Source organism: Chryseobacterium defluvii, from assembly GCF_003634775.1.
GTDB lineage: Bacteria > Bacteroidota > Bacteroidia > Flavobacteriales > Weeksellaceae > Chryseobacterium > Chryseobacterium defluvii.
Genome location: NZ_RBXB01000003.1, coordinates 173014 through 288356 on the forward strand (window position 1 = coordinate 173014; position 115343 = coordinate 288356).

Genomic DNA, 115343 nt, shown 5'->3' on the forward strand with positions numbered 1-115343 from the left:
AGCCAGTACAAGTGGTGCGCTTTCCGTGGACTTTAGCATATTCAGAAATGCAAGCTTCTCTTTTTTTAAAAATACAAGGATTATTGATGATTTATTGCCTTTATTAGGTCCTAAAGAGCAATGGAGGCAATACAGTATCTCGACTCTTTTAAAATCCTATAATAAAGGAAAGCCCTTTTTGCTGGACTGTGGAACAGAAGATATTCTTTACCCTTCAACGGCTCAAATAAAAACCCTTGCAGATAAGATGAAAATTCCGGTTACTTTTATTACCCAGCCCGGGAACCATAATACAGAATACTGGCATGGATCAATTGAACAGCACTTTATATTCTTTCAACAACATAAAAAGTAATAATTTTACATTATAGTAAATCTTATATTTGGGCTTAAAGAGAATATAATGAAAATTCCCACAAAAAATCAGGAGGTTACTCAGTTTTTAGATGAACTGAATCACCCTTTAAGAAGTGAAATTGAATTATTAAGATCTGTTATTTTAGAATCTGCGGAAGATCTGGAAGAAAATATAAAATGGAACGGCCCCAATTATAGTTTTCAAGGTGAAGACGGGATCACCATGAAAATACAACCTCCAAAACAAATTCAACTGATATTCCATCGTGGCGCGAAAAAACTTGAGCAGCCTGGAAAACATTTGATCGATGATAACTCAGGGCTTTTAACATGGAAAGAAAATGACAGAACTTTTACCAGTTTCAAAAATATTGCAGAAATTAAAGATTCTACATCTGATCTCAATATTATTATCCAAAAATGGATTCAGCTACAAAATAAAAAAATCCCAAAGCAAGCTTTGGGATTTTTTTATTATTGAAGGCACAGATTATCTGTTGGCCATATCGATATAATCTCTTTGTTGAGCTCCTTGGTAAACCTGTCTTGGTCTTCCGATCGGGTCTCCTTTCAATCTCATTTCTTTCCATTGAGAAATCCATCCCGGAAGTCTTCCTAATGCGAACATTACGGTAAACATTTCAGTTGGAATTCCTAATGCTCTGTAGATAATTCCTGAATAGAAGTCTACGTTCGGATATAGTTTTCTTTCAACGAAGTACTCATCTTCAAGTGCTACTCTTTCCAATTGCATTGCAATGTCAAGGGCTTTATCCTGAATACCTAAAGCGTTAAGAATATCATCCGCAGCTTTCTTAATGATCTTCGCTCTTGGATCAAAGTTTTTGTATACTCTGTGTCCGAAGCCCATTAGACGGAAGTTATCGTTTTTATCTTTAGCTTTAGCAACATATTTAGAAACGTCTCCACCATCTTTTTCGATCAACTCAAGCATTTCGATTACTGCCTGGTTTGCACCTCCGTGAAGTGGGCCCCAAAGAGCAGAAACCCCTGCAGAAATAGAAGCGAAAAGTCCTGTATGAGCAGAACCTACCATTCTTACCGTAGAAGTTGAACAGTTTTGCTCGTGATCAGCATGAAGGATTAATAATTTATCTAATGCATCTACAACTACCGGATCGATTTCGAATTCTGCGTTCGGTAATCTGAATGTCATTTTGTAGAAGTTCTCTACATAGTTCAGGCTGTTATCTCCATGGTTAAGAGGCAATCCCTGAGTTTTTCTGTAAGTCCATGCGCAAAGGTGAGAGAATTTAGCAATCATTAATTCTGCAGCATGGTCCATTTCTTCTTTTGAGCTTACATCAACAGCTTTAGGATTGAAAGCAGTTAAAGCGGAAGTTAAAGAAGATAAAACTCCCATAGGGTGAGCAGAACGAGGAAAAGCATCAATGATTTTTTTCATCTCCTCTGCGATGAAGTTATAATTTTTTATGTTGTTTTCGAAAGACGTGTACTGATTCTGAGTAGGTAATTCACCATGTAATAAAAGGTACATTACTTCTGTGAAGTTAGATTTTTCAGCAATCTGCTCGATTGGGTAACCTCTGTAGAATAATTCTCCTTTGTCTCCGTCTAAATAAGTGATTTCGCTAAGGGTAGCTCCGGTGTTTTTATAACCTAAATCCAGAGTGATTAAACCTGTCTGGTCTCTTAATTTTGAAATATCTATCCCCCTGTCTCCGATAGTACTATCCACGATTGGATATTCATATGAATTACCATCGTAATTCAATATTACTTTGTTGTCTGACATTATTTATTTTTTTTCTAAATATACTACTTATTACAAAATACGGCAAACAAAAATAATCGCTTGCCGTTATTTATAAATTCAATTATCTTTTTACTTTAAACGCCTCTAATCCTGGGAAAATTGCGGTTTCACCTAATGCTTCTTCGATTCTCAAAAGCTGGTTGTATTTTGCCATTCTGTCTGATCTTGAAGCAGAACCTGTTTTAATCTGACCACAGTTCATTGCTACTGCTAAATCAGCAATTGTAGCATCTTCTGTTTCTCCTGATCTGTGAGACATTACGGAAGTAAATCTGTTGTTCTGAGCCATCTGGACTGCTGCCATTGTTTCGGAAAGAGAACCGATCTGGTTTACTTTGACAAGGATTGAATTCGCAATTCCTTCTTTAACTCCTCTTGATAATCTTTCAACATTGGTAACGAATAAGTCATCTCCAACCAATTGTACTCTGTCCCCGATTTTATCAGTCAACATTTTCCATCCTTCCCAGTCATTCTCCTGCATACCGTCTTCGATAGAAATAATTGGATATTTAGCTGCTAATTCTGCTAAGTAAGAAACCTGCTCACTGCTGCTAAATTGTGCAGCATCCGGAGTCTGGAATTTTCTGTAATCATATACCCCATCCTTATAGAATTCTGAAGCAGCACAGTCTAAAGCCAGCATGATATCATCACCCGGCTTATACCCTGCTTTTTCAATGGCCTGAAGCAATGTATCCAAAGCATCTTCAGTTCCTTTGAACGTTGGTGCAAAGCCCCCTTCATCACCTACCGCAGTAGATAAACCTCTGGAGTGTAAAATAGATTTTAAGTTATGGAAAATCTCAGTCCCTTTTCTCAAAGCATGAGAGAAAGAATCTGCCTTTACCGGCATGATCATGAATTCCTGAAATGCAATCGGAGCATCAGAATGCGATCCGCCATTAATTACATTCATCATCGGAACCGGAAGTGTATTGGCATTTACACCTCCAACATATTTATAAAGAGGCATTCTCAGCTCAGTTGCCGCAGCTTTTGCCGCAGCTAAGGAAACTCCAAGAATGGCATTCGCTCCCAGGTTACCTTTGTTGCTGCTTCCATCAAGATCGATCATGATCTGGTCTAAAAGATTCTGATCAAAAACAGGAAGACCTACCAATTCCGGAGCAATTACTTCTCTTACATTCTCCACAGCTTTCAGAACACCTTTTCCCAAATATTCGGAACCTCCGTCACGTAATTCAACCGCTTCGTGCTCTCCCGTAGATGCTCCCGAAGGAACTGCAGCGCGTCCCATAGCACCACTCTCCGTGAATACATCCACTTCAACAGTAGGATTCCCTCTGGAATCCAAAATTTGTCTTGCTTCTATGTAAGAAATATAACTCATAATTTTTTCTCTTTTTAATAAGCGACTGCATGAACAGCAGCTCTTTAATTAATAATTTACTTGAGTCACAAATTTAATGAAAAAAGTAGACTGATGAAAACGTATACTTTAATATTTCGTAATAAAGAGGCAAAAAATCTACAAGTTTTTATTAATTTTAATCAAACAAATTTAAATTCAAATAATCCTCAAAAAAGTATATGAAAAAAGAACTTCTAATAGCGGTTTCCCTTATTTCTCTCTCCCTCATAAGCTGTGGGAAAAGTGAAAGCGGAAACAAAGGCTCTATTAAGCTAGAGACATCGGAAACATCGGTGGTTGATAACAATGGTAAAATAGATACTCTGACTTCAGGTTCATCAACATCTATTGTTGACGGCAAGAAAACGGAAACAAAATCTTCTATTTATAAGGCCATCGACGGAACATTGGTAAAAGTGGTTTTCACGGAAGCTTCTCATGAAAGTACTCTGGCCATTACCAGCAACAAGAAGACTTTCACTCTTCCTAAAATAAAGTCTGATGCTACAGAAACCATCTATCAAAAGGATAATATGAAAGCGACGATCAAAGGAGACAGCCTGATTTTAGATCAGGATAACAACATTATTCAACTTGTGAAAACTAAAATATAAAGCATAAAAAAACCGTTCAGAAATCTGAACGGTTTTTTATATATCTGAAAAAGTCTTATTCTTCAGTTTTCTCTTCAGTAGAATCAGCTGCTTCTGCCTTTGGCTCTTCAACTTTTTCTTCTACTTTTGGAGCTTCAGCAACTACAGCAGCTTTAGCTGTTGTTGATCTTCTGCTTCTTCTTGTAGCTTTTTTCTCTTCAGCATTAGGATTGTAAAGCTCGTTGAAATCTACTAGCTCGATAAGAGCGGTATCAGCAGCATCACCTGGTCTGAAACCTGTTTTGATGATTCTTGTATAACCACCGTTTCTTTCAGCGATTTTAGGAGCTACTGTTCTGAACAATTCAGCAACAGCTTCCTTATTTTGAAGATATGAAAAAACAACTCTTCTATTGTGTGTAGTATCTTCTTTTGCTTTTGTTAATAGAGGCTCAACATATACTCTTAAAGCTTTAGCTTTAGCTACAGTAGTGTTGATTCTTTTATGCTCAATTAGAGAACAAGCCATATTAGAAAGTAAAGCACTTCTGTGAGAAGCCGTTCTTCCTAAGTGATTGAATTTTTTACCGTGTCTCATTATTAATTATTTATCAGCGTCTAACTTATATTTTGCAACGTCGAAACCGAAGTTAAGACCTTTTGAATGCACTAATTCTTCTAGTTCTGTCAAAGATTTTTTACCAAAATTTCTGAATTTCATCAAATCAGACTTACTGTAAGAAACCAATTCTCCAAGAGTTTCTACTTCAGCTGCTTTCAGACAGTTAAGGGCTCTTACGGAAAGATCCATATCTGCTAATTTAGACTTAAGTAATTGTCTTGTATGAAGAGTTTCCTCATCGTATTGGATAGATGCTTTTACAGCTTCAGTTTCAAGAGTGATTCTCTCATCAGAGAACAACATGAAGTGATAAATTAATATCTTAGAAGCTTCTGTTAAAGCGTTTTGAGGACTGATGGAACCATCAGTTTCTATATCTAATACAAGTTTTTCGTAGTCTGTTTTTTGCTCTACACGATAATTTTCAATGCTGTATTGTACTTTCTTAATTGGCGTGAAGATAGAGTCGATTGCAATAGTACCTACAGGTGCATTGTTTGACTTATTTTGTTCTGATGGAACATACCCTCTGCCTTTTTCTATATTGAAAGTAATTTCGAAAGTTACATCACTGTTTAGGTTGCAGATCACCAAATCCGGGTTCAACACCTCAAATCCGTTGATAGACTTCCCTAAATCTCCAGCAGTAATAACCGTCTGACCTGAAACCTTAGCAACTACCTGCTCATTAGCCTGGTTTTCTGCTACAGCTTTTAATCTTACCTGTTTAAGGTTAAGAATAATTTCGGTAACGTCTTCGATTACTCCTGGAATAGTTGAAAATTCGTGCTCTACACCTTCTATTTTGATAGATGAAATAGCATAACCTTCCAGAGAAGAAAGCAACACTCTTCTCAAAGCATTACCGATTGTAAGCCCGAAACCTGGTTCTAGTGGTCTGAATTCAAATTGACCTCTAAATTCATCAGAGTTAAGTAAAATTACTTTATCGGGTTTTATGAATTGTAAAATTGCCATATTATTGGGTTGAGCAAAAATTTGATTAAAAAATTATTTAGAGTAAAGTTCGACGATAAGCTGTTCCTTGATGTCTTCCGGAATTTGGATTCTTTCAGGAGCAGAAACGAAAGTACCTTCTTTCTTCTCATCGTTGAATTGTAACCACTCATAGTTTGCTTTAGAAGCCAATGCGTTGGTAACTACTTCAAGAGACTTAGACTTTTCTCTTACAGCGATTACGTCACCTGCTTTAAGCAAATAAGATGGAATATTTACTTTCTCTCCATTCACAGTAATGTGTCTGTGAGAAACCAATTGTCTTGCAGCAGATCTTGTTTTAGCAAAACCTAATCTGTACACTACGTTATCCAATCTAGATTCGCAAAGTTGTAATAGAACTTCACCTGTTACACCTTTACTTCTGTGTGCTTTATCGAATAAATTAGCAAATTGTCTTTCTAAAATACCATACGTATATTTAGCTTTTTGCTTTTCAGCCAACTGAACTGCATATTCAGATTTTTTAGCACCTCTTCTTTTATTAGGACCGTGTTGTCCTGGCGGTTGGTTTTTTCTTTTCTCGAAGTTTTTGTCATCTCCGTAGATTGCAGCACCAAACTTTCTAGCAATCTTAGTTTTAGGTCCAATATATCTTGCCATAATGGGTAAATTCTAAAAATTAAACTCTTCTTCTTTTTGGTGGTCTACATCCATTGTGTGGCATAGGAGTCACATCAATGATTTCACTAACTTCAATTCCTGAGTTGTGGATAGATCTGATCGCAGATTCTCTACCTGCACCAGGTCCTTTTACAAACACCTTTACTCTTCTTAACCCAGCTTCGTGAGCTACAGCAGAGCAATTTTCAGCTGCCATTTGAGCAGCAAATGGAGTATTCTTTTTAGAACCTCTGAAGCCCATTTTACCAGCAGAAGCCCAAGAGATAACCTCTCCGTTTTTATTTGTTAAAGAAATGATGATGTTATTGAAAGAAGCCTGAATATGTGCTTCACCAATAGCTTCAACTTTTACTTTTCTTTTCTTAACTACTTTAGTTTGTTTTGCCATAATTCCTAACGATTATTTACTAGCTTTTTTCTTGTTAGCAACAGTTTTTCTCTTTCCTTTACGGGTTCTAGAGTTGTTTTTCGTTCTCTGGCCTCTTAAAGGTAATCCTAGTCTGTGACGTATTCCTCGTTGGCATCCTATGTCCATCAATCTCTTGATGTTCAATTGCACTTCAGATCTTAATTCTCCTTCTACTTTAATGTTTTCAGAGATGTATGTTCTGATGGCAGCCAATTCATCGTCATTCCATTCGTTGACTTTCTTATCTTCGCTGATACCGGCAGCTTTAAGGATTTCTGAAGAAGTACTTCTTCCGATTCCGTAGATGTAAGTTAAACCGATAACGCCTCTTTTGTTTTTTGGTAAATCAATACCTGCAATTCTCGCCATAATTTAATGTTAGCCTTGTCTTTGTTTAAATTTTGGGTTCTTTTTGTTGATTACAAATAGCACACCTTTTCTGCGTACAATCTTGCAATCAGCGCTTCTTTTCTTAATTGATGCTCTAACTTTCATTTGAAAATATTTATTTTTTACTAATGCCAAATGGAAATCCGAAGATCCATTTGGCATTTGTTTTAATATCTAAATGTAATCCTCCCTTTTGTTAAATCGTAAGGAGACATTTCTAGTTTTACCTTATCACCAGGTAAAAGTTTAATATAATGCATTCTCATTTTACCGGAAATATGTGCAATAAGGATATGCCCATTTTCCAGTTCTACACGGAACATGGCGTTAGAAAGTGCTTCCACGATCACGCCATCTTGTTCAATATGTTTTTGTTTCGCCATAAATTAATATCCAGTCGTTCTTGATAATTTAGACTGCATTAAGCCATCATAGTGATGGTTCAGCAGATACGTATTAATCTGTTGAACAGTATCTAAAATAACCCCAACCATAATCAATAGTGAAGTTCCCCCGAAAAATAGGGCGAACGCATCTGTCTGAACAAAGCTTCCATGTACAATTGCTGGAAGGACTGCAAAGATAGATAAAAATATTGCACCTGGCAAGGTAATTTTTGATAAAATATCATCTAAATAATCAGCAGTGTCTTTTCCCGGTCTTACTTTCGGTACTAAACCACCGTTTCTCTTCAGATCATCGGCCATTTGGTTCACCGGAATGGTAATCGCAGTATAAAAAAATGAGAAGATAATAATTAATAGCGCGAACAATACATTGTATTGCCAGCTAAAAACATTCTTGAAACCTGCAAGAAAAGTATTAGACTCATCGAATTTCGTTAATAAACCAGGTACGAACATCAATGCCTGAGCAAAGATAATCGGCATTACACCGGCTGCATTTACTTTCAATGGGATCCACTGTCTTGCTCCCTGCATAAGATTTCTGTTTACACCTCCTCTTGCTTGAGCTCTGCTTACATACTGAATAGGAATTTTTCTAACAGCTACCGATAGGATCACTGCTAAAAGAACTACCAACATCCAGAATAATACTTCAATAAGGATCATGATAGACCCCATTCCTCCTTTTCCGTTCTGAACTGCCATTTCTTGCACGAATGCTTCCGGCAATCTTGAAAGGATCCCTACCATAATAAGGATAGAGATACCGTTTCCGATACCTTTATCGGTGATCTTCTCACCTAACCACATTGCAAATACTGAACCTGCTACCAAGATTACAATACTTGGCAACCAGAACATGATAGAATTTGGCTCTACAAAATAGGCAGATTGGAACTGAGCATATGGTAAGAATAATTGAGTAATAGAAGTTAAATAAGAAGGTGCCTGTACTAAACAAACTCCGATAGTTAACCATCTTGTAATTTGGTTCAATGTATTTCTACCTGACTCTCCATCTTTCTGAAGCTTCTGAAGATAAGGGATAGCCATCCCCATCAACTGAACAATAATAGAAGCAGAAATATAAGGCATGATTCCTAACGCCATTACGGAAGCGTGGCTGAATGCTCCTCCCGTAAATGACGAAAGCAAGCCAAGAAGACCTGCTCCTTGCTTGTTTCCGCCTTGATTTTTATAATGCTCTAAGAGATCTCCTACTTCTGCAAGGTTAATTGCAGGCAGGGAGATATAAGATGCGAATCTATACACAAGGATGATACCTAAGGTAAAGAGAATTTTGTCTCTTAATTCTTTTAGGTTCCAAATATTTTTGAGGGTTTGTATAAATTCTTTCATTAGTAATTATTATAAGGTAATTGCTTTTCCACCCGCTTTAGAGATTAACTCTTCAGCAGATTTAGTGAACTTGTCAGCAGAGATTGAAACCGCAGATTTCAATTCTCCTCTACCCATAATTTTCACTAATTCGTTTTTAGTTGCTAAACCGTTTGCTACCAAAACTTCTTTTGTAATATCTCCAGTGATAGATTTATTTTCAATTAAAGTCTGGATAGAATCTAGGTTGATAGCTCTAAACTCTTTTCTGTTTACGTTTTTGAATCCGAATTTCGGTAATCTTCTTTGTAAAGGCATCTGACCTCCTTCAAAACCGATCTTCTGAGAATAACCAGCTCTTGACTTTTGTCCTTTATGTCCTTTTGTAGAAGTACCACCTTTTCCACTACCTTGTCCTCTACCAATCCTTTTTGAATTGAAAGTAGATCCTGCAGCTGGCTGTATGTTGTTTAAATTCATTTTTTTATTGATTTAAAGATTAAATAATTTAAAGATTAAAAAATTCCGACTAAAATAGAAAGAATATTTTAATCTTTTAATCTTTGAATTTTTAATTATTTCTGAACTTCAAGTAAGTGACTAACTGCAGCTATCATTCCTAAGATAGAAGGAGTAGCTTCGTGTTCTACAACTTGGTGAAGTTTCTTAAATCCTAATGCTTCAAGCGTTCTCTTTTGGGTTTTTGTTCTTCCAATAGCGCTTCTTACTTGTTTTACTTTGATTGTTGCCATTGTTTATATATTAACCGTTAAACACTTTACTTAGAGAAACTCCTCTCATTCTAGCAATCTCTTCAGGTCTTCTGATATCCAATAACGCTTTGAAAGTAGCTTTCACCACGTTGTGAGGGTTAGAAGATCCTTTAGATTTTGAAAGGATATCGTGAATACCAGCAGATTCCAATACCGCTCTTACCGCACCACCGGCGATAAGTCCTGTACCGTGAGAAGCAGGTCTCAAGAAGATATCTGCACCACCATATCTGGCAGTAGTCTGGTGAGGAATTGTGTGGTTCATTACAGGAACTTTTACTAAGTTTTTCTTAGCATCTTCAACAGCCTTAGCAATTGCAGAAGCAACTTCCTTAGATTTTCCTAAACCGTAACCGATAACTCCTTCTTCATTTCCTACCACTACAATAGCAGAAAATCCGAAAGCTCTACCTCCTTTTGTTACTTTAGTTACTCTGTTAACAGCTACGAGACGATCTTTTAATTCTAATCCTCCCGGTTTTACTCTTTCTATATTATCTAGTCCTAACATATTTCCGAAATTTTTATGATTAGAATTTAAGTCCACCTTCTCTCGCACCATCAGCTAAAGCCTTAACTCTACCGTGATATACGAATCCGTTTCTATCAAACACTATATTTTCGATTCCTGCAGCAATAGCTTTAGCAGCAATAGCTTTACCTACAGCAGCAGAAACTTCAGTTTTAGTTCCGTTAGCATCTACACCCTTCTCTCTTGAAGAAGCTGATGCTAAAGTTTTTCCACTGTTATCGTCGATTAACTGAGCGTAAATTTCCTTATTACTTTTATATACAGATAATCTTGGCAATTCAGAAGATCCAGAGATTTTTCCTCTTACTCTTCTTTTTATTCTTATTCTTTTTTCTAATTTACTTAATGCCATTTTCTTATAATTTATTAAGCAGATTTACCAGCTTTACGTCTAACAATTTCTCCTACGAATCTTACTCCTTTTCCTTTATATGGTTCAGGCTTTCTGAAAGAACGGATCTTTGCAGTTACCATTCCCAGAAGTTGCTTGTCATGAGACGTTAAAGTAATAATTGGATTTTTACCTTTTTCAGTCAATGTATCCACTTTCACTTCGCTAGGAAGTTCTAATACGATACCGTGAGAGAATCCTAAAGCCAACTCAAGTTTTTGTCCTGAGTGAGAAGCTCTGTATCCTACCCCTACTAATTCTAATTGCTTAGTGAATCCTTCTGATACACCCACAATCATATTGTTGATTAACGCTCTGTATAAACCGTGAAGCGCTTTGTGTTGTTTAGACTCAGACGGTCTGCTTACTGTAAGCTCACCATCGTTTTGTTCTAAAGTAATTCCTGCTGTAAGCTCCTGAGAAAGCTCTCCTTTTGGACCTTTTGCTGTTACCACACCATTGTTTTCAGTGATTGTAACTCCTGCTGGAATTGTTATAATTGCTTTACCAATTCTTGACATTTTCCTTTGATTAAAAATTAATAAACATAGCAGATTACTTCACCGCCTACTTTTTCTTCTCTAGCTTTCTTGTCAGTCATTACTCCTTTAGAAGTAGAGATGATAGAAATACCCAAACCGTTTAGTACTCTTGGAAGTTCTGTAGAACCTTTGTACTGTCTCAAACCTGGTCTTGAAGCTCTTTGGATAGACTTAATAGCAGGTTTGTTGGTTTGCTTATCATACTTTAAAGCGATTTTGATCGTTCCTTGAACAGCGCTATCTTCAAACTTGTAGTTTAAGATATACCCTTGATCAAATAAGATCTTCGTAATCTCCTTTTTGATTTTCGATGCAGGAATTTCCACCACTTTGTGGCCTGCGCTTTGTGCGTTCCTTACTCTTGTTAGGAAATCTGAAATTGGATCTGTTACCATTTTTCTTTTATAAATTATTGGTTAAAGACAATCAGTATTGCAAAGACTTGAAGAGTAAAATATCAGACTTCAGAAAATCTTAGGTCTGATATTTTTATCTTTAGTATCTGAACAACTTAATTGTCCGGATTAATTAGTAATTATTACCAACTAGCTTTTTTAACTCCCGGGATAAGACCGTTGTTTGCCATTTCTCTGAAAGTTACTCTGGAAATACCAAACGTTCTCATGTATCCTCTTGGTCTACCTGTTAACTTACATCTGTTGTGTAGTCTCACAGGAGAAGCATTTTTAGGAAGTTTTTGTAGTGCTTCGTAATCACCAGCTTCTTTCAAAGCTTGTCTTTTCGCAGCATATTTAGCAACTAGTGCTTCTCTTTTGCGCTCACGCGCTTTCATTGATTCTTTAGCCATTTCTTAGTTCTTTTTAAATGGTAAACCGAAGTGAGTTAATAATGCTTTCGCTTCTTTATCTGTTTTCGCAGTGGTAACGAAAGTGATGTCCATCCCCTGGATTTTTTTCACTTTGTCGATTACGATCTCAGGGAAGATGATTTGTTCAGTGATCCCTAAGTTGTAATTCCCTCTACCGTCGAAGCCATCAGCTTTGATACCAGAGAAATCTCTGATACGTGGCAAAGCAGAAGAAGTTAATCTATCCAAGAACTCATACATTTTATTAGCTCTCAAAGTAACTTTAGCACCTACAGGCATCCCTTTTCTTAATTTGAAAGCAGCTTCGTCTTTCTTAGAGATTGTACCTACAGCCTTCTGACCAGTGATGTTCGTTAATTCTTCTACAGCATAATCAATGATTTTCTTGTCCGCAGTGGCATCACCTAATCCTTGAGACAGGATGATTTTTTCCAATCTAGGTACCTGCATTACAGACTTGTACCCGAATTCTTCCATCATTGCAGGAACAATTGTTTCTTTATATGCTTTTTTGGGTCTTGCTATATATTCCATGTGTATTTCAAATTATAAAGTTTCACCCGTTTTTTTATTGATCCTTACTTTCTTATCTCCTTCAGTTTTGTAACCTACTTTGATAGCTTTTCCGTCTTTACCAACTAAAGCTACGTTTGAGATATGAATAGAAGCTTCTCTTTCAACGATTCCTCCTTGAGGGTTAGAAGCTGAAGGCTTAACGTGTTTTTTAACAATATTAAGTCCTGCTATAACAACTCTTGGGTCTTTTCCTTCTTTTTTGATCACTTCAATAACTTCACCAGTACTACCTTTAAGACCTTTCTTACCTGTAGTTACGATTACGTTATCTCCTCTTTTTATTTTTAACTTTGACATTTTCTTTAAAAATTTTAAAAATTAAAGTACTTCAGGAGCTAATGAAATGATTTTCATATATTCTTTGTCTCTCAACTCACGAGCAACCGGTCCGAAAACACGGGTTCCTCTCATTTCTCCCGCTGCGTTTAGCAATACACAAGCATTATCTTCGAATTTGATGTATGAACCATCTTTTCTTCTTACTGCTTTTTTCGTTCTTACTACTACAGCTTTAGATACCTGACCTTTCTTAGCGTTTCCTGATGGTGTAGAATCTTTGATAGTAACAACGATTTTATCACCAACTGAAGCATATCTTCTTCTGGTTCCTCCCAGAACTCTGATAACCAATACTTCTTTAGCACCTGTGTTATCAGCAACTTTTAATCTTGATTCTGTTTGTAACATTATTACTTAGCTTTTTCAATGATTCTTACTAATCTCCATCTCTTGTTTTTGCTCAAAGGTCTAGTTTCTTGGATAAGAACTGTATCTCCTTCGTTGCATTCGTTGTTTTCGTCGTGTGCAGTATATTTTTTCGTTTTCAAAACGAATTTACCGTACATCGGGTGTTTCATTCTCATCGTTTCACTAACAACAATGGTTTTTTCCATTTTATTGCTGGAAACAACTCCGATTCTTTCTTTTCTTAAATTTCTTTCCATTGTAAAATGAAATTATTGTTTGTTAGTTAACTCAGTATTTAGTCTTGCGATTGTTTTTCTCAAATCTCTGATTTGGATCGGGTTTTCAATTGGGCTGATTTTATGAGCCAATTTCAATTTTTGATATTGAGCCTTAGCTTCAGTCAATTGAGTTTGAATATCACCCGCGCTTAAATTTTTAATATCAGCTTTTTTCATTGTATTCAAAGATTATAGAGGTTTAACAAAATCGTTAGCAACTACAAATTTAGTAACTACTGGTAATTTCTGTGCAGCAAGTCTAAGAGCTTCTTTCGCTACTTCGTAAGGAACTCCCCCTACTTCGAACATAATTTTACCTGGTTTTACTACAGCTACCCAATATTCCACAGCACCTTTACCTTTACCCATCCTTACTTCGGCTGGTTTTTTAGTAATTGGCTTATCCGGGAAGATTTTGATCCATAGCTGACCTTCTCTCTTCATATATCTTGTCGCAGCGATACGCGCAGCTTCAATTTGTCTTGCAGTGATCCAAGCTCCTTCTATAGCTTTGATTCCGAAAGTTCCGTAAGCAAGTTGATTACCTCTCTGGGCATTCCCCTTCATCTTCATCTTGTGAACTCTACGGAATTTGGTTCTTTTTGGTTGTAACATAATTTCTTAAATTTTAGATTTTAGAATTTAGATTTTAAAAAAGTAACGGTAATTTAAAAACTATCCTCTAAAATTTTATTAATTATTTTTTTTATCTCTTGAAGGTCTTCTGTTATCTCTATCTCCTCTGTTTCCACCTCCTGAAGGTCCTTTTTTCTGTTGTCCTACTAAAGGAGAAAGTTCTCTTTTTCCGTAAACTTCACCTTTCATAATCCAAACTTTTACACCTAATCTACCGTAAGTAGTGTGAGCTTCTGCAATATGATAATCAATATCAGCTCTGAAAGTAGACAATGGAATTCTTCCTTCTTTGAAAGATTCGCTTCTTGCCATTTCAGCACCGTTCAATCTTCCTGAGATTTGAACTTTGATACCTTCTCCACCCATTCTCATAGTACCTGCCATAGCCATTTTAACAGCTCTTCTGTAAGAGATTCTGTTTTCAATTTGCTTAGCGATGCTATCAGCTACTAATACTGCATCAAGTTCAGGTCTTTTGATTTCAAAAATGTTGATTTGAATATCCTTACCCGTAAGTTTTTTCAACTCTTCTTTTAATTTATCAACTTCCTGACCTCCTTTCCCGATGATAAGTCCCGGTCTAGCAGTAGTAATAGTAACTGTTACTAATTTTAGGGTTCTTTCAATATAAATTTTTGAAATACCACCCTTAGATAATCTAGCTTCAAGGTATCTTCTGATTTTGTAGTCTTCAGCGATTCTGTCTCCATAATCGTTTCCACCAAACCAGTTAGAATCCCATCCTCTGATGATACCTAATCTGTTACCAATTGGATTTGTCTTCTGTCCCATACCTTGATTAATTTTCTTTATTACCTAAGATTAATGTAACGTGGTTAGATCTTTTTCTGATTCTATACCCTCTACCTTGCGGAGCCGGTCTTAGTCTCTTCAATTGTCTTGCACTATCCACGAATATTTCTTTAACGATAAGGTTGGCCTCCTCAATGTCAGCTCCTTCGTTTTTAGTTTGCCAGTTTGCCATAGCTGAAAGAAGTAATTTCTCTAATTTATTAGATGCCTCTTTCTTTGAATATTTTAGGATATAAAGTGCTTTATCTACCTGCTCTCCTCTAATGATATCAGCAACTAATCTCATTTTTCTTGGAGAAGAAGGGCAGTTGTTTAATGAAGCTTTCACAACGTCCTTGTTCGCTTCTTTTCTTGCGATTGCGCTATCTTGTTTTCTTGATCCCATGATTATCTGCTTCCTTTATTTTTGTTACCACCATGACCTCTGAAAGATCTTGTTGGAGAAAATTCGCCTAACTTGTGACCAACCATGTTTTCTGTAACGTAAACCGGGATAAAAGATTTCCCGTTGTGTACAGCAATAGTTTGTCCTACGAAGTCCGGAGAGATCATAGATGCTCTAGACCAAGTTTTGATAACTGTCTTCTTACCAGACTCTATATTTGCCTGAACCTTCTTATCTAAAGTATGATGAATGAACGGTCCTTTTTTAAGTGATCTTGCCATAATTATTTTCTTTTAGATACGATGTAACGGTTAGACCCTTTGTTTTTCTTTCTTGTTTTATAACCTTTAGACGGCATACCATTTCTAGATCTTGGGTGACCTCCGGAAGAACGTCCTTCACCACCACCCATCGGGTGATCTACAGGGTTCATTACTACCGCTCTTGTTCTTGGTCTTCTACCTAACCATCTGCTTCTACCAGCTTTACCTGATACAGTTAATTGATGATCAGAGTTGGAAACAGAACCAATCATAGCCATACATTCAGTAAGGATCATTCTGGATTCTCCTGAAGGCAATTTGATGATAGCATATTTTCCGTCTCTTGAAGTTAATTGAGCTGAAGAACCAGCACTTCTTGCTAAAATGGCCCCTTGACCAGGCTTCATTTCGATACAAGAAATTACAGTACCCAATGGAATGTGTTTCAATTTCATTGCATTACCTACATTTGGTTCTACGTTTTCTCCTGAAACCACTTTTTGATCAACTTTGATACCGTTTGGAGCGATGATGTATCTCTTCTCTCCATCAGCATATTCTAATAAAGCGATAAATGCAGTTCTGTTTGGATCGTATTCTACAGACTTTACAGTTGCTTCAACGTTTGCTTTGTTTCTTTTGAAGTCAATAATTCTGTATTTCTTTTTGTGTCCACCTCCGGTGTAACGCATGGTCATTTTACCTGTTTGGTTACGTCCACCTGACTTTTTAATACCAACTGTTAGAGATTTCTCTGGTTTGTTGGTAGTAATTTCCTCAAAATTGTTTACAATTCTGAATCTCTGTCCCGGGGTGATAGGTTTTAATTTTCTAACAGACATTACTATTATTTATAATTAATAATTAATTTACAGCAAAAATATCGATTACTTCCCCTTCAGCAAGAGTGATAACCGCTTTTTTCAATTTATTTGTCTTTCCTACTTGAAGACCTTTCTTTGTATATTTCGCAGATACTTTAGGAGCATAAATCATGGTTCTAACGTCCGCTACTTTTACACCGTAAGCTTCTTCTACAGCTTTTTTAATTTCGATTTTATTCGCCTTAGTATTTACTAAGAAAGAATAAGCACCTCTTAAGTCTGTAAGATAGTTCGCTTTTTCTGAAATTACTGGTTTAATAATAACTGACATGATTTATTTCTTTAAATTTTCCTGGAATTTTTCAACTGCACCTTCGAAGAATACAATCTCACCTGCATTTACTAAATCGTAAGAACTGATCTCATTGAAGTTCATTACTTTAGTTTTAGGTAAGTTTCTTGAAGATAAATATACATTCTTGTTAGCTTCAGGAAGAACGAATAAAGATTTTTTACCGTTAAGTTCCAATGCATTCAATACATTGATGAAATCTTTAGTCTTAGGAGCGTTTAAGCTCATATCTTCTAAAACTTTGATGCTGTTGTCTCTCATTTTCTGAGATAAAACAGATTTCTTAGCTAATCTCTTAAGAGCTTTGTTCAATTTGAATCTGTAGTCTCTTGGTTTTGGTCCGAATACTCTACCTCCACCTCTGAAAACTGGAGATTTGATATCCCCGTATCTAGCAGAACCAGATCCTTTTTGCTTCTTAAGTTTTTTAGTAGAAGCAGTAATTTCGCTTCTTTCTTTTGCTTTATGAGTACCTTGTCTTTGAGCAGCAAGATACTGTTTAACTTCTAAGTAAACCGCGTGCTGATTTGGCTCAATTCCGAATACTGATTCGTCTAGAGTTACTTTTCTTCCGGTCTCTTTTCCTGATGTATTTAATACTACTAGTTCCATTTTCTGATAATTACATAAGAATTTTTAGCTCCCGGAACAGCACCTTTTACTACTAAAAGATTTTGTTCTTGATCCACTTTTAATACTTGAAGGTTTTGAACAGTCACCTGCTTACCTCCCATTCTTCCAGCCATTCTCATCCCTTTGAATACTCTTGAAGGGTCTGAACCAGCACCGATAGAACCTGGAGCTCTAAGTCTGTTGTGCTGACCATGAGTTGCCTGCATTACACCTCCAAATCCGTGTCTTTTAACAACACCTTGGAAACCTTTACCTTTAGAAGTACCTGTTACGTCAACGAATTCACCTTCAGCGAATAAGTTTACAGTTACCTCCTCTCCTACTTTTACTTCATCAACGAATTCTCTGTAGAATTCAACCAATTTAGCTTTAGGAGCAGAACCAGCCTTTTTAAAATGACCAGCTAACGCTTTACCAACGTTCTTCTCACTCTTGTCATCGAAACCTAATTGAACAGATTTGTATCCGTCTTTTTCTAAGGTTCTGACCTGTAAAACCGAGCATGGACCAGCCTGAATAACTGTACAAGGAATGTTTTTCCCTTCTTCGTTAAACAAAGATGTCATACCGATTTTTTTACCAATAATACCTGACATTGTTTATATTATAATAAAATTTATCCTTTATTTATCACCATTTTAGGAAGGTCTGAAGCAATTTCTACTTTTGATATAGGCATACTACGCCCCTAAAATGAGTGTGCAAATTTATGAATATTTTTATAACTGACAAATATTTACGGCAAAATATTTTGATTTTTAATCAATTAGGTCTTTTTGGAAAATTAAAGGGTAAATTCCGGAGAATATTTTTTGAAAGGCAAAGAAATTTAAAAATGAATTGGTTTTTATTTAACAATAACACGTATTCCAATTTCTTCGAGTTTATTTTTATCTTCTTCTAAAATATCACTATCCGTGATGAGATAATCAATTTTATCCAGGTCCGCAATTTTACCGAATCCTTTTACATTTAATTTGGAAGAATCCGCAAGAATAACAACCTTATCGGAACATTCGATCATAAGCTGGTTCAAATGGGCTTCCGCCGCATTGGAAGTGCTGATTCCGAAATCCATATCGATCCCGTCCACACCAAGAAATAATTTATTACAGGAAAATTGCTTCAGAATAGTTTCAGAAATAGAACCCACAATAGACGTTGAGCTTTTTCTCACCTCCCCTCCTAATTGTATAATATTAATATTAGGATTATTGCAAAGTTCAATCGCAACCCGCAGGGAGGACGTTAAAACGGTCAACGGTCCAAAATTCACCAGCATTCTTGCCAGATAATGCATCGTTGTGCCGGAAGCCAGAATAATACAGTCATTTTCCTGAATTAAAGACAAGGCGGCTTTGGCAATGTTCTGTTTCGCTTCTACATTAATGTTTTCTTTTTCGTCAACATTCTTTTCGTAAGCATATCTTACATGCTTGCTTGCCCCGCCGTGATTTCGGAAAAGCAACCCTAGACTTTCGAGATAATTCAGATCCTTTCGAATCGTAACTGACGAAACATTGAACTTTTCACATAAATCCTGAACAAGAACATAGTCTTTTTCGTCCAGTTCTTTCAGTATATCGTTATGTCTAGCCAGCAATTTTTCCATTCCGTTTCGTTTCATCAAAAATAATATTTTTATTTGGATTCGAAAAATTTCATTTATTTTCTTTTTATGTTTCGTTTTTAATTAATAAATTTGAAAACGAAACATATCGAAACATTATGAAACGAAATGAAGAACTCAACAAGATAACCTCCGTCAAAGAATGGGACTTTATTGTTATTGGTGGCGGAGCAAGCGGTTTAGGTTCGGCATTGGATGCGGTAAGCAGAGGATTTAAAACATTATTGCTGGAATCTCATGATTTTGCGAAAGCAACTTCCAGCAGAAGCACAAAGCTGGTACACGGCGGTGTAAGATATCTGGCACAGGGAGATATCGGTTTAGTGAGGGAAGCATTGAAGGAAAGAGGATTACTGGCAAAAAATGCAGCTCATGTGGTAAAAAATCAATCTTTTATTATTCCCAATTATACCTGGTGGGAAGGGATCTATTATAAAATAGGGCTTTCGGTCTATGATTTCCTGGCAGGAAAACTAAGCTTAGGAAAAACAAAATACATCAGCAAATCAAAAACCATTGAAAAACTACCGACAATTGCACAGGAAAATCTGGCAAGCGGAGTTGTATACCAGGACGGGCAGTTTGATGATGCGAGACTGGCCATTAACCTGACCCAAACAATAATTGAAAAAGGAGGAACGGCAGTTAACTATATTAAAGTAATCAATCTTATTAAGAATGATTCCAACAAAATAGTAGGTGTAGTGGCAGAAGATCAATTTACAAAACAACAATATAAAATTCATGCACAGGTTGTCATCAATGCAACCGGAGTTTTTACCAATCACATTTTAAACATGAATAACCCGAAACATGGAAAATTTGTTGTTCCGAGTCAGGGAATTCATTTGGTTCTGGACCGATCTTTCTTAAAAAGTGAGGATGCAATCATGATCCCTAAAACTTCTGACGGAAGGGTCTTATTTGTTGTTCCCTGGCATAACAGAGCATTGGTAGGAACAACGGACACCTTGTTGGAAAACGAAAGCTTTGAACCCCGAGCCCTGGAAGAAGAAATCAGCTTCGTTTTAAATACGGCAAGACAATATTTAGCCAAAAAACCAACCCGTGAAGACGTAAAATCCGTTTTCGCCGGACTCAGGCCTCTTGCCGCTCCAAAAGACGGAAGCAAGAGCACAAAAGAGGTTTCAAGAAGCCATAAAATTGTCACATCAGACACAGGTTTGATCTCCATCATTGGCGGAAAATGGACCACTTACCGTAAAATGGCTGAAGATACCATTAACGAAGCAATGAAAGTTCATCGTTTGGGAACCACGACCTCCAAAACAGAGCACCTATCCATTCATGGAAATGTAAAACCTGAAACGGTTGACAGAAACCATCATTTATATGTTTACGGCTCAGATATCCCAATGATCAAAGCTTTACAGAAAAGCCAGCCTGAATATTCAGAAAAAATACATCCTGATCACCCTTTTACCATTGCAGAAGCTGTTTGGGCTGTCAGAAATGAAATGGCAGAAACCATAGAGGATATTTTGGCCCGAAGGGTTCGTCTTTTATTCTTAGATGCGAGAGCTGCGATAGACAGTGCTCATAAAATTGCTGTCATCATTGCAAAAGAAAAGAGATACTCCGAAGAATGGATTCATGAACAGGAAAAAGAATTCATCGAATTGGCGGAAGGATATTTACTGACTCCTTATTCTCCAAATAACCAACCTTAAACAATGCCACAACATGAGTGAAAAGTTAATCCTCGCTCTGGACCAAGGTACAACCTCGTCAAGAGCCATCTTATTCAATCACAGCGGAGAAATTGAATATATTTCTCAAAGGAATTTCGAACAGATATACCCTACTCCGGGATGGGTAGAACATGATCCTAATGAAATCTGGTCTTCCCAGATTTCCGTAGCGGCAGAAATCATTGCCAAAGCCGGCATTTCAGGGAGAGAAGTAGCAGCCATCGGCATTACCAATCAACGGGAAACTACCATAGTCTGGGACAAAGAAACCGGAGAGCCTGTCTACAATGCAATCGTCTGGCAGGACAGGAGAACTTCAAAATATTGTGACGAACTCAAGGAACTGGGCCTTGCTGAAATGATTAAAGAGAAAACGGGCCTTGTACTGGATGCTTATTTTTCAGCTACAAAACTGAAATGGATCCTGGATCATGTAGAGGGAGCAAGAGAAAAAGCAGAAGCAGGAAAGTTGTGTTTTGGAACTGTTGATACTTTCCTGGTATGGAAACTGACACGTGGAAAAATGTTTATCACCGATGTTTCGAATGCGAGCAGAACAATGCTTTTGAACATTCATACATTAGAATGGGATAACGACTTACTGAAATTATTCAATATTCCGAAAGCGATTTTACCTGAAGTAAAACAAAGCAGTGAAATCTATGGAGAGACGGCAACTACGCTATTCTCTACCAAGATTCCGATTGCAGGAATTGCAGGAGATCAGCAGGCTGCTTTATTCGGACAGATGTGCACCAAGCAGGGAATGGTAAAAAACACTTACGGAACCGGATGTTTCCTTTTAATGAATACCGGAAAAGAAGTAGTTATATCAAAAAATAATTTATTAACAACCGTTGCCTGGAAAATCAACGATGAAGTCTGTTACGCTCTGGAAGGAAGTGTATTTGTAGGCGGAGCTGCTATCCAATGGGTCCGGGACGGATTAAAATTAATTAATTCGGCAGAAGAAATCAATGATTTGGCCCAATCGGTAGAGGATAATGGAGGGGTTTATTTTGTTCCTGCATTAACGGGTTTGGGAGCTCCTCATTGGGATCAATATGCCCGCGGAACAATTGTAGGTATTACCCGGGGAACAACGAACGGACATATTGCAAGGGCAACATTGGAAGGAATTGCTTTTCAGGTGTATGATATCGTGAAAGCAATGGAAGCGGATTCCGGAACAGCAAGTTTCGAATTAAGAGTTGACGGTGGTGCTTCTGCCAGTGATCTTTTGATGCAAATCCAGTCCGATTTATTCGGATTCAAAATTACCAGGCCCAAAACATTGGAAACAACGGCTTTAGGAGCCGCCTACCTTGCCGGACTTGCAGTAGGATACTGGAAAAACATTGATGAGATCCAGTCTCAATGGATCATTGACAAGGATTTTCATCCACAATTGGAAAAAGAAAAAGCCGAGAAAATGGTGAAAACATGGAATAAGGCTGTTCAGCATTCTCAAAACTGGATAGAAGATTAATCTTTTTAAAAAGTACAAATATGACTCCATTTATAGCAGAAATCATAGGAACAATGCTTCTCATCTTATTAGGGAACGGTGTTGTAGCCAACGTCGTGTTGAAGAATACCAAAGGAAACAATTCCGGATGGATGGTCATTACCACAGCCTGGGCATTGGCGGTTTTCGTAGGCGTAACCGTTGCGGGTCCTATCAGTGGCGCCCATCTGAATCCGGCGGTAAGCCTGGGATTAGCTATTGCCGGAAAATTTTCATGGAATCTGGTCCCTTCTTACATTGTGGCTCAAATGATCGGAGCGATGTCGGGAGCTTTTTTGGTTTGGCTATTCAATAAAGATCATTTTGCCATCACTGAAGATGAAGGCGCAAAGCTGGCTTGCTTCAGCACAGGCCCCGCCATCAGAAAGCCTCTTTCCAATCTGATCAGTGAAATTATCGGAACTTTTGTGTTAGTGTTTGTGATTTTCTATTTTGCAGACCCTAGTATTACATTACATCATGATCCGGATGCCAAAGTAGGATTGGGAACAGTGGGTGCTTTACCCGTTACGCTTTTAGTCTGGGCTATTGGATTGTCTTTAGGAGGAACCACAGGTTATGCCATCAATCCAGCCCGGGACTTAGGACCGAGAATTATGCACGCCATTCTACCCGTACAAGGAAGCAGTGACTGGAGCTATGCATGGATTCCTGTTACAGGTCCCTTCCTGGGAGCAATCATCGCAGCTTTATTGCATGGAGCTTTAAGTTAATTAAATCTATTTCTACAATCAGATTTTTTACAGTAAGAATTCCGAAAAATATTACCGTAGTTTTACGACTTACTTTTTGCTCAGATATTTTTATTTTTGATAAAAATTAAATATGAAAAATATTTTCAGCCTACTCATTTTCTGCATCAGTGTTCTTTCTTTTGCACAATCCAAGGCACCATTCACAGGAAGAAGGGATTTTAATATTGAACAGGGAGCAAGCGGTTCCGGAACTCCGGCTTATTATCTTGAGGTAAAAAGTAATGGTGATGTCCATTTCGGTTTTCTCCAGATCAATCAGGCAGACGGAACGGAAAAGAAAGAAGAAATTAATGCCGGGAAATATAACTCTAAAGTTATGAAAGTTCATTTCAAAACATACAATGAAACCTTCTATGTGAAATTCGATAAGGAGAAAATTTACCTTACTGATGAAAACGGCACCGTTATAAAATCCGAAGACTGTTGTCCGGTTTCTGAAATGGATAAAGGAAGTTGCTCTTGTGAAAGCGCATTTTATAATTAATGAAAGCAGTACAATTTTTACTGGCTTTTTTGTTGATTGTTTCCTGCTCCGAAAAAGAAATTCATGAATACACTTTTTATTACTGGAAAACTCATCTTTCATTAAAACCGGAAGAGAAGAAAGTATTGGATAAGGCGAAAGTTCCTTTTTTGTATACCCGGTTTTTTGACGTAGATAAAGTGAATGGAAAATTCCAGCCTGTTGCCGTCATTACAAAAGATCAAAGTTTTCAGACCAATAAGCAGATTGTTCCTACTGTGTTTGTGACCAACCGGGCTTTGTTGAAAATTTCTGAGGATGAAATAAAATTCCTTGCCCAAAGTATTCATCATTTGATTCAAAAAAAAACTGAAGAATATGGTTTGAAAATCAATAATGAGATTCAGATCGACTGTGACTGGACTAATGGAACACGGGATGACTATTTTAAGTTTTTAAAAGAACTGAAGAAAATTTCCGGAAAAGAAATCACCTGCACGCTTCGTCTCCATCAGGTAAAAGACAAAAACCTGACCGGAATTCCGCCTGTAAAAAAGGTGTATCTCATGTGTTATTCCACGTCTTCGCCTTTGGAAACTTCCGATAAGAATTCCATTCTTGACATTCATATTCTGAAAAGTTATCTTTCTAAACTGGAAGACTATCCCATTAAAAGTATTGAAGTTGCTCTTCCTATTTATTCATGGGGAATTGTTACCAATCATTTGGGAAAGCATAAACTCATTAATGCATTATCTCTAAAAGACCTTGATAATCCTGCGTTCAGGAAAATAGGGGAAAATGAAATTATTATTACCAAAGACGGATTCTACTTCGGGAATTTCCTGAACAAAGGTTTTACCATTAAAGTAGAAGAAATTACGGAAAGTCAGCTGAAAGATGTCGTTGGTTTCCTGAATAAAAAAATCCCCCGTTTTACTATTATATATTACCAATTAGATAGTAAATTTGTATTGAACCGAAACTTTGAAAAGTTGTAAGTCGCACCCACCAAAATAAAACTAATATGAAAAAGTATATTCTATCACTTGCTGTAGTATCATTCTTCTATACAAAATCCGATGCATGTGCATGGGGAGATCCTGATTATGATTATTTTAACCTGTTTACTCAAACCATCATAAAGGATAAATCTTATCTGCCCTTCCTTCATAGTTATTCAACGAGATTTTATACGGAATTTAACTATTCACAGATTCCGGATGAGAATATTGCTTCCTGGAAACAATTCTTCAATAACCAATTAAGCTATGCGGAAACAGATTACCTGGTGAATAAAATGAGCATGAATGATCTGAATGACCTGAAGAAAGGAAGCCCCAATAATTCACTACTGAAAAAACTGGGAACAGGATTTTATCAAAAATATCGTGAAGGAATTGATTACCTGATTGAGGCTAAATATCTGGAGCCTTATATGAGAATCAATTTTGTAGAAAATCCTGATTCGTTTTATTATAACCGTGCAGAAAGCAATAAAAATGCTACGAATTTAGATTATACCAAGACTATTTCCGCTTTAACCTCATTATATAATGCTGCGAAAAACCCGGAAATCAAACAAAGATATGGTTACCAGCTGGTGCGTTTCAATCATTATACCCGCAATTATGACAAAGCTTTGCAGGCTTTCAAAACATACGTTGAACCTATCCGGTTGAAAGGAGCCCCTTATTTTATGGCTCTTGATCAACTAGCCGGGGCCCAGAGAGGATTGCAGATGAACGGAGATGCCAACTGGAATTTCTTTCAGGTTTTTATGAATAGTAAAAGCCGGAAGGAATCTGCTTTTGTTTCCATGAAGCTTTCGGATACCGCCTCTTTTAACAATATTATGAAAAGAGCAGGTAACAATGAGGAAAAAAACATGGCTTACTTCCTTTTGGGATATGAAGATTTTGCCAACCCTATTCCTTTAATGGAAAAAATGTACGACATCAATCCGGATTCGGAAATTTTAAAAGTAATGGCTGCAAGAAGTATCAATGAGCTGGAAAGAAGCTATCTTCCTACCTATTATTATGCTTCTGATGACATTAATAATCCGGTTGTTCATAATAAAGACAGTTCAGGAAAGCCAGCAGATCAGACGGAAATCAAAGAAGTCAAAAAAGAGAAGCTTTCTTTCTGGGATAAAATTGTGAGATTTTTTAAAAACCTTTTCGGAGGTTCTAAATCAGATAAAAAAGATGGTGGAAAGCAGTCTGATCAAAGTGATGACGAGTTATTGGAAAATCCAGACAGAATTCCTTTCTATACTCAAAATACAGGTTTTTACTGGTCGGATGATAAGAAACCGACAGATTTTTTAAGCGACCTGGCTAAGTTCACAGAAAAAACCAAAGGTCAATCTAAGGATGAATTCTGGCAGATTGCTAATGCTTATTTAAAATTCCTGAGTAAAGATTATGAAGGAAGCACTGAAGTTTTAAATGAGATCAAAACAAGCAATCCTGAATATATGGAGGAGATCAAAAGGATGAAAGTTCTGAATGACATTGTTTCCCAGCCTAAGATCACTGCAGAATATGAAGATCATTTAATGAAAAACTATGCAGAATATTTTATTGAAAAGAAAGTAACAACAACTGACAGCACCAACTCTGATTATAATAATTATTATGGTCCTGTTCCTTCCACATCTTCTTTCCTTAAAGATGTTCTGGCTAACCGCTATTACCTTCAGGGAGAGGACGGAAAATCTTTCCTGATGAGCAATAAGCTTTCTGATCTTCAATACAATCCCAACTCAAGTCTTGTTAAAAGTGTAGAAGAGTTTTACAGAAAACCGAAGAAGACCCAGTTTGAACAACAAATCATTGCCAAAAACATGGATGATGTTGGAAATATTGATGCTTTTTTCAGTTTGATTTATGGTGACAGAGCGATGAGAACAGGTGATTTTGCCAAAGCAAAAGCTTATTATGAGAAAGCGCAAGGTTTTGTAGGCATTCCAAGGTTGAATTATGACTGGGTTTCCAATGACCAGCCAAATGTTCCTCATCAGTATACTTCGGATGAATATAATGGCTTCAGGAATATTTCGAATCTTGTATTTGGACACAATGTATGGGAAAGCTTTGAAAGTTCGGATAATGTAAGTATGGCTGCTGAAGATTATGCACAATTCCCATTCATTAAACAGAATATGAATAAGCTGGAATTGGCGGATGCACTTATTCAGCTTACCAAAATGGCAAACGGTAAGGACGAGAAATCAGCTAAGGCCAATCAGTTGATCGGTAATCTGCTTTATAATACTTCCATTCTTGGATATTACAGACATTTATTTGTGATGGACGTCAATAATATGAATGGCGGAAAATTTGATTTCTGGAGCACCAAAAATAAAACCCCTTATCAGTATTATTATAAGAACTTCCTGAGTACGTCTTATATAGAACCGGATAATTTTGATCTGGCAATTAATTACTATAAAAAAGCATTGGCATTTACTTCTGATCAAGAACAGAAAGCCAGAATCCTTTTCCAGATGGCAAGTGCGGAACAGGGAAAATATTATCAGTATGAAGCTAAAAATCCTGCCAATATTGATTATTCGGATCCGAAATGGTCAGAGAAAAATGATGCCCATGAGAAGCAGATGCAGGACATTAAAAATCAAAAATTCAGAACTTACTTTGCATTGCTCAAAACACAGTATGCAGACACTGAAATGGCAAAGAGTTTAATGGGCAGTTGTTCCTATTTCAATTACTTTATGAAACGATAATTCAGATAAGCTATAAAAAAAAAGGAATCAAATCGATTCCTTTTTTTGTTGTTTCTGCAGCCATTCCTCATGCTTTTTCATAAAGAATTCGTGCTTATAATCTTGGTTTTTCTCTGCAGCATCTATAGAATGGGAAGTATGAATATCAGCACTTTTTTCTGCAAGATCGGATAGCCTTTCATAATAAATATGCAGCTGATCCAGCTCGTCTTCCGTAAGGTCCTCAATATCCACGATCCTGTTGCTGCATTTTTCGTTGGCAGCAATCAATTCATTGAGCTTAATCTGTATCGCTTTAGAATCTTTATTCTGAGCTTTCTGAATTAAAAACACCATCAAAAAGGTAATAATTGTTGTTCCGGTATTGATAACCAATTGCCATGTTTCAGAATAATTGAAAATGGGGCCTGATAACGCCCATATCACAACAATTGCAACAGCTCCGATAAAAGCAGGGCCACTTCCGGTGAATTTTGTAGCCCCATCTGAAAATTTTTCAAAAATATTTTTTTTGGAATTTGCCATTGTATCAGTTTATCATGGTCAATCAAAAACTCCGCCGAAGTTGACGGAGTAGGATAAAATAAATAATTTAATATTGTATTGCTTTATCTATTTCAATGGGATTGTTATTTTTCTTTATGTTTTTCTGCATCAATTCGGATAATTCTTTAAGCTGTTCCGGGCTTTTCACTTCAATTCCCATTACCATAAAACGGGCAGAAGGATCTGTATTGTTTTTATAATGCTCCTTAAAATCATGAAGCGGATCATTATAATTGTCAAGCATCATTTTTCGTAGCTTAGCCTCTGTAATTTTCACGGGCTTTTGACCTGCAAAGTTTTCAAGAATCTCCCTTGTTTCATAGGTTTTGGCCAGTTTATAGCTTTTAACTAATGAAAACCTGAAGTTATCTTTATCATCATAAATTTCAAAAATAAGTCCCGGCAATCCTCTGAACTTATAAGGTCCTTCACTGAGATGAATATCTTTTGTAAACCATGCCGTCCAGTTTCTGCCTCCGAACTTTGTTGATGCTTTTTGCAAGGTATATCCTCCAAGAGTTTTTGTTTCATTGGAAAGATTCCATTTTATTTTATCTTCCGTATCTATTATAAATAAATTCTGCACAATAATATAATTGGAATTGATGTCTGAATTTTTCTTCCGGATAATAGCCGGTGTATCATCCCAGATCGCGCTGTTCTGCCCTCTTATCTTGTTTAGTGAATCTGTTTTTACAAACTCGTAATTATAGAACTTTACATCTTCGGGATTTACATCAAGTACCATATTTACTTTTCTCGGTTCTGTAGCGGTGGAATCCATTTTGAAATGGTATTCATAAATAAAACGGTGGGTCTGCCCTGCTAACGACAAACTCATCAATAGCATGATTAATAGAATTCTTTTCATAGGAATAATTTTCACAAATATACAAATATAATAGAACCTTGCAATACATAATAGTCAAAATTTAAAAATAGTAGCTGCTGTATTATTTCTTACCAATAAAAAATCCGCTCCTGTAAAGGAGCGGATTCATATAATCACGGCTAAGTGCTCGTTATCACACTTTAATTTCTACATCTACACCGCTTGGTAACTCTAATTTCATTAGAGCATCCACCGTTTTGGAAGAAGAAGAGTAGATATCCATCAATCTTTTGTGAGCAGAAAGTTGGAACTGTTCTCTAGCTTTTTTGTTTACGTGTGGAGATCTCAACACAGTGAAGATTCTCTTATTGGTTGGTAATGGAATTGGTCCGTTTACAACAGCACCAGTAGCCTTTACCGTTTTTACGATTTTCTCAGCAGACTTATCTACTAAATTGTAATCGTAAGACTTAAGTTTTATTCTGATTCTTTGTGACATTTTAATCTAATTTAAATTAACCTTTTGCTTTAGCGATTACTTCTTCAGCAATGTTCTGCGGAGCAGCTTCATATTTTTCAAATTCCATAGAAGATGTTGCTCTACCAGAAGATAATGTTCTTAATGAAGTTACATAACCGAACATTTCAGATAGTGGAACGAAAGCTTTGATTACTTTAGCGTTGTTTCTATCATCCATACCGTTTACAGTACCTCTTCTTCTGTTAAGGTCACCTACGATATCACCCATGTATTCTTCAGGAGTTACTACTTCAAGCTTCATGATTGGTTCCATGATAACCGCTTTAGCAGCTCTACCAGATTCTTTGAAACCTAACTTAGCAGCAAGTTCGAAAGATAATTGGTCAGAGTCAACCTGGTGATAAGATCCATCTTTCAATGTAACCTTCATCGCTTCAACTTCGAATCCGGCTAATGGACCATTCTTCATCGCTTCTTTGAATCCTTTTTCTACTGAAGGGATAAATTCTTTAGGAATGTTACCACCTTTAATTTCATTTACGAATTCAAGACCTGTTTTACCTTCGTCAGCCGGTCCGATTTCGAATACGATATCCGCGAACTTACCTCTACCCCCAGACTGCTTTTTGTAAACTTCTCTGTGGTTAGCTTTTTGTGTAAGAGCTTCTTTGTATTCTACTTGCGGTTGACCTTGGTTTACTTCTACTTTAAACTCTCTTCTCATACGGTCTACGATGATATCCAAGTGAAGCTCACCCATACCGGAGATGATCGTTTGTCCTGAAGCCTCATCAGTCTTAACCTGGAATGTAGGATCTTCTTCAGCTAATTTAGCTAGAGCATTACCCATTTTATCCTGGTCAGCTTTAGTTTTAGGCTCAACAGCGATACCGATTACCGGATCCGGGAAGATCATAGATTCAAGAACGATTGGGTTCTTTTCATCAGATAAAGTATCTCCTGTTTTAATATCTTTAAATCCTACAGCTGCACCAATATCTCCAGCTTCGATAAATTCTACCGGATTCTGTTTGTTAGCGTGCATCTGATAGATTCTGGAAATTCTTTCTTTGTTTCCAGATCTTGTATTCAAAATGTAAGAACCAGCGTCCAGTCTTCCTGAATAAGCTCTGAAGAATGCTAATCTACCTACGAACGGGTCTGTAGCAATTTTGAAAGCTAATGCAGCGAAAGGTTCTTTTACGTCTGGCTTTCTTGTGATTTCAGCATCAGTATTTGGATCTGTTCCTTTGATATCGTCTTTATCCATTGGAGAAGGAAGATATTTACAAACAGCATCAAGCATGAACTGTACTCCTTTGTTTTTGAAAGAAGAACCACAAGTCATTGGAATGATAGAAAGGTCGATAGTAGCTTTTCTAAGCGCTTCGTTGATTTCGTCTTCAGAAATTGAATCCGGATCTTCGAAGAATTTCTCCATCAAAGTCTCATCATAGTCAGCTACCGCTTCTACTAATTTCTCTCTATATTCAAGAACTTCATCTTTCATGTCTTCAGGAATTGGCACTACTTCGAAAGTCGCCCCTTGTCCTGCATCATCCCAGATGATCGCTCTGTTTTTAATTAAGTCTACAACTCCTTTGAAATCTTCTTCAGCACCGATTGGTAAAACGATTGGAACTGCGTTAGATCCCAACATTTCTTTAACCTGTTTTACCACGTTAAGGAAGTCAGCACCTTGTCTGTCCATTTTGTTTACGAATCCCATTCTCGCAACTTTGTAGTTGTCAGCAAGTCTCCAGTTTGTTTCAGACTGAGGCTCTACTCCATCTACTGCAGAGAATAAGAATACCAACCCATCCAATACTCTCAAAGATCTGTTAACCTCTACGGTGAAGTCAACGTGTCCCGGTGTATCAATAATGTTGAAATGGTAAGCTTTAGTTTCAGGTAAAGCTTTTCCTTGATCTGTTGGGAAATTCCAGTTACAGGTAGTAGCTGCTGAAGTAATGGTAATACCTCTTTCAGCTTCCTGCTCCATCCAGTCCATTGTAGCGGCACCTTCGTGAACCTCACCAATTTTGTGAGTTTTACCTGTATAGAATAATATTCTTTCTGTAGTAGTAGTTTTTCCTGCATCAATGTGAGCAGCAATACCAATGTTTCTTGTAAATTTAAGATCTCTACTCATTACAAATTAGAATTTAAAGTGTGAGAAAGCTTTGTTAGCTTCTGCCATTTTGTGAGTATCAGATTTCTTTTTGAAAGCAGCACCTTCTTCTCTTGAAGCAGCAACGATTTCATTAGCTAATTTCAAAGCCATTGATTTATCATTTCTAGCTTTAGAGTATTTGATTAACCATTTCATTGCCATAGAAATTTTTCTATCAGCTCTGATTGGCATCGGGATTTGGAAGTTGGCACCACCTACTCTTCTTGAACGTACTTCTACGTGAGGCATTACGTTAGTAAGGGCATCTTTCCATATCTCCAGAGATGTTTTTTCAGTATCTCCTTTTTTAGTTTCTACAACATCTAGTGCATCGTAGAAAATTTTGAATGCGATAGACTTTTTACCGTCTAGCATTAAGTTATTTACGAATCTAGTTACCAATTGATCATTAAATTTTGGATCTGGCAACAACGGTCTTTTTTTCGCTTTTGTTTTTCTCATTGTTTCTGTACCTTATTTAATGATTATTTTTTCTTTCCTTTTGCTGGTGCAGCTGCAGCTTGACCTGGCTTAGGTCTCTTAGCTCCATACTTCGATCTTCTCTGTGTTCTTCCATTTACACCTGCAGTGTCTAATGCACCTCTTACGATGTGGTAACGTACTCCCGGTAGGTCTTTCACCCTTCCGCCTCTTACCAATACTATCGAGTGCTCTTGAAGATTATGTCCTTCGCCCGGGATGTAGGCGTTAACTTCTTTACCGTTAGAAAGTCTTACCCTTGCAACTTTTCTAAGTGCAGAGTTAGGTTTCTTCGGTGTAGTAGTATATACTCTCGTACATACACCACGTCTTTGTGGACAAGAATCAAGGGCAGCCGATTTGCTCTTCTTGGCAAGCGTGGCTCTTCCTTTTCTTACTAATTGTTGAATAGTAGGCATTTAATTGCTTTTTATTTTAGGCTGCAAAAATAATAATAATTTTTTAATTGACAAGTAGTTATATACAAATAATGCTTTTTATTACAATTATTTAATAATCAGACAATCAAAAACAATTGACATAATTACTCATTGGTTACAATAGTTTTAAACTATTAAATTTTGTATCTTTATGCAAACATAGCCCCTAACTTTGCACCATATAAACAATAAACTTTATGAAAAATGCCAGTATTATCGGACTTAAAGATTCCGATTGTAAAAACATTGCGGAAAAACTGAACATACTTTTAGCCAACTACTCTGTATTCTATCAAAATACAAGAGGATCACACTGGAACATCAAAGGAGATCAGTTTTTCACCCTGCATCCGAAATTTGAAGAATTGTACAACAGTTTGGTTTTAAAAATTGATGAAATAGCGGAAAGAATTTTGACATTGGGAGCTACTCCTGCACATAACTATTCGGATTATCTGAAAGTTTCCACTATTAAAGAAAGCAAAGAGGTAAGTGACGCTACAAAAAGTGTGGAAAATATTCTCGCTTCATTCAAAGTAGTAATCGATTTACAAAGAGAGCTTCTGGATATCACAGATAAGGCAGGAGACGAAGGAACTAATTCGCAGATGAGCGATTATATTACAGAACAGGAAAAAGAAGTCTGGATGTATAATTCCTATTTAGGAAAATAAGAAATAAAACCTATTTATATTTTTAAAATCGTCTTTCCATAAGGCGATTTTTATTTTTAAAATATATAAATTTGTTAAAAACAAGATGTATGCACGAAGTTCGGTTGAATTCCATTCTCGATAATGATTTCTACAAAATCACCATGCAGAATGCGGTGGTAAAATTATTTCCAAGTCAGATCGTAAAATACGAATTTATTAATAGAGGGAAACATCATTTTCCGGAAGGATTTGATATCGCATTAAGGGAAGCTGTCATTAAAATGGCAGAACTCAAGCTCACGAAAGAGGAAAAAAAATTTCTCGAAAGAACCTGCCCCTACCTGGACCTTCCTTATCTGGACTTTCTTGAAGGGTACCATTATGATCCTTCGGAAGTAAAAATCCAGCAGGAAGGGAATGATCTCAAAGTAACGGTGGAAGGATTATGGTACAGGGCTATCTTATGGGAAGTCCCCTTATTGTCTTTAATCAGCGAGCTGCATTATGAAATGAATCATATGGAAAGAGATTCCAACGAATCTGTAATGAATAAAACCCTTGAAAAAGCAGAGCAGCTAAATAAATTAGGAGTGAACTTTGCAGAATTCGGGACCAGAAGAAGACACTCTTATAAAGTACAGAACCTGGTCATGGAAGCTTTAATACAGAAAAAAGACTCCACTTTTATCGGAAGCTCCAACGTTCATTTTGCCATGAAATATAATGTAAAGCCTATCGGAACCCATGCTCATGAATGGTTTATGTTCCATGGAGCAGAATACGGATTTAAAATGGCCAACCAACTTGCATTGGAACATTGGGTAGATGTATACAGAGGGGATTTGGGAGTCGCCCTTTCAGACACGTATACTACTGATGTATTCTTCCAACAATTCGATAAGAAATTTGCGAAACTTTTTGACGGGGTTCGTCATGACAGCGGTGATCCATTAGAATTTGCGGATAAGACCATTGCACATTACCAGAAAAACGGAATCAATCCTTTATTTAAATATATCATTTTTTCCGATGGTTTAAATCTTGAAAAAGTAGAGGAAATTACGAGCTACTGCAGAGGAAAAATCGGGATTTCTTTCGGAATCGGAACCAATCTCACCAATGACGTAGGTTTGAAACCCATGAATATTGTGATGAAGCTTATCGGCGTACAGGCTCCGAATAAAGACTGGATTCCCACGGTAAAGCTTTCAGATGAACACGGAAAATATACCGGGGATCCTAAAATGATCGAATTAGCCAAAGAATTTTTAAGAATACAAAACTAAATGACATGAAAAATATTTTATTAGTACTAACCTTGTGTTTAATAACTTCCTGCTCTATTCATACTAAAGGGCAAAACGGGCAACCGGGAAAATCCGGGACGTCAGGAGTTGATACGGGCAAAACAGAAAAACCTAAATTCAACCAGGAACTGGCAACTTCTTTGGGAGCAGATAAGTATGGAATGAAAGCTTATACTATTGTAATGCTTACTACAGGACCTACAAAAGTGGAAGATAAAACCAAAATGGGTGAGCTGATGAAAGGGCATTTGGCTAATATTGGAAAATTAGCGGACGAAGGCAAAATCATTGTTGCAGGACCATTTTTAGAAAAAAATAAAGAAACCTTTCGGGGAATGTTTATTTTCAATACGAAATCTAAAGAAGAAGCTGAACAATGGGTAAAAACCGACCCTGCCGTTCAGGCCGGAGTTTTCAATTATGAAATTTTCCCTTGGTACGGATCAGCAGCGTTGCCTTTATACCTTAAGCATCATGCTGAAATATCGAAAGAAAATCCATAAGAACCCAAACTACAAAAAATATGTGGTTGATCTAGCATTTAAACCAAACCGAGATGTTAAAAAAATTTACTTTACTTTTTATTTCATTTACTACAATCCTATTTGCACAAAACTATGAAAGATATAAAAAGCTAAAAGACACAACCATAACCTCAAAAAATCTTGGATTTGAAAAAAAGGTTTCTATAACAGTTCCAATAGAGTGGCAAAATGGAATAAAAAACAATTTCCCATTAATTATCGTATTTGACAAACAAAACAAAAGAAGTCATAATTACATCATCAATACTATTGATTATCTGACAAGTACCGAACAAATACCTTCATCCATAATAATCAGTATAGAATCCGAGCAACGTTATCGCTACAATGAAACACAATACAAAACCTCCGATTCCAATGGACTTGCGCTTGAGAATGAAAATTTCATTTTTGAGGAACTCATCCCACTTGCCGAAAAAAATTACAAGGCTTCAAAATTTAGAATATTAGTCGGTCATTCAAGATATGGCTATTTCACAACTTCTATTTTTAGTTCAAGAATAAATGATTTGAATGGTGTTATTTCTATGAGTCCGTTTTTCTTTCAGAAAAATATTGATCTAACGGATTCTATAAGTAAAATGAATAATCTTTCATATAATTCTAAAAAATATTATCGTTTCGGAATTGGTAACGATTATTCCGAGGATTTTATCAAGATGGATTCTATTATAAAAAAGAATATTCCCAATCCTTTTTTAGACATTAAAGGGTATCGCTTTAAAGCAGCTGACCATAATGCAACACCTGGTTTATTAATAAATGCAGCACTTTATGACATATTTGAAGAGTGGTCTACTATTCAGGCAAAGTATTCCTCAAATAAGCAAAAGGATTTAAGTATTAAAAAAGATCTTGAGCAAAAAATATTATCTAACTACGGAATCAAACTAAATTTTTCAATTGGCACCTTAAATGGTAAGGGATGGTATTTTTATAACGAAAAACAATATGACAAAGCTATTCAAGCTTGGCAAATATTAGTGGATTCTTACCCAAATTTTTCACAAGGTTTTTTATACATTATAAAAGCTCAAATTCAATTAAAACAGAACTATTTTCAAACAGTCGAAAAATTTAAGACATCTTTGGTGAATTCTGAATTTTATACCGAAAAAGAAAAGCAAGAATTAGAAATAGAATTACAAGAAATAACAAAATAAACTTCAACTAACAACGGTTTTCTTATATTTATAAAAACAAAAACTACCATGAAAACCATAGAAGAAGTCCTTAAAAAGCTTGATGAAATAATCATCTGGAGCAAGGAAAACAAAAGTCCCGTCGGATATTTTGCGTGTACGTATAGAATCATGACCGCTCAGGTTTTGAAAGGTATACAACAGAAAAAGTTTGAAGATAATCCCAGGATGACTTTACTTGATATTGCTTTTGCAACAAGATATCTTGAAGCCTGGGAAAGCTACAGTAAAGGTAAAAAATGTACCAACTCCTGGTTCCTTGCTTTTGAAGCCGCTAAAAACAAAAACCTCCTGATCTTACAGCACATTTTTCTGGGAATGAATGCCCACATCAATTTAGACCTGGGAATTTCCGCAGCATCCATTATGCCTTACAGAAAGATCAATCCGCTAAAAAAAGATTTTGAAAACATCAACTCTGTTATTGCCTCCATCAACCAAAAAGTTCAGGATTCTTTGAATAAAATCTGTTATCCCGTTGACCTGATTGATAAAATATCCAATGGAAAAGACAATGCAGTCCTGGATTTTGCGATTTCCAGAGCCAGAGAAACTTCGTGGGCAACCGCTGTGATTGCATCTAATACACCCAACTTCATGAGAGAATCCGTTATAGGGATTGTTGATTATGCAGCGGCTAAAGTTGCCACACAAATTTTAAGCCCTAAAATTCTCACTCCGGCTTTAACCAAAGAGTTCAAAAAATGTGAAAGCAGTGATGTGGTGAAGAATATTGAAATTTTAGCATCAACTAAGAACATTTAAATCGAACCACAAAGTTTTCTTAACCATATTTTTTAAGATTCTGGTCAAAATAAAGCTTAAATTCTTACTAATCTTGATGTTTTAAAAAATCAAAATGTTACGGTTTCCCATTCAGAAAATCAATTTTTCTTTTTGTAATTTTGAGACATGGAAATAACATATTTAATTATTGGATGTATTGCCGGAGGAATTCTAGGAGCTGTTATTTTGTATTTCATATTGAAATCCTCTATGATTTCGAGAAATCTTTACGATGAACTGAACAATTTGCATATCAGAAATCATTCCGATCTGGAAAATTCAAATCTGAAAATCCAGGAATTAAACCAACATATTACTAAGGAGAAAGAATTAAACCAGCAACAGTCAGATTTACTGAGCGATCTCAAAAATGAGTTTGCCAAAATTTCCGCTGAACATTCTTCTTTGAACACTCAGTTCCAGGAACAAAAACAGATCAATGCCAGACAAACGGCTCAAATTGAGTCTCTTTTAACGGAGAAACAAAATATTTTCGCAAAAAACTCTGAACTTTCCGCCATCAACGAAAGCTTACAGAAATCACTGGAAACCCAGAAAGAAGAAATCACAAAAATCCAGGAAGAAGCAAAATTGCAGTTTGAAAATCTGGCTAATAAAATTCTGGAAGAAAAAACTGAAAAGTTCACGACACTCAACCAGAATAACCTTAAAACTATTCTGGAGCCTTTCCAGGAAAAGATTGTGGATTTAAAAAACAGAGTAAATGAAGCTTATGAAAAGGAAAATAAAGAGCGTTTCTCATTAGCTGAAAAAGTAAAGGAACTTGCAGAACTCAATCAACAGATTTCTGAAGATGCCAAAAAACTAACACGAGCTTTAAAAGGCGAAAGCAAAACCCAAGGAAACTGGGGCGAGATGATCCTTGAGAGTATCCTTGAAAAATCCGGATTAGTGAAAGGAAGAGAATATTTCCTTGAACATGAGCTTCGTGATGAGGATAATAAGGCACTATTTTCAGAATTCTCGGGTAAAAAAATGCGGCCGGATGCAGTAGTAAAATATCCGGACGAAAGAAATGTGATTATTGATTCAAAAGTTTCTTTAACCGCCTTTACAGAATTGGTGGATGAAACCGATCCGGAGGTATATACCATGAGACTTAATCAACACCTGTCTTCAATAAAAAACCATATCCTGCAGTTGAGCCAGAAAGCCTATGATGATTTTGGAAAATCACTGGACTTTGTTATGATGTTCATTCCAAGTGAGCCCGCTTATATTGCAGCAATGCAGGCTGATCAGAATTTATGGAACTATGCTTATGAAAGAAGGATTTTATTATTGAATCCGAGTAACCTGATCACCTCTTTAAAACTTATCGCTGATCTTTGGAAACGTGAATATCAAAACAGAAACTCTATGGAGATCGCTGAGAGAGGAGCGAAGCTGTATGATAAATTTGTTGGTTTTGTAGATAATCTGGAAAAAGTAGGCAAAAACCTGGACCAGGCAAAAAATGTATACAATGATGCCTATAAACAGCTATCCACCGGAAATGACAACCTGGTTACCCAAACCCAAAAACTTAAATCTTTGGGAATAAAAAATAAAAAAGAACTTCCACAAAGTCTGATTGACAATAGCGAAAACATAATAGGAATAGAAGAATAGTTTTCCTACACAGACAGGCTTTATTAATTAAAAATTTCCGGGATGCTAATAGAAAGTTTTCAAAACGATAAAATAAAAAACATTACCAAGCTTCTTACCGACAACAGGTTTCGAAAGAGATCAAAAGTTTTTGTTGTGGAAGGGCAGCAAGAAAATGAAAGAGCCCAACATTACGGCTTTGAGCCTGTGGAATTTTTCATTGCTGAAAATATTTTTAAAGGGAAACTTCCTGATTCGAAAATTCACTATGTAAGTGAAAAAGTCTATGAAAAAATAGCATATCGTGGAACTTCCGAAGGAATTCTTGGGGTTTATCAAACAAAAGAAACCCAATTAAGCTCATTTAAACCGAAATCCAATTCAACTGTAATTATTGTTGAAGGAGTAGAAAAGCCGGGAAACTTAGGAGCTATCCTGAGAAGTTGTGAAGCTTTTGGAATTGATGCTCTGATTGTAACGGATGCTAAAGCAGATTTTTATAATCCCAATGTGATCCGTTCCAGTGTAGGATGTCTTTTCGGAATGGAAGTTTTTCAGGCAGAAAATCAGGAAACCCTGGAGTTTCTGCAAAACAATACTTTTAATATCTATACTACTATTATGGATAAAAGTGCAGAAGACCTTTATCAGAGAGACTTTACGCAAAGATCCGCCATTTTATTCGGGACAGAACATTCCGGTTTAAGTGATTTCTGGACGGGAAAAGGAAAAAACACACTCATCCCCATGTCCGGAAGTATTGATTCTTTAAACTTAAGTAATGCGGTGGCTATTACCTGTTATGAATCTTTAAGACAGAAAAAGAATTAAAGAATTAAAGAATAAAATAAGCAATAAAAAAACCGTTTCACTGGGTGAAACGGCTCTTTATTTTTAGTAAACGGGTACTAATTATTTTTTAGCAGCGTCTACAGCTTCTTTAGCGTCTTTAGCAGCATCTTTAGCAGCATCAGCAGCTCCTTTAGCAGCGTCAGCAGCTCCTTTAGCAGCGTCTTTAGCAGCATCAGCTCCAGCAGCAGTAGTAGCAGCAGCAGCATCTTTAGCAGCATCTACAGTAGCAGAAGCAGCAGAATCAACAACAGCAGCAGCAGAATCAGCTACAACAGCAGCAGAATCAGTAGTAGCTACAGCAGCAGAGTCAGCAGCGTTAGTTTCAGTAGCTTCAGTTTTTTTACAAGCAACTAGAGAGATTGCAGCGATAGCAGCTACGAATAATGACTTTTTCATAATAAATTAAATTTAATTTTGTTAATATTGTTTTCTAAAATTTTCTTTTTGTTCTGTTATTTGAACAAGACAAAGGTAGAGCAGATAGAAAATTTGTTTATGAAAAATAATTGTAATACCTTTGTAAAACAGTTTTACAAAAAAACACATCTGAAAATCAACTATTTAATCACCACTTAAAAAATTGACAGATTTAGATCTATTGCATTTTGAGCAGTTAAAAAGAGATGTTCAGGCTCAATATTTAAAAGAACACACTCCTTCCTATGATGATATATCAAAATGGAAGGGTATTGATATTATCTATTTTCAGGAAGACCTCCGAAAAAAGGCCAAAGGAAACATCAGCGAAAAATCTTTTTACACCTATTTTAAAACTTCACCGGTTACCAAACTGCCGCGAATTGATATGCTTAATTTATTGAGTATTTATGCAGGGTATGGCTCTTGGTATGACTTCAAAAAGCAACATCTTTTTGCCGGTGAATTGTTGCAGGATGATGAAAATTTGGATGAAGAAAGTATTCAGGAACTGGAAAAAACGGTAACCCTTTCACCAGATCTTCCAAAAACTGAAATTCAACCGCCAAAACTTGATTTCAAGACCCCTGAAAACACAGATTTACAAAAAACAAATACTGAAAATCAAATCATTAACAAAAACCAACCACCTGTTATACAATCTGAAATAGTCCCTTTAAAAACCAACAAAAATTTTGTTCAAAAAAATGCATGGGCTATAGTTACTTCTATTTTGATTGTGACTACCGGGATTTTAGGTTTTAAAGATGAAATTTTTTCTAAAGAATATACGTATTGTTTTACGGATGCCGATCGTGGCGTTTCCGTCATCAACACTCTTGAGATCAAAATCATTAAAGAAAATGAATCCGATCTTTTATATAAAGTAAAGCCCGGGGATTGCTTTCATTATTCTTCCAAGGATAAAAATCTGAAAATGGAGATCAGTGCGCCTTTCTACGAACCTTTAAAAGTTAATAGAAACCTGGAAAATGCTCCAAAAGAGGAAATGATTGAGCTAAAACCGGATGATTATAAAATGGCAGTCTATTATTTCTCCAGAAAAGATGTAAAAGGCGGTCCGGAAGAACAGATAGCTCTTATTAAACAGAAACGTAAGCAATTGGAGAACCTTATCAGTAATGAGGCCGTAATCTATCAGGTATATGATAACGACACCTATGGTATTGAAACTTTAGACAAGCAAAAGTACATTACCCTGGTAACCACCCCCACAACGTCACTTAAAAACCTTAATGTCATTAAAATGGAAAAAGACAAAAAGGGAAAAATAATTTCAATTAAATTTAAAATTGCAAGCACCGATGAAAAGAATAAATAACTTTTTGATTGTTACGATCTTGCTGCTCGCTTTGTTCTCATGCAATAAGAAAAAGACCGAAATAAGCGACCTTGATAAATTAAGAAACAGCAACAATACAAGCACATATCCTGCTGTTCAGATGGATAGCGCACAGGCTATCAACTTTATTACCAAACAAAAAGTACAGGAACTTTTAGACTTGTCAACACTGTATTTGTCAGGAAACAGGAATACAGAAATTGATACGCTCATTTATTCCCAAATGCAGAGCTATTTTCATAGGCCGGACAGTCTGACATTTAAAAAGCTCTTCCGGGAACTTGACAGTTTGAAGGTAAAGAATGTAAAAGTGAACAGCCTTCAGGTTTATAAGGATTATTATAAGAAAGATACCTTAGACTATGCTAAATTCAATGTGGAATATTTTGACGAGAAAAATAAATCCATCGGAACGTTTGAGAAGAATGCCCAATATGTTTTGCTGTCTACTCCTATTAAATTTAAGAAAGAGTTCAAGTTCTATTTCCTGAACTTCTATTCTGAGGCGTTAAAAAAGGACAGCACTTCAGTTGGAGTAACCAAATAATCCAAGGGAACATCATTTTCCCAGACATCATTGATCACTTCATCAATATTGAAATAATTGACTCCTATTTTTTTAGAATCTGAAGAAATGCTTTGGAAAAAGGCATCATAAAATCCTTTTCCATACCCTATTCTATTTCCATTCCGGTCACAATACAATAAAGGAGTAATCACATAATCAAAATGATGTTCGCCTGAATCTGCATGGGATAACGGTTCAGAAATGCCCCAGTTATTGGTGACGAATTCGGTATCTTCAGATATTTCTATTGAAATCAGCCGGTCAGTAACTTTAGGTACGAAAACACGGATATGATGCTCTAAAAAATATTGAATGAAAATGAAGGTATTAATTTCACGGAATTTCTCAATCGGAATGAAAATATGTACTTTTTGGCCGGAAACCGGCTTAAAATACTCCAGAAAATTAGCAAAAATCTTCTCAGATAACGAGAAAGCCTCATCCGTTGACAAGGCTTTTCTTTTTTGCATATATTTCTTTCTTAGATCTGCTTTAAGCATGATTACTAAAGCTCAATTTTATATAATTTATCTGACAAACGCACTCTGAAAGGAAGTTCAAAAGTGATCTGATCTCCTTTTTTTGCCGTTTCACAAGGACCTCCGTTTACATAAATCTCTGTAATTGTAAGCTCCTGATCACCGGTTGTAGGACCTGAAATCAATACCCTATCTCCTACTGAAAGTTCTTTTTCAACTAAAAACTGGGCAATTTTAGACTTTGAATAATAATGCTCTGCCTTTCCAACCAATACTTTTTTAACTGCAATTTTCTGGCGGATATTTTTTGTTTCAGCTTTTGCCAAAGGTATATTAGGCAGATCACCAGATTTTTTAAATATCAAAGCTTCTGATTTTCCTTTTCTGAACACTTTATTTCCAACCTGCAATCCCTTTCTCAATTTTACCTGCTCTTCCCAAGGCAAATGAATGGTTTCCACACATTCTACGGAACAGCAGTTTTCCATGGCAGCTTTACATTCATCACATTGAATAAACAATAAATGACAGGCATCATTAGCACAATTGGTATGGTTGTCGCAAGGTTTACCGCATTGGTGACACTGCGCAATAATATCGTCTGTAATTCTTTCTCCTAATCTATGGTCGAATACGAAGTTTTTCCCGATAAATTTACTTTCTATACCCTCTTCTTTTATCTGACGGGTATATTCAATAATTCCGCCTTCTAACTGGAAAACATTTTTAAAGCCCTGATGTTTGAAGTAGGCACTGGCTTTTTCACAACGAATTCCACCTGTACAATACATCAACAGGTTTTTATCTTCTTTGAAATCCTGTAATTGCTCGTTGATAATCGGTAAACTTTCTCTAAAAGTTTCTACGTCGGGAGTAATAGCGCCTTCAAAATGTCCTACTTCACTTTCGTAGTGATTTCTGAAGTCGACAACAATAGTATTAGGATCTTCAAGTAAATCATTAAATTCCCGTGCCTTTAAATGAATTCCTTTATTGGTAACATCAAAGGTATCATCATTCAGACCGTCAGCAACAATTTTATTTCTGACTTTTATGGTTAATTTTAAAAAAGAATGATCATCCTGCTCAACCGCCACATTCAGACGGATTCCTTTCATAAAATCATAGGCTTCCAAGGTATCGCGAAAAGCTTCAAAATGATCTGCAGGAACACTCATCTGAGCATTAATCCCTTCTTTTGCCACATAGATACGGCCGAGCGCATCGAGTGCATTCCAGGCTATAAATAATTCGTCGCGAAATTTTTTGGGATCTTCAATTTTGGCATACGCATAGAAAGACAACGTAAGGCGTTCCTTACCGGCTTCATCAATAAGTTGAGCTCTTTCTTCTGCGCTTAAGGTGTTATACAGTTGCATGCTATAAACGTTTTAAGTGAGAAAAATTTTTGCAAAGATAATGATTTTTCAATTAAAGATATTGAACCGCCAACATGAAGTACTCCTTTGACAAGCGGGTACTTCTCAACAATTTACTCTTAACCGTGACAAAATATCGGATTTAACTTTTATAAATATGATTTATCTTACATTTTGTCACCTGTCATTTAATAATTTTTTAAGATTCGTTAATTGAAGTTTTAACAATTATGACAAAAGGCGTAAAATATTACTATTCCTGTTAAATTTTAGTTAAAGTTGAAACATAGCATACTAATTGCATACTTATTATGCAGTAAATTTGTTTACTATAAAATCTAAAAAACATAAAAAGAAGATATACAATGAAGAGTACTTTAAAAAAACTATTACCATTTGCAGTAGTAGGAGTCATTTCAGGAGCTACTGCTGTAGGCACATTACAATATTTCGGTCATACTTCTAATAATGGTGATCAGGGTTATTTTACATCAGCATCTAATGTTTCTTTTGCTGGTATGAATACTTCCGCAGTGGGCGATGATTTCGTAAAAGCTGCTAAAACAACCGTTCCGGCCGTAGTTACTATTAAAAATTATCAGAACAGGGCATCCAGCAGAGCATCTGAACAGGATTTGTTTGATTTCTTTTTCGGTGATCCGTTTGGAGGAAGAGGACAGCAAAGACAAAAACAGCAGATGCCAGATAATATGCCTTCAGGAATGGGTTCCGGGGTTATCATTTCTCCTGACGGATATATTATTTCCAACAACCACGTTGTGGCCGGAGCTAATAAGCTGGAAGTAGTGCTGAGCAACAAGAAATCTTATATTGCAACATTAGTGGGCACAGACCCTAATACAGACATTTCATTATTGAAAATTGAAGAAAAGGGGCTTCCTTACCTGAACTTTGCAAATTCAGACAATATCGAAGTAGGACAATGGGTTCTTGCCGTAGGAAACCCTCTGGGATTAAACTCTACCGTTACTGCGGGGATCGTTTCTGCCAAAGGAAGAGGAATAGGCATTCTGGGCTCTCAGGGCAAGGCAAGTAATCCTATTGAGAGTTTCATCCAGACGGATGCCGCTATTAATCCCGGAAATTCCGGTGGAGCATTGGTAAATTCAAATGGAGACCTTATAGGGATCAACTCTGCGATACAGTCTACCACCGGGTATTATCAAGGATACGGATTTGCAGTTCCTTCTAACCTGGCAAGAAAGATCGTTGAAGATATCAAGAAGTTCGGAATTGTACAGAGAGGGTTCCTTGGTGTACAGTCTTTAGACCTTTCCGACGAGCAACAGGTAGCATCGTACAACTTCCAGAAAAAAGCAAACATTAAAACGGGTTCCGGAGTATATATCACTGGATTCGGAGAGAATAGCGGTGCTGAAGATGCGGGCTTAAAAATTGGTGATGTCATCACAAAAATAGATACAATGCCTGTAACGGATTTTGCAGATCTGTCTATTGCGATCGGAAGCAAACGTCCTGGTGATAAAGTAACAGTTACTTATATAAGAAATGGCAAGGAAAACACTTCTACCGTAACACTAAAGGATCAAAAAGGAGGCACTTCTACAAGAACAAAAGCTGATCTTAGCGTATCCGAAAAAATCGGGGCTGATTTTGAACCGCTGAGCGACTCATTTAAAACCAATTATGGCCTAAACAGTGGTGTTATTGCTAAAAATGTAGGAGAAGGAAGCGAAATGGCTAAAATAGGTATCGTAGACAACTACATCATCATTGAAGTGAATGGTAAGCCGGTTAACTCCCAAAAAGATGTTGAAAAGATCCTGGATAAGTATCAGGGCAATGTACAGGTGAAGTTTGTGGATGAATACGGAAGAATTTATACAAAAGGATTTAAAATGCCTTAATATAATATTACATCATACTTAGCAAAACGCTGCAAATGCAGCGTTTTTTTTTATTTATTCATTTTATCGGCGATTCTCCTTTTTTTATTCCTTTCATAAATGACCTCAACTATTTTACCACCAATCCATGAAAAAGGAAAGAAAGTAAGAAAAATAGAAATTTTATAAAAGGTGGGATGGTAAGGGAAAACAATAACGTCCAGCATGGCGATGAACAGCATTATAAAACCAATAAGAATAGCATACGCAACTTTCGCGTATTTAACGATCAATGCCGTAGCCACTCCTCCTATGGTTGTTCCTAACCCGGAAATAAACAACAAAAATCCAAAGAAAGCGTCATTATCTTTCATACTTTCAAGAAATCTCTGCCAATGTTCAAAAGGAGCAAAAGCTTCAAAAGTAACCCATTGCGGAAACACTCTTATACCAAGAGTAATAATAAGCCCCGCAATACCAAGGCCTACCAACACCGCCAATGTATTTCTTATAAAGTTCATTAATCCTGATGTGCAATCATGGAAATTTCAATATCTACATTTTTCGGAAGGCAAGAAACCTGAACCGTTTCACGAGCCGGAAAGCTTTCCGCATCAAGATATGATGCATAAATATCATTCATTACAGCGAAATCATCCATATTTTTAAGGAAAATAGTAGCTTTCACCACATTTTTAAAGGACATTCCTGCTTCCGTAAGAATAGCTTCCAGGTTTTTCATCACCTGATGGGTCTCCTTTTCAATTCCTTCTACCAGCTTTCCTGTTGCCGGATCTACCGGAATCTGTCCGGAAATATACAAAACACCGTTGGCAAGATTAGCTTGAGAATAAGGCCCGATTGCAGCAGGCGCATTAACTGTAGAGATTATCTTTTTCATTAGAATTTATTTTGGGTGCAAATATAAAATTTATATTTGATATCGTTTGAATTAGAAAGGAGCATTCGGTTGGGTAAAGCTTCTGTCCTTATATTTCAATGCATCACTTAAGATATTGGCCTTGATTCCTATAAAGAAGTCATATACTTTATACTGCCCGAAAGGAACCCAATTAAAATTAATGGTAAAACTTCGCTGATCCCTTGAAAAACCGATTCTTGTATATGCCAGTTCTTTGGTTACCAGATCATAATGCGTGCTCCCGTTGATATTCCAGTAAGGGGTAAGTTTAATGCTTCCGTCCAATCCTACAGAGGCAATCTGGCTGCCCGTACGGGTAGCGCCTCTTGAGAAAGCATAATTGGCATTCACATTTAAAGTCCACGCCTGATTAAAGTGGGCGTAATTATCATCATCAAAATAATAATTTTCATTTCTGATCTCTCCTTTGGCTGAGTATTTCTTAGCATAATCCACTTTCTCTCCGAAAAGCTCACTGCTTAAAGGATAAGAAAGCTGTACATTAAATCCTTGTACACTGAAATGCCCGAAGTCTTCAGTTCTGATTCCTGCATCCTGGCCCGGAAGATAGATGATTTTATACGGGTCTATTGACAAGCTGGTATTTACACTCAGCTTACTGTCAAAAAACGAGGACTGTCCGTTAATGGTAAATATAGACCACGGATGGTCTTTTGCCGCAAAATTATAGCTTCCCGAAAGGTTCAAGGATTCGAAAATCTTCACTTTTTTTACTCCCGTGGAATCTTTTTTGGATTTCACTTTCATTTCAATATTGTTCCCGATATTGAAACCTAAAGCGCCTACCATTCCGCTTGAAGGAGTTCCTACAATTCCTTTTTCGAAGATCGAATAAGGAGTCAGCGCTCCGTTTGCATCATAATAGTTTTTGTAATAACCGAACTTTGTATCTCCGAAATCCGGTGAATAGGTAAAACCGATACTTGGTGTCATCATATGACGGATCGCTTCTACAGCAGAGCCTTTTTTAAACTTAAGCATTCCGTAAAGAGTAGTCTGAATACTTGCGGAAGTTGAAAAAGTAGAATATCCGGATATTTTCTTATCCATTTCATCTACCACCACATTCTGAAGGGGATCATAATACCTGTTCAGTGTTTTTGTGGTAAGCGCATTATCAATATTGGCTCCTAAACTGAATGTGAAATATTTGGCAATGGTAGTATTGGTTCCTAAAGAAATATTGTTTTTAAGCCCTGTCTGCATTTTGTCCCACATTTCTTTCTTGAAAAGTTCCCCTTCGCTTGTATTGACAAAATTGGTCAGGTTAAATCCCGTATTTACCGTTATATTCTCCAGCAATCCCTGTCTCATACCGGTTTTTGACTTGAATAAATAAAACTGATTCACGGCCACATTCATCTGAGGTAAGCGCAAATCGGCAAATCCGGTAGCAAAATTCTGCGAATAAGATGCGGTCCCCGTAATAGTAATAGGCAGCTTCAAAAACCTTTTAGTCAAGGTAACGGTTGAATTCTGCTGGGTATTCAATACGTTCTGATTGAATATGTAATTATTATTAACTGTATTGTTATAGAACTTTGTACTTACGAGATCCACTGAGGCTGTAAAGGTAAGGAACGGATTAGCTTTAGTATCCTGCGTATGCCTCCAGGCAATCCTGTAGGTACTGTTTTTAGTATAATCATCCAATCCTTTTATCCCTCTTACCGTAGTCCCTATATCTGCAGAGAAGTTCCCGGAATAGCGGTATTTCTTTACGTAATTCATTTCCGGTCTTAAGTTCCAGCTTCCTTTTGTATAGATGTCAGCCAGGATTTTAACATCAAAGTGTTCTCCGATCGGCTGATAGTAGCCTAAACTGTTCAGGAAAAACCCGACATCTTCCCTTTCTCCGAAACTCGGAATTAATATCCCCGCAGATCTTTTATCTGAAAAAGGAAGGATCGCAAAAGGCATGATAAGAGGTGTAGGTACCCTTTCTATATACATCTGGATGGGGCCTGTTACAATCTGGGATTTATTTTTACCTTTTATTAATTTAATATTAGAAGCCAGCAAATGGTAATCTGCTGCTGTATCCTTTTTCTTAATGAAATAATCGTCGGTTGTATAAAGACCATGTCTCATGGCAAACACAGAGTCATTATATTTTTTGGTTTTATTGGCTACAATTACCCCTTCACTTTCTTCCGTTCTTGCATTATAAGCTATCGCCTGTCTTGTTTTGGTATTATAACTGAACTGATCCGTTTCGTATTTTTTCCCGGCCTGTGTGGTAACTACAGGTTCAATGATTTTTCCTAAAGAATCCTGTTTTCCCCGCGCAAAAATTATATTTTTATTGTCGTCAATAGAAATATAATCCGCATCAATCTGCATATCCTGGTATTTTACCTGGGCATTTTTATTGAGGAAGGTCATCCTTTTCGGAACATCCCTTCTCTGATCGTCAGCTTTGGTACGGAGCACATCTTCGAGCGACTCTTTTTTCAAAACTACCGTATCTTTTTTGGGAATAGTATCGTTTACCGCATTTTCAGGCAATTTTTCAGGGGTTTTCTGTGCTAAAAAATTGTTAAAAATTAGGATAATTAAAATTTGTAATATATTTTTGAAGACGGTTTTGTCCAATGTTATTCTATATAATTAAGGCTCAAAATTAATATAATTTTTAAAACTGTAAGATGCACAAACAAAATTTTAAAATAATTTTATCATTTCTCCTCATATTCTTTAACATCTTTGTTTTCTCGCAAAAGAAATTCACCATCGTTTTAGATGCCGGACATGGAGGAAGTGATCATGGTGCCAATAGAACATACAGTGATATTGGAAGAGTTGCCGAAAAAGACGTTACCCTGGCCATTGTTCTCAAAATCGGAAACATGCTTGAGAAGAACAAGGACTTCAAAGTTATCTATACCCGTAAGTTTGATGAATACCCTTCCCTTTCGGACAGAACCAATCTGGCGAACAGAAGTAAAGCAGATCTTTTTGTTTCCGTTCACTGTAACTCATCAGTGAGATCCGGAGCGTATGGGACCGAAACTTACGTTCAGGGACCTGACCAAAATGACACTAACCTGGAAGTAGCCAAAAGGGAAAATGATGTGATCTATCTGGATGAAAAAGATAAGCAGGTGTTCGGATCTTACGACCCCAGTTCACCTGAATCATTAATCGCTCTTAAGCTGCAGCAAAGCAAATACCTGGAATCCAGCCTTCTGCTAGGCGGATTGGTTGAGGATAATTTTGTAAATAAAGATAAAAGATTTTCCCGCGGGGTTTTCCAAAAGAACCTACACGTCCTGCGTATGAATGCGATGCCTTCGGTTCTTATTGAAACCGGATTTATCAACCATCCGGAAGAGAGCCATTATTTAGCATCAGATAAGGGGCAGGAAGAAATTGCCGTTAGTATTTACAATGCCATTATTGATTATAAAAAAGCTGTCGACAGAAAATCCGGAGGATATACTTCCACTAAAAAGCCTGAACCCGTAAAACCGGCAGAAGTTCCTTTAAAAAATGATTTCAGAATATTACTGATGAGTTCTCCCACTAAGTATAATGATGGTGATCCCGCATTAAAAGGATTGAATTATATTCTTCCTATCAAAGAGAACGGGCAATATAAATATTATTATGGTGTTACCAATATGGCTTCCATAAGGGATATCAATATTAAAACGGCTAAAGACGCAGGATTCCGAAACGCATTTGCTGTAGGGTTCATGCCGAACCAGAAATTAAACAGCGGCTATTACACCATAGAAGTCTTCACCGGAAAAGATAAGCTGAGCAGCAACTCTCCTATTCTGCTGACGCTGAAAGATGTAGAAAGAACGAAAGAAAACGGTACATTCTATTATACGTATGGGAAAGTGTACACTTTGGAAGATGCCGTAAAACTTCAGAAAGATATCGAGACCAAAGGAATTAAAAATACCGTCATTCAAAAAGTTTATAAATAGCTCTACAAATAATTTTGAAGTTCAAAAGTTTCTTATTACTTTTGCAACCTCAAAATTTGGCCTATTCGTCTAGTGGTCAGGACTCAAGATTTTCATTCTTGCAACAGGGGTTCGATTCCCCTATAGGCTACCAACCAAACAACAAAGTCTTTTCAGGTTTTTTTGTATAGGATTTAAAAAAAATTATTTATTTTTGCAACCGCATTGATCCTTAAAAGATTTTATCTTGAGAGGAAAAGCAAATGATGAATTTTAATTTATTTCGGGTTTAGGCAATTGCGGACAACCTATCATCTTATATCATGCCGGATTTAAAAATTCAAGAAGCGAAATTGCTTTTTAATAAAATCCACTCTAACCCAAAAAGTTATGATTTAAAAATCAATGAAGAAGGGATAACGGGCAGCGATGATAAAATTAGTTTCAGACTTTATAAGAGCGGAGAAAGGGTTGCTTTTGAGGTAACTATAGAGAACCTGACCTTCACCAATACTACTGGAGAATGGAACAATGCAATGATCATGTTAAAAAACACGATCAAGAAAATAGAGAAAGAAAACGAAAATTTAAAAATAGAACAAGCGATCAATAAACTTAGAGAATATTTGTCCGAAAAAAATTGAATTTTTTAAAAAATAAATTTGGCAGATAAAAAAAAAGTTTATACTTTTGCACTCACATTTGAACGATATGGCAAATCATAAATCAGCATTAAAAAGAATTAGACAAAACGAAGCAAGAAGACTTCGTAACAGATACTACCACAAAACTGCTAGAACAGCGATGAAAGTATTGAGAAATGAAGAGGACAAAGCTGCTGCTGCAGAGCAATTGCCAAAGGTTATCTCTTTGTTGGATAGATTAGCTAAGAAAAATATTATCCACAAAAACAAAGCGGCTAACTTAAAAAGCAAATTAACTAAGCACGTTAATAAACTAGCTTAATAAGTATAGTTGGCCCGTTCGTCTATCGGTTAGGACCTCAGATTTTCATTCTGGTAAGAGGGGTTCGATTCCCCTACGGGCTACAAAAAAACTAAGAGTTGTAAACTTATAAAAACAAAATCTAACACATTAACCCCGGTTAATGGAAGATAGAGGGCCCGTTCGTCTATCGGTTAGGACCTCAGATTTTCATTCTGGTAAGAGGGGTTCGATTCCCCTACGGGCTACAAAACCACTGTTTTTCAGTGGTTTTTTCATATATATAACTTACAACAATACTGAAATCATCTTTCCATTGAATTTATAATCAAAGGGAGATCGAACGGCTTCTCACATCAAAGTGTTATTCAAAAAGAAAACCCCTGCGTCAAAGCAAGGGTTAACAGGATTAAATAAGTAAACTAACAAGTTCTTATTATTTTTTACTCAGAGCATCTTCATATCTTTTGCTCACTTCCTTCCAGTTAAGCACATTCCAGATGGCAGAAAGATAATCCGCTCTTTTATTCTGATATTTCAAGTAATAGGCATGTTCCCAAACATCTATCCCTAACACCGGAGTTCCTTTTTCCTCTACTACATCCATTAAAGGATTATCCTGATTCGGGGTGGAAGAAACAAATAACTTTCCGTTTTTATCTACCGAAAGCCAGGCCCATCCTGAACCAAACCGGTCTGCTCCGGCTTTACTCATCTTTTCTTTAACAGCATCCATACTTCCGAAAGTTTCATTGATTGCTTTTAAAAGTTTTGCAGAAGGCCGGGTATTTTTCTCAGGGGTAAGAACCGTCCAGAAAAGTTCATGATTATAATGTCCGCCCGCATTATTTCTTACGGCAGGACTCAGTTTCGAAACCTGGGAAAGAATCTGGTTGATACTTTCTTTCTCTTGCGGAGTTCCGGCAATAGCTTTATTCAAATTAGCAGTATAGGCTGCCCCATGTTTTGAATAGTGGATTTCCATAGTTTGCGCATCAATAGAACCTTCCAGCGCATTGTAAGCATACGGCAGCGGGGTTTGCTTAAATTGTGCCAACGTAAACTGCGCTGCGAACACTGCACTTAAAGCAGCTATTTTCAAAATCTTCATAATATTTTGTTTTTTAGTTAAATAATTATTGCAATAGTTTTCTGATATCTTCAATTAAAATTTCCCGGTCTGGGTGATACTTCCCGGTTAATTTTGGAGTCTTTCCTTCCGGATCTTCATAATTCAGACCGGAATAATAGAGAATGGGTATATTATCTTTATTATACCTGCAGCGGATATTTCCTTCTTTATCTACCAACGCAATCATTCCGCTGTGATTAAGGCTTTCTCCTTCATCTTCCTCGTCACCAACGTAGATATTGAACTGATCTGCAAGATTTCCAATATAGGTTCTATCTCCGGTCAAAAAATGCCAATCAAGGGATTTCGCACCCACACTTTTGGCATGCTGCTTTAAAATTTTAGGAGTATCATTATCAGGATCAATACTGATGGAAATAATTCCGAAATCCGGATTATTGACCTCATCTTCGATAGCTCTCATATTGCTGTTCATTACCGGGCAGATTGTAGGGCACCTGCTGTAAAAGAATTCCACAAGATATACTTTTCCAAGCATAGCCTTATTGGTGATCTTCTTATTATTCTGATCCGTGAGCTCAAAATCCGGAACTTTCATTACGGTATAGAGATTATTCCTAAAATACCCCATTGCAATTCCAACACCCAGGAAAATAATCACCATTATAACAACCGGGATAATGAACTTTGCTTTTGAACTGCTGTCCGTCTCTTTATTCTTGGGCATATTTCTCAGGATTTTTTTGGAACTCGTCTTTACAATAAGCACTGCAAAAACCATACGTTTTATTTTTATACACTACAGTGTCTTTTAAAAATTCTGCTGTTTTCATATGGCAGATCGGATCTTCCGCATTCACAACATGTACGTTTTTTATATTTTCTTTTGAAGAACTCATGCTCTTTTTATGCTTCACCTTAGGAGTTTCCTGTATACATGAAAACAGGGATATCGACAACAAAGCCGTTGCCATAATTTTAGATTTCATTAAAGATTAAAATTGAAATTAATAATAACGTGAAAGAGTCTGGATATAAAAATCAAAACTCAACATTTGGAATTAAGTTAAATTTAACCTAACGGCGGGTGAAAAATTTTAGCAGAATATTCGGAAATATGCCAATTCAAATATTCTGAACCGGGTGTATTATTGAAGTCATTCAATATGGTTTGATTGAGAAACGGGAGAGCTTCACCAGAAAGAAAAATATCTAATACTGACAACTTCAAGGGTTGGGCCGTATTGGATTGTTTTTCGGTTTTTGCCAGTTCTTTCTTAACGTAGCATTTACCTTTACAGGTTGATTCGGGTTTACTCCTGTTTTCACAAAGATTTTTGACAATATATTCATAGTTGACGACATAGCTCACCAGGGGCAAAACTGGGCGTATTGCAATCATAAAAATGATGAATATGGATATCAAAAACTTCAATGTCTCAATTTCTGTATTACAAATATAAGGCTCAAAATTGTTCTATTCTCTCACCCTGATGAAAGTCATTAATGGTTTTAATCCCCACAGATGACACAGATTGACACAGATGTTTGCGTTTTATCCTTTGATCTGTGAAAATCTGTGCCATCTGTGAAAGATCGTTTTAATTATATTCAAAATTTCATCCGCTGGATTCTCACCGCATTCAAAATGGCAAGTAAAGCAACCCCTACATCGGCAAAAACCGCTTCCCACATGGTGGCCAAGCCACCTGCTCCAAGAATTAAAACAACTCCTTTGACAGCGAAAGCCAAAATGATATTCTGCCAGACGATCTTTTTCGTTTGTTTCCCAATATTGATCGCCATCGGAATTTTACTTGGCATATCATCCTGAATCACAACGTCTGCAGTTTCAATGGTGGCATCACTCCCTAATCCTCCCATTGCAATTCCCACATCACTTAAAGCAACAACAGGCGCATCATTGACTCCATCCCCTACAAAAGCAACACTTTGGTTTTTCGCTTTGATCTCTTTTACCTTATTCACTTTATCTTCAGGCAGCAAATCTCCGTAAGCGTTTTGAATCCCCAATGCATCTGCAACATATTGCACTACTGACGTTTTATCCCCACTCAACATCGTTGCCTTTACACCTAATGATTTCAGCTTGTCTATTGTCAACTTCGCATCCGGTTTGATACTGTCGGCAATGGTAAGATATCCGGCAAAGTTTCTATCATAGGCAACTGCGATCAGTGTATACACGATATTTTCAGGTTTCATATCGTAACTCACATCGAATTTATCCATCAGCTTAAAATTCCCCACCAGTAATTCTTTTCCGTTGATCATTGCTTTTAAGCCATGCCCCGGAATTTCTTCCACATTCTCCAATGGAACGGAGTGATCAACTTCACCAACATAATCATGAATTGCTGTCGCAACAGGATGGGTACTTTTGCTTTCCAGAGCATTGACCCATTTCAGCATTTCATTTTTATCAAAGTTGGTTTTAAAATCGACTTCCTGAACCTTGAAAACACCTTCTGTCATTGTTCCGGTTTTATCCATCACAACATTTTGTACGTTGGCTAAAACATCCAGAAAATTACTTCCTTTAAACAAAATTCCATTTCTGCTTCCTGCTCCTATTCCTCCAAAATATCCTAAAGGAATTGAAATCACCAACGCACAAGGACAGGAAATCACCAGGAAGATCAAGGCTCTGTACAGCCAGTCTTTAAACTGATAATCTGCTATGAAAAAATAAGGCAGTAAAGCAATTCCTATCGCAAGAAACACAACAATCGGGGTATAGATTTTTGCAAATTTTCTGATGAACAGCTCTGTGGGTGCTTTTTGTGCCGTTGCATTCTGAACCAATTCCAGAATTTTGCTCAGCTTACTATCTTTATAGGCTGTTGTTACTTTTACCTGGCTTACAGTATTCAGATTGATCATTCCTGCTAAAACCGGATCTCCTTTTATTTTAGTATCCGGTTTACTTTCTCCCGTAAGGGCAGCGGTGTTGAAAGAAGCTGTTTCAGAAAGCAGTTCTCCATCCAATCCTAATTTTTCACCGGATTTTAATTGAATAATCTCTCCGATACTCACTGTTTCTGCTTTGACAATGTAAGGTTGCCCGTCTTTTAAAACCGTAACCTCATCGGGACGTTGATCCAGCAAAGCTTTAATATTACTTTTTGCTCTTGTTACCGCCAAAGACTGAAAAACTTCTCCTACCGAATAAAAAAGCATTACAGCAACACCTTCCGGATATTCTCCGATGGCAAATGCACCTATTGTGGCTATTCCCATCAGGAAAAACTCAGAAAACACATCTCCTTTTATGATGCTTTCAAATGCTTCTTTTAAAACCGGAAGTCCTACAGGCACATAAGAAATGAGATACCAAACCAGCCGGATTCCGCCGGAAAACCAATCCGGTTTTATATAATTGTCTAATGCTATTCCTATCAATAATAACACAAAAGAGATGATTGCGGGAAGAAACATCTGAAATGCAGATTGATTTCCTGCATCATGAGAATGCCCATGATCGTGTCCATCACCTTCCGTATGTAAATGTTCTTTTTTGGTTTTTGTACTACAACATTCTTCCATAATTGATGATTTTAATCAAATTTAGTTGTTAAACGAATGCAATACTATTGCAAACTTTCAAGACAATGTTCACAAATTCCTTTCGCAAAAAGCCTTATTTCATCGATCCTGAAATTCGTCTGAATATTCTCCGGGAATGAAACATCTTCCTTACATGTCGTCTGCTTACAGATTTTGCAGTAAAAGTGCAGATGCCAGTCTTTATGGGTCTGCTCATCACACCCATCATGGCAAAGTTTATATTTTGTAGTGGTATTTTCCTGTATACTATGAACGATCCCTTTTTCTTCAAAGGTTTTCAATGTCCTGTAAATAGTGGTTCTGTCCGCATTCTCAAAATAATTTTCAATTTCAGATAAGGACAAAGCCGTTTCCTGGGAACTTAAAAGGTCATATACCAAAATCCTCATACTGGTCGGTTTGGTATTCTTATCAATGAGTTTATTTTCGATGTCTTTTTTCATGTCTTTGTTGAATTAATGTTCATGCTCTCCTGAATTGGCCAATTTAGCATTAATGAAAAATGCTCCTTTAACAGCGATTTCAATTCCTTGCGGAATAGTTTTTACAGGAGTAATTGCCGTATACCCCATTTCTGAAGTTCCTTTTACCACTTCCACTCTTTCAAAGGTAACCGTTTTTTTCTCGCCTTTTCCATGAGATTTTTCTTCATCCTGATGTTTCTTTTCTTCTGTCACCACGAAAATATAATCTTTCCCATCGGCACTTGTGATGGCATCGTTAGGAACCGCAGGCATTAACTGATTGCTTAAGCTTACAATTCCTGTTGCGTTCATTCCATCAATAAGCCCGGCTTTATTTCCTCTCACTTTACAGTGGACCGGAATTGTCTTACTTTGGCTTTCAAAAGCACTTCCGATGCTGTATACTTCGGCATCATATTCTTCCACCGGATTATTGGTCAAAGTAAAATGAATTTTCTGGCCTGCTTTTATTAATGGTAAATCCTTTTCAAAAACCTGAAGATCCAGATGCAAAGAACTATTATCTACAATCTCTACAACAGGAGTTGAAACATCAATATAACTACCGATCTGCAGAAAAACATTGCTTATGGTTCCGCTGATCGGCGCTGTGACGGCAAGTCCTGATCTCAAATTTTTATTGGAAACGCTTCCGGGACTGATTCCCATCATTTGAATCTGTCTTCGCAATGAAGCCTGTCTTGTTCTTAATGTTTTTAATTCTGCCTCGGCATTCTGAAGATTCTTTTTCGCTCCGGCATCATTATCAAACAGCTCTCTCTGTCTTCGGTATTCCTGCTCTGCAAAAGTGATCCGGCTTGCTGCGGTAAGATAGTCTTCCTGTAGCTGTATGAATTCCGGATTGGCAATTGTTGCAATCACCTGTCCTTTTCTTACATAATCTCCTACCTGAACATTCAGTGTTTTGATGGCTCCTCCATATAAGGAAGTCGCATTGGCTTTGTTATTATTGGGAACGCTTAATGCGCCGTTGGCTTTGATGGTTGCCGTAAGTTCTTTCATTTCGATCTGCCCTAAAGCCACTCCCACTGCATTCATTTGATCCTGGGTAAGCTCAGCCAGCCCTGAATTTTCATTTTCCGTGTGTATTTCCGTTTTTTCTTTTGTTCCCTCTGTATTTTCCTTCTTGCCGCAGCTTACCAAAAACAGTGATAAAAAGATGATCGCGATAATATTTATTTGTATTTTCATTTTACTTGTTGATTAAAGAGTTGATGTTGATCACAGTCTGGTTAACCTGCTGAATGGATTGGAGATATTTCAGTTCTATATCTGTTGCTGTTCGTAAAGCAAAAAGATATTCCACATAGGAAATTTCTCCCGTTTTGTATCCGAGCTGAGCCGCTTTTACAATATTTTTCGCATTAGGAACAGCCTGATTAAGATAGTATTGATATTGTACAAAATCCTGCTGATACTGATTCAACGAATTTTTTAGTTGAACATCTAATTGTTCCTGCTGGAATTTCGCATTGTTCTCTTCCATCTGTTTTTTATATTCTAAAGATCGAATCCTCGCTTTTGTTGCACCAAACGTTAATGGAACAGCAACTCCTACATTTACGGAATTGAACCGGTTTCCTGCTCCAAAATATTTTTCCTGTCCGTTCAGGGTGTGAAAACCTATCAGGGACTGATTGGTATATCCTATGCTGAAATCCGGTAAGCCCTGTGCTTTTTCAACATTTTTATTCTTCTCCAATACTTCTATATTTTGTCTGAACACCTGAACTGAAGGATGATTGGTAATGGTTGTATTGTCCAGGATATCTTCCGCTTTTAAAGGTTCATAAACCTGGGAAAAAGGAATGGAGATCTCTTCATCAGTATTTAATAAAACTTTTAAGCTTTTGTAAGCATTTTCCAGGTATACTTTATTCTGCTGAAGCAGGAGATTGATTTCCCCTTTTTGGGTTTCCGCAGTATTGATCTCTATTTTCTTAATATCTCCTGCCCTGAACCTTACGGTGGCAATTCTTATAAAATCTTTATATAAGCTATCAAGATATTCAAGCTTAGATTGGTTATACTGCAAGTATTCTATCTGATAGAAATAGCTTCTGACCTGCCTGATCAATTCATTTTCCGTCAATTTCTTTTCAACTTCTTTGCTTTTGATTTCCTCCCGGATCAGTTCTTTTCTCGCTTTAAATAAGGTTGGAAACGGAATAGTTTGAGAAACAGCGAATGACTGATCAAACTTAGGACTGTTGTATTGTCCGAGCTGTGCACTGAAATCCAGCTTTGGAAGTTCTTTGGCAGTTGCCTTCAATGCTTCCGATGATTGAATATTGAATTCCTTTGCTTTTATGGAAGGATTATTTGCCTGCATCAATTCTATAGCTTCTTCCAAAGATATTGTTCGTGAGCTCTGAGCTTTGAAATTCTGCCCTAAACATAAGAACCCCAGCAAAGTAATTACAGTAAGAGGCTTTTTAAAGAATTTCCCTTTAATTTTGGAATTGAAAATAATATACAGCATAGGAAGTACAAATAAAGTAAGGAATGTTGCTGAAATCAGTCCGCCAATAACTACAGTGGCCAAAGGCTTTTGTACTTCCGCACCGGCGCTTGTACTGATAGCCATAGGCAAGAAGCCAAGAGAGGCAACGGTTGCGGTCATTAATACAGGACGTAACCTTGTTTTTGTTCCTTCGATCACTCTTTTGATCACATCTGAAATACCTTCTTTTTCTAATTGATTAAAAGTTCCTATCAAAACAATTCCGTTAAGTACCGCTACGCCAAATAAAGCAATAAATCCAACTCCGGCACTGATACTGAAAGGCATTCCTCTTAACAAAAGAGCAAAAACACCTCCAATTGCACTCATCGGAATAGCTGTAAATATTAAAGCAGCCTGCTTGAACGAGCGGAAAGTAAAATATAATAGCATGAAGATCAAAAGAAGAGATACCGGAACGGCAATCATCAATCGCTGACTGGCTTCTTTTAAATTTTCAAACTGCCCTCCATAGGTAAAATAATATCCTGAAGGGAGTTTAATTTCTTTTGCCAGTTTTTCCTGAATATCTTGCACTACGCTTTCCACATCTCTGCCTTTCACATTAAAGCCAATAACAATTCTACGTTTTCCGGCTTCGCGGCTTATTTGGGCCGGCCCGAGTTTATATTCAATATTCGCGACCTGTGATAATGGAACCTGGGTTCCTGTATTAGTAGGAATCATGAGATTGCTTACATCGTCAATATTGGTGCGATACAAACTATCCAATCTTACCACAAGGTCAAAACGTCTTTCATTCTCAAAAATCTGTCCCGCAGATTTTCCGGCAAAGGCTGTGCTTAATACATCATTCACATCTTCTACATTTAATCCGTAATTGGCAATCCTGGTTCTATCGTACGTAACATTAATCTGGGGAAGGCCGCCTACCCTTTCCACCTGCGGCGAGGTTGCTCCGTCAACACTTTGGATCACCTTACTTACTTTATCTGCATATATAGAGAGGGTATCCATATTTTCACCAAAGATTTTTACTGCCACATCCTGGCGAATACCCGTCATCAATTCGTTAAACCTCATTTGAATCGGCTGATTTTTTTCAAAGAATACCCCGGGAATCACTTCTAGTTTTTCCATCATCTCATCAGCAAGTTCATTGTATGACTTTTTTGATTTCCATTCGCTTTGAGGCTTTAAAACAATGATCATATCTGAAGCTTCAGGTGGCATCGGGTCCGTAGGAACTTCCGCAGAACCTGTTTTTCCGACTACCATTTTCACCTCATCAAATTGTTTTATGATCCTTGAAGCCTGCATTGAGGTTTCGATACTTTGGGACAATGAGCTTCCCTGTGGTAAAATACAGTGAAAGGCAAAATCACCTTCCTGTAACTGCGGGATGAATTCACCACCCATTTTGTTAAAAGTGAAGAGTGATATGCCAAAAAGAACAACAGTACCCCCAACAATAGCGTATTTAATTTTTATGGCTTTTTGCAGTAATGGCTGGTATTTTTTCTGCAGCCAATTCATCATTTTATCGGAAAAAGTCTCTTTATGAGAAGGTTTTTTCGACAGGAACAACGCACACATCATCGGAATATAGGTAAGAGAAAGGATTAAGGCCCCCAGAATTGCAAAACCTACTGTTTTAGCCATTGGTGAAAACATTTTTCCTTCAATTCCTGCCAATGTAAGGATCGGAATATACACGATGAGAATAATGATTTCTCCGAATGCGGCACTTCCCCGGATTTTTGAAGCGGATAAAAAGACTTCTTCATCCATTTCATTCTGCGTCAGCTTCTGCATGGATTTCCGTAAACCCAGATGATGCAGGGTTGCTTCAACAATAATTACCGCTCCATCGACAATTAGTCCGAAATCTATTGCTCCAAGGCTCATCAAATTGGCACTTACTCCAAAAACATTCATCATTCCTAAAGCAAACAGCAATGATAATGGTATGGCAGACGCAACAATTAAGCCTGCTCTAAAATTCCCAAGGAACAGAACGAGAACAAAGATTACGATCAATGCTCCTTCAATCAGGTTTTTTTCTACGGTTCCTATAGCACGGTCTACTAATTCGGTTCTGTCTAAAAATGGCTCTATTACAACATCTGCAGGTAAAGATTTTTGGATATTCGGAATTTTATCTTTAATTCTGTTCACTACATCATTGCTGTTTGCTCCTTTAAGCATCATCACTACTCCGCCAACGGCATCGGTTTGCCCGTTATAGGTCATTGCTCCGTAGCGATTGGCGTGCCCGAAACGAACTTCCGCAACGTCTTTAATAAAAACAGGAACTAAGCCTGTATTTTTTACTGCAATATTTTTAACATCTTCCAATGAGGTTACCAATCCGATTCCCCGGATAAAGTAAGCATTCGGCTTCTTGTCGATATAAGCACCGCCTGTATTCTGATTATTTTTTTCAAGGGCCGTGAAAATATCCGTTACACTTACTCCCATTGCCTTTAAACGGTCCGGGTTTACTGCAACTTCATACTCTTTCAATTCTCCTCCGAAACTATTGACTTCTGCAACGCCTTCCGTACCATACAATTGTCTGGCAACAATCCAGTCTTGCATCGTACGAAGGTCTTTTGCATTATATTTTTTCTCACTGCCTTTTTTCGGATGTAAAATATATTGATAGACTTCACCCAAACCAGTACTTACCGGCGCCAGCTCCGGAATTCCGATTCCTTTTGGAATATTTTCTTCAGCCTGTTTTAATTTTTCATTGATCAGCTGCCGGGCGAAATAAATGTCTACTTCATCTTTAAAGACAACAGTAATTACGGATAATCCAAAACGTGAAATGCTTCTTGTTTCTTCTATATCAGGAACATTGGCAATACTTTGCTCTATAGGAAATGTTACCAACTGTTCTACTTCCTGCCCTGCCAATGTAGGACACACTGTAATAATCTGCACCTGATTATTGGTAATATCAGGAACAGCATCAATGGGCAACCTGGTTGCGCTCCAGATTCCCCAGATGATCAGCAACAGGGTCATTATACCAATAATGATCTTGTTTTTAATACTAAATTTTATGATTTTATCTAACACAAATTGAGATTTAATTTTATTGAATATGTATGCCTGCATTATTTTGCGGCACAAAAATATCACGATAAGCTCTGCAATGGAATTGCAAAGTCATATACCGTTTTTTAGAAATTTTATTTTCTAAAAAATCAATATCAATTAAATCTTAGGAGGTTGCCAGATGTGGTCATACACCTGGTAAGCGAAATTGTTTTTCTGAAAAAGAATTTTCTTTGAAAAATAGGATTGGATTTTTGTAGGAACTTCAATCAAAGGTTCCATCTTAAAGGAGGCAATGGTCATCTGACAACAATTGCAAATGCACAGCGGTGAGCATATATCCCCTCTATCCTTTGAATGGGATTCATCAATACTTACTGATAATCCTGCTTGTCCTGAACCGGATGATTGCTTATGCACATCTGCACATGGCATTAATGATAATGCCATAAAATAGAATGCTAAAATCAATCTTAACAGGTTCATATGGACAAAGGTAGAGTTTTTTCTAAAAAGGAGTATCATTTCTGATTAACTTCAGCTTAAAAATAAAAGCCATTGCATAATATACAATGGCTTTCCGGAATTAAAAAGTTATAGATTAGGATTATTTTCAATTTCTTTCTGCGGAATGGTAAACAGATAATATCTGCTGTTCGGTGCAAATGCAGACTGATCCGGAAAAGCAAAAATAGTATGCCCTCTTCCATTGACCGTTTTTACTGTTCCGTTCGGTGTAGTAATTTGAACTTGTATGGGTTGTCCGTTGGCATTTACATAAGGTTTTCTTACCACTGTTCCCTGCGTTCTGATAATGTCTGATAATGAGAAGCCTTCTCCGAACAGTTCTTTTCTTCGTTCAATTAAAATTTCTTTAATGATGGCATCCTGAGCTAAAGAGCCATTGTAAATATTGGCATTTCTAGCAGATTTCAATTGGTTTAAAACCGTTACGGCATTGGTAACATTTCCGTTTCTAGCTTCGGCTTCGGCTTCAATCAGGTACATTTCTGCTGCTCTCATGAATACGATATCAGCAATTAAGGTTGCTTTAAATTTAAACTTAGCATATCTCAAAAGTCCTTCTCTTCCCGGTAGCCCATCCCATTGGAATAGCTGATAACGGATATCATTGGGATCAAATAAATCTTTGAAATAAGGATCTGCCATAAAACTATAGTAATAGCTTCCTGATGAAGAAACATCCAGATAATGGAATGCATAACTTTCTGAGGATTGTTCCTGAGTCTGACCATGACCCCAAATCCATTCTCCATTGCCTATATCATTGAAACCTTCTTTATATTTTTCAGGAGCCATCAACGGATAGCCGACTCTGGCTACTTTTGCCGCGGCAACAGCTTTAGACCATTCTCCAGTATTTAGATAAGTTCTCGCTAATAATCCATTAACCACAGAACGATCTATTTTGTCCTTATTATTTCTGGTATAGTTTTGCAGCAGATTATCAGCATCCGTTAGATCACTTTTAATCAAAGTATAGATTTCTTCGAGGCTTGCTTTCGGCTTTCCAACAGAATTTATACTCGTGGGTTCTGTATATACCGGAACTGTTAATGCATTTTTATCTTTCAAGTAGCTGAATTGATAAAAACTTGCCAAGTTTAAATAACAAAAGGCTCTTAATGCTTTCGCCTGACCTTTTACCTGATCTTTTTTCGCCTGGCTTCCTTCTACCCCATCAATTCTACTGATCACATTGTTCATATTATTAATAGTAGAATACAATAGATTCCATATGAAAAGGGGGCGACTTCCTGTATTATTTACCAAATCCGTGAAAGCATACGCGGAAGGAAAACCATATTTATTCGTTAAAACAGCTACGTCACTTCCCATTGCGTCACTTGTCCTGAGTACCGTTGAATAGCCTATATTGGCGTACGTAGGCCCATCATCATTCAGTTTTGCCCAGGTTCCGTTGATGACGGTTTCTGCACTTTCGGCTGTTTTAAAAACTTCCGCTTCATTGGCACTATTCGTAGGAGCTGTTTCCAGATCACTTTCACAGCTGATGATGGAAAATGCAGAAACTAAAACTAGAGACAGATATATTAATTTTTTCATATTTTCAAATTTTAAAGATTGTTAAAGGGTAGCCTGAAGACCGAAAGTTATAGTTCTCATTGCAGGATATCTGTAATAAGTTGTCCCGTCCAATGTTTGTTCCGGATCCATTCCTTTATGCTTATAGAATGTCAACAGATTCTCCGCCTGTAAATAGATTCTGAATTTTTTCAGTCCCAGTCTTTCAAAATAATCGGATGGTAAAGTGTAACCCAGACTTACATTTTTCACTCTTGCATAGGTTCCTGAGTATAAAAACCGTGAAGAAACCGAAGTCCAGTTATTCGTGGTTGTACTCAATGCCGGAACATCCGTATTAGGATTTTCAGGAGTCCATCTATTTAGCATTTCTGAACTCCAAGCTCTTCCAGCCGAACTTCCATTGTGCATCAACATGGTATAATCTGTATCCAGGATTTTCCCTCCGATACTGAAGGTCAGTAAACCAGAAAAGTCAAAGTTTTTATAGGTGATATGGGTTGTAATTCCTCCCATTAATTTAGGAAGTGAAGAACCTTGTAAAGTTTTTGTTGCTTTTGCATATTCTGAAGTTGTTCCTTCTACGGTATTTCCATTGGCATCCTGAGAAATTGTTCTCCATAGAGGTTTTCCGTTGCTAGGATCTATTCCTACCCATTCAGGAATGAAGAAATCATAAATAGAACCTCCTACCTGAAGCAGCTTTGTTCCGCTCACAATCGAACCTTTCGGAAGTTTTGTGATTTTATTATTCAAGGTACTTAAGTTGACGTCAACATCCCACTGAAAATTATCATTTTTAACAGGTGTTGTGAATAATGAAACCTCAAACCCTGTATTTTTTAATTCTCCGATATTTGCCTGGAATCCGCTGAAACCTAATGATGGAGCCAAAGGCATTTCAAATAAAAGGTCTTTACTCTGGCGTTGGAAATATTCAATATTTCCTTTGATCCTGTTTTTTAAGATAGCAAATTCTAACCCTACATTTAAATTGAGGTTTGTTTCCCATTTCAGATCCGGGGTCGGAAGTCTGTTTGCTACGGTTCCGGGCTCTCCAAGATTATTGTAAAAGGCATATAAGCTTTGATATGCGTAATAGGTACTTAGTTTATCATTTCCCTGTCCTCCATAACTTGCACGCAGGGTAAGCTGATTAAAAAAGTTCAGGTTTTTGATGAACTCTTCATTGGAAACTTTCCATGAACCTCCCACAGACCAGAATGTTCCCCACCTGTTTTCGGGAGAAAATCTTGAAGATCCGTCTGCTCTTACCGAACCGGAAATAAAATATGTATTTTTATAATCGTATTCTGCCTTTCCTAAAAAGCTTAATAATCCCAACTTATCACTATTTCCACTAAAACCACCCAATAATGCCGCTGCATCCGGCTCATAGTAGTACGGAAGTGAGAACTGGCTTCTGTTTCCCGATATGGTCTGGTATTCGTAATGATAAAATTCCTGTCCGGCCAGTATGTTAAAGTGATGCTGATTGAACTTTTTATCATAAGTCAGAATATTACTCGTTGTATAGGATAACGTTCTGGAATTTGTTTTGGTAACAGATCCTCCGGTTTCTCTTCCCTCTCCAATTAATGGATTCGTGTAATAATGCCCATTATAATTCACTAGGTCAATGGAAAAACTGGACTTAAATTTTAGTTCAGGCAAGAATGTAAAATCTAAAAAACCTTTTCCTGAAAAATTATCTTCTCTGTTTTCATTTTTATCCAATGGTAAGGTTGCGGCTGCGTTTTCATTCTGTAATGCACTTGTAGGTCTGTATTTCCCGAAATCATAAATATAATTTCCGTTAGCATCCAGTTTGTAGCTTCCATCTGCGTTTCTTTCATAATAGGGGTAGAATGAAGGGATTACTCTTGCAGCATTAATGACATTGTCTGTTCTGGAATCCGATGATGGGGGTGCTTGCTGTAAGCTATTGGTGTAACTGAGGTTAGCTCCTACATTCAGCCACTTTTTTACTTCCGTATTTACTTTTAATCGGGTACTGTATTTTCTGAAACCGGATTCAATAGCGATTCCCTTATCATCAAGATAACCTAATGAGAAATAGTAATTGCTTTTCTCATTTCCTCCGCCAAAATCCAGATCCATCTGATTTCTTGAAGCCACTCTTTGCAAAATATCTCTCCAGTCATCATTCCATAAAGCTTTTGCCCCGGGTAAAAGTTTCCCGTCGGTCCCTACGGGTTTCGCATAGCTTGTTCCGTAAGGATTAATTCCCAAAGCATTTACCAGGTTATCTGTAGCCATCTGCGCAGCCTGTTGTGAGGAGATCTGACTTGATTTGTAGCCATTTCTCAAAGCTTCCCAATACAATTCGAAATATTGGTCCGTATTCACTTGCTCGTAATCTTTCACCGCTCTTGTGGAGAACCCTTGGCTAATATTGAAATTAATTCTTGCTTCTCCTTTCTTTCCTGATTTTGTGGTAATAATAATCACCCCATTTGCTCCTCTTGACCCATATAGTGAGCTTGCCGTAGCATCTTTCAGTACACTTATAGATTCAATGTCATTGGGACTGATGGAATTGATGTTTCCGTCAAAAGGAATTCCGTCTACTACAAATAAAGGATTGCTTGATGCGCTTACCGAGCCTATTCCGCGGATACGAATGGATGCCACGGAACCCGGCTGTCCTGAAGCACTTACAGCCTGAAGCCCGGGAACTTGCCCTTCCAACGCTTTTGTAATATTCGTTACCGGCCTGTTATTGATTTTTTCACTGGAAATAGTTGCTACCGATCCGGTATAACTTGTTTTTTTAGCTTTACCATAGGCAACAATGACAACTTCATCAATATTTTTCTCCTGAAGGGTATCTTTCGTGGGTTGTATTTCTTGCCCTTGCAAACCTGCTGCTCCCAGAAAGAATACAGCAATGGCAGGCAGCCAAGATGTAGAAATAATTAATTTATTGTTAATCATAATCAATTTTATTTATTAATTTTTAAATTTTAATCCTTTGAAGAAAAGATAGCAAAGGACATCAATAAATATGATTAACCTAATGCTTATTTTTCCTTTTTAAGGCTGAACGTAACACCTTGCATACTGCAGGTTGTTAAGATTTCACAGGGTCAGTTCCCTCCATCTTTCTTTATAAGCCGATCGAAATATGTTTGCAAAGCTAAAAACAAATAGTCTACAAAACAAGTAGACTTTAAAGATTTAATTTTATATTTTTAAGAAAAATTTTGCTAAAATCAGTTAAAATACCATAAAATAGGAACTTACAAAATTTGAAAAATTCACAAACATGATAAAAATCATTAAAAATAATGTAACACCTAACTGATGTCTCATCTTTAAAATTTTAAACTTTAATTGAAAAAACTTGTATTTTTATACCATGAAAACTTTAATTGTCAACGGACCAAATCTGAATCTTCTGGGAACCAGGGAGCCTGAAATCTATGGAAACATTTCTATGGAAAATTATCTGGAAAAATTAAAATCCGAGTTTACTACGTTGGAAATTATGTATTATCAGTCAAATATTGAAGGGGAGATTATCGACAGGCTTCAACAGGATGATTTTGATGCTGTAATCATTAATCCTGGTGCATATACCCATTATTCATATGCTATTGCCGATTGTTTAAAGAATATTCAGAAACCTAAAGTAGAGGTTCACATCAGCAATATCTATAAAAGAGAAGAATTCCGTCAGAAGTCCGTTACGGCCGCCTGTACTGATGCTGTCTTATCCGGATTTGGAATGGATGGATACAGACTGGCAATTTTGAGCCTTAAGCCTTAGTTATTCACAATTGCAATCTGTTTATAAGCATAAAAAAGCCTCATCTTCGATGAGGCTTTCTATTATTAAATTGTTTGTTCTTGTAATTGAGGTCCTGAAGCAACAAGTTTTTTTCCCTCCTCAGTGTTACAATACTGATCGAAGTTTTTGATATATCTTGAAGCTAAATCTTTTGCTTTTTCCTCCCATTCGGAAACATCACTGTATGTCTCTCTAGGATCTAAAATTCCTTCAGAAACATTTGGTAAAGCCGTAGGAATTTCAAGGTTCATAATCGGAACTCTTGTTTTTGGAGCATTTTCGATAGAACCATCAATGATCGCATCAATGATTGCTCTTGTATCCTTAAGAGAAATTCTTTTTCCTGTTCCGTTCCAACCTGTATTTACCAGGTAAGCTTTAGCACCGTGTTCTTTCATTTTCCCGATCAGTGTTTTAGAATACATTGTTGGGTGTAATGTAAGGAATGCTTCACCAAAAGCCGGAGAGAAAGATGGTTCCGGTTCAGTAATTCCTCTTTCAGTACCTGCCAATTTGGAAGTATATCCACATAAGAAGTGATATTGCGCCTGATTTTCATCTAAAATAGAAACCGGAGGCAATACACCGAATGCATCAGCAGACAAGTAAACGATTTTCTTGGCATGTCCTGCTTTTGACGGTAAAACTATTTTATTGATATGGTAAATCGGATAAGAAACTCTAGTATTTTCAGTGATTGAACCGTCTGTATAATCCGCAATACCATTATTTACCACTACATTCTCAAGAAGAGCATCTCTCTTGATAGCCGCAAAAATATCCGGTTCTTTTTCAGCAGACAAATCGATTACTTTAGCATAGCATCCGCCTTCATAATTGAATACTCCGTTATCATCCCATCCGTGCTCGTCATCACCGATCAGGTATCTTTTAGGATCAGCGGATAAAGTGGTTTTACCTGTTCCCGAAAGACCGAAGAATAAAGCTACATCTCCTTCTTCTCCCACGTTTGCCGAACAGTGCATAGAAGCCATTCCTTTTAAAGGAAGGTAATAATTCATCATTGCAAACATCCCTTTCTTCATTTCTCCACCATACCATGTTCCGCCGATAATCTGAAGCCTTTCAGTAAGGTCAAACATAATGAAGTTCTCAGAATTTAATTCCTGAGCCTCCCAGTTCGGGTTGGTGACTTTAGAGCCGTTGATTACTGTAAAATCAGGTTCTCCAAAGTTTTCTAACTCATAATGGGAAGGACGGATAAACATATTCGTAACGAAATGTGCCTGCCATGCCACTTCAACAATGAATCTTACTTTTAATCTGGTATCAGCATTCGTTCCACAAAAAGCATCTACTACATAAATTTTCTTAGCCGTGGAAAGCTGGTTTACAACTAATCCTTTACAAGACTGGAAAATTTCCGAAGTGGTAGGTAAATTAACTTTCCCATCCCAGAAAATTGTATCTTTTGTAACATCATCCTGAACAATATATCTATCTTTAGGAGAACGACCTGTAAAAATTCCTGTTTTTACTGATACAGCACCAGATTCTGTAAGTTCAGCTCTCTCAAAGCCTTGATTCTCAGGAGAAACTTCAGCTTGGTATAATTCTTCATAAGAAGGATTATAAATTACTTCATAGTTTCCTTTAATCCCTAATTTCTCTAAATCCTGGATGATTTTAGCGTTTTTCATTTTACTTATATTTTCTATTTCTTTTTGGGTTCAACAAAATTAAATATTAATTATTTGTTAAAGGTGGTTAAATATAATGATATAAGTCAGAATGACAAAGAAAAAAACAAGCCTGTAAAATATTGGTTATGAAGAAATTATCTCATCCCATTCAAAAATAGTGGAAAAACCTTTTCCCCAAAAATAGTCCCTAAAGCTGTCAAATTTAGTACTCATCACAAAATCTCCACCCCATGCTCCAAGACTTTTGACGAAAACCGGACAATCTTGAAAAAACAGGTCCTTAACTGTAGGAATTTCAAGGAAATCGGATATTTTTTGTTCATGTTTCACCATTAGCTGCGAAAAAATTTCCAATTCATTACATAATAAAATATTTTTTGTAAGATTTGAAAATTCATCTACGAGTTGCTGAGACTTCTCCTTAGATTTATATAAATTGATCCCTTCTCTGCTGTCTTGTTTTTGATTTAAATGAATAAAAATCAATTCACTTTTAAAAGAAGGACTGAAATTTACTTTTTCATATTTGATTTCAGGTTTGCTTTGATAAAGAACCGCAGATTTTTCTTTGGCAACAGCAATATCATACCCGCTTCCGCCTAAACTGATGGCATTTAAATGAAAAGGATTTATCTCCGCCCATTCAGCCAGGTTATTCATTAAGGTGGAACTGCTTCCAAGGCCATAATCAGCAGGAAACTGAAGATTTGTTTTTAGATAATAAGAATCTGTATGCCGGAATTTGATTTCAGAAAGCTGCTGAACATTTTTCAATGTTTTCAAAATAAACTCAGGACCAGAAGGAAGATTGGCTTCTATAATCTGCCAGTGTTTATAATCAATAACAGCCTTCAGCCACAATTTGTTTTGATGATATGCTTCCCAAAATATCAAGGATTTTTCATCATCTTTTTCTTCAAAGAAAAACTCTTGTCCCAGTCGGGTCGGTACCGCCAGGACAAGAGCTCCATCTATTGCGAAATATTCGGAAGTAAGCATCAGCTTTCCTGGTGAAAATATTCCGCTCATATTTTTAATTAGATTGCAGATGCAACTTCTACAGAACCGTCAATTTTCTTGATCAATCCCTGAAGTGTTTTACCCGGACCCACTTCTACAAAATTAGAAGCTCCGTCTTTAATCATATTTTGTACAGACTGTGTCCATTTTACAGGACCCGTAAGTTGTGCGATTAAATTTTGTTTGATTTCATCAGGATTGATTACTGCTGTTGTAGTGATATTCTGATAAACAGGAATTGTAGCTTTTCTGAATTTTGTATTTTCGATAGCTGCCGCTAACTTTTCTTGTGCAGGCTGCATTAATGGTGAATGGAAGGCTCCATTTACAGGTAACAGCAATGCTCTTTTGGCACCTGCTTCCTTTAATTTAGCACACGCTTCTTCCACTGCAGCAGTTTCTCCTGAAATGACAAGCTGCCCTGGACAGTTATAATTAGCAGGAACAACGATTCCATTGATCGTAGAACATATTTCTTCTACTTTAGCATCCTCTAATCCTAAAATAGCTGCCATAGAACTTGGATTGGCATCACAGGCTTCCTGCATTGCTTTTGCTCTTTCTGCTACTAACTTCAGCCCGTCATCAAATGATAAAACGCCATTGGCAACCAACGCTGAGAATTCTCCCAATGAGTGTCCGGCAACCATTTCGGCACCAAGACCGTTGACTGCTTTTAGGGCAGCCACTGAATGTATAAAAATTGAAGGTTGGGTAACTTCTGTTTTTTTAAGATCTTCATCCGTCCCATTAAACATAATGGAGAGAATATCAAATCCTAAAATTTCATTGGCAGATTCCATCAAATCTTTTATGTCTTTTCGAGAATCATACAATTCTTTTCCCATCCCCACGAATTGAGATCCCTGCCCAGGAAATACAAGTGCTTTCATGTATTAATTTAAAATATTATGCAAATATAAATATAATGTTGAATATTCTGTAAACGATAAAGTCATTAAGGAACCAGCCTGATTACACGATAACCAGTGTTCACATATGCTCCGTTCGCTTTGGATTTCACAAATTCAAATTTGGTAGCCAATTGGGTCTGAACTTTATTCATTTGTTTAAAAATTTCCCCTTTTTTGTTCTCTCTGGTCAGCATATCGTTTACCACATCAAACCCTATGATTGCATATTTAGGTGGTGTCTTACAATATTTACTTTTATATGCTGCCAAAATTTCTTTTTCAAAGCTCCCGTCTGTATTGATCTTTCTGTCCATCAGATACACAAGGTTAGCCTGGCTCAGATCATCTACCTTTTTTTCAAAGCTTGGAACATAATACATACTGAATGCTTTCACACCTTGTACTTCTTTTGACAAAGCAATAACTTTATTGGAAAACGCTTCTCCTATATTATCTGTATCACTTGCCAAAATAGCAATTACCGGAGCCGCCTGCCCTGTCATCATATTCTGATCAAGCTGAATTTCGGCCGGTGAATTCACAATTTTTACATTTGAATTTTTAACAGCTTTTTCAAGACCTGTTTTTATATAATTGGCGTTATCCTTTTTGCTATCGGCTACAATATAAATCTTCTGATCTGAATATACAGCTTTTACTTCATCAACTATTTTGTCAGCATAGGTTTGGTCATTGGTTTCAACAATAATCAAATTGCTATAATTGTATAATTCCGGAGAGTTGGCAAATGGGGCAACAATCGGAATTTTTTGATTTTTTGTAAAATCCAGCACATCAATAACATTAGATTTGAAGAAAGGACCGATGATAAGATCTGTATTGTTAGGATTGATTTGGGTTAATGAATTTTTAAAGGTTGCTTCATTTCCAGAATCCACTATTTTAATATCTAATTTCTGACCGTTTCTGGCATTTCTTTCAATCGCAAGCTGTGCTCCCGTTAAGAAATCCATTGCCATACTTCTATACTGTGTTTCATTGGTACTGTATCCGAAAGGCAGCATCATGACAACGCTTAGTGCATCACCGCTTTTCTTTACATAGGCAGGATCAAGCTTTTTGATCTTCAAAACCATTCCGGCTTTTAATCCATTGGATAACTCCGGATTTAAAGCGATGAGTTCATCAATGGTAACTCCGAACTTATTAACAATAGAGAATACGGTATCTCCCTGTTGAACAGTATAAGTTACATATTCTTCTGCCGAAGTAGTTTCTGTGTTGGATGTTTGGGAAGGTTTTTCATTCCCTGGATCAATGGCTGTTTTAGAATTTGCTGCCGGTTCTGCAACAGTAGCTGCATTTGATCTTTTTACTTTAATGGTCTCGCCGGGTTTCAATCCTTTTTCTTCCAAACCGGGATTAAGCGCAAAAAGTTCCTGCTGTGTGATTCCAAATTGTTTTGAAATTCTGTAATAATTATCTTTAGACTGAATTGTATAGTTTTCAGTATCAGAATCAGAAGAGGTTGTTTGTGTTTCAACGGTGGTTTCCACAGGTTTTGCGGCTACAACTGCCTGCTGTTGGGTTCCCCCATACTTTTTAATGCTTTCAAGAGGTAAAGTAATTTCATCACCAATTTTCATATGGGAATCCAATTCAGGATTTAACTTTCTTAAATCGGTTTCTGAGATACGGTACTGTTTGGTGATTCCATAAATAGTCTGCTTAGGTTGCAAAACAATTTTCCCCAACTCATTACCGGTTTGTTTTTTTTCAACTACAGCCGGTTTTGTGGCAGCTATAGTTTTTTTATCGGATTTTACTGCAAGAACATCCCCGATTGCCAATTTACCATCTTTGAATTTTGGATTCAGTTTTAGCAACTCATCTACCGTCATGCCATACTTTTTGGCAATATTGTAAGGGTTATCTCCTTTTACAACCGTATGGGATTTTTGAGCAGACACACCCAAAACCATACATAAACCGGATAAAATAAAAAACCTCTTGATCATGTTCGATACTTATAATTTACAAAAATACTTCTTTAAAATTAAATGGCAACAATTATTAATTTCGATTCTTGTACCACCATTTCCTCTAAACAAGTTTCAAGCCACGAATAGCCTTGGTCAGCAAAAAAAACGCTAAAATTATAAATTCTTTCCTGCCATGTCTTGGAAGGATGTACATCGATAAATAATTTTTCCAATCTTTCAAGCAATTCATTCTGCTTTATTTTTTCAGCGTGCAGAAGCCTTTTCTTCATTCTTCTGAAGGATTTCAGCTGCCTTACTTCTTCTGCCTTCACCATATTTCCGAAAGATTTTTCGGTGGTTTCGGCAACGGATTTTAATTCAGAAAAATTGTTGGTTAAAAAATTCTCTTTCTCTACCAGCAATTTCAGAATTGTATTGTCTTCTAAAATTTTATTGTTGGTGATGGTTGTAAAGTTTTGAAAGAAATCTTCAATTTTCAAATTCAGCTTTTCAATTTTCTTTATTGTTTTTTCCTGTAAAAACAGCATTGAATTTCTTGGGATAAGAACCGGAAACGGAATATTGATGTGAGAAAAATAATCTTTCAGCTCCAGCCAATACATGATTTCAGCATTTCCTCCGATATACGCAATATTGGGTAATATTTTTTCCTGGTATACAGGACGCATTAAAGCATTGGGGCTGAATTTTTCCGGAGAGCTTTCCAGTTCATTAATAATTTCTTCCTGTGTAAAGTGAATGTCTTTGTCAACAACAATATACTTTTGTCCGTCAAAATCTATTCTGTCTCTTGTATCTGAAAGATAAAACAGGTTTATTTCCCTAGGGTTTACCTGAACTTTCCCGTACTTATCTGTAAGGAATTCCACTTTCTTCCTAGAGCTTTTCTGCAAACTGAAATGAAGAAGTTCATCTTTGAACACATTTTTGATTTCTGCTTTCAATTCTCTGGAATCGCCATCTACTATCAACAAACCAAATTCAGAAAAGAGCCTGTTTACTAAAATTTTAATAGCATCAGTAAGTGTATTTCCTGTTTTATAAGCTTCTTTCAACATGAGAATCAACTCTGTTCCGAAAACATAGTCTTTAAATTCCTTTTCAAATTCAGATATAAAGAACGTATCTGTTACTGGTATTCTTCCAACCGGGCCACCCGATTTTGCATTCATTTCGTAATAGCCGTTTTCTGTTTTGAAATGATTGATCTCGGCAAAATCATGATCTTCTGAAGCCATCCAATAGACAGGAACAAAGTTAAAATCCGGAAAGTTTTCTTTTAAATAAGTGCAGGTTTTAATGGTCTGCAATATTTTATATATGAAGAAAACAGGCCCTGAAAACAAATTCAGCTGATGTCCTGTAGTAATGGTAAAGGTGTTTGGTTCTTTTAAATGAACTATATTTTCTTTTTGCCTTGAAGAAAGAACAAAATCTGAAAGCTGCCTTTGAACAGTATTCAACAGGACTTCCCTTTGTTGTGGCGCAAATGATTCCTGTTTTAAATGAATCTGCTTTCTAAAGTTATCTAAAGAAAATGTGTTTTCTTCGAATCCTTCAATTCTATGGTTTAAAAAGTCCTTAATTAATTGAGGAATGCTTTCTATATCATTAAATGATATTTTATTTATCGTTTTCAACCCGATTTTATTTTAGTTGAACAAATACCAGACAATTCCTATATTCAGTCTAAAATCATATACAGGATAATGTGGAAATGCGTAAGCTTTATTATGAGACAGAAGCGTCCCTATTTGCTGCCCTTCAATGAAGAAGAACATTTTTTTAACTTTCATATTAAAATACACGTCTGCAATCGGCTGTCCTCCAATTGAAAATGAGTTGGCATTCGGAAGAATATAATCGTTAATGACAGGGAAATAATCTCTTGACGCGAATTTAGAAAAGTAATATACTTTGATTCCGGCCTGAATTTCAGCTGCTTTTTTAAAGGCAAGAGTCTGATAAAAGATATTAGCTCTTCCGATGAAACCAGGCATCGGATATAATTCTTTATTCGTTAAAGCATTTTGAAACTGTACCCTTGTGTTCAAATGAAAATGGCCATAACTGAATGTAGCATCACCTCCGATTTGAGATATATTCAAAGGGGTCTCGCTTTGCTTTGGAGTTGCACTGCTATCAAAGTATGTGTAATTATCTATTCTGAAATAATTGACAAAAAGTTCTGTTTTGAACCATTTCAGATTGATGTTTCCACCAATTTCAGTAATGGACTGATTCTTTGCATCCTGAAGATAGTAATTGAACTTTTTATATACTGAAGTATTCAACAAATAATTAAATGTGGGATAAACACTTTGAAAGTTTACTCTGGCATTGACAAAATAATCTTTAATTGGCTCAAATTTCAAATTATTGGTCGTTTTTAAATAATTACCAAACTCGCTTCCGTTTGAAAATTCCAGGAATGAATTAAGCTGAACTTTATCCCAAAGTTTAACCTGCAAATTTCCTACAGCCCCTAATCTGTTTTCTTTGATTTCTGTTGGCCATGTAATATCATTCACTATAATTCCTTCTTCAATTCCGAATTTCAGCATCTGATAACGGACTCCTGCATCAAGCTTGAATTTTTCATTATCTAATACTAAACTTACAGTATTGCTCAAATTATCTGAGTATTTCTTTGTAGAAAGCGGAAAACCGCTGATCAATTCATCTTCATTGGCATACCAATAAGGTTCCAAAGCATCCTGATGATAAAAATATTTATTTCCCTGATGAAAAATAGTGTGTCTTATCCTGAAAGGAAACTTTTCTGAATTAAATGGGGTAAACTGGTGACTCAGATAATATCTTCTATAAGAAAACTGTGAACTTGTAGAAGCCAGATTTACCTGCGCGTTTTGTCTGTTTCTGTATTCACTGTCTCCATTTTGGAATAAATCATCTTCAAAAATACCTCCGTTTTCCTGATTGTTTACGTTTTGGTGCAGATAATGAGCAAAGATCTCATAATTTCCTTTTTTGGTAATATAGTGTCCCGAAAACAAAGTATTATTATTTGATGCCAGAGAATTTCTATAAAGTCCCTGAGAACGAAGCCCCATATATTCCAAAGCAAAATTGAATCTCTTGCCTATGTTTTGGGTATAGGTTGATTTCAACGCCGCGCCATTCCTCATTGAATTATGATAGACAAATGTGGCGGTAGGAGTTTTCACATCATAATATAGTACATCATTAATCCCTATGATTCCATACGATTTATTGGTAGGGAGTAAGGAGAGATTTTGTTCGGAGTTGACTTCATAAGATAAGGGATTAAATCCTGACCCCACATTGGCAAACTGAATTTTCCCAAAATTGTCTTTGTTGTTATATTGAGAAAAAATATATGTTTTATCAAAAGTCATTACCGTATCAAAAATTTTCTTTTCAGCATATTGTGTCTGAAACTGATAATCGTTGATGGTGGGCTTAAATATTTTCAGGGAATCTTTCCTACCTGAGTCTATGACCAAAGTGTCCTCCGCTTTTTTATCGACTCTGTTGGAATCTGTTTTATTGACTACCTGGGCATTCGTAAAAAAGCCTGAGAAAAGTATAATGAGAAATATGTACTTCATATGGACATTTATATTGTTCAAAAGGTCATATGTAACCGTGTGGTTTCATTTCCTGATTTTGTAAAGCAAAAATAAGAAATAAAAGGAAATAAAAAACCCCGTCTTAAAGACGAGGTTTTTTTATAATATCAATATTGAATATTAAATACCAGTTAATGTATCTACTTTATCTCCGAAAGAACCCGCATTTACATAATAGTTAACATTTAATGTAACTTTTCTAGCACAAAAATCAACTTTAGAAGCGGCACCGCTCACAGCCATTTTCATAGAAATCATACCGTAAGATGGGTGAAGATATCCAGTTTGCTGAGGAGCGAAAGTAATGTTTCCAGAGTTAGGATCGTAAGTAAGCTTAATATCGTATCCTACTTCAATATAGTCTTTAAGAAGTAAAGTGTTAGGATCTGGTCCCTGAACAATTGATTGTCCACTCCAAGAACCAAATAAACCGTTATTTACATCAAACAATCCTACAAATGTAGCAGCATTACAAACTAATGACATTGATAGTGTAAAATCTTGTCTGAAGCTTGTATTAGGGATTGTAGCACTCTGTAATTTAAATTTAGCAACTTTAGCAATAGGAGTCATTCCTGATTCTAAAACTCTAATGGTAAATTTACCAGTATTTTCACCGCTAGCTAAATTATCAGTAGCATTTATAATTTGAAAATCAGTTCCTTCAACTGCTGTTGAATTAGCTGCATCAAAAACCAATTTAACGTCATGACTACCAGAAACAGCAGCGATAGTTTCATAATCGATCACATAATCGAAATGATTAGTCCCCGCTAGTACTCCTGCTGTACCTTCGCTCTTGGCAAAGGTAAGGTAAGAACCTTTATCATAGTCTGGGTTTGGCAAACCTTCATCATCAACACAAGAAAATACTGAAAAGAAGGCTGCAAAAAACATTAGATATTTTAACATATTTTTCATTTTAGTCAATTTATAAAATTAATAACCAGGGTTTTGTTGAATAGCTGTATTCACATTCATTTCCAAAGATGGAATTGGCAATGCCCACTTATAGCTATTTAAAGGCAAGTTTGCTGGGTTACCTCCAGGGAAATTTGAAGTACTAGAAGAATAATCAACAGGGTGTCTGTCAATTCCTGCGTTAGCTAAATTACCCAATCTCTTAATATCTATAAATCTATAACCTTCGTAAGCAAATTCAATTCTTCTTTGATCTAAGATTCCTTTCCAAGCAGCAGTTGCACTAGGATAAGTAACAACCTGGCTAGAACCAAATCTTTGGTCCAATACAGTTTTAACAGCAGCAGCAGCACCAATTAAATCTCCGGCAGCTACCCTTGCTTCTGCTTTAATGAAATACATTTCAGAAATTCTCATGATTTTGAAATCATTGTTATTTCCGTTTGTACCTGTAGTTGCCCAAGTCGTAGTACCTGTTGCAACACCTCCGTGTTTGTTGATCACCAAAACATCAGAATCTCTATAAGTAGGAGAAGTAGCGTAATTAGGGTCAACAATTGAAGAAGGAGCTACAATCGTTCTGAATCTAACGTCAGCGGCACTATTTACAGCAACTAAGTTATATAAAGCTCTACTTACTTCATAGAAAGGTGATCCTGCTGCATTTGGTCTAACACTACACCAAGCGTTATGTAAGTTGGAAGCTTGTGCATTTTGCTGAACAGTTCTTTTTAACTTAAAGATAACTTCCTGAGCAGCACCATTAGATTCATTAAAGAAAACTCCTTGGTATTGAGCTTTAGTAGCAAGACTTACTCCAGAACTAGCGATTACCTGGTTAGCCCAAGTTTCAGCATTCGTATAATCTCCTTTATAAGCATATGCGCGAGCTTTTAAACCTCTTGTAAAGTTAACGTTAGCTACTGTCGGATCAAGTGCTGGTGCCGGGTTAGCAGTATATAAAGCAATTGCCTGATCTAAGTCACTGTGAATGAATGCATAAAATTCTCCATTCGTATTTCTTAGACGGTCGTTGTCTTCAGCGGCAAAGACTCTATCAGAAATAATACCCGCTAAAGCAGTGTCACTTTTCATATCTGTTGTAAAATATGACATGATTTTTAGATGACAGTAAGCTCTCATTGTTAAAGCTTCCGCTTTAATTCTAGCAATAACTTTTGCATCATCAGCATCCTTTGGTACTATTTTAGTAGAGTAATCAAGAAGCCTGTTAATTCTTGCTAAAGCAATATAGGTATTTGCCCATAATGCAGAAGGTCCACCTGATGTAGGAGTCAAGAAGAATACATAGTCATCAGTTAAACCTTGTCCGCCATTTGCTACTCCAATTCCGCATTCATCTGTAAATACAGATACAAATTCTGCTTCAGCTCTGCCAGATGCAGCTGCATATACAGAATTAAGTAATAGTCTTAGGTCAGAACTTGTCTGGAAGGCAACATCTTCTGTCAAGGCCCCAGGTGCATAGGTATCTAGCATATCATTGCTACAAGATGTAGAAGATAATCCTGCTAAGGCTATAAGTGATATATAAACTAATTTTTTCATTTTTTTTAAATTCTTATTCATTAAAATTAAAACTTAACATCAAACCCTAAAGTAAATGTTTTAGGAGAAGGATATTGACTTTGATCTGCTCCTCTGTTACTTTCAGCATCATATCCCTGCCATTTAGTCCATGTCGCAAGGTTCTCACCCTGTAATGTTATTCTTAACTCTCTTACAAATGTACCATTCAGTAAAGATTTTGGAATATTATATCCTAATTGGATATTTCTAAGTCTTACATAAGATGCGTCCACCAAGAATCTGTCTGATAATGCCTGAGCATCATAATTAGAAGCTGTAAGGGAAGGAATATTTGTATTCGTATTTGTAGGAGTCCAAGCATTTAATAGATCGCTTGAAACGTTAAACTGACCTAACTGAGTTGGATCATAGAATCCTGACATATCATAATCGTATCTGTATAGACCTGCAACATACGTAAATGTTGTAGATAAATATAATCCTTTATAATCCAAATCAAATCCAAAACCACCTTGGTATTTAGGAACTGTATTGTATTTAAGAGGTCTTAAGTCTGCAGTTGTTGGCGTTTCAGTCGGATTACCGTTGATATCTTCAAATAATAAGTTACCATTACTTGGATTAACACCTAAATAGTGGTATACATAAGGTGCCTGATACAAAGATCCGTTTTGAGAATATACCATTGGCTGAGTACCTTCTCTTAAAATTCCGTCTGGTAAATCATATACTCTTTGCTTATTGATAGATCCGTTTCCTCTTAAAGTAAAGGTAAGGTTACCATTTTTGATTAGATCATAAGCAAGAGATAATTCATATCCACTGTTTCTTAAATCCTGCGGAGTATTTTGTCTGATAGATAAAACCCCACTCGTTGGAGACTGTGCCCAGTCATCAAATAGGTCAATCGTTTTTCTGTCATATACGTCAAACTGTCCTCTCAATTTTCTATTGAATAATTCGAAGTCAGTACCAATGTTCCATTGTTTAGTAGTTTCCCATCTCAGGTCTGCATATCCTAAAGTGATTCCCATACCCATTAATCCGTTATAAACGTTATTAACAATAGAGAAAGTATCTAGGTATGGAGGAGGGTTTAATCCAGCCCAAACAGTACCATCTACGATTCTTTGGTTACCGGTCACCCCGTAAGAACCTCTGATTTTAAATGAGTTAACCCATTTAACATTATCCATGAAGCTTTCTTCATCTACATTCCATCTACCTCCCACAGACCAGAAAGTACCCCATCTTTGATCCTCGCTGAATCTGCTTGAAGCATCTCGTCTGATGTTCGCCACAATACCATATTTTTTATTGTAGTCGTAATCAAGGTTACCAAAGAAAGAGAACATATTCAATCTTGATTGTCCTGCTCCTACTGTTGGTACGTTGAAGTCATCATTACTTGTATCTGTAACATAACCTGTTCCTGCACCCGGTACCCAAGTCAATGGATTAAGACCTCTTTGGGTAAATGTGCTTGATTTTAACATAGCATTATTAAATTCGAAAGCTCCAGCAGCATTAATAGTGTGGTCTCCGAAAGATTTGCTATATTCTAATTGCCATAAGTTATTGAAATAGAATTGTCTTGATTCAGCAATTGTTTCTGTTCCTACCGCTTCTGTTCCGTTTTGGAATAAGAAAGAGTTGAATGAAATTGGATGCTGCCAAGTTAATCCGTTTTGAGTAATTAACTGAGCATTCGCTCTCATTCTCGCAGTAAGGGAAGGAAGAATCTGATAAGATAGTTCAGAAGTAACATCTAATCTCATTTCATCTAAACCTGTGTAGAATGTTTTCATTTTATCTATCAGGAATAGTGGAGTATATAATAATGTTCCTTCAGTTTCATATAGATTGAACAACTGTTGAGAATTCTGATATAGGCTAGGAGAAAGGTGAGGTGCTCCCTGGTATGCACCAAGTACCATATTTTGGTTTACACCACCAGTACCTAAACTTCCGATCTGATCGTTTCTAGTGAAACCAATTGCAGTACCAAAAGTATATTTGAATTTATTATCATTCGTTTTACCGTTAATTGTATTTCTAACAGTAAATCTCTTCATACCACTGTTTTCCAGGATACCATCTTGTTGTAAGTAACCTACATTGGTATAGCTGTTAATGTTTTTAGCTCCTGTAGTTACAGAGAAGTCATGACTCTGTAAGAAAGAAGGTCTAAAGAAAACATCTAGCCAGTTAGTATTTGTTTGATAATTATTGATTTCTTCCTGAGTCATATCAGCACCTACACCGGCACCATATCTATTTTCAAGAGTTAGTAATTGTCTGGCATTTGCTAAATTATATCTAGCATCTTGCAACATTGAAACCCCAATCTGAGATCTATAGTTAAATGCTGTTCTGTCGCCATATCTTCCTTGTTTGGTCTTGATAACAATAACCCCGTTAGAACCTCTGTTACCATATTGAGCCGTAGCAGAAGCATCTTTCAATACTTCCATACTTTCAACATCATTCGGGTTTAATGATCTGAATGAGTCACTGTTCGTAGGGAAACCATCAATTACATACAACGGGTCAGTGTTTCCACTAAAAGTACCAACCCCTCTGATGATTACAGTTGGCTTGGCCCCCGGTTGTCCTGTTCCAGTACTAATATTAACCCCAGCCAACTGCCCCTGAACAACGTTCATAAGGTTTGAGTTCGGTCTACCGTTAATAGTTTCTTCTTTAATTTGCGCAGTAGATACCACTGCAGTTTTTTTAGATACAGCTCTATATCCAACCACTACAACCTCATCGATTTTAGTCTCTTGTTTTGGAATAGTATCCTGTTTTGTTTGCGCCAATAGTGTTTGCCCACCCATAAAGAACAATACTCCAGCACTCAATACACGTAATTTAACATTCATATTAACAAATTTTAATATATTTTAATAGGCAAATATGTTAATAAATATTAACACTTGCAAGTTTTTTAATCACTTATATGGCCTGGTTTTTTACAATAATTAGTGAATTATAGATAAAATAAATAAAACTTAGCAATAATAGGCGGTTATTATTTAATAAAACTCAAAATAACCATAACAAAAAACATATTTAACAGATAATACTCAACGATAAAAATATTATTTAGAATCATTATAAATTAAAAACAGACAAAATAAAAAACCACTTGCTAAACAAGTGGTTTTCATGTATTTAAATTAAAAAGTTTTATTTCAACTTCTTTTTAACGGCAACTTCTTCATAAACCTCTAAAATATCTCCTACTTCAATATCGTTATATCCTTTAAGGTTCAATCCACATTCATACCCTTTTGTAACCTCTTTAACGTCATCTTTGAAACGTTTTAAGCTTTCCAATTCTCCATCAAATTTAACGATTCCGTCTCTCAACACTCTTACTTTAGAGTTTCTTGTCACTTTACCTGAAAGTACCATACAACCAGCAATTGTTCCTACCTTGGAAATCTTAAATACTTCTCTGATTTCAACATTACCGATTACCTGTTCTTTAATTTCAGGAGAAAGCATTCCTTCCATTGCTTCTTTCACTTCTTCAATCGCTGCATAGATTACAGAATATGTTCTGATCTCGATTTCTTCTCTGTCTGCAAGATCTTTAGCATTGGCTCCAGCTCTTACATTAAATCCGATAATGATGGCATCAGACGCCGTTGCAAGGTTAACATCAGATTCGGTAATCTGACCAACTCCCTTATGAAGAATATTCACATTGATCTCTTCCGTAGATAATCTCTGCAACTGATCGGATAATGCTTCTACCGAACCATCCACGTCTCCTTTAAGGATAATATTCAGTTCTTTGAAATCACCCAAAGCAATTCTTCGTCCAAGCTCTTCAAGGGTTGTATGTTTTTTGGTTCTGATGGAAAGTTCTCTCTGAAGCTGCTCTCTTTTATTTGCAATGGTTTTAGCTTCACTTTCATCTTCATATACTTTAAACTTATCACCTGCTGTAGGAGCTCCATCCAATCCCAGAATAGTAACCGGAATTGAAGGTCCTGCTTCTTTAAGATTTCTACCTCTTTCATCAAGCATCGCTTTTACTTTACCATGGTTTTTACCGGCAAGAACATAATCTCCAACTCTTAAAGTTCCTGATTGAACAAGCATGGTTGATACATAGCCTCTTCCTTTATCTAAAGAAGCTTCAATAACAACACCCTGAGCATTTCTATTAGGATTGGCTTTTAATTCCAATAATTCAGCCTGAAGCAATACTTTCTCTAATAAAAGATCAATATTATTACCAAACTTAGCAGAGATTTCCTGAGATTGAACATTTCCACCCCACTCTTCCACCAAGATGTTCATTCCTGAAAGCTGCTGACGGATATTATCCGGATTCGCACTTGGTTTATCCACTTTATTCAGGGCAATGATCATTGGTACACCTGCTGCCTGTGCGTGAGAAATAGCTTCTTTTGTCTGAGGCATTACATCATCATCTGCGGCAATAACAATAATAGCAATATCGGTAATCTGAGCACCTCTGGCTCTCATCGCTGTAAACGCTTCGTGACCCGGTGTATCTAAGAATGTAATTCTCTGACCGTTTTCAAGTTTTACGTTATAAGCACCGATATGTTGGGTAATCCCTCCTGATTCACCCGCAATTACGTTGGTTTTTCTAATATAGTCGAGTAATGAAGTCTTCCCGTGATCCACGTGTCCCATTACCGTTACAATCGGAGCTCTTGGACGAAGGTCTTCCTCGCTGTCAATTTCATCTTCTGAGTCGGTTTCTTCAAGATCTGCATCAGAGAATTCAATTTTATATCCGAACTCGTCTGCTACTAATAGTAATGTATCAGCTTCTAGTCTCTGATTCATGGTAACCATAACTCCTAATGAGAAACAAGCAGAGATTACTTCAGTTGGTGACACATTCATTAAGCTTGCCAGCTCGCCTACCGTAATAAACTCGGTAACCTTCAGAGTCCTGTCTTGCGCTTCAAGCTCTTGCTGACGCTCATCCTGTTCTCTACGGAAAGTTCGCTTATCTTTTCTATGTTTAGCAGATTTAGATTTACCTCCCTTATTGGTCAACTTTTCAAGGGTTTCCTTAATCTGGTTTTTAACCTGTTCATCTGTTAATTCAACAGGCATGACTCTTTGTCCGGGTCTGTTATTCTGACCTTTTTTGAATCCTCCGCCCTGGCCTTGACCTGGGGGACGATTTCCCTGATTGTTGTTTCCAAAACGGTTTCCACCCTGACCTCCTTGGCCTTGTGGACGATTTCCTTGTCCACCCTGACCTTGTGGTCTGTTTCCTTGATTCCCTCCCTGAGGACGGTTCCCTTGGCCACCGCCTTGGTTATTGTTTCCGGATTGCTGGTTATTCCCTTGGTTCTGTTGGTTAGGACCGGGCTTTTCAATCCTTTTTCTTTTCTTTTTAGCACCGGCAGAAGATCTGGATTTATCCGCAAATTGGGTTAAATCAATTTTTTCACCCACAATTTTTGGCCCGTCAAGCTTTTGATAAACGGTTTCAATTTTTTGAGGTTCCTGTGGTTCTTCAGCTATCTGAGGTTCCTGTTTTGTTTCAACAGGCTTTGGCTCGGTTGCCACAACAGGTTTTGGGGCTTCTTTCACAGGCTCTTCAACCGGCTTTTGCTCCACTTTCTTTTCTTCCGCTGCTGGTTTTTCTTTTTTAGCAGGTCTGTTTCTGCTTTCTATCTGGGACAAATCAATTTTATCCAAAACTTTGAATTCCTGCTTTTCAGGGGTTGCAGGAGTAGGTTCAGGAGTCTTTACAGGTTCCTCTTTTTTCTCTTCCACTGCAGGAGCAGGAGCTTCTTCCGCTTCTGGTTTCTTATTTTCTAAATCTATTTTACCTAAAATTTTTGTTTCCGGTTTTATATTAGCTTTAGCTCTTATTACTTCAGGGGTTTTCTTTTCTTCAATTTCCAGTTTTTCTTCCGGAACTTTAGTAATCACCACCTCATGGGAAGCCTTACGTTGTTCGCCATCCTTGGCAAACTCAGCCTCCAATGCAGAATATGCCGCTTCTTCCAATTGAGCGTTAGGATTGCTTTCAACCTCAAAGCCCTTGGATTGTAAAAACTCTACTAATCTGGACATCGAAATGTTGAATTCCTTGACCGCTTTATTTAATCTAATTTTTGGCATTTATATTATTTACTATTTTTTAATTTTTAAAATTAAAGTATTTCTTTTTTACTGTTTATTAAAATTATTAAAATTTTAATCCTCAAATTCTTCTCTTAAAATACGTTTTACATCTTCAATAGTTTCTTCCTCAAGGTCAACCATGTTTAAAAGACTCTCCGTTTCTTTATCTAATACAGATTTTGCAGTAGTAAGACCTACTTTTCTAAACTCTTCCAAAATCCATTCTTCAATATCGTCATTAAATTCTTTCAATTCAACATCGTCATCCTCGCTGGATTCTCTATATACATCAATTTCATATCCTGTCAACCAAGAAGCCAGTCTGATATTCTGACCTTGTTTTCCGATTACTTTAGAAATCTCTTCAACAGGAGTATATACCAGTGCATAAGTACTATCCTCATTGATATCAATTTTATTGATGGTAACATTTCCTAAAGCTCTCTTCACCAAGATCTCAGGGTTTTTAGACCACTGAATCACATCGATGTTTTCATTTCTCAACTCTCTTACAACCCCGTGAATTCTCGATCCTTTTACTCCCACACAAGCTCCTACCGGATCAATTCTGTCATCGTAAGCATCCACTGCAATTTTTGCCTTTTCTCCAGGTATTCTCACCACTTTTTTCAGGATGATTGTTCCGTCCTGAATCTCAGGAATTTCCAGTTCTAATAATTTCTCTAAGAATTTAGGTGCAGTTCTGGAAATAATAATCTGCGGTTTAGAACCTTTAAAATCTACTGTTTCTACAATAGCTCTGATGTTTTCTCCTTTTTTAAAGAAATCGGACGGAATCTGATTTTCTTTTGGCAGAATGAATTCATTTCCTTCATCATCAAGCAAAATAACATGCTTATGACGGATATGATGAATTTCCCCTACAACAATTTCACCAATTCTGTCTCTAAATTGTTCATACAACATGGCATTGTTATGCTCCTGCAGTTTGGTGGCTAAGATTTGTTTCAGAGTAAGGATATTTCTTCTTCCCAACTGGGCAACAGGAATTTCCATGGTATACTCCTCTCCTACTTCGAAGGTAGGGTCTATTTTCTTAGCTTCGGAAATTTCGATTTCCAAGTCATCATCTTCAGACATCTCGTCCTCTACAATTGTCTTGTTCAAAAATATCTGAAAATCTCCTTTATCCGGGTTTACAATCACATCAAAATGATCATCTGAATCAAATCTTTTTCTCAAAAGGGTTTTCAGTGAATCTTCAATAATTGCCATAAGATCAATCTTACTGATCCCCTTTTCGTCTTTAAAATCACCAAAGGATTCAATCAACGCTATATTATCCATTTATCTTTTTGCTTTTTTTAAAATTTAATTACTACTAATGCTTTTTTTATCTCCGTATAAGGTATTTCCTTCTCTTCTTCCACATCCACTTTACCTTTTCCTATGTCTTTCGGTTTTCTGTATCGTAAAACAAGGGTGATTTTGTCTTCATCTACTTTGGACAATTCACCTTCAATTTTAGAAGAATCGCCCAAGAGAACTTCAATTTCTCTTCCAATATTCTTACTGAATTGTCGTGGCGTAGATAAAGGCTCACTTAATCCCGCCGACATTACCTGCAGGCTGAAATCATGTTCTTCACGATCCATATTGAATTCTATGGCACGGCTTGCATCCAGACAATCCTGCAAAGAAACCCCATTATCTCCATCTAAAATCACTATAATATCATTCCCTGCAGAAATCTTTAAATCGATAAGAAATAAGTCTTTTCTGGTTTCGAGGAATGCCTGTAACAATTCTTCAATTCTTTTTCTAAACTCCATAATTTATCTTTGATTTACCCGTACGAAAAAAGGCTTTCTTCCGAAGCCTTCCCATTTTTTTCCGTAAATCCATTGCAAATATACGTATTTTTTCTAAAAAAGCAAAATCATCTTATTATCAAGTAAATAAGCAGATTATATCTATCCTCAATAAATAAAAAACACAATGATGGTATTTTTACTATTTTTGTCATGAATTTTTAAAAACATACATTTTGAATATAACAATTGTAGGAACAGGTTATGTAGGATTGGTCACAGGAACTACTCTCGCAGAACTTGGCAATTCAGTATACTGTGTTGATATTGATGAGAAAAAAGTAGAAGGTATGAAAAACGGCATTGTTCCCATTTATGAGCCGAATCTTGAGGAAATGTTTTTAAGAAACATTCAGGCCGAAAGGTTATTTTTCACCACTAATTTAAAAGAGGCTTTAGACAAAAGTGAAGTCGTTTACCTTGCACTTCCGACTCCTCCGGGAGAAGATGGTTCCGCAGATCTTTCTTATGTTCTGCAGGTAGCCAATAATATCGGAGAAATGATGACTGAATACAAGGTTATCGTTAACAAGAGTACGGTTCCTGTTGGAACTGCTGACAGAGTAAGCGAAGTGATTGCATCTAAAACAGCCCTTCCTTTCGATGTGGTTTCAAACCCAGAGTTTTTAAGAGAGGGTTTCGCTGTGGAAGACTCCATGAATCCGGCAAGAGTGGTTGTAGGATCAAGCTCCGAAAAGGCAAAAGAAATTATGGCTAAAATTTACCAGCCATTTACGAATACAGGAATCCCTATCATTTTTATGGATGAAAAGTCATCAGAGCTCACCAAATATGCATCCAATTCTTTCCTGGCAGTGAAGATTACTTTTATGAACGAAATTGCCAACTATTGTGAAAAAGTGGGTGCGGATGTGGATAAAGTGAGATTAGGAATGGGGAGTGATGACAGAATCGGACACCGGTTTTTATTTCCCGGCATCGGATATGGCGGAAGCTGTTTTCCTAAAGATGTGAAAGCATTAATAAAATCAGGGAAAGAAGAAAATTTCAATTTTCAGATTTTAGAAGCTACGGAAACCGTGAACACCGCACAAAAAGTTATTCTGGTTTCTGATATTGAAAATTATTTCGGAGGCAATATAGAAGGAAAAACCATTGCTTTTTGGGGATTAGCCTTCAAGGCCAATACAGACGATATCCGCGAAGCTTCTTCTTTGGATAATATTGATCTGTTATTAAAAAAGGGTGCGAAAATTGTTGCCTATGATGCTGTTGCAGAAAAGAATGTGCAGAAAGTCCTCGGAGACAAGATTCAATACGCAAAAAGCATGTATGAAGCTTTAGAAAATGCAGATGCCTTATTCATAGCAACAGAATGGCCGGAGTTTAAAAATCCGAACTTCAAACTTATGGCTGAAAAAATGAAAAACAAAGTCATTTTTGACGGAAGGAATATGTATCCATTGGAAATTCCTGAACAAAACGGATTTTATTATAAAAGTATAGGTAGAAAAACAATCGTAAAATAAAGAGATGAAAAATATAATTATTACAGGTGGGGCAGGGTTTATTGGTTCTCATGTTGTAAGAGAATTTGTAAAGAACAACCCGGATACAACCATTATTAATCTTGATGCTCTTACTTATGCAGGGAATCTTGAAAACCTAAAGGACATTGAACATGAATCTAATTATGTTTTTGAAAAAGCAGATATTACAAAACCTGAAGAATTAAGAAGAATATTTGAAAAATATAATCCGGATGCTGTCGTACATTTAGCTGCAGAGAGCCATGTGGACAGAAGTATTACAGACCCGATGGCATTCATCAACACCAATGTTCACGGAACAGCTAATCTTCTTAACCTTTGTAAAGAGTTCTGGACGCTGAACCCGGATCACACGCATGGAAGATTTCCGGATGAAAAGAGAACGAATTTATTTTATCATGTTTCTACAGACGAAGTTTACGGAAGCTTGGGAGAAACCGGATTTTTTCTTGAAACAACCCCATATGACCCACAATCTCCTTATTCAGCATCAAAAGCAGCTTCTGATCATTTGGTAAGGGCATATGGGAATACGTATGGAATGCCATTTATTGTATCTAACTGTTCAAACAATTATGGTCCGAATCATTTCCCAGAAAAACTGATTCCTCTTTGTATTTCCAATATCATTAATGAAAGGCCTTTACCTATTTATGGTGACGGAAAATATACACGTGACTGGTTATTCGTAATTGATCACGCAAGAGCAATCCATCAGATCTTCAATGAAGCGAAGACAGGAGAAACCTACAATATCGGAGGCTTCAATGAATGGCAGAACATTGATTTGGTAAAAGAGCTTATCAAACAAATGGACGCCAAATTAGGAAAACCTGAAGGACATTCTGAAAAACTGATTACTTTTGTTAAAGACAGACCGGGACACGATAAGCGTTATGCTATTGATGCCTCCAAATTAAATAAAGATTTAGGATGGAAACCGTCAGTCACTTTTGAGGAAGGACTTTCTAAAACCATAGACTGGTATCTTGAAAACAAAGAATGGCTGGAGAATGTAACGAGTGGAGATTACCAGAAGTATTACGAAAAACAATATAATTAAAACACACACGATGAAAGGTATCATTTTAGCCGGAGGTTCAGGAACAAGGCTTTATCCGCTCACCATTGCCGTAAGCAAACAATTAATGCCGGTTTATGATAAACCCATGATTTATTACCCTCTTTCCACCCTGCTTTTAGCAGGAATTAAGGATATACTGATTATCACCACTCCCCATGACCAAGCCGGTTTTATCAAACTTTTGGGAGACGGTTCACAGATCGGATGTAATATAGAATATGTTGTGCAGCCAAGCCCAGACGGATTGGCACAGGCTTTCATATTAGGAGAGCAATTTATTGGTAATGATCCGGCAGCATTGGTATTGGGAGACAATATTTTCTATGGCTCCGAAATGGGGACGCTATTAAAGAATAAGACTAATCCAAAAGGTGGTGTTGTATTCGCATATCATGTTGCAGACCCGGAAAGATACGGTGTCGTAGAATTTGATGACAACTTCAAGGCTGTTTCAATAGAAGAAAAACCTACTCATCCTAAATCAAATTACGCAGTTCCCGGACTTTATTTTTATGATAATGAAGTAGTGGAAATCGCTAAAAACATTCAGCCTTCTGCGAGAGGTGAACTTGAAATTACTGACGTTAATAATGTTTACCTTCAAAAAGAAAGACTGGAGGTCGGGGTCTTAGACAGGGGTACAGCATGGCTGGATACGGGAACCTTCGATTCGCTCCATGATGCCTCAGAATTTGTAAGTGTGATTGAAAAAAGACAGGGCTTTAAGATCGGCTGTATTGAGGAAATTGCTTTCAGAAATAAATTCATTAATGAAGAAAAACTCCTTGAAACGGCTGCCAAATATGGAAAAAGCGGATATGGCGAATATCTGAAGCAGCTCGTAAAAAAATAACTGCAAACATTTAAAATATTTACAAACTATTGGCCTTATGGTCAATAGTTTTTTGTTCATAATAACAAATATCAATATATTAGTTGTTAATTTCGATTTATATCGATGAATAATTCATAAATTGAGAAGCAATGATCGAATTAATTATTATAAATTTGCATAAAACATATACTGATGAATGAACCACAACAAAAGTGGACAGAAACTATCGAGGCAAGTCACTCTTTATTTGATTTACGGTTAAGTGAGGTCTGGAGATATAAAGATCTTATTTATATGTTTGTAAAAAGGGATTTTGTGTCAAGTTTCAAGCAAACTGTTCTGGGACCGATCTGGTTTTTTATCAACCCAATCTTAACAACCATCGTTTATCTGGTTGTTTTTGGAAGAATTGCCAATTTACCTACGGACGGTGCTCCCCGATTATTATTTTACCTTGCCGGAGTAACACTTTGGAATTACTTCTCAAGCTCATTAACGGGTACGTCTTATACTTTTGCCGGAAACGCCAATATTTTCGGGAAAGTCTATTTTCCCAGACTTGTCACTCCGATTTCAATTGTAATTTCCAATCTTATGCGGTTTGCCGTCCAGCTATTATTATTTATTCTTGGATGGGCATATTATCTGTCTAAAGGTGAAGTTCACCCCAACTGGTGGATTCTGGCAACTCCTTTTCTGATCATCCTGATGGCTCTTTTTGCATTAGGAGTAGGAATGATATTTTCCGCACTTACCACAAAATATAAAGACCTGAACATGCTTTTGGGTTTTGGAGTTAGCTTATACATGTATGCTACTCCGGTAATATATCCCGTGTCTTCACTTCCCGATCCTTTTAAAAAGATCGCCATGTATAACCCTTTGACCGGTATTTTTGAATGCTTCAAGTATGCCTGGATGGGAGTAGGAGAATTCTCCCCTTTGATGTTGGGAATCAGCTCCGTTATCATTCTGATTCTCCTGGCTATAGGAATTGTTATTTTCAACAAAGTTGAAAAGACATTCATGGATACTGTATAAGTAATTTAACTCTAAAATCAGAAAACATGCTGGCTTTAAAAGCAGAAAACATATCAAAACAATACCGTTTGGGAGAAGTGGGAACCGGAACACTTTCCCATGACCTGAACAGGTTTTGGCATAAAATAAGAGGCAAGGAGGACCCTTATCTGAAAATTGGGGAAGCCAATGACAGAACCACAAAAGGAGACTCAGAATATGTCTGGTCCCTTCGCGATATCAATTTTGAGATTAATCAGGGGGATGCGGTAGGTATTATCGGAAGAAACGGTGCCGGAAAATCTACCCTGTTGAAACTTCTGAGCAAGGTAACCAAACCCACCACGGGAAAAATATATAGCCAGGGAAGAATTGCTTCTTTACTGGAAGTAGGAACCGGTTTTCATCCTGAAATGACAGGCCGTGAAAATGTATTTCTTAATGGCGCTATCTTAGGAATGACCCGAAAAGAAATTAAACGTAAATTTGATGAGATTGTAGATTTTTCAGGAGTAGAAAGATATATCGATACTCCGGTAAAAAGATATTCCTCGGGGATGTATGTGCGCCTTGCTTTTGCTGTTGCTGCTCACCTGGAGTCCGAAATCCTAATTGTGGATGAAGTTTTAGCCGTAGGAGATGCGGAATTTCAGAAAAAATGTCTGGGAAAAATGGGGGACGTAACGAGAGGAGAAGGAAGGACTGTATTATTTGTAAGTCATAATATCACAGCTATTAAAGAGCTCTGTAATAATGCTATCCTTTTGGAAAAAGGACAACAGATAATGCAGGGAGAAGTTAACAGATGTATTATTGAATATCAGAAAAACAGCCAGGTCAAATTTTCTTATGATTATTTGAATCATCCTGAAAAGGTTGAAAATGATAAAATACAGGTAAAATCTTTTATAACCGAACCCATCGCCGGGGATATGATCAATATCAAATCGGGGGTCCGGGTGACAGTCACCTTCATGTCAAAACTAGAAAATGTGGATATTGATCTTTCCTTTTTCCTTAAAAACAGTCATGATTTAACGGTGATGAGTACAGGATTAATGGTGTGTGGAAATAAAGATGCAGAAAAAGGAGACTATACCGTTACCTTTGAAATTCCGCCTTATACTATTAATGAAGATTCATATTATTTTGATTTTTTCTGGGGGATAAACAGATCTGAAATTGCATTCAGAACTGAAGCTTTTGGATTTGAGGTTAATGGAATGCAGAATCAGTTTGGTGAAATCATAAAATCACCGGGAATCCTGTTCCCTCAAATTATACATAAAATCGAAAAGGTATAAACTCTGCAAATTAGTTTGCGGGTTGTTATATAATTTATACTTTTAATTGAAAAAAATAATTAATTATTAATAATTATATTCATCGTTAATGGATATCCCTCATATTATCAATTTTTCCAGAATAGGTTCTCAGGATTTAGGATATATTACGGTAGCGGAGGCTCAAAAAGATACCCCGTTTGATATAAAAAGAGTATACTGGACCTATTACACACCTCAGGATGTAACCCGAGGCGGACACGCTCACAAAAAACTTCAACAAATTATATTTGCAGTTTCAGGAACTATAGAGTTTAATACTCTGGATTTGAATGGCAATAAAGACACTTTCATTTTAGATTCCCCTTCCAAAGGATTGTATATTCCCAGATTGATTTGGAGAGACATTAAGTTTAGTCACAGCGCAGTATTATTATGCTTAGCTTCGGAGCTTTATGACGAAAAAGATTATTTTAGAGATTTTGATGAATTTATAAATTATAAAAAATGATTCATTCTTTAGCTGATGTTCAATCCCTCAATATAGGAGAAGGCACTCATGTCTGGCAGTTCTGTGTAATATTGAAGGATGCCAAAATAGGAAAGAATTGCAATATCAATTGTCAGGTTCTGATAGAAAACCAGGTGATTATCGGGGATAATGTCACTATAAAGCCTGGTGTACAAATATGGGATGGCATCACTCTTGAAGATGATGTTTTCATTGGTCCGAATGTTACTTTTACCAACGACTTATTTCCCAAATCCAAGAACAAAGATTTTAAACTGGAAAAGACTTTGATAAAAAAGGGAGCTTCTATTGGCGCCAATGCTACAATATTAGCGGGAATTACTATAGGAGAAAATGCATTGATCGGAGCAGGTAGTGTTGTAACTAAAAATGTTCCTCAAAATGAAATATGGGTTGGAAATCCCGCAAAATTTTTAAAGAAAAAGCACGATGATTAAATTTCTGGACTTACAAAAAATAAACCTTTCCCACCAACAGGAAATTGAAAATGCGTTATTAGAGACATTTCGTTCCGGCTGGTACCTGTTAGGTGAAAAAATAAAAACCTTCGAAAAAGAACTTGCTCAATATTGTAATGTTCCCCATGCCATTGGTGTAGCTAATGGTTTGGATGCTTTAAGGCTGATTTTAAGAGCTTATATAGAATTAGGGGTGATGAAGGAAGGAGATGAAGTTGTGGTTCCGGCTAATACCTATATAGCTTCCCTCCTTGCTATTACAGATAATAAATTGGTTCCTGTTTTAGTGGAACCGGATATCAATACTTATAATATTGATGTTACCAAAATTGAAGAAAAAATCACTTCAAAAACCAGAGCCATTCTTCTTGTTCATTTATACGGAAGCATTGTATTTTCAGAAGACCTTACCCGCCTTGCAGATAAATATGATCTGAAAATAGTAGAAGATAATGCTCAGGCTATAGGCGCTGTATGGAATAATAAAAAATCAGGAAGCTTGGGAGATGCCGCAGGATTTAGTTTTTACCCTGGAAAAAATTTAGGAGCTTTAGGAGATGCTGGTGCCGTTACCTGCAAAGAACAGGATGTAGCGGATTGTATAAGAACATTGGCCAACTATGGCTCTCAGAAAAAATACGTTAATAAATATCAAGGATACAACTCCCGATTAGACGAGATTCAGGCGGCTGTTCTTTCAGTAAAATTTAAGTATCTGGATTCTGAAAACCAGAGACGACAAAAAATTGCTCAACGTTACCTTACGGAAATCGTAAATCCTAAAGTTATACTTCCGTACCATAAAATAGAAGAGAAGAGTCATGTATATCATCTGTTTGTAGTGAGAACAGAACACAGAGATGATCTGCAAAGATATTTGGAAGAAAACAGTATTCAAACATTGATTCATTATCCTATCCCTCCTCATCAACAGGAAGCATATTCTGATTTAAAAATACTTCAATTACCTATTACAGAAAAAATTCATCAGGAAGTTTTGAGTTTACCTATGTCTCCGGTAATGACAGATGATGAAGTTTCAAAGGTCATACAAACTATAAATTCATTCTAATAATGGTTCTGAATATAATATTTTCATATAATCGCGCCATTCAACTGGATTATCTGTTACAATCCGTTTTACAACATTTTAAGACGGATTCTAAGATTGTCATACTTTATCATACAAGCGGCAATCACAAGAAAGGTTATGATTTACTGAAGGAAAAATATGCAGGTCAACAGAACATTTCCTTTGTTGAAAGAAAAAATGTTTTGTTTGATGTTTCTTATATAAAAGCAATCCATTCTGAGAAAGACTGGAAGTTTTTTAAAGAAAAAAACCTTTTCAATAAGTATGGAGATAATTTTAAAGGGTTACTGCAAAATATCATCCGCAAAAGCGACTGCGAATTTGTTATGTTCAATACGGATGACGGCGTTTTCTTCGATGATGTTGTTATCTCCGATGAAATTTTCAATATTATACGAAATAATCCGGAAAATGCTTCATACAGACTGTACGTTGGAGAAAACCTGGAAGGTCAGCCCAGCTATGTAAAGAAGAAAAATGATTATTACGAATGGGATTACTATACGGATACTGTTGTCCATCATTGGTCATACCCTTTTTCTGTTGATGCAACCATTTATCATTCAAAAGGCCTTTTGAAATATCTAGAAAAAATGGTTTACCATAATCCAGTCACATTAGAGGAAAACGGCTGTCAGTATATATTACAACATAGGCTTTTCCGTATTGGCTTGAGCCCTATTCAATCAAAGCTTGTGGCCACAAAACTCAACAGGGTATCCGTAGATTCCCTGAACCCTACTATCCATATAAAACCTGATTTTCTTAATGAAAAATTTTTAGATGGATATACATTAGAGCTCATTATTCCTGAAAAGATTGATAATGCCAATATTGTCCCTGATAAAATTTATCTCATCAAGGGAGATACTAAGGAACTTATTTATTCAATGGATGCACAGGGTGAAAAAATTCAGAGCCTATTAGGTATTGAAGGGGCTAAAGAACAATTAGAATAATTTTGATTTGGAAAAAAGAGATTTAGTAACGATTATTGTTTGTAGCTACAACCAGGGAAGTTATATCAGGGAGTGCCTTGATAGTATTAAAGCACAAACCTACAACAATATACAACTTATTGTTGCTGATGATGCGTCACCGGATAACTCAGTACAAGTTTTTGAAGATTGGTTAAACGAAAATGATTACCCGGCAATCAAAAATTTCCATCAAAAAAACACCGGACTTGCCACAATATTAAATGAGTGTCTGGAGTTGATAAAAGGAGAATATGTAAAAGTAATTGCAGCAGACGACTTTCTTCATCCCGAAGCCATAGAAAAATGTATCGGAAAGCTCAAAAGCATGGGTGAAAACTATGGAATGGTTTATACAGATACCTACGGAATTGATGATCATTCCAATATTTTAAAAGATATTGCCGATTATAACGGGATGTACAATGAAGATCCTGAGATTTTCAGACAAAATCTTATAAAAAATAACCGGATTGCAGCATTAACTGTTGTAATGCGAAAAGAAGCTTTAACAAAAACAGGAGCGTATAGAAATGATCTCCTGGTTGAGGATTATTACCGTTGGCTAATGATCAGTTCTTTATACCATATTGCCTATATACCTGAAAAACTGGCCTATTACAGACTTCATTCTTCCAACATATCTTCTGCTAAAACAGAAAGAATAGATGAGGAATGCCTGTACCTGCAAATCATGTTTGACACAACCGGACAATTTAGAAAAAACATTAATTATAAAATTGAACAATTATATTTAGGAAACAAATTATCAAAGTTCTTACAAAGCCAGTTCCAACAGTACTCTTACAAAAAAAAGAGACTTGCATGGGCAATTCAATATAATATAAGCCCTGGACTATATACTTTAATTAACAGATATTTATAAACTGAAACTTACCTACAGCATGCATCATACTAATTAAAATACAATTTCCGATGTTCAAAAAAATTCAAAATTATATTAACAGGAAGATTACTTCTTTCATTGCGGATCTTGAGCTTCAGGAGAAGAAAAAAAAGTGGTGGCATTTTACTTCGAAACCCAATATCCATATTCACCATACGTTTGCACCTAAAGATATCAATATATTCAAAGGAAATGAAGGTGAATTTGGTGATATTACCATTGGGGAATATTTTTTTGTAAGAAGCTACTGCAATATATCCGTGCTTCCGGGGGCTACACTTCAGATCGGAAACGGGGTCTTCTTTAATAATTACTCATCTGTTAATTGTGTTGATAAGATTATGATTGGTGACAATACCATATTTGGAGAAGGAGTAAAGCTTTACGACCATAACCATAAATATGGTTTTGACCCTGATTTTTTTGTAGATAAGACTCAGTTTAAAACAGCTCCTATCACTATTGGTAAAAATTGTTGGATTGGCAGCAATACGGTTATATTGAAAGGAGTGGAAATTGGAGACAATTGCATCATTGGAGCAGGCTGTGTGATTCATAAATCCATTCCCTCCAACACAATCATAAAAAACAGTCAAAATTTAATATTCGAATCTTTACCAAATGAATGAAACAAAAAAAATATTAGTTATTTCCCATGAAGCATCATTATCAGGTGCTCCTATTCTATTATTAAGTTTGCTGAAAAAGCTTCAACAGGAGAAAAAGAATTACAGCATAGACATATTATTATTAAGAGCAGGGCTGCTGTACGAAGACTTTGCAAAAATTTCCAATAATAAAATTATAGTAGCTTCTTACTATAACCAGTCCCTATCTTTTGTCAACAGGAATTTTAAAAAACTTCAGGAAGCCTTCTTTCCCAAAGCCGAAAGCAGAGATGAACTTATTGAAAAAGTAACACTCGGACTGCTTTTGAAGAATTACAATCTGGTATATGGAAATACGGCTGAAACATTAATCTGGACTCTCCCATTTTACAAAAGAAACATACCAACTATCGTTGCCATTCATGAGCTTGCTTTCGGAGTAGAGAGTTCCTATTCAAAAGATTTTATTACAGAAAATGTATATAATGTATCCACTATCATTGCAGGTTCGAATGCTGTTGCTCAAAATCTGATCAACCGGTATAATGCTGATCCTAAAAAAATAAAAGTCATTCATTCATTTGTTGATGAAACCATTACCATCCAAAAAGACAAGCCTGCTTTAAGAAAAGAATTAAATATCTCTGATTCTGATCTGGTCATCGGAATTGCCAGTTCGCAAGAATTAAGAAAAGGAACTGACCTTGTACCGCTTCTCGTAAAAAAAATTGCACAAAAAACAGATATTGATTTTAAGTTTATCAATCTTGGCGGATCTACTAAAATCGGAGCCGTAAAATGTTCCATGCTTGATGCAGAAAAACTAGGTGTGGCAGATAAAATCATTTATGTGGACCACAATAAATTCCCTAATGATTATATTAACATCTTTGATATTTTCCTTTTACTCTCCAGGGAAGATCCTTTCCCTTTGGTTATGCTTACTGCTGCAAAACTAAAAAAACCGATTGTCGCGTTTGACCAAAGCGGAGGTGCCGTAGAATTCCTTGAAAATGGGTATGGTGTTCTCGCTCCATATCTTGATCTTGATGTAATGGCTTCTGAGATCGTAGAGCTTCTTAAAAATAAACAACTGAGGGAAAACTATGGAAATAAGATCCAACAGAAGTTAGAGACAGAGTACTCGGAAAAGAGGCTTACAACAGATATTTTCACAACCATAGAAGATCTGCTTAAATAATTCTATCATTTTATGATCTCAATAATAGTTTCATCATATCAAGCACATTATTATGATCAGCTAGTGGAAAGCATTCGCGAGACCATTGGCATTGATACTTATGAAATTATACAGATTTGGAATCCTAATCTTATGGGGATAACCCAGGCATATAACAAAGGAGCTCAGAAAGCTCAATATGAAAATTTTTTATTTCTTCATGAAGATGTTATCTTTCATACTCAGAATTGGGGTCAAAAATTAATGTCACATCTTGAAAAACCTAATGTTGGAGTTATTGGCATCTCAGGCTCTTCATATGTTCCGACTGCACCTTCCAGCTGGACTGTTTCTGAGGAATATCAACAAACCAATATTCTTGAAAGCACAAAAGAAAATCCTGTTCCCAGACATACACGGACAACAACAAAAACCATGAATAGGGTATATGGTGTTGACGGTGTATTTTTAGCAATAAAGAAACAAAATTTTATAATTTACAGATTTAATGAGGAATTAAAAGGATTTCATGGTTATGATTTAGATTTGAGCTTACGTGTGTCAAAAACTTTACAAAATTATACTGTTAACGATATTCTGATAGAACATTTTTCCATGGGAAATTTAGACAAAACATGGTTTGACACAAATATTTTCATCCGGGAAAAATTAGGTTCTGATTTTCATCAAAAAAAACCTGATACTGAGGCCAAAGCTTTTTTAAACTTTTTAGTACGATATTTTCAATATTATCCGATAAATAAAAAAACTATTTTATTTACATTAAAATTTTACCCTTATAAATCTCTTAATATTAAGGGACATTGTGTAATTTTAAAAAAATATTTTAGTTATCTAAGATATTCCTCTGATATCAATAATAAAAATGATTTTAAATAATAAAAACATTAGAATGAAAAAATTTTTAAATACTCACAATCAAGATTTAATGCAGTTCGCAGAAGATCATGCACTTATTTATAAAAACGCTAACCCATTCCCAAGCATCTCATTTGAAAACTTCTTTAATCCTGAATTTTTAGAGGAAGTTTTGGCAGAATTTCCAGATCTGGCTAAAGAAGATGCCATTAATTTTAACGATCCTCTTCAAAAAAAATTTGCTGGTAAAGGAGAGAAATCTTTCGGTCCTAAAACGAGAGAACTTATGTATTTTCTTAATTCCGAGCCCTTTCTCAATTTTGTAAATAAACTTGCCGGGATTGAAGAAGTGCTGTATGGTGACCCTTACTTTTCAGGTGGCGGACTTCATGAAATAAAAAGAGGAGGTTTATTAAAAGTACATGCTGATTTTAACAAAAACCCAACTAATGGGCTTGACAGAAGAATCAATGTTTTAGTATATCTCAATAAAGATTGGAAAGATGAATACGGAGGACATTTTGAATTGTGGAATAAGGACATGACAAAGTGTGAAACTAAAATTTCACCTAAATTTAATACGTTAGCTATGTTTTCTACTACATCAGATTCTTATCACGGACATCCTGACCCTCTAAACTGCCCTGAAGATATGAGTAGAAAATCGTTAGCATTATATTACTATTCCAACGGAAGACCGGAATCTGAAGCAATTGCATTCAAAGAAAGCCACAATACCCTGTTCGTACAAAGAAAAAATTCCAATGAAGATAATAAAGCTTGGGATGAAAATGTACAAAGAAAGCAACAACAGCCAAAAGTGCCTTTCTTAAAAAAAATATATTACAAACTATTCGGATAACAAGTATTACATATGATTATAGGAAATGGGCTTATTGCCAATTCATTAAAAAAAATTGACTCGGAAAACATATTGCTTTTTGCTTCAGGTGTATCTAATTCCCTTGAAACCAGAAGTTCAGAATTTGAAAGGGAATTCACTCTTTTAAAAAAAACGCTTAGTAATAACAAAGGAAAATTAATTTATTTTTCTACTCTTAGTATTCATGACCAGTCAAAGCAAGACAGTCACTATGTTCTTCATAAGTTGAAAATTGAAGCCTACATAAAAGATCATGTTGAAGATTACTTAATATTAAGAATAGGCAATATTGTAGGCAATGGAGGAAACCCAAATACTTTATTTAATTTTCTTAAGACCCAGATAACCAATGAAAATAAGTTTGTTATTCATCAGAAAGCAAGAAGGCTTTTATTAGATATTGATGATATTGCAAAATTCCTGAATACCCAATGTACTCATTTAACAAATGAAACTCTTAATTTCGCTTATCCTTATTATTATGACCTAAAGGAAATCGTTGGAGCCATTCAAAAAAAGATTAATAAGCCGGCTCACTATGACGAAATTAATGAAGGTGATTTTTATAAAGTATCCTTTGATGATAACATTGCCCAATTCTTTTCGGGGATAAGTCCGGATGATTATCTTCAAAAATTAACCGAAAAATATATATAAAACGCAATACAAATGCCTAGAATATATTTTATCATTGTTACTTACAACGCCATGAAATGGTCGGAAAGATGTTTTAACAGTTTAAGGCAATCTTCCATTCCGGTAAGTTGTATTGTGATTGATAATGGCTCTACAGACGGCACTCAGGAATATATAAAAAAACATTTCCCAGAAGTGGATTTCATCCAGTCTGAAGAAAATTTAGGCTTTGGAAAAGCGAATAATATTGGTATTGAAAAAGCATACATAGAAGGGGCAGATTTTTTCTACCTGATGAATCAGGATGCTTGGCTTTATACTGATAGTATAGAAAAATTATTGGATGTCTATAGTAATTATCCGGCTCAGCAAGAGATCGGAATTTTAAGCCCGATGCACATCAACGGCACCGAGAAACAGCTCGATATTTTCCTTGATAAATACATTGCCATTAATTTTGAAACAACCAGATTGATTTCGGACCTGTATTTTCAGGATCTTAGGCCTTTTTATCAGATAAAATTCATTAATGCAGCGCATTGGTTTATCCCAAGACATACCATAGAAACGGTGGGAGGCTTTAATCCTTACTTTTTCCATTACGGGGAAGACATTGAATATGCCAACCGCATTCACTTCCATCAAAAGAAAATACTCCTTGTTCCGGGCAGTAAAGTTGTCCATGACGGGAAACAATCTTTAAATAAGGTAGATTACAACAAATATGAAGATTTAAGTGTAGAAACCAACATTTTAAACCCCAATCTTCATCATGCTTTTCTGTTGGAGAAAAAAGCACTCAGACAAAGTATTCTCAAAAATACATTGACTGGAAACTTTGAAGCCTCCAAAAAACTGTCGAAAAAATATAAGAAAATCTCCGGGGAAGAAAAAAGACTATTGGAAATTCAAAATCAGGTGAGGCAAGCCGGTCCCACCTTTTTGAAAGTATAAATTTATTCCCATATTTTTATAAAAAATAATTAAAACACAAACAGGATGTCTATTTTAAACAGGCTTAAAAACAAAATCAAATTATATTCCCATGCAGGAACGACGTATCATTGCCCTTTCTGTGGCTATGATTCCAAAGACCTGGAAATTGTAGGTCATGATCTGCCCGTATTAAGAGAAAAACATGTTATCGGTGGGGGGAGAAGAGCTGCAGGATGTTATCGATGTCATTCCAGAGACAGGGAAAGGCTTTTGTATGCTTTTATTGTGGAAGAATTAAAACTTCCAAAGGAAACCAGCATATTACATATCGCCCCCGAACCGAAACTATCAAATATCCTTTTAAAGCAAAACTTTAAAGAATATATCTGCGGAGACCTCTTCACCATAGGGTATGAATATCCTGATTATGTTCAGAATATGAATGTCCTGGATATTCCTTATGAAGATAATCATTTTGACCTGGTAATCTGTAATCATGTATTAGAACATATTCCCGAAGATACTAAGGCAATGGGGGAAATATTCAGAGTTTTAAAACCGCACGGAAAAGCGATCCTTCAGGTTCCAATCTCGGCCAATAATCAGGTTACTCATGAAGATTTCACGATTACTGACAAGTACAAAAGAGAAGAGCTTTTCGGGCAGTTTGATCATGTGAGAATTTATGGGCAGGATTATATTACCCGACTGGAAAGTGTGGGCTTTATTGTACACAGAATCAATATTTCTGATCAATACAAAAAGTTCGGAGTTAACCCCGAAGAAGATCTTTTCTTCTGTGAAAAACCGGGTAATCATCATTAAAATTCAGGAGTATGTGCGGAATAGCCGGCATCATTGCCAACAATGCGGAAAACTATCAGAATGAGATCAGGAAAATGACCGATGCCATTGCGCATCGCGGTCCCGATTCTTCACACCACGAATTATATAAAAACGCCATTTTAGGCCATCGCAGGCTCTCTATTATAGATCTTTCGGAAAATGGAAAACAACCTATGTTTTCTCATGATAAAAATGAATGTATTGTTCTGAATGGTGAAATCTATGGCTATCAGACCATTAAAAATCAATATCCGGAATATCCTTATCGCGGGACTTCTGATACGGAAGTAATTCTTGCTATGTATAAGAGAAAGCAAGAAAAACTGATTCATGAGCTTCCCGGAATGTTTGCTTTTGCCATCTGGGATGAAGAAAAACAGCAATTGTTTTGCGCCAGAGACCGATTCGGTGAAAAGCCTTTTTACTATGCCATCGGTCCCAACAATGAATTTATTTTTGCCTCGGAAATCAAAGCCATTCTGGCTTCAGGTTTAATCCAACCGAAAGTAAGTCCGGAAGCACTCTCCCATTATCTGCAATACGGCTATGTAAGTACTTATCAGAGTATTTACAGCAATATTTTCACATTGCCTCCCGCTCATCAGTTGATCTGGAAAAACGGAAAAACAGAAGTTTCACGATACTACAGCCTTCCCGCAAAAGACAGAAGCATTAGCTTGTCTGATGCCAAAGAAGAATTCACCTATCTTCTTAAAAATGCGGTGAAAAAACAGCTGATTGCCGACGTAGAAGTAGGAAGTTTTTTGAGTGGCGGCCTGGACTCTTCTTCCATTGTTGCTCTGGTGAATGAATTTTTACCTCATCAGACTACCATTAGTTTCGGGTACGATCACGAAGACAGTGAATTAAAATATGCCAAAGAAATTGCAGAAAAATATAAAACCAATCATATCGAGATCCATGAAAAAAAGGAAGATCTCGTTACCTCCTTATTAAAAGTTTCTCCATTTCTGGATGAACCTTTTGCTGACAGATCCTGCATTCCTCATTATGAAATTTGTAAAAGTGCCAGAAAAAGCCTTACCGTAGTACTTTCAGGGGATGTTGGTGATGAATTATTCGGTGGATATAATTTCTATACTACAGAAAATCAGCTCAGAAATCATTTCAGCTATAAAAATATTATTGCCAAGTTCGGATTGAAGCTTTACCAAAATATCAAGCAGACTTCTTTCATTACACAAAAGAATATGGAACATCCGGATATTCTGGATTTTCATCAGAACTCCGTAAGGAACTTCTTTACGAATGAAGATAAGAAATTATTGGGAATAACTGCAGAGTATCATCAGGATTACAGTTTCACACCCAATCCGGATTCCCTCAATGATATTATGAGAATAGACCTGGAGAAGTTCGTACCCGGAAATATGATGGTAAAATCGGACAGAATGGCGATGGCCAATTCGCTGGAAGTCCGTACTCCCTTTCTGGACATAGATTTCGCAGAATTCTGCATTCAATTGCCGGAGCAGCTAAAATTGAACAATGAGAATGATAAAATTATCCTTCGCGAAGCAATGGGCTCTTACTGGACGGAAACCATCAGAAACCGGAATAAACAAGGTTTTGGGGTGGATATCGGAGGTTGGTTTGAAGAAAAAAACCTGCTCAACTTTTCTGATAATCTTCTTAAAAATCCTGATCATAAAGTTTTTAATTTCATTGATTTTAAAGCCACTCAAAAATTTCTGGATAAGGGTCAAAAGCACTGGAATCTATTGCAGCTGGCTCTTTGGGCTGAAAATAACAGCAAATACTTGTAATGATGGGCGGGCATTTAGAAATATCTGTTATCATACCGGTTTACAATGCTTCAGGATTTCTTGAGAGGGCAGTTCATTCCGCTTTACAATTCGGGGAAGTGAAAGAGGTGATTTTAATTGAAGATAAATCCACTGATGATTCTTTGGAAGTCTGCAACAGACTGGTTTCAGAAAATTCAAGAGTAAAGCTTTATCAGCATCACGATAAAGAAAATCACGGAGCCGGAGCAACCAGGAATTTAGGATTAGAAAAAGCGAAATATGAATTTATCGCTTTTTTAGACTCCGATGATCATTATCTTCCGAACCGTTTTGACATGGAAAAAACGATATTCAATAATCCTAAAATCGAAGGTACTTTCGGAGCGATCGGGGTAGAATACTTATCGGAAAAGGGGAAAGAGGAATACCTTGCTAAATTTAATAATTCTACTCTGACTACCGTGAACTATCCGGCAGAGGGAGATGAAGTTTTCAAAGGATTGCTTGGTTTAACATCTAAAACTTTCGGGTCCTTTTTTCATTTAAATACTTTAACGGTCAGAAAATCTTCCATTATTAAAAATAACCTGCACTTTAATGAAAGTCTTCGGGTACATCAGGATTCTGATTTTATCATAAAGTTAGCTTATCATTGCTATTTAAAATCTGGAATCATAGATCAAGCAATTGCTATAAGAGGTGTTCATGATAATAATAGAATTACAAAAATAGTAAGGTATTCAGCACAATACAATCAAAGACAGTTTCTTTTATGGAAGTCTTTGTATGATTGGGCTACTTCTCAGAACCTATCATCCGAGTACAAAAAGAAAGTTTATTTACAATACAGATCATTTGACTTATCTTTAAAAACAGGATTAAATAAATATTCAAACATTGTAATCGAGGCTATTAAAAACCCTGAAATATTAAAAACAAAATATCGTTTCACCTATATGAACTCATGAAGCTTAAAAATTTACAAATATTAAGGGGGATCTCAGCATTGTTAGTATGTTTTTTTCATTTTAGGGAAAATCTCAATATCCCCGATTTAGAACTTGGTGAAATTTTATTCAGTAAAGGAAGTATTGGTGTTCCAATCTTCTTTGTTATTAGCGGGTTTATTATGGTTTTTACAACCAGAACAATAGATTTTACGGAAACTAATGTGGGTAAAGAAATTGTTATTTTTTTTAAGAAAAGGATAATCAGAGTAGTTCCTCTTTATTACCTGCTTACATTTGCATGGATTTTTATCGGTGGAAGTTTTTTTTATTATTTTGAAGGAAAAGGTTTTTCCAGACTTTTACATTCCTTATTATTTTTACCTGAAAAAAATGTATTCCCTGTCGTTTACTTAGGATGGTCCCTCAATTATGAAATGTTTTTTTATCTGGTCTTTGGCATTTCCCTATTTTTTAAAACTAAGAGATACTTTTTTATAATAACATTTTTTATAGCTACATATCTTTTGGGATTGATTTTCAACCCCGAAAATGCTTATTTAGAAATGGTAACAAGTTATTTAAATTTGTATTTCGTGGTAGGAATTATCTATGGGCTCTTACTAGATAAAATTCCTGTTTCCAAAAATATCGGAATAATAATTTCAAGCACCGGAATATTGTTATTCACACTTCTGATATTTAAGATCATACCTTCTGATAAAGAAATACTTACACTATTTATCGTTTCTTTATTTGTGCTTTCTTTCTTGCTTTTTGATTATACATTTCATTGTAAAGGAAACCAATTCTTAGTTTTTTTAGGAGATATATCCTATTCACTATATCTTTCACATCCTTTCGTAGGAGTTCTGTTGAAAAGATTTCATGTTGATGGATATTTAAGTATTCCTTATTTCGCAGTTCAAATTGCCCTTGTTATTTTGGTAGCCACATTTCTTTATCATTTTATAGAGAAAAGAATGATTAATTATTTAAAATTAAAAAGCATAATTTGATAAAAAATGAAAGTTTCAGTAATTGTTCCTGTTTATAATGCCGAAAAATATGTTGCCCAGGCTGTAGAATCTGCATTGCAATTCGGGGAAGTTCATGAAGTTATCTTAGTAGAAGATAAATCTCCCGATAATGCACTGCAGGTTTGTAAAGAACTGGCAGCAAAGTATAACAGGGTAAAACTTTACCAGCATCCCGATAAAGGAAATCATGGGGCCGGACCAACAAGAAATCTGGGAATCGAAAAATCTACAGGGGATTTTATTGCTTTTCTGGATGCAGATGATTATTATCTTCCCAATAGATTCGATGCAGAAAAAGAGCTTTTCAAAAATCCCAAGGTAGAAGGTGTGTATGGCGCTCTGGGCGTTCATTATTATTCCGAAAAGGCAAAAGAGCAGTATTATGAGTTGTTCCAAGACCGTCTTACCACAGTTTACAAAAAACATGACCCTAAAGACGTTTTTCCCGGCCAGATGAATATGCTGGGAAGCTTCGGATTATTCAGCATTGATACTCTAACAATCAGGAAAGAGCCATTGATGCGTAAAGTTACGCCTCTGTTTAAAAAAAGCTTAAGGCTTCATCAGGATACAGAATTTTTGTTCCGCTTATCCTATTATCTCGATCTTTATCCGGGTATTTTAGATCAAGCTGTAGCTGTAAGAGGTGTCCATGAAGATAATAGAATCACACAAGTGGATTCAAAAAAGGTGAAACCTTCTACCACAAGAGTTTTACTATGGAAAGAAGTGAACCAGTGGGCCAAAAATGAAAGTACCATTCCTGCACACATCAAACTTCATATCACTAGAATGCACAGAAGTTTTGAGATTGCTAATGCGCCTGTATTGAAAAAATGGGGTATGATTTTGAAATATCTGGTGACGGATTATCCGAGTATTCGTTCAGGGCTCTATAATATTAATTTCAGAAAATATTTATTTTAATTTTTTCTACTCGCCAGAATAGAATCTGCAATCTGAGCCGTAAATACTTTTCCTGATTCTTTATACATGTGATTGCCGTCTGTATACATATATTCATCGGCTTTGGATGAAAAATCAAAGAAAACAACACCATGTTTTTTAGAGATCTGATTTATTTTCTCGCTGAAATCCGGTGAGTAAGATCTTTCTATATCCATTATTTTTTGCGAGGCGGGAATTCTTACAAGATAAACGCTTCCTTTGGTCTTCAAATATTCGATAATATCTTTTAAAGCGTTAATTCTATCCTGAGATATCTTTTGGCTTCTGACAAAATCCGTATATTCCTTTATCTTTTTCTCCTCTCTTTTGGCAATTGTATCTGGATGTGTGTTTACGGTAACTTCCATCCAGCCGTTTTTATGAACGTATGTATTAGATTTGGCTGTTTCTTCCCTATCCTTATAGATATTAAACCAGCTTCTCGGATAGTTCTTTATAAGATATTCGTAATTAGGATCCAGGTCATAAAAATGCATATTCGCTAAAGCGGATTTGTTTTCATAAAAATCTTCTTCGTTTTTTATATTTTTATCTGCCGATAAGTTCCAGGGATCCACCGTTAAAATAAAAATTCCGCCTTTTGTATCGGGATCTAATTTTTTCTTTATAGCTTCAAAATATACTTTTCCATAAGGAGACTCCGTAATATTAAAAGCAAAATTATTAAACTTCCTGTTTCCCAATTTGCCATCCAAAATATCCGGGACAACCGCCTGGACTCCTCTGGAATCTCCTAAAATCATATTGGACGGTTTTGGACCAGTAAAATGCCTGTAATTATCATCCGTATTTCCATCCGCATAAGTTCCCAGAAAGAATAGTACCGCCACGATCCCGATAATATAAAGTGATATTTTAAATAAGAATTTTTTCATATCAGAATTGTTCATAGATGAAATTACCGTTACCAAACACTCCGAAATACATGATCATGAAAATAAGACAGATATAAACAGTTCTTCTTATAAAAGGATGATATCTGCTGATCTCAAGACCGTGCTCCTGATCTTTATTTAACCAGTCAATCACAATCAGAATCCCTATTAATCCTAAAATTTTCATTTTTATGAATAGCGGAACCGAAAAAAGCGAAAGGCTGAATATTCTTGCATACATGCCAAAAGCATCCGTAAGAGTAGGAGCTACAAATAATACAAAAGCAAAGCATACCATGATCATGGTAAGCAGAATATTTCCGAGTTCCTGAAAAGTAGGAATCGGCTTGGAGATTTTTTTCTTTTTATTCAGTTTATCTTTCAGGATCAACGGGATATAATAAACCCCATGAAGCAACCCAAAAAAAATGAATGTAAATCTGGCTCCATGCCATGCTCCGATCAGAACAAAGTTTAAAATAATAGCGGCAATCAATCCTTTCTTTCCATAATCTCTAAACTCAATTATTAAAGGCGTAAATACATATTCAGTTAACCAGGAAGTCAATGAAATATGCCATTTTCTCCAGAATTCGGCAATATTTTGAGCAAAAAGCGGAAATGCAAAGTTTTTGGTTGTTTTAAATCCCAACAGTTTAGCAAATCCAATGGCCATATCAGAATATCCAGAAAAATCTGCATAGATTTCAAACAGGAAAAGTACAAGCCCAAAAGCTACCGTACTTCCTGAAAGATGATCATAATTATGGAAAATATCCTGAGTAATGGGCGTTATGCTATTGGCAACCACCAATTTTTTAAATACTCCCAAAAGGATTTGCCTCGCCGCATCAGAACCATTTTCTAAGGTGAAGATTCTTTCTTTTTTTAGCTGTGGAAGCAATAAACCGCCTTTATCAATGGGGCCGGAAGTCATGCTCGGGAAGAAAGCGACATAATTAAAGAAAACCAAAACATCTGTCTCAGGCTTCAGTTTTTTATTCTTGATATCAAGAAAATAGCTTAATATTCTAAAGGTATAAAAGCTGATACCAAGTGGTAAAATTATCGATAAAGTGAGTGTGTTTTTTATATTAAAAAGATCCGCAAAAGAATCTATAAAGAAATTGAAGTATTTAAAATAAAAAAGGGTCCCGATTGCTAAAATTAAACCTAGATTCAAGAAAATCCGTTTCTTTTTTCCCTCGTTTTCACCAATTTTTATTCCTAAAAAATAAGCCATTGCAGAAGTACCGATGAGCAAAGCCAAAAATCTCCAGTCCCAGTATGCGTAAAAAATATAGCTTGCCAACAGCAATACTATATTCTGTAGCTTCAGATTCTTTTGGGATAACCAATAAAGTCCGAAAACAATGGCAAAGAAAAGTATAAAAGCAATTGAGGTAAACTGCATCAATCTTTATTTAAATATTAATAATGGGAAGCGTCCAGGAAAATATGATTCCCGTTAAAATGCTTTCCTCCGTTGATGCAAAGATCTATTACATTCGAAATGTCTTTGCTTTCAAGGTTATCTTTTAAAGGATAGCCCGCAAGTATGGTTTCCTTCACCCTTTCATCCATATTCTTGTGGAAGTCTGTAGGAATAAAAGAGGGCGAAACAGAGTTACAGGTTATGCCGAATTTCACATTTTCTATTGCCCAGCTTTTACTCATCTGAAGCAAATAAGCTTTATTGGAATTATACACAGAAGTTCCCATTGCAGGAGAATTAAGGGATGATGAAAGGATATTGATGATTCTTCCCAGTTTTTTCTTACGGAACAGGTTAATGCATTCCTGGGTAACCTGTAATGTAGGCATCACATTATTCTTAAAATCATTCAGGAATTTTTCAGCTTCTGTTTTATGGAAATAAGTATCAATAAAAGTCCCGTTATAATAATTATTGATGAGAATATCCGGATCAAAAGCTCTGATTTCAGCACAAAAAGCTTTCATTTGATCAGCAGACGTAAAATCTATCTGAAATGCTTTGGCATTCATAAATTGTGCCTCTATTTCTTTTGCCGATTCTGCGGAATGGCAATAAGTAAATAATACCTCATACCCTTTTTCAAGTAGAAATACATTGATCTCTTTACCAATTCCGGATGAACCTCCGGTTAAAACCACTTTATTCACGTTAGTTCTTTTATTTGAATTTTTCCGGCAGCAACGGTTTTACGTTCTGCATTCATAAAATTAAACTTAAAAGTATTTACCTGCACTGCTTCGGATTGTTCATCAACAACAGCCTCAAAGTTTAAAACATCATGCAGGTATACCGGCCTTTTAAAATTGATTGTTTGCGAAAGGATCATCACCTCTTCTGTAGGTAAAAGCTCACCAATAAAGTAAGAGAGAAAACCGTTCAGTATATTTCCGTGCATTACTTTTGCTTTAAAACCTTTGTTTTGAGCAAATTCATCATCAATGTGCAAAGAATTCCGGTCGTTAAAAACAGTAATGAATCCGTTATAGATATTCTCATCAACTTTAAATTGATGTTGAAATACCTGATTGAGCTGAAGCACCATTATTTATTATTTTGCTACAATACAATCTATCATTTCCCCAACATTCTGCCAGCTCTGAATTTCTGAGGAAGTAAAACGTACTCCAAAAGCTTTTTCTACTGCCACAATTAACTGGATGTGAGAAAGGGAATCCCATTCTTCAATATCTTCTGCCGTAGTTTCAAAGTTCAGAACTATATGCTCGTTATCCAATTCTTCGTGAAAAATAGTTGTCAGCTTCGCTAAAATTTCATTTTTATCCATAATGTCGTTTATTTACTAATGATATATACTTTTTGGGATTGATAGTCATCAACATTCAGAATCCATTTTTCATTCTGTTCTACAAATCCTAGTTTTTCATAATGGTCTTTTACCATCTGGTTTTTTGCTGTTGGAATATATTCCCCAACAATATATTTATAATTATGTTTTTTTGCCGTTTCTATAATAGTATTCAGCGTAAAGTCTTCCATTCCTCTTTTTAAAACCCGGCAGCTCATCAGCCATGTATCAATGAAAAGTGTCTGGTTATCTTTTTTCTCTAAAACAATGACCGCAATCAGTCCGTTATCTCCATATTTATCTTCCAAAGTAAAAGAAATGGTGTAATGACGATCTGAATTCATCAGATATTCAATTTCCTGTTCCGTATATCTTACAGTCCTTAGATTAAACTGATTGGAACGTTGTGTCAGCTGAGAAATTCTTGGTTTTGAAAAATGGCTGAATGGCTGGACATCGGAAACCATATTCATGCTTTTAAGAAAATCTTCCACATTGGTAAAGTTTTCCAAAGCAATAGCTCTCTGTGCTTCCACCTGATACTGTTTTGTTCTTTCCGTATCGTTCTCAGAGAAACTGGTCGTTTCAAAAAGGTTAAGGCTGTATAGGTATTCCAGATAATGAGCAGGATCTTCGGGTAATTCCGGTACACAAACTTCGGGAAGGTTCTCACGGACAATATTTCTTTCGAATGGATTATCATCCAGAAACACCATTGAATCAAACCCTATATTTAAAATGCTTTGAATTTTCCTGATATTATCCACTTTGTTTTCCCAATTGGCAACAAAAACTGCAATATCCTCCAGTTTCAGCACCATATCGGGATGCTTTTCAAAAGGTTCTTTGGCCTTATCTTCATCATTTTTACTGCAAACAGCCAGTATCACGCCTCTTTTCTGTAGGGCTTTTACCCAATACTGGAATTCTGTAAATGCTTTTCCTATCCCTAAATTCCCTATTTGAATTTTCTCTAATCCATCATCTCCAATGATCCCACCCCATGTGGTATTATCCAGGTCTAAGATAAGGCACTTTTTGAATTTTCCTTCCAAGGAAGAAATAATACTGAAAATATGATGGGCAACTATAGGCAATGCATCAATCGATAATACCATTTCAGTATTTACATAGATGCTAGGAGAAAACATGAAGTCTCTTCCCCATTTGTTCTGAATGGAAACTAAATCGGCAATGAAGAAATTGTCTTTTCCAATAGCCAATTGGGAAGATAGCAGGTAATTAAGTTTATGTTGCTGGAAAACGAAAGATGATTCTACTTTATTAGAAAAATTACCAAAAACCTGATCACTGATTCCGGGAAAATTACAATAGATGACTCTGCTTTTTATTCTGCTTTGAATGGTATTATATAACTTTTCTATAAAACCGATTTTATCTTCTGCAAAGTTGACCGGAGAATCATGGCTTTTATAAAACTGGCTTAATAACTTATGTGAAGATTCAAAAATTATAGTATAATCGGGATCAAATTCGTAATATTCCGAGCTAGGATCCAGAATCTGGCGGGAAATCTGTCCAAAATCCGCTTCAAAAATTTCAAGATTGAATCCATTATAAAGAGCTGTTCCCTTTAAGGCTATATTCAAAAACTGAGTAGCGGTATCTCCTAATAAAGCAACTTTTATCTTTTTTAGCTGATGGGAATTTTGATTATTTTTTTTCTTTAACTCTGAAAACGTTTTATACATAATAATCTCATTTACTTAATAATCAATATCGATTAAGATCAAATCTATTGTCTTCCCCTTTCAAAAAGAACTTTGTCGAAATATTATATACGCAACATGAGAAACATGCCCAAGATGTGTTTGGAGAAATTTAGTTTTAATCACTGTGTTTTTATTTTATTACAAAAATAAATATTTTTTATCAAGTTTTAACACTTTTCAAATAATCTCTCAGGGGCTTTTCCACAAATTGATAAAGTAAAGTGGAAACGATAAGCAAAATGACCATATACAAACAGAAAACCATATCTATATCGAGAAGTATATGCTTTTGTTTTAAAATTTCCCTTATGATGTACAGAACCGGAATATGCACAATATAAATAGCATAGCTTATTTCACCCAGATATTCCAAAGGTTTTAAAGAGAAAAGTTTTGTAAGCACTCCGTTATTATAAGAGGTCAGAACAATCAACGGGATAAAAAGCACCGCCATAAGACCATTATGGAAATTAAGAGGAACAAATATAAGGGCCAGTAACACTACCATAAAAATGGCAATAACCGGGAAATCATAATTTTTTTGTTTAAAATGCTTCACAAAAAATATTCCGGCTAAGTTCCCAACCAAAAATTCATTGAGATGCAACAGTGGAAAATAAAACCCAAATTCATGACTTTTGGTATGAGGTCCTTCATACCACGAAGAGCTCACATAAAAATTGGAAAAAACCTGAGTAACTATCCAAATGATAATCGCAATCACCCAAATGCTTTTATTCTGTTTGGAATAATAGCGATTATATAAGAAAGGAAACAGAAAATAAAAAAGAAATTCTACAGAAATAGACCAACCCGGAAAATTCAGGACCAAAGCTTCTCCCGGAAACCAGCTTTGCATTCCCAATAAGTATAAGATCAGTTTGTATACACTACAATTAGAATACTTGGTAATGAGATACAATAATAATCCGACAATATACAAGGGATAAATCCTGGCCAACCTGTTCCTGTAATAGTCTGCATAATCGATGCTGTTTTTTTTATGATAGGCCACAATCATAATGAATCCCGAAAGAATAAAAAAGTAGCTTACCCCTACATTCGCCCGCAGGAAAATATCTGAAATATAGTCGGTATGATATAAAAATAAGTCTTTGTTAAAATGTGAAATGACAATGGCAATGGCCGCCACAAATCTGGTAAAGGTAATCTGACTTATTTTCACTGAGAATTCAATTGCTTACATTATTTGATAAAGACGCCTACATATTTGCCTTCAAATTCAACCACCGTTGTGACGATATTGTTTTTCTCGCAGAAATCCTGATAAGCGGAATTATCGCCTATATCATCACTGATGAATACTCCCCCTTTTCTTAAATGCTTATATAATTCATGATAAGCCCAGTATCTTCCGTTATAGCTTTTATCCGAATCATAGTGCACCACATCAAAAGTCTGATTGTCCGCAAAAATTTTCGGTAAGGACTCTTTATCTGCAAAACGGTACAGTTTCCATATTTTTTTAAGGTTTTCAGGAACTACATATCCTACATACTGGTCCCCGTCCTGCGCCAGATAAGGCATATCCGAACTATATAATGTGCCGTTTCTTTTTTCAAGGGAAAGAAGAGCGGCTAAAGAGGACCATCCATAAGCCACACCTGTTTCTACCACATTTTGGGCGTTGGTGAACTCACAGGCATAATAGATCAGTTCCAATGCTCCTGCTCCACCCATTTTTATAGGACATTCTTTTTCTCTTTGTTCCGATACTTTTAAAATTTCCTGATATTCATTTTGGAAAGGTTCTATATCAAATCCAAAAAGCTTAGAAACCGCTTCTTTCTGAGAAATAGCATGAGAAGAAGCCCAGGAATTGGTTTTTTCTTTGCCTTTAAAAGCGTTTCCCCTGTTGATGGTATTCTTTATGATTTTTCTTCCCAGCTCGGGATAAAGATCAGGCCTTTTGAGATAGGCCATAAATGTTTTGAGAACTCGTACTATTTCGCTCACTGTGTTAATTTTAAGCCACAAAAATAAAGATTTTTCCCCAACTTTTTAAGAATAATTATCTTTGCATAAATTTGTTGACACTAAATGATGAAATTTTCCATTCTAATTGCCAATTATAATAACGGCAGATTTTTCAGGGCGTGTTATGATTCCATCATAGCTCAAAAATATGATTATTGGGAAGTTGTGATTCTTGATGATGCCTCTACAGATAACTCCCTGGAAATAATCAGAGAAATTATTGGAGAAGATTCCCGTTTCAAGATCTACCAAAATGATATCAACAGCGG

119 protein-coding genes, 3 tRNA genes and 1 riboswitch (2 of these 123 only partly in view) are annotated in these 115343 nt (G+C 36.3%); of the genes, 48 read left to right on the forward strand and 74 right to left on the reverse strand.

Annotated elements, in window-relative coordinates; translation table 11 throughout:
- Together BCF58_RS12650 and BCF58_RS12655 are read left to right on the forward strand one after the other, a co-directional pair.
- Positions 1 to 355, forward strand: partial view of an alpha/beta hydrolase gene (locus BCF58_RS12650; protein ID WP_121462197.1) — the final stretch only. Its footprint begins 461 nt before the window's first position; only the last 355 of its 816 coding nucleotides appear in the window; its start codon lies beyond the left edge, outside the window; its stop codon occupies positions 353 to 355.
- 48 nt (positions 356 to 403) lie between these two features.
- Positions 404 to 838, forward strand: coding sequence for a DUF1801 domain-containing protein (locus BCF58_RS12655; protein ID WP_121462198.1), 435 nt, complete (start codon positions 404 to 406; stop codon positions 836 to 838).
- A 9-nt stretch (positions 839 to 847) separates the two neighbouring features.
- Here the strand turns inward: BCF58_RS12655 and BCF58_RS12660 are convergent, their stop codons facing one another.
- Both BCF58_RS12660 and eno read right to left on the reverse strand, forming a co-directional pair.
- Positions 848 to 2134, reverse strand: a complete 1287-nt coding sequence (locus BCF58_RS12660; protein ID WP_121462199.1) for a citrate synthase — start codon at positions 2132 to 2134, stop codon at positions 848 to 850.
- A gap of 82 nt (positions 2135 to 2216) precedes the next feature.
- Positions 2217 to 3509 carry a phosphopyruvate hydratase gene (eno, locus tag BCF58_RS12665; RefSeq protein ID WP_121462200.1) on the reverse strand — a complete coding sequence of 431 codons (1293 nt, stop codon included), beginning with the start codon at positions 3507 to 3509 and terminating at the stop codon, positions 2217 to 2219.
- Between the two features lie 200 nt (positions 3510 to 3709).
- Between eno and BCF58_RS12670 the strand changes: the two genes are divergently transcribed.
- Positions 3710 to 4144: a hypothetical protein gene (locus BCF58_RS12670; protein ID WP_121462201.1), complete on the forward strand. Its 435-nt coding sequence runs from the start codon at positions 3710 to 3712 to the stop codon at positions 4142 to 4144.
- Positions 4145 to 4199: 55 nt separating this feature from the next.
- On the opposite strand, the gene rplQ is transcribed toward BCF58_RS12670, so the two are convergent.
- From rplQ to BCF58_RS12815, 29 genes are all read right to left on the reverse strand, one after another.
- On the reverse strand, positions 4200 to 4721 hold the full coding sequence (gene rplQ, locus BCF58_RS12675) for a 50S ribosomal protein L17 (protein ID WP_121462202.1): 522 nt from the start codon (positions 4719 to 4721) through the stop codon (positions 4200 to 4202).
- Positions 4722 to 4727: 6 nt separating this feature from the next.
- Positions 4728 to 5723: a DNA-directed RNA polymerase subunit alpha gene (locus tag BCF58_RS12680; protein ID WP_121462203.1), complete on the reverse strand. Its 996-nt coding sequence runs from the start codon at positions 5721 to 5723 to the stop codon at positions 4728 to 4730.
- Positions 5724 to 5756: 33 nt separating this feature from the next.
- Entirely contained in the window at positions 5757 to 6365 is a 609-nt protein-coding gene (rpsD, locus tag BCF58_RS12685; protein ID WP_121462204.1) for a 30S ribosomal protein S4, read from the reverse strand.
- A gap of 19 nt (positions 6366 to 6384) precedes the next feature.
- Complete coding sequence (gene rpsK, locus BCF58_RS12690) at positions 6385 to 6774, reverse strand: 30S ribosomal protein S11 (RefSeq protein ID WP_002983263.1); 390 nt, start codon at positions 6772 to 6774, stop codon at positions 6385 to 6387.
- Positions 6775 to 6786: 12 nt separating this feature from the next.
- Positions 6787 to 7164: a 30S ribosomal protein S13 gene (rpsM, locus tag BCF58_RS12695; RefSeq protein ID WP_050020611.1), complete on the reverse strand. Its 378-nt coding sequence runs from the start codon at positions 7162 to 7164 to the stop codon at positions 6787 to 6789.
- Positions 7165 to 7173: 9 nt separating this feature from the next.
- Complete coding sequence (gene rpmJ, locus BCF58_RS12700; protein WP_007839480.1) at positions 7174 to 7290, reverse strand: 50S ribosomal protein L36; 117 nt, start codon at positions 7288 to 7290, stop codon at positions 7174 to 7176.
- A gap of 62 nt (positions 7291 to 7352) precedes the next feature.
- On the reverse strand, positions 7353 to 7568 hold the full coding sequence (infA, locus tag BCF58_RS12705; protein WP_002983257.1) for a translation initiation factor IF-1: 216 nt from the start codon (positions 7566 to 7568) through the stop codon (positions 7353 to 7355).
- 3 nt (positions 7569 to 7571) lie between these two features.
- A complete protein-coding gene (secY, locus tag BCF58_RS12710) occupies positions 7572 to 8951 on the reverse strand; it encodes a preprotein translocase subunit SecY (RefSeq protein ID WP_121462205.1) in 1380 nt (459 codons plus the stop codon).
- 9 nt (positions 8952 to 8960) lie between these two features.
- Positions 8961 to 9410, reverse strand: a complete 450-nt coding sequence (gene rplO / locus BCF58_RS12715) for a 50S ribosomal protein L15 (protein WP_121462206.1) — start codon at positions 9408 to 9410, stop codon at positions 8961 to 8963.
- A gap of 95 nt (positions 9411 to 9505) precedes the next feature.
- Positions 9506 to 9682, reverse strand: coding sequence for a 50S ribosomal protein L30 (gene rpmD / locus BCF58_RS12720; protein ID WP_007839493.1), 177 nt, complete (start codon positions 9680 to 9682; stop codon positions 9506 to 9508).
- 10 nt (positions 9683 to 9692) lie between these two features.
- Positions 9693 to 10214, reverse strand: a complete 522-nt coding sequence (rpsE, locus tag BCF58_RS12725) for a 30S ribosomal protein S5 (RefSeq protein WP_034712988.1) — start codon at positions 10212 to 10214, stop codon at positions 9693 to 9695.
- A 19-nt stretch (positions 10215 to 10233) separates the two neighbouring features.
- Positions 10234 to 10587 (reverse strand): 50S ribosomal protein L18, encoded by a 354-nt coding sequence (rplR, locus tag BCF58_RS12730; protein WP_100377194.1) that lies wholly within the window; start codon positions 10585 to 10587, stop codon positions 10234 to 10236.
- Positions 10588 to 10601: 14 nt separating this feature from the next.
- A complete protein-coding gene (rplF, locus tag BCF58_RS12735) occupies positions 10602 to 11147 on the reverse strand; it encodes a 50S ribosomal protein L6 (RefSeq protein WP_121462207.1) in 546 nt (181 codons plus the stop codon).
- Between the two features lie 17 nt (positions 11148 to 11164).
- Positions 11165 to 11563 carry a 30S ribosomal protein S8 gene (gene rpsH, locus BCF58_RS12740; protein WP_029297768.1) on the reverse strand — a complete coding sequence of 133 codons (399 nt, stop codon included), beginning with the start codon at positions 11561 to 11563 and terminating at the stop codon, positions 11165 to 11167.
- Positions 11564 to 11706: 143 nt separating this feature from the next.
- Positions 11707 to 11976, reverse strand: a complete 270-nt coding sequence (rpsN, locus tag BCF58_RS12745) for a 30S ribosomal protein S14 (protein WP_121462208.1) — start codon at positions 11974 to 11976, stop codon at positions 11707 to 11709.
- A gap of 3 nt (positions 11977 to 11979) precedes the next feature.
- Positions 11980 to 12531 carry a 50S ribosomal protein L5 gene (rplE, locus tag BCF58_RS12750; RefSeq protein WP_007839502.1) on the reverse strand — a complete coding sequence of 184 codons (552 nt, stop codon included), beginning with the start codon at positions 12529 to 12531 and terminating at the stop codon, positions 11980 to 11982.
- Between the two features lie 12 nt (positions 12532 to 12543).
- Positions 12544 to 12870 (reverse strand): 50S ribosomal protein L24, encoded by a 327-nt coding sequence (gene rplX / locus BCF58_RS12755; RefSeq protein WP_121462209.1) that lies wholly within the window; start codon positions 12868 to 12870, stop codon positions 12544 to 12546.
- Between the two features lie 21 nt (positions 12871 to 12891).
- Positions 12892 to 13260, reverse strand: coding sequence for a 50S ribosomal protein L14 (gene rplN / locus BCF58_RS12760; protein WP_007839504.1), 369 nt, complete (start codon positions 13258 to 13260; stop codon positions 12892 to 12894).
- Positions 13261 to 13262: 2 nt separating this feature from the next.
- Positions 13263 to 13517, reverse strand: a complete 255-nt coding sequence (rpsQ, locus tag BCF58_RS12765) for a 30S ribosomal protein S17 (RefSeq protein WP_002661338.1) — start codon at positions 13515 to 13517, stop codon at positions 13263 to 13265.
- Positions 13518 to 13529: 12 nt separating this feature from the next.
- Positions 13530 to 13715: a 50S ribosomal protein L29 gene (rpmC, locus tag BCF58_RS12770; RefSeq protein ID WP_039364067.1), complete on the reverse strand. Its 186-nt coding sequence runs from the start codon at positions 13713 to 13715 to the stop codon at positions 13530 to 13532.
- A gap of 12 nt (positions 13716 to 13727) precedes the next feature.
- Positions 13728 to 14153 carry a 50S ribosomal protein L16 gene (gene rplP / locus BCF58_RS12775; RefSeq protein WP_121462210.1) on the reverse strand — a complete coding sequence of 142 codons (426 nt, stop codon included), beginning with the start codon at positions 14151 to 14153 and terminating at the stop codon, positions 13728 to 13730.
- A 78-nt stretch (positions 14154 to 14231) separates the two neighbouring features.
- Positions 14232 to 14966, reverse strand: a complete 735-nt coding sequence (gene rpsC / locus BCF58_RS12780; protein ID WP_121462211.1) for a 30S ribosomal protein S3 — start codon at positions 14964 to 14966, stop codon at positions 14232 to 14234.
- Positions 14967 to 14973: 7 nt separating this feature from the next.
- Positions 14974 to 15372 (reverse strand): 50S ribosomal protein L22, encoded by a 399-nt coding sequence (rplV, locus tag BCF58_RS12785; RefSeq protein ID WP_039364058.1) that lies wholly within the window; start codon positions 15370 to 15372, stop codon positions 14974 to 14976.
- A 2-nt stretch (positions 15373 to 15374) separates the two neighbouring features.
- Positions 15375 to 15653 carry a 30S ribosomal protein S19 gene (rpsS, locus tag BCF58_RS12790; RefSeq protein ID WP_002983209.1) on the reverse strand — a complete coding sequence of 93 codons (279 nt, stop codon included), beginning with the start codon at positions 15651 to 15653 and terminating at the stop codon, positions 15375 to 15377.
- Between the two features lie 2 nt (positions 15654 to 15655).
- Complete coding sequence (gene rplB / locus BCF58_RS12795; RefSeq protein WP_121462212.1) at positions 15656 to 16477, reverse strand: 50S ribosomal protein L2; 822 nt, start codon at positions 16475 to 16477, stop codon at positions 15656 to 15658.
- 22 nt (positions 16478 to 16499) lie between these two features.
- Positions 16500 to 16790 (reverse strand): 50S ribosomal protein L23, encoded by a 291-nt coding sequence (gene rplW, locus BCF58_RS12800; RefSeq protein ID WP_121462213.1) that lies wholly within the window; start codon positions 16788 to 16790, stop codon positions 16500 to 16502.
- 3 nt (positions 16791 to 16793) lie between these two features.
- The gene (gene rplD / locus BCF58_RS12805; protein ID WP_121462214.1) at positions 16794 to 17423 is read right to left on the reverse strand and encodes a 50S ribosomal protein L4; all 630 of its coding nucleotides are present in this window, start codon (positions 17421 to 17423) and stop codon (positions 16794 to 16796) included.
- Positions 17414 to 18040 carry a 50S ribosomal protein L3 gene (rplC, locus tag BCF58_RS12810; protein WP_121462215.1) on the reverse strand — a complete coding sequence of 209 codons (627 nt, stop codon included), beginning with the start codon at positions 18038 to 18040 and terminating at the stop codon, positions 17414 to 17416. Before rplC ends, rplD begins: the two co-directional genes overlap by 10 nt.
- Positions 18041 to 18291: 251 nt before the next feature.
- Positions 18292 to 19056 carry a DeoR/GlpR family DNA-binding transcription regulator gene (locus tag BCF58_RS12815; protein ID WP_170149044.1) on the reverse strand — a complete coding sequence of 255 codons (765 nt, stop codon included), beginning with the start codon at positions 19054 to 19056 and terminating at the stop codon, positions 18292 to 18294.
- Positions 19057 to 19172: 116 nt separating this feature from the next.
- On the opposite strand from BCF58_RS12815, the gene BCF58_RS12820 reads away from it, so the two are divergent.
- The 6 genes from BCF58_RS12820 to BCF58_RS12845 all read left to right on the forward strand — a co-directional run bounded on the left by BCF58_RS12820 (position 19173) and on the right by BCF58_RS12845 (position 27286).
- Positions 19173 to 20765 carry a glycerol-3-phosphate dehydrogenase/oxidase gene (locus BCF58_RS12820; RefSeq protein ID WP_121462216.1) on the forward strand — a complete coding sequence of 531 codons (1593 nt, stop codon included), beginning with the start codon at positions 19173 to 19175 and terminating at the stop codon, positions 20763 to 20765.
- A 13-nt stretch (positions 20766 to 20778) separates the two neighbouring features.
- On the forward strand, positions 20779 to 22275 hold the full coding sequence (gene glpK / locus BCF58_RS12825; protein WP_121462217.1) for a glycerol kinase GlpK: 1497 nt from the start codon (positions 20779 to 20781) through the stop codon (positions 22273 to 22275).
- 20 nt (positions 22276 to 22295) lie between these two features.
- A complete protein-coding gene (locus tag BCF58_RS12830) occupies positions 22296 to 23027 on the forward strand; it encodes an MIP/aquaporin family protein (RefSeq protein WP_121462218.1) in 732 nt (243 codons plus the stop codon).
- A gap of 112 nt (positions 23028 to 23139) precedes the next feature.
- Positions 23140 to 23553, forward strand: coding sequence for a hypothetical protein (locus BCF58_RS12835; protein WP_121462219.1), 414 nt, complete (start codon positions 23140 to 23142; stop codon positions 23551 to 23553).
- Positions 23553 to 24533: a hypothetical protein gene (locus BCF58_RS12840; RefSeq protein ID WP_121462220.1), complete on the forward strand. Its 981-nt coding sequence runs from the start codon at positions 23553 to 23555 to the stop codon at positions 24531 to 24533. The genes BCF58_RS12835 and BCF58_RS12840 overlap by 1 nt, the downstream gene beginning before the upstream one ends.
- A 26-nt stretch (positions 24534 to 24559) precedes the next feature.
- Complete coding sequence (locus BCF58_RS12845) at positions 24560 to 27286, forward strand: hypothetical protein (protein ID WP_121462221.1); 2727 nt, start codon at positions 24560 to 24562, stop codon at positions 27284 to 27286.
- A 27-nt stretch (positions 27287 to 27313) separates the two neighbouring features.
- Here the strand turns inward: BCF58_RS12845 and BCF58_RS12850 are convergent, their stop codons facing one another.
- From BCF58_RS12850 to rpsL, 6 genes are all read right to left on the reverse strand, one after another.
- On the reverse strand, positions 27314 to 27811 hold the full coding sequence (locus tag BCF58_RS12850; RefSeq protein WP_121462222.1) for a low affinity iron permease family protein: 498 nt from the start codon (positions 27809 to 27811) through the stop codon (positions 27314 to 27316).
- 67 nt (positions 27812 to 27878) lie between these two features.
- On the reverse strand, positions 27879 to 28703 hold the full coding sequence (locus BCF58_RS12855) for a GLPGLI family protein (RefSeq protein WP_121462223.1): 825 nt from the start codon (positions 28701 to 28703) through the stop codon (positions 27879 to 27881).
- Positions 28704 to 28857: 154 nt separating this feature from the next.
- On the reverse strand, positions 28858 to 29163 hold the full coding sequence (rpsJ, locus tag BCF58_RS12860) for a 30S ribosomal protein S10 (protein ID WP_002661363.1): 306 nt from the start codon (positions 29161 to 29163) through the stop codon (positions 28858 to 28860).
- A 16-nt stretch (positions 29164 to 29179) separates the two neighbouring features.
- Entirely contained in the window at positions 29180 to 31297 is a 2118-nt protein-coding gene (gene fusA, locus BCF58_RS12865) for an elongation factor G (RefSeq protein ID WP_121462224.1), read from the reverse strand.
- Positions 31298 to 31303: 6 nt separating this feature from the next.
- Positions 31304 to 31780: a 30S ribosomal protein S7 gene (rpsG, locus tag BCF58_RS12870; protein WP_121462225.1), complete on the reverse strand. Its 477-nt coding sequence runs from the start codon at positions 31778 to 31780 to the stop codon at positions 31304 to 31306.
- Positions 31781 to 31803: 23 nt separating this feature from the next.
- Positions 31804 to 32217, reverse strand: a complete 414-nt coding sequence (gene rpsL / locus BCF58_RS12875; RefSeq protein WP_002983146.1) for a 30S ribosomal protein S12 — start codon at positions 32215 to 32217, stop codon at positions 31804 to 31806.
- 218 nt (positions 32218 to 32435) lie between these two features.
- On the opposite strand from rpsL, the gene BCF58_RS12880 reads away from it, so the two are divergent.
- The 7 genes from BCF58_RS12880 to BCF58_RS12910 all read left to right on the forward strand — a co-directional run bounded on the left by BCF58_RS12880 (position 32436) and on the right by BCF58_RS12910 (position 39176).
- A complete protein-coding gene (locus BCF58_RS12880; protein WP_121462226.1) occupies positions 32436 to 32912 on the forward strand; it encodes a Dps family protein in 477 nt (158 codons plus the stop codon).
- 89 nt (positions 32913 to 33001) lie between these two features.
- Complete coding sequence (gene pncB, locus BCF58_RS12885) at positions 33002 to 34180, forward strand: nicotinate phosphoribosyltransferase (RefSeq protein WP_121462227.1); 1179 nt, start codon at positions 33002 to 33004, stop codon at positions 34178 to 34180.
- Between the two features lie 5 nt (positions 34181 to 34185).
- Entirely contained in the window at positions 34186 to 34704 is a 519-nt protein-coding gene (locus BCF58_RS12890; protein WP_121462228.1) for a YciI family protein, read from the forward strand.
- A gap of 53 nt (positions 34705 to 34757) precedes the next feature.
- Positions 34758 to 35909: an alpha/beta hydrolase-fold protein gene (locus tag BCF58_RS12895; protein ID WP_121462229.1), complete on the forward strand. Its 1152-nt coding sequence runs from the start codon at positions 34758 to 34760 to the stop codon at positions 35907 to 35909.
- A gap of 48 nt (positions 35910 to 35957) precedes the next feature.
- Entirely contained in the window at positions 35958 to 36713 is a 756-nt protein-coding gene (locus BCF58_RS12900; RefSeq protein ID WP_121462230.1) for a DUF5995 family protein, read from the forward strand.
- 147 nt (positions 36714 to 36860) lie between these two features.
- Positions 36861 to 38366 (forward strand): DNA recombination protein RmuC, encoded by a 1506-nt coding sequence (gene rmuC, locus BCF58_RS12905; protein ID WP_121462231.1) that lies wholly within the window; start codon positions 36861 to 36863, stop codon positions 38364 to 38366.
- A gap of 42 nt (positions 38367 to 38408) precedes the next feature.
- Positions 38409 to 39176 (forward strand): TrmH family RNA methyltransferase, encoded by a 768-nt coding sequence (locus BCF58_RS12910; RefSeq protein WP_121462232.1) that lies wholly within the window; start codon positions 38409 to 38411, stop codon positions 39174 to 39176.
- Positions 39177 to 39257: 81 nt separating this feature from the next.
- On the opposite strand, the gene BCF58_RS12915 is transcribed toward BCF58_RS12910, so the two are convergent.
- On the reverse strand, positions 39258 to 39593 hold the full coding sequence (locus BCF58_RS12915) for a hypothetical protein (protein WP_121462233.1): 336 nt from the start codon (positions 39591 to 39593) through the stop codon (positions 39258 to 39260).
- Between the two features lie 184 nt (positions 39594 to 39777).
- On the opposite strand from BCF58_RS12915, the gene BCF58_RS12920 reads away from it, so the two are divergent.
- Positions 39778 to 40956, forward strand: coding sequence for a hypothetical protein (locus BCF58_RS12920; RefSeq protein ID WP_121462234.1), 1179 nt, complete (start codon positions 39778 to 39780; stop codon positions 40954 to 40956).
- Positions 40940 to 41524 carry a hypothetical protein gene (locus BCF58_RS12925; RefSeq protein ID WP_121462235.1) on the forward strand — a complete coding sequence of 195 codons (585 nt, stop codon included), beginning with the start codon at positions 40940 to 40942 and terminating at the stop codon, positions 41522 to 41524. Before BCF58_RS12920 ends, BCF58_RS12925 begins: the two co-directional genes overlap by 17 nt.
- On the opposite strand, the gene BCF58_RS12930 is transcribed toward BCF58_RS12925, so the two are convergent.
- Together BCF58_RS12930 and trhO are read right to left on the reverse strand one after the other, a co-directional pair.
- Entirely contained in the window at positions 41473 to 42045 is a 573-nt protein-coding gene (locus BCF58_RS12930) for a 5-formyltetrahydrofolate cyclo-ligase (RefSeq protein WP_121462236.1), read from the reverse strand. The two genes, BCF58_RS12925 and BCF58_RS12930, sit on opposite strands and share 52 nt — an antisense overlap.
- Before the next feature lie 5 nt (positions 42046 to 42050).
- Positions 42051 to 43403, reverse strand: a complete 1353-nt coding sequence (trhO, locus tag BCF58_RS12935; RefSeq protein WP_121462237.1) for an oxygen-dependent tRNA uridine(34) hydroxylase TrhO — start codon at positions 43401 to 43403, stop codon at positions 42051 to 42053.
- A gap of 365 nt (positions 43404 to 43768) precedes the next feature.
- On the opposite strand from trhO, the gene BCF58_RS12940 reads away from it, so the two are divergent.
- Positions 43769 to 45292: a trypsin-like peptidase domain-containing protein gene (locus tag BCF58_RS12940; protein ID WP_121462238.1), complete on the forward strand. Its 1524-nt coding sequence runs from the start codon at positions 43769 to 43771 to the stop codon at positions 45290 to 45292.
- Between the two features lie 50 nt (positions 45293 to 45342).
- Here BCF58_RS12940 and BCF58_RS12945 read toward each other — a convergent pair whose 3' ends face one another.
- The 3 genes from BCF58_RS12945 to BCF58_RS12955 are packed head-to-tail and all read right to left on the reverse strand — an operon-like array spanning position 45343 to position 48809.
- The gene (locus BCF58_RS12945) at positions 45343 to 45792 is read right to left on the reverse strand and encodes a hypothetical protein (RefSeq protein WP_121462239.1); all 450 of its coding nucleotides are present in this window, start codon (positions 45790 to 45792) and stop codon (positions 45343 to 45345) included.
- Positions 45792 to 46172, reverse strand: coding sequence for a RidA family protein (locus tag BCF58_RS12950; RefSeq protein ID WP_121462240.1), 381 nt, complete (start codon positions 46170 to 46172; stop codon positions 45792 to 45794). Before BCF58_RS12950 ends, BCF58_RS12945 begins: the two co-directional genes overlap by 1 nt.
- A gap of 51 nt (positions 46173 to 46223) precedes the next feature.
- Entirely contained in the window at positions 46224 to 48809 is a 2586-nt protein-coding gene (locus BCF58_RS12955; RefSeq protein ID WP_121462241.1) for a putative LPS assembly protein LptD, read from the reverse strand.
- 53 nt (positions 48810 to 48862) lie between these two features.
- On the opposite strand from BCF58_RS12955, the gene BCF58_RS12960 reads away from it, so the two are divergent.
- The 6 genes from BCF58_RS12960 to BCF58_RS12985 all read left to right on the forward strand — a co-directional run bounded on the left by BCF58_RS12960 (position 48863) and on the right by BCF58_RS12985 (position 51324).
- A complete protein-coding gene (locus BCF58_RS12960; protein WP_170149025.1) occupies positions 48863 to 50152 on the forward strand; it encodes an N-acetylmuramoyl-L-alanine amidase family protein in 1290 nt (429 codons plus the stop codon).
- A 58-nt stretch (positions 50153 to 50210) separates the two neighbouring features.
- Positions 50211 to 50285, forward strand: a tRNA-Glu gene (locus tag BCF58_RS12965).
- Positions 50286 to 50454: 169 nt separating this feature from the next.
- A complete protein-coding gene (locus BCF58_RS12970) occupies positions 50455 to 50775 on the forward strand; it encodes a hypothetical protein (protein ID WP_121462242.1) in 321 nt (106 codons plus the stop codon).
- Between the two features lie 67 nt (positions 50776 to 50842).
- Entirely contained in the window at positions 50843 to 51097 is a 255-nt protein-coding gene (gene rpsT, locus BCF58_RS12975) for a 30S ribosomal protein S20 (RefSeq protein WP_121462243.1), read from the forward strand.
- 11 nt (positions 51098 to 51108) lie between these two features.
- Positions 51109 to 51180 (forward strand) — tRNA-Glu (locus BCF58_RS12980).
- Between the two features lie 72 nt (positions 51181 to 51252).
- A tRNA-Glu gene (locus BCF58_RS12985) sits at positions 51253 to 51324 on the forward strand.
- Positions 51325 to 51512: 188 nt separating this feature from the next.
- Here the strand turns inward: BCF58_RS12985 and BCF58_RS12990 are convergent.
- The 11 genes from BCF58_RS12990 to BCF58_RS13040 form a co-directional block, all read right to left on the reverse strand.
- Positions 51513 to 52187 (reverse strand): superoxide dismutase, encoded by a 675-nt coding sequence (locus tag BCF58_RS12990; RefSeq protein ID WP_121462244.1) that lies wholly within the window; start codon positions 52185 to 52187, stop codon positions 51513 to 51515.
- A gap of 25 nt (positions 52188 to 52212) precedes the next feature.
- The gene (locus tag BCF58_RS12995) at positions 52213 to 52896 is read right to left on the reverse strand and encodes an SCO family protein (RefSeq protein WP_121462245.1); all 684 of its coding nucleotides are present in this window, start codon (positions 52894 to 52896) and stop codon (positions 52213 to 52215) included.
- A complete protein-coding gene (locus tag BCF58_RS13000; protein ID WP_121462246.1) occupies positions 52883 to 53158 on the reverse strand; it encodes a YHS domain-containing protein in 276 nt (91 codons plus the stop codon). The genes BCF58_RS12995 and BCF58_RS13000 overlap by 14 nt, the downstream gene beginning before the upstream one ends.
- A gap of 83 nt (positions 53159 to 53241) precedes the next feature.
- Positions 53242 to 53571, reverse strand: coding sequence for a hypothetical protein (locus BCF58_RS13005; protein ID WP_228434801.1), 330 nt, complete (start codon positions 53569 to 53571; stop codon positions 53242 to 53244).
- 209 nt (positions 53572 to 53780) lie between these two features.
- Entirely contained in the window at positions 53781 to 55736 is a 1956-nt protein-coding gene (locus BCF58_RS13010; RefSeq protein WP_121462247.1) for a heavy metal translocating P-type ATPase, read from the reverse strand.
- Positions 55737 to 55780: 44 nt separating this feature from the next.
- Positions 55781 to 56200 carry a Fur family transcriptional regulator gene (locus tag BCF58_RS13015; protein WP_121462248.1) on the reverse strand — a complete coding sequence of 140 codons (420 nt, stop codon included), beginning with the start codon at positions 56198 to 56200 and terminating at the stop codon, positions 55781 to 55783.
- A 12-nt stretch (positions 56201 to 56212) separates the two neighbouring features.
- Positions 56213 to 57433: an efflux RND transporter periplasmic adaptor subunit gene (locus BCF58_RS13020; protein WP_121462249.1), complete on the reverse strand. Its 1221-nt coding sequence runs from the start codon at positions 57431 to 57433 to the stop codon at positions 56213 to 56215.
- A 1-nt stretch (position 57434) separates the two neighbouring features.
- A complete protein-coding gene (locus tag BCF58_RS13025) occupies positions 57435 to 61793 on the reverse strand; it encodes a CusA/CzcA family heavy metal efflux RND transporter (protein WP_121462896.1) in 4359 nt (1452 codons plus the stop codon).
- A 138-nt stretch (positions 61794 to 61931) separates the two neighbouring features.
- Positions 61932 to 62258: a DUF6660 family protein gene (locus BCF58_RS13030; RefSeq protein ID WP_121462250.1), complete on the reverse strand. Its 327-nt coding sequence runs from the start codon at positions 62256 to 62258 to the stop codon at positions 61932 to 61934.
- A 108-nt stretch (positions 62259 to 62366) separates the two neighbouring features.
- Positions 62367 to 63860 carry a RagB/SusD family nutrient uptake outer membrane protein gene (locus BCF58_RS13035; protein WP_121462251.1) on the reverse strand — a complete coding sequence of 498 codons (1494 nt, stop codon included), beginning with the start codon at positions 63858 to 63860 and terminating at the stop codon, positions 62367 to 62369.
- Positions 63861 to 63881: 21 nt separating this feature from the next.
- Positions 63882 to 66797 (reverse strand): SusC/RagA family TonB-linked outer membrane protein, encoded by a 2916-nt coding sequence (locus BCF58_RS13040; protein WP_121462252.1) that lies wholly within the window; start codon positions 66795 to 66797, stop codon positions 63882 to 63884.
- Between the two features lie 83 nt (positions 66798 to 66880).
- A riboswitch (SAM riboswitch) is annotated at positions 66881 to 66978 on the reverse strand.
- 243 nt (positions 66979 to 67221) lie between these two features.
- Between BCF58_RS13040 and BCF58_RS13045 the strand changes: the two genes are divergently transcribed.
- A complete protein-coding gene (locus tag BCF58_RS13045; protein WP_121462253.1) occupies positions 67222 to 67632 on the forward strand; it encodes a type II 3-dehydroquinate dehydratase in 411 nt (136 codons plus the stop codon).
- A 65-nt stretch (positions 67633 to 67697) separates the two neighbouring features.
- Here the strand turns inward: BCF58_RS13045 and pckA are convergent, their stop codons facing one another.
- The 12 genes from pckA to rimP all read right to left on the reverse strand — a co-directional run bounded on the left by pckA (position 67698) and on the right by rimP (position 87232).
- The gene (gene pckA / locus BCF58_RS13050; protein WP_121462254.1) at positions 67698 to 69314 is read right to left on the reverse strand and encodes a phosphoenolpyruvate carboxykinase (ATP); all 1617 of its coding nucleotides are present in this window, start codon (positions 69312 to 69314) and stop codon (positions 67698 to 67700) included.
- A 126-nt stretch (positions 69315 to 69440) separates the two neighbouring features.
- The gene (locus BCF58_RS13055) at positions 69441 to 70346 is read right to left on the reverse strand and encodes a GYDIA family GHMP kinase (protein WP_121462255.1); all 906 of its coding nucleotides are present in this window, start codon (positions 70344 to 70346) and stop codon (positions 69441 to 69443) included.
- Between the two features lie 8 nt (positions 70347 to 70354).
- Entirely contained in the window at positions 70355 to 71230 is an 876-nt protein-coding gene (gene fabD, locus BCF58_RS13060; RefSeq protein ID WP_121462256.1) for an ACP S-malonyltransferase, read from the reverse strand.
- Between the two features lie 65 nt (positions 71231 to 71295).
- Positions 71296 to 73230: a LysM peptidoglycan-binding domain-containing protein gene (locus tag BCF58_RS13065; RefSeq protein ID WP_121462257.1), complete on the reverse strand. Its 1935-nt coding sequence runs from the start codon at positions 73228 to 73230 to the stop codon at positions 71296 to 71298.
- Positions 73231 to 73268: 38 nt separating this feature from the next.
- Positions 73269 to 74855 carry a bacillithiol biosynthesis cysteine-adding enzyme BshC gene (gene bshC / locus BCF58_RS13070; RefSeq protein WP_121462258.1) on the reverse strand — a complete coding sequence of 529 codons (1587 nt, stop codon included), beginning with the start codon at positions 74853 to 74855 and terminating at the stop codon, positions 73269 to 73271.
- A 12-nt stretch (positions 74856 to 74867) separates the two neighbouring features.
- On the reverse strand, positions 74868 to 76808 hold the full coding sequence (locus tag BCF58_RS13075) for a putative porin (RefSeq protein WP_121462259.1): 1941 nt from the start codon (positions 76806 to 76808) through the stop codon (positions 74868 to 74870).
- 141 nt (positions 76809 to 76949) lie between these two features.
- On the reverse strand, positions 76950 to 77750 hold the full coding sequence (locus tag BCF58_RS13080; protein ID WP_121462260.1) for a hypothetical protein: 801 nt from the start codon (positions 77748 to 77750) through the stop codon (positions 76950 to 76952).
- Between the two features lie 18 nt (positions 77751 to 77768).
- Positions 77769 to 79319 (reverse strand): RagB/SusD family nutrient uptake outer membrane protein, encoded by a 1551-nt coding sequence (locus BCF58_RS13085; RefSeq protein WP_170149026.1) that lies wholly within the window; start codon positions 79317 to 79319, stop codon positions 77769 to 77771.
- A 26-nt stretch (positions 79320 to 79345) separates the two neighbouring features.
- A complete protein-coding gene (locus tag BCF58_RS13090; protein ID WP_121462262.1) occupies positions 79346 to 82186 on the reverse strand; it encodes a SusC/RagA family TonB-linked outer membrane protein in 2841 nt (946 codons plus the stop codon).
- Between the two features lie 307 nt (positions 82187 to 82493).
- Positions 82494 to 85436: a translation initiation factor IF-2 gene (gene infB, locus BCF58_RS13095; protein ID WP_121462263.1), complete on the reverse strand. Its 2943-nt coding sequence runs from the start codon at positions 85434 to 85436 to the stop codon at positions 82494 to 82496.
- Positions 85437 to 85511: 75 nt separating this feature from the next.
- A complete protein-coding gene (gene nusA / locus BCF58_RS13100) occupies positions 85512 to 86747 on the reverse strand; it encodes a transcription termination factor NusA (RefSeq protein WP_121462264.1) in 1236 nt (411 codons plus the stop codon).
- Positions 86748 to 86764: 17 nt separating this feature from the next.
- Complete coding sequence (gene rimP, locus BCF58_RS13105; RefSeq protein WP_121462265.1) at positions 86765 to 87232, reverse strand: ribosome assembly cofactor RimP; 468 nt, start codon at positions 87230 to 87232, stop codon at positions 86765 to 86767.
- Positions 87233 to 87447: 215 nt separating this feature from the next.
- On the opposite strand from rimP, the gene BCF58_RS13110 reads away from it, so the two are divergent.
- The 21 genes from BCF58_RS13110 to BCF58_RS13210 all read left to right on the forward strand — a co-directional run bounded on the left by BCF58_RS13110 (position 87448) and on the right by BCF58_RS13210 (position 107622).
- Positions 87448 to 88761, forward strand: coding sequence for a UDP-glucose dehydrogenase family protein (locus BCF58_RS13110; RefSeq protein WP_121462266.1), 1314 nt, complete (start codon positions 87448 to 87450; stop codon positions 88759 to 88761).
- A gap of 4 nt (positions 88762 to 88765) precedes the next feature.
- Positions 88766 to 89845: a dTDP-glucose 4,6-dehydratase gene (rfbB, locus tag BCF58_RS13115; RefSeq protein ID WP_121462267.1), complete on the forward strand. Its 1080-nt coding sequence runs from the start codon at positions 88766 to 88768 to the stop codon at positions 89843 to 89845.
- 10 nt (positions 89846 to 89855) lie between these two features.
- The gene (rfbA, locus tag BCF58_RS13120; protein ID WP_121462268.1) at positions 89856 to 90719 is read left to right on the forward strand and encodes a glucose-1-phosphate thymidylyltransferase RfbA; all 864 of its coding nucleotides are present in this window, start codon (positions 89856 to 89858) and stop codon (positions 90717 to 90719) included.
- A gap of 174 nt (positions 90720 to 90893) precedes the next feature.
- On the forward strand, positions 90894 to 91742 hold the full coding sequence (locus BCF58_RS13125; protein ID WP_121462269.1) for an ABC transporter permease: 849 nt from the start codon (positions 90894 to 90896) through the stop codon (positions 91740 to 91742).
- Between the two features lie 26 nt (positions 91743 to 91768).
- Entirely contained in the window at positions 91769 to 93025 is a 1257-nt protein-coding gene (locus BCF58_RS13130) for an ABC transporter ATP-binding protein (protein ID WP_121462270.1), read from the forward strand.
- Positions 93026 to 93113: 88 nt separating this feature from the next.
- Positions 93114 to 93515 (forward strand): sugar 3,4-ketoisomerase, encoded by a 402-nt coding sequence (locus BCF58_RS13135; protein ID WP_121462271.1) that lies wholly within the window; start codon positions 93114 to 93116, stop codon positions 93513 to 93515.
- On the forward strand, positions 93512 to 93973 hold the full coding sequence (locus BCF58_RS13140) for an acyltransferase (RefSeq protein ID WP_121462272.1): 462 nt from the start codon (positions 93512 to 93514) through the stop codon (positions 93971 to 93973). Before BCF58_RS13135 ends, BCF58_RS13140 begins: the two co-directional genes overlap by 4 nt.
- Positions 93966 to 95066, forward strand: coding sequence for a DegT/DnrJ/EryC1/StrS family aminotransferase (locus BCF58_RS13145; protein ID WP_121462273.1), 1101 nt, complete (start codon positions 93966 to 93968; stop codon positions 95064 to 95066). Before BCF58_RS13140 ends, BCF58_RS13145 begins: the two co-directional genes overlap by 8 nt.
- Before the next feature lie 2 nt (positions 95067 to 95068).
- Positions 95069 to 96046, forward strand: coding sequence for a hypothetical protein (locus BCF58_RS13150; RefSeq protein WP_121462274.1), 978 nt, complete (start codon positions 95069 to 95071; stop codon positions 96044 to 96046).
- A 7-nt stretch (positions 96047 to 96053) separates the two neighbouring features.
- Positions 96054 to 96950: a glycosyltransferase family 2 protein gene (locus BCF58_RS13155; RefSeq protein ID WP_121462275.1), complete on the forward strand. Its 897-nt coding sequence runs from the start codon at positions 96054 to 96056 to the stop codon at positions 96948 to 96950.
- 50 nt (positions 96951 to 97000) lie between these two features.
- Complete coding sequence (locus tag BCF58_RS13160) at positions 97001 to 97600, forward strand: acyltransferase (protein WP_121462276.1); 600 nt, start codon at positions 97001 to 97003, stop codon at positions 97598 to 97600.
- Complete coding sequence (locus BCF58_RS13165) at positions 97593 to 98780, forward strand: glycosyltransferase family 4 protein (RefSeq protein ID WP_121462277.1); 1188 nt, start codon at positions 97593 to 97595, stop codon at positions 98778 to 98780. The genes BCF58_RS13160 and BCF58_RS13165 overlap by 8 nt, the downstream gene beginning before the upstream one ends.
- Positions 98781 to 98792: 12 nt before the next feature.
- Positions 98793 to 99659, forward strand: a complete 867-nt coding sequence (locus BCF58_RS13170) for a glycosyltransferase (protein WP_121462278.1) — start codon at positions 98793 to 98795, stop codon at positions 99657 to 99659.
- A gap of 13 nt (positions 99660 to 99672) precedes the next feature.
- The gene (locus BCF58_RS13175; protein WP_228434802.1) at positions 99673 to 100500 is read left to right on the forward strand and encodes a 2OG-Fe(II) oxygenase; all 828 of its coding nucleotides are present in this window, start codon (positions 99673 to 99675) and stop codon (positions 100498 to 100500) included.
- A gap of 12 nt (positions 100501 to 100512) precedes the next feature.
- On the forward strand, positions 100513 to 101178 hold the full coding sequence (locus BCF58_RS13180; protein ID WP_121462279.1) for an NAD-dependent epimerase/dehydratase family protein: 666 nt from the start codon (positions 100513 to 100515) through the stop codon (positions 101176 to 101178).
- Positions 101179 to 101190: 12 nt separating this feature from the next.
- Positions 101191 to 102111, forward strand: coding sequence for a glycosyltransferase family 2 protein (locus tag BCF58_RS13185; protein ID WP_121462280.1), 921 nt, complete (start codon positions 101191 to 101193; stop codon positions 102109 to 102111).
- 45 nt (positions 102112 to 102156) lie between these two features.
- Positions 102157 to 102918: a methyltransferase domain-containing protein gene (locus BCF58_RS13190; protein ID WP_121462281.1), complete on the forward strand. Its 762-nt coding sequence runs from the start codon at positions 102157 to 102159 to the stop codon at positions 102916 to 102918.
- Between the two features lie 11 nt (positions 102919 to 102929).
- Positions 102930 to 104726 carry an asparagine synthase (glutamine-hydrolyzing) gene (asnB, locus tag BCF58_RS13195; protein ID WP_121462282.1) on the forward strand — a complete coding sequence of 599 codons (1797 nt, stop codon included), beginning with the start codon at positions 102930 to 102932 and terminating at the stop codon, positions 104724 to 104726.
- Entirely contained in the window at positions 104726 to 105676 is a 951-nt protein-coding gene (locus BCF58_RS13200; protein WP_228434803.1) for a glycosyltransferase, read from the forward strand. The genes asnB and BCF58_RS13200 overlap by 1 nt, the downstream gene beginning before the upstream one ends.
- Positions 105673 to 106674, forward strand: a complete 1002-nt coding sequence (locus BCF58_RS13205) for an acyltransferase family protein (protein ID WP_121462283.1) — start codon at positions 105673 to 105675, stop codon at positions 106672 to 106674. Before BCF58_RS13200 ends, BCF58_RS13205 begins: the two co-directional genes overlap by 4 nt.
- A gap of 6 nt (positions 106675 to 106680) precedes the next feature.
- Entirely contained in the window at positions 106681 to 107622 is a 942-nt protein-coding gene (locus BCF58_RS13210; protein ID WP_121462284.1) for a glycosyltransferase family 2 protein, read from the forward strand.
- Here the strand turns inward: BCF58_RS13210 and BCF58_RS13215 are convergent.
- The 8 genes from BCF58_RS13215 to BCF58_RS13250 form a co-directional block, all read right to left on the reverse strand.
- Positions 107619 to 108539 (reverse strand): hypothetical protein, encoded by a 921-nt coding sequence (locus tag BCF58_RS13215; protein ID WP_228434804.1) that lies wholly within the window; start codon positions 108537 to 108539, stop codon positions 107619 to 107621. The two genes, BCF58_RS13210 and BCF58_RS13215, sit on opposite strands and share 4 nt — an antisense overlap.
- Before the next feature lies 1 nt (position 108540).
- Positions 108541 to 109953 (reverse strand): MBOAT family O-acyltransferase, encoded by a 1413-nt coding sequence (locus BCF58_RS13220; RefSeq protein ID WP_121462286.1) that lies wholly within the window; start codon positions 109951 to 109953, stop codon positions 108541 to 108543.
- A gap of 17 nt (positions 109954 to 109970) precedes the next feature.
- Positions 109971 to 110684 carry an SDR family NAD(P)-dependent oxidoreductase gene (locus BCF58_RS13225; RefSeq protein WP_121462287.1) on the reverse strand — a complete coding sequence of 238 codons (714 nt, stop codon included), beginning with the start codon at positions 110682 to 110684 and terminating at the stop codon, positions 109971 to 109973.
- The gene (locus BCF58_RS13230) at positions 110681 to 111079 is read right to left on the reverse strand and encodes a MaoC/PaaZ C-terminal domain-containing protein (RefSeq protein WP_121462288.1); all 399 of its coding nucleotides are present in this window, start codon (positions 111077 to 111079) and stop codon (positions 110681 to 110683) included. The genes BCF58_RS13225 and BCF58_RS13230 overlap by 4 nt, the downstream gene beginning before the upstream one ends.
- 6 nt (positions 111080 to 111085) lie before the next feature.
- Positions 111086 to 111322, reverse strand: coding sequence for an acyl carrier protein (locus BCF58_RS13235; protein WP_121462289.1), 237 nt, complete (start codon positions 111320 to 111322; stop codon positions 111086 to 111088).
- 8 nt (positions 111323 to 111330) lie between these two features.
- Positions 111331 to 113055: an HAD-IIIC family phosphatase gene (locus tag BCF58_RS13240; RefSeq protein WP_121462290.1), complete on the reverse strand. Its 1725-nt coding sequence runs from the start codon at positions 113053 to 113055 to the stop codon at positions 111331 to 111333.
- A 181-nt stretch (positions 113056 to 113236) separates the two neighbouring features.
- Positions 113237 to 114262, reverse strand: a complete 1026-nt coding sequence (locus BCF58_RS13245; protein WP_170149027.1) for an acyltransferase family protein — start codon at positions 114260 to 114262, stop codon at positions 113237 to 113239.
- A 20-nt stretch (positions 114263 to 114282) separates the two neighbouring features.
- Positions 114283 to 115053, reverse strand: a complete 771-nt coding sequence (locus BCF58_RS13250; protein ID WP_121462292.1) for an O-methyltransferase — start codon at positions 115051 to 115053, stop codon at positions 114283 to 114285.
- Positions 115054 to 115137: 84 nt separating this feature from the next.
- On the opposite strand from BCF58_RS13250, the gene BCF58_RS13255 reads away from it, so the two are divergent.
- Positions 115138 to 115343 carry the 5' end (the start) of a glycosyltransferase family 2 protein gene (locus BCF58_RS13255; RefSeq protein ID WP_228434805.1) on the forward strand. It continues 637 nt past the right edge of the window, so only the first 206 of its 843 coding nucleotides appear in the window; its start codon is at positions 115138 to 115140; its stop codon lies beyond the right edge, outside the window.

Coding starts and splice junctions, on each gene's coding strand:
- BCF58_RS13080 (WP_121462260.1), bottom strand. CDS start 77,750: ATGAAAAATATGTTAAAATATCTAATGTTTTTTGCAGCCTTCTTTTCA.
- rpsK (WP_002983263.1), bottom strand. CDS start 6,774: ATGGCAAAACAAACTAAAGTAGTTAAGAAAAGAAAAGTAAAAGTTGAA.
- BCF58_RS12910 (WP_121462232.1), top strand. CDS start 38,409: ATGCTAATAGAAAGTTTTCAAAACGATAAAATAAAAAACATTACCAAG.
- BCF58_RS13085 (WP_170149026.1), bottom strand. CDS start 79,319: ATGAAAAAATTAGTTTATATATCACTTATAGCCTTAGCAGGATTATCT.
- asnB (WP_121462282.1), top strand. CDS start 102,930: ATGTGCGGAATAGCCGGCATCATTGCCAACAATGCGGAAAACTATCAG.
- rpsD (WP_121462204.1), bottom strand. CDS start 6,365: ATGGCAAGATATATTGGACCTAAAACTAAGATTGCTAGAAAGTTTGGT.
- BCF58_RS13015 (WP_121462248.1), bottom strand. CDS start 56,200: ATGAAAAAAGACATCGAAAATAAACTCATTGATAAGAATACCAAACCG.
- BCF58_RS13150 (WP_121462274.1), top strand. CDS start 95,069: ATGGTTCTGAATATAATATTTTCATATAATCGCGCCATTCAACTGGAT.
- BCF58_RS13075 (WP_121462259.1), bottom strand. CDS start 76,808: ATGAAGTACATATTTCTCATTATACTTTTCTCAGGCTTTTTTACGAAT.
- BCF58_RS13170 (WP_121462278.1), top strand. CDS start 98,793: ATGATCTCAATAATAGTTTCATCATATCAAGCACATTATTATGATCAG.
- BCF58_RS13020 (WP_121462249.1), bottom strand. CDS start 57,433: ATGAAAATACAAATAAATATTATCGCGATCATCTTTTTATCACTGTTT.
- BCF58_RS13135 (WP_121462271.1), top strand. CDS start 93,114: ATGGATATCCCTCATATTATCAATTTTTCCAGAATAGGTTCTCAGGAT.
- rmuC (WP_121462231.1), top strand. CDS start 36,861: ATGGAAATAACATATTTAATTATTGGATGTATTGCCGGAGGAATTCTA.
- rimP (WP_121462265.1), bottom strand. CDS start 87,232: ATGGAGTTTAGAAAAAGAATTGAAGAATTGTTACAGGCATTCCTCGAA.
- BCF58_RS12990 (WP_121462244.1), bottom strand. CDS start 52,187: ATGAAGATTTTGAAAATAGCTGCTTTAAGTGCAGTGTTCGCAGCGCAG.
- rplW (WP_121462213.1), bottom strand. CDS start 16,790: ATGTCAGTTATTATTAAACCAGTAATTTCAGAAAAAGCGAACTATCTT.
- BCF58_RS13145 (WP_121462273.1), top strand. CDS start 93,966: ATGATTAAATTTCTGGACTTACAAAAAATAAACCTTTCCCACCAACAG.
- BCF58_RS12915 (WP_121462233.1), bottom strand. CDS start 39,593: ATGAAAAAGTCATTATTCGTAGCTGCTATCGCTGCAATCTCTCTAGTT.
- rfbA (WP_121462268.1), top strand. CDS start 89,856: ATGAAAGGTATCATTTTAGCCGGAGGTTCAGGAACAAGGCTTTATCCG.
- BCF58_RS13175 (WP_228434802.1), top strand. CDS start 99,673: ATGAAAAAATTTTTAAATACTCACAATCAAGATTTAATGCAGTTCGCA.
- BCF58_RS12995 (WP_121462245.1), bottom strand. CDS start 52,896: ATGCCCAAGAATAAAGAGACGGACAGCAGTTCAAAAGCAAAGTTCATT.
- rplO (WP_121462206.1), bottom strand. CDS start 9,410: ATGAATTTAAACAACATACAGCCAGCTGCAGGATCTACTTTCAATTCA.
- BCF58_RS13165 (WP_121462277.1), top strand. CDS start 97,593: ATGAATGAAACAAAAAAAATATTAGTTATTTCCCATGAAGCATCATTA.
- BCF58_RS12895 (WP_121462229.1), top strand. CDS start 34,758: ATGTTAAAAAAATTTACTTTACTTTTTATTTCATTTACTACAATCCTA.
- rplB (WP_121462212.1), bottom strand. CDS start 16,477: ATGTCTGTTAGAAAATTAAAACCTATCACCCCGGGACAGAGATTCAGA.
- rpmD (WP_007839493.1), bottom strand. CDS start 9,682: ATGGCAACAATCAAAGTAAAACAAGTAAGAAGCGCTATTGGAAGAACA.
- BCF58_RS12845 (WP_121462221.1), top strand. CDS start 24,560: ATGAAAAAGTATATTCTATCACTTGCTGTAGTATCATTCTTCTATACA.
- BCF58_RS13235 (WP_121462289.1), bottom strand. CDS start 111,322: ATGGATAAAAATGAAATTTTAGCGAAGCTGACAACTATTTTTCACGAA.
- rpsC (WP_121462211.1), bottom strand. CDS start 14,966: ATGGGACAGAAGACAAATCCAATTGGTAACAGATTAGGTATCATCAGA.
- BCF58_RS13000 (WP_121462246.1), bottom strand. CDS start 53,158: ATGAAATCTAAAATTATGGCAACGGCTTTGTTGTCGATATCCCTGTTT.
- BCF58_RS13210 (WP_121462284.1), top strand. CDS start 106,681: ATGAAAGTTTCAGTAATTGTTCCTGTTTATAATGCCGAAAAATATGTT.
- rpsG (WP_121462225.1), bottom strand. CDS start 31,780: ATGAGAAAAACAAAAGCGAAAAAAAGACCGTTGTTGCCAGATCCAAAA.
- fabD (WP_121462256.1), bottom strand. CDS start 71,230: ATGAAAGCACTTGTATTTCCTGGGCAGGGATCTCAATTCGTGGGGATG.
- BCF58_RS13160 (WP_121462276.1), top strand. CDS start 97,001: ATGTTCAAAAAAATTCAAAATTATATTAACAGGAAGATTACTTCTTTC.
- BCF58_RS13190 (WP_121462281.1), top strand. CDS start 102,157: ATGTCTATTTTAAACAGGCTTAAAAACAAAATCAAATTATATTCCCAT.
- BCF58_RS12950 (WP_121462240.1), bottom strand. CDS start 46,172: ATGAAAAAGATAATCTCTACAGTTAATGCGCCTGCTGCAATCGGGCCT.
- BCF58_RS13010 (WP_121462247.1), bottom strand. CDS start 55,736: ATGGAAGAATGTTGTAGTACAAAAACCAAAAAAGAACATTTACATACG.
- BCF58_RS13065 (WP_121462257.1), bottom strand. CDS start 73,230: ATGATCAAGAGGTTTTTTATTTTATCCGGTTTATGTATGGTTTTGGGT.
- BCF58_RS12850 (WP_121462222.1), bottom strand. CDS start 27,811: ATGGCAAATTCCAAAAAAAATATTTTTGAAAAATTTTCAGATGGGGCT.
- infA (WP_002983257.1), bottom strand. CDS start 7,568: ATGGCGAAACAAAAACATATTGAACAAGATGGCGTGATCGTGGAAGCA.
- trhO (WP_121462237.1), bottom strand. CDS start 43,403: ATGCAACTGTATAACACCTTAAGCGCAGAAGAAAGAGCTCAACTTATT.
- BCF58_RS13005 (WP_228434801.1), bottom strand. CDS start 53,571: ATGATTGCAATACGCCCAGTTTTGCCCCTGGTGAGCTATGTCGTCAAC.
- pncB (WP_121462227.1), top strand. CDS start 33,002: ATGCACGAAGTTCGGTTGAATTCCATTCTCGATAATGATTTCTACAAA.
- rpsN (WP_121462208.1), bottom strand. CDS start 11,976: ATGGCTAAAGAATCAATGAAAGCGCGTGAGCGCAAAAGAGAAGCACTA.
- BCF58_RS13185 (WP_121462280.1), top strand. CDS start 101,191: ATGCCTAGAATATATTTTATCATTGTTACTTACAACGCCATGAAATGG.
- BCF58_RS12940 (WP_121462238.1), top strand. CDS start 43,769: ATGAAGAGTACTTTAAAAAAACTATTACCATTTGCAGTAGTAGGAGTC.
- BCF58_RS13200 (WP_228434803.1), top strand. CDS start 104,726: ATGATGGGCGGGCATTTAGAAATATCTGTTATCATACCGGTTTACAAT.
- BCF58_RS12840 (WP_121462220.1), top strand. CDS start 23,553: ATGAAAGCAGTACAATTTTTACTGGCTTTTTTGTTGATTGTTTCCTGC.
- BCF58_RS12820 (WP_121462216.1), top strand. CDS start 19,173: ATGAAACGAAATGAAGAACTCAACAAGATAACCTCCGTCAAAGAATGG.
- rpsQ (WP_002661338.1), bottom strand. CDS start 13,517: ATGGAAAGAAATTTAAGAAAAGAAAGAATCGGAGTTGTTTCCAGCAAT.
- BCF58_RS12815 (WP_170149044.1), bottom strand. CDS start 19,056: ATGGAAAAATTGCTGGCTAGACATAACGATATACTGAAAGAACTGGAC.
- rplR (WP_100377194.1), bottom strand. CDS start 10,587: ATGGCATTAAGTAAATTAGAAAAAAGAATAAGAATAAAAAGAAGAGTA.
- BCF58_RS12835 (WP_121462219.1), top strand. CDS start 23,140: ATGAAAAATATTTTCAGCCTACTCATTTTCTGCATCAGTGTTCTTTCT.
- BCF58_RS12880 (WP_121462226.1), top strand. CDS start 32,436: ATGAAAAATGCCAGTATTATCGGACTTAAAGATTCCGATTGTAAAAAC.
- rplN (WP_007839504.1), bottom strand. CDS start 13,260: ATGTTACAAACAGAATCAAGATTAAAAGTTGCTGATAACACAGGTGCT.
- BCF58_RS13055 (WP_121462255.1), bottom strand. CDS start 70,346: ATGAGCGGAATATTTTCACCAGGAAAGCTGATGCTTACTTCCGAATAT.
- BCF58_RS12660 (WP_121462199.1), bottom strand. CDS start 2,134: ATGTCAGACAACAAAGTAATATTGAATTACGATGGTAATTCATATGAA.
- rplX (WP_121462209.1), bottom strand. CDS start 12,870: ATGTCAAAGTTAAAAATAAAAAGAGGAGATAACGTAATCGTAACTACA.
- rpsH (WP_029297768.1), bottom strand. CDS start 11,563: ATGGTAACAGATCCAATTTCAGATTTCCTAACAAGAGTAAGGAACGCA.
- BCF58_RS12655 (WP_121462198.1), top strand. CDS start 404: ATGAAAATTCCCACAAAAAATCAGGAGGTTACTCAGTTTTTAGATGAA.
- rplQ (WP_121462202.1), bottom strand. CDS start 4,721: ATGAGACACGGTAAAAAATTCAATCACTTAGGAAGAACGGCTTCTCAC.
- eno (WP_121462200.1), bottom strand. CDS start 3,509: ATGAGTTATATTTCTTACATAGAAGCAAGACAAATTTTGGATTCCAGA.
- BCF58_RS13220 (WP_121462286.1), bottom strand. CDS start 109,953: ATGCAGTTTACCTCAATTGCTTTTATACTTTTCTTTGCCATTGTTTTC.
- rplP (WP_121462210.1), bottom strand. CDS start 14,153: ATGTTACAACCAAAAAGAACCAAATTCCGTAGAGTTCACAAGATGAAG.
- infB (WP_121462263.1), bottom strand. CDS start 85,436: ATGCCAAAAATTAGATTAAATAAAGCGGTCAAGGAATTCAACATTTCG.
- rpmJ (WP_007839480.1), bottom strand. CDS start 7,290: ATGAAAGTTAGAGCATCAATTAAGAAAAGAAGCGCTGATTGCAAGATT.
- BCF58_RS12925 (WP_121462235.1), top strand. CDS start 40,940: ATGAAAAGAATAAATAACTTTTTGATTGTTACGATCTTGCTGCTCGCT.
- BCF58_RS12900 (WP_121462230.1), top strand. CDS start 35,958: ATGAAAACCATAGAAGAAGTCCTTAAAAAGCTTGATGAAATAATCATC.
- rplF (WP_121462207.1), bottom strand. CDS start 11,147: ATGTCAAGAATTGGTAAAGCAATTATAACAATTCCAGCAGGAGTTACA.
- rpsS (WP_002983209.1), bottom strand. CDS start 15,653: ATGGCAAGATCACTTAAAAAAGGACCGTTCATTCATCATACTTTAGAT.
- BCF58_RS13205 (WP_121462283.1), top strand. CDS start 105,673: ATGAAGCTTAAAAATTTACAAATATTAAGGGGGATCTCAGCATTGTTA.
- rpsM (WP_050020611.1), bottom strand. CDS start 7,164: ATGGCGAGAATTGCAGGTATTGATTTACCAAAAAACAAAAGAGGCGTT.
- BCF58_RS13030 (WP_121462250.1), bottom strand. CDS start 62,258: ATGAACCTGTTAAGATTGATTTTAGCATTCTATTTTATGGCATTATCA.
- nusA (WP_121462264.1), bottom strand. CDS start 86,747: ATGGATAATATAGCGTTGATTGAATCCTTTGGTGATTTTAAAGACGAA.
- BCF58_RS13035 (WP_121462251.1), bottom strand. CDS start 63,860: ATGAAAAAATTAATATATCTGTCTCTAGTTTTAGTTTCTGCATTTTCC.
- BCF58_RS13130 (WP_121462270.1), top strand. CDS start 91,769: ATGCTGGCTTTAAAAGCAGAAAACATATCAAAACAATACCGTTTGGGA.
- BCF58_RS13140 (WP_121462272.1), top strand. CDS start 93,512: ATGATTCATTCTTTAGCTGATGTTCAATCCCTCAATATAGGAGAAGGC.
- BCF58_RS12680 (WP_121462203.1), bottom strand. CDS start 5,723: ATGGCAATTTTACAATTCATAAAACCCGATAAAGTAATTTTACTTAAC.
- BCF58_RS13040 (WP_121462252.1), bottom strand. CDS start 66,797: ATGATTAACAATAAATTAATTATTTCTACATCTTGGCTGCCTGCCATT.
- BCF58_RS12890 (WP_121462228.1), top strand. CDS start 34,186: ATGAAAAATATTTTATTAGTACTAACCTTGTGTTTAATAACTTCCTGC.
- rpsE (WP_034712988.1), bottom strand. CDS start 10,214: ATGTTAGGACTAGATAATATAGAAAGAGTAAAACCGGGAGGATTAGAA.
- BCF58_RS12830 (WP_121462218.1), top strand. CDS start 22,296: ATGACTCCATTTATAGCAGAAATCATAGGAACAATGCTTCTCATCTTA.
- rfbB (WP_121462267.1), top strand. CDS start 88,766: ATGAAAAATATAATTATTACAGGTGGGGCAGGGTTTATTGGTTCTCAT.
- rpmC (WP_039364067.1), bottom strand. CDS start 13,715: ATGAAAAAAGCTGATATTAAAAATTTAAGCGCGGGTGATATTCAAACT.
- BCF58_RS13215 (WP_228434804.1), bottom strand. CDS start 108,539: ATGAAAAAATTCTTATTTAAAATATCACTTTATATTATCGGGATCGTG.
- BCF58_RS12670 (WP_121462201.1), top strand. CDS start 3,710: ATGAAAAAAGAACTTCTAATAGCGGTTTCCCTTATTTCTCTCTCCCTC.
- BCF58_RS13240 (WP_121462290.1), bottom strand. CDS start 113,055: ATGTATAAAACGTTTTCAGAGTTAAAGAAAAAAAATAATCAAAATTCC.
- pckA (WP_121462254.1), bottom strand. CDS start 69,314: ATGAAAAACGCTAAAATCATCCAGGATTTAGAGAAATTAGGGATTAAA.
- BCF58_RS12855 (WP_121462223.1), bottom strand. CDS start 28,703: ATGAAAAGAATTCTATTAATCATGCTATTGATGAGTTTGTCGTTAGCA.
- BCF58_RS12970 (WP_121462242.1), top strand. CDS start 50,455: ATGCCGGATTTAAAAATTCAAGAAGCGAAATTGCTTTTTAATAAAATC.
- BCF58_RS12930 (WP_121462236.1), bottom strand. CDS start 42,045: ATGCTTAAAGCAGATCTAAGAAAGAAATATATGCAAAAAAGAAAAGCC.
- BCF58_RS13230 (WP_121462288.1), bottom strand. CDS start 111,079: ATGGTGCTTCAGCTCAATCAGGTATTTCAACATCAATTTAAAGTTGAT.
- rplE (WP_007839502.1), bottom strand. CDS start 12,531: ATGGAATATATAGCAAGACCCAAAAAAGCATATAAAGAAACAATTGTT.
- BCF58_RS13180 (WP_121462279.1), top strand. CDS start 100,513: ATGATTATAGGAAATGGGCTTATTGCCAATTCATTAAAAAAAATTGAC.
- rplC (WP_121462215.1), bottom strand. CDS start 18,040: ATGTCAGGTATTATTGGTAAAAAAATCGGTATGACATCTTTGTTTAAC.
- BCF58_RS13045 (WP_121462253.1), top strand. CDS start 67,222: ATGAAAACTTTAATTGTCAACGGACCAAATCTGAATCTTCTGGGAACC.
- BCF58_RS13125 (WP_121462269.1), top strand. CDS start 90,894: ATGAATGAACCACAACAAAAGTGGACAGAAACTATCGAGGCAAGTCAC.
- rpsT (WP_121462243.1), top strand. CDS start 50,843: ATGGCAAATCATAAATCAGCATTAAAAAGAATTAGACAAAACGAAGCA.
- rplD (WP_121462214.1), bottom strand. CDS start 17,423: ATGGAACTAGTAGTATTAAATACATCAGGAAAAGAGACCGGAAGAAAA.
- secY (WP_121462205.1), bottom strand. CDS start 8,951: ATGAAAGAATTTATACAAACCCTCAAAAATATTTGGAACCTAAAAGAA.
- BCF58_RS12945 (WP_121462239.1), bottom strand. CDS start 45,792: ATGAACTTTATAAGAAATACATTGGCGGTGTTGGTAGGCCTTGGTATT.
- fusA (WP_121462224.1), bottom strand. CDS start 31,297: ATGAGTAGAGATCTTAAATTTACAAGAAACATTGGTATTGCTGCTCAC.
- BCF58_RS13090 (WP_121462262.1), bottom strand. CDS start 82,186: ATGAATGTTAAATTACGTGTATTGAGTGCTGGAGTATTGTTCTTTATG.
- rplV (WP_039364058.1), bottom strand. CDS start 15,372: ATGGGATCAAGAAAACAAGATAGCGCAATCGCAAGAAAAGAAGCGAAC.
- glpK (WP_121462217.1), top strand. CDS start 20,779: ATGAGTGAAAAGTTAATCCTCGCTCTGGACCAAGGTACAACCTCGTCA.
- BCF58_RS12960 (WP_170149025.1), top strand. CDS start 48,863: ATGCACAAACAAAATTTTAAAATAATTTTATCATTTCTCCTCATATTC.
- rpsL (WP_002983146.1), bottom strand. CDS start 32,217: ATGCCTACTATTCAACAATTAGTAAGAAAAGGAAGAGCCACGCTTGCC.
- rpsJ (WP_002661363.1), bottom strand. CDS start 29,163: ATGTCACAAAGAATCAGAATAAAACTTAAGTCTTACGATTACAATTTA.